A 114,620-nucleotide genomic window follows, 5' to 3' on the forward strand; every position below is an offset into this window, starting at 1 on the left:
TCGTTCGCGAAGGTCGGCATGCCCGCCTCGAGCACCTCGGTGATCCGGGACGCGAGGCCGAACCGGTCCTTCCCGTCGGCGTCGAGGAAGATCCCGCGGCCCACGCCCACGGTGATCGTGAGCGAGCTGGGCGGGTAGCCCCAGGCCTCGCCGGTGTCCCGCGGGGCGGCGTAGGGGTTCGGGTCCGGCTCGCCGCCGACTAGCTCTCCCGCGGTCATCTGCTCGGCGGCGACGCTCCAGTCCGCCATGAGGGTGCGGAGGTCCTCGAGGTCCGACGTGGTGACGTCGAAGGCGGCCGTGAACAGGTAGTCCTGGGCGGCGGTGGTGATCCCGGACTGGTGCTCCCCGCGCAGGGGGTGGGAACGGGAGAGCGGGTCCGCGGAGCCCTCCCCGGCGGCGCCGCCGCGGGAGTCCGCGGCGCGCATGCCCGCCGCGCCGAGCAGACCGCCCGCGAGCAGGGCGCCGCCGGCGGCGCCGAGCAGACCGCGGCGGCCCACGCCGCCCGCGCGGGCGCCGCTCGAGCGCGCGGAGCCGTCGGCCGACGCCGACGCCGGCGCGACGTCGTCGGGCGTCGTCCCGCTCGTGGGCCGCATGCCCTCGGGCGTTCCGTCGGCCGACGTCCCGACCCCGGGGACGTCCTCCTGATGCTGCCGATCCACCGTTCCCGCCCCGTCGCTCAGTGCAGGATCGTGCCGGCGACCTGCGAGAGGCTCTCCGAGAGCGCGTTGACCGCGTCGGAGATCGCCCGCTGGGCGTCGGTGTAGGAGTCGTCGCCGGGGGCCTCGCCCGCGTCCTCCTGGACGGAGGCGATGGTCGAGTAGTCCACGAAGGCGGGCTCACCGTCGGGCGTGGTGCCGTCGGTGTGCTTGTCGAGCTCGGCCTGGACCGCGTCGAAGCGCTCGGAGATGTCCTTGTCCAGCGCCTCGTCCTTCGCGACGACGAGGGCCTGCACGTTCCCGTAGGCGACCTGGGCGCCCTGCAGGTTCGCCTGGAAGTCGTCGAGGTCGGTGTGGGAGAAGGTGTCCTCCTCGCCCACGATCTTGCCGGTCGCGACCTCCTCCATGAGCCCCTGCGCGCCCTGGACCACGTCGTTCAGCGTGATCGTGAAGGCCGCGCCGCCGAGGCCGGTGCGCTTGCCGTAGACGATGTCGTAGAGGGTCTGGATGTTCTTGTTGAGGTCGTCGGCGGCGGCCTTGCGGGCGGCGTCGTCGGCGAAGGAGAAGGGTGAGCCGTCCTCGGTGAAGAGGTCCGCCTCGATGCGGTGCCAGCCGGTCCAGCCCTTCAGCACGGAGGGGTCGGTGACCTCGGTGCCGGCGTCCGCGGCGAGGTCCTGGACGCGGGCGTCCATCGCCATGTCGAGGTCCCCGGCCTCCTCGATGCCGAAGACCTCCGCGGTGGGCTCGATGCGCTCGTAGGGGCGGCGGCCCTGGGCGAAGAGCGAGCGGGCGAGCTCGCGGTCGCCGCTCACGTAGGCGTCGGTGAACTCCTTCGCGCTCGTCACCAGCAGGCCCACCTGGTCCTTGATGTACGCGGCGTAGTCGGTGACGGCCTTCTCCTCGAGGGCGGCGGTGTCCTCGTCGACCTCGACGGCCTCGCCCGCGGTGACGGTGAAGGCGGCGGTGCCCACGAGGGCGCCCACCATGTTCGGCTTGCTCGCCGTGAAGTAGGAGCCCTCCGCGAGGGAGGTGGTGAGCTCGACGCTGCTGCCGGGGCCGATGTTCTCCTTCTCGGAGATGATCCGCAGCTTGTCCTCCGCGAGCACCTCGAACTCGTTGGGCACGGTGCCGTTGTTCGTGATGGTGAAGGTGACCTGGCCGGAGGGGACGCTCGCGGTGGAGAGCTCGCACGCGTCGTCCGTGAGGGTCACGGTCACGGCGCCGGCCGCGCCGCCGCCGTCGGAGGCGGAGGAGGAGGCGACGCCGGGGTTGTCGGTGCACGCGGCGAGGGCGAGGCCCAGCAGCGGCAGGCTCCCCAGCAGGAGGCGGCGCGAGGGCAGGGTGCGGGACGAGGGGGTCATGGTGCTCCGGTGGTTCGGGCGACGGGGTCGCGCGGGGTGAGACGGGTTGGGGTGGCGGCCGCGGCGGCGCGGCTCAGGCGTCCGCCGGGCCGGCGGCGGGGGCGACGGCGGGCGAGACGGGGGCGTGCTTCCGCGGGGAGCGGGTGCGCACGACGAACAGGGTGCCGACGGGCACGAGGTAGAGGAACCAGCCGACGACCTGCAGCACCGTCGGGTTCACGTTGAGCTGGAACATGGCGCCGAGCAGCACGTACAGCCAGTAGATCGGGGAGCTCGGGGCGGGCAGCGCGGCGGAGAGGTCCCAGGCGCGGTCGTTCAGACCGGGCAGCACGCCGGCCTCCTGCAGGTCGCCGATGCCGTAGGCGGTGATGCCGGCGGCGACGAGGATCAGCAGGCCGCCGGTCCAGGTGAAGAAGGTCCCGAGGTTCAGACGCAGCGCGCCGCGGTAGATGAGCACGCCCAGCACGATCGCGACGGCGAAGCCGGTGAGGATCCCGGCGGTGGTGACCCAGGTGGAGCTCGCGACGGAGGACTTCACGGTCGCCCAGAGGATGAGCGCGGTCTCGACGCCCTCGCGGCCCACGGCGACGGCGGCGATGACGACGACGCCCCAGCCGCGGCCGTCCCGCAGCGCCTTCTCGAGCCCCGACTCGAGCTTCTGCTTGAGCTCGCGGGCGTTCTTCGACATCCAGAAGATCATCGAGGTGGTCAGCGCGACCGCGAGCAGGCTGAGCGTGCCGCCGAGGATCTCCTGCGCCTGGAAGGTGAGGGTCTTGGGTCCCCAGGTGAGGATGGCGCCCACGGCGAGCGGCACGATCGCGGCGAGGGCGACGCCGGCCCAGAGCCGCGGCAGCACGTCGCGGCGGTCCGAGCGGACCAGGTAGGCCACGAGGATGCCCACCACGAGCGAGGCCTCGAGGCCCTCGCGCAGGGCGATGAGCAGGTTGGGCAGGAACATGCGGTGGCACTCCGGAAGGGATCGGGCGGCCCCCAGCGGGTCGTCGATCAAAAAGTAAGGCGACCCTCACGTAATTGTCCAGCGGGGGTCCTCCACCGGACATGTGGCCCCGCTCACGGGCACGTGGACGGACGGGCCGCCGTCGCCGCCGGGTGCATGCTGGTCCGCATGCGCCTTCCGCCCTCGACCCCGGATCGCCCGGCCCCCACGACCGCCGTTCCCGCGCCGCCCCGCCTGCGTGCGGACCTCCCCCGCGCGGTCGGGCTCGTGGTGCTCGTGGCGCTCGCCGTGCTCGCGGGGGACCTGCTCACGAGCACCGGCGCTCTGGACGGGGTCGACCGGCGTGTGCAGCAGGCGCTCGCCGTGAGCGCGGGCGGCGCCGGGGCCCGGCTCGCGCTCCTCGTCGACCTCGTGCTGGGGCCGCGGACGGCGCCACTGCTGGTCGTGGTGCTCGGCGTGGCCGTGGGGATGGGTCGCCGCAGCGGTCAGGAGGGCCTGCGCACGGTGCTGCTCGCGGCGGTGCCGTGGGCGCTGAGCAAGCTCGTGAAGCTGCTCGTGGCCCGGCCCAGGCCGGGGATCACCGACCCCACCGACCTCGTCGACCCCTCGACCGTGCACCAGCTGCTGGTGCCGATGCCGACCTCGTCGAGCTTCCCGAGCGGGCACACCGCGATCGCGGCGGCGCTCGGCTGCGCGCTCGTGCTCTCCCTGCGGCCGGGGCGAGGCCGATGGGTCGCGATCGCGGGGGCGGTGCTGCTCGCCCTGGTGGCCGCGTGGTCCCGGGTCGCGCTCGGCGTGCACCACGGCACCGACGTGGTCGCCTCGCTCGTGCTGGTGCCGCTGCTCGCCGTGCTGTGCGCGGGCCTGCTCGAGGGGCGGCTGCCCCGGCGACCCGTCGGGACCTGAACGGGGTCAGGCGGCGGCGCGGCTCGACCCCTTGCCGGTCCGCGGTGCGAGGCGGAAGGCGACCACGGCGGAGGTGATCGCGGCGGTCGCCATGAGCGCGGCGAGCACGACGATCTGGAACCGGCCCGCCTCGAGCGGGGACACGCCGCCGAAGATCGCGCCGACGAAGGCGCCCGGCAGGGTCACGAGCCCGGTGGTGCGGGTCTGGTCGGTGGTGGGGATGATCGCCTCGCGCAGCCCGTGCCGCGCCATGTCGATGGTCGCGCGGCGAGGGGTGGCGCCGAGGGCGAGCCAGCCCTCGACCTCGTCCCAGCGGTCGGCGACCGCCTGCACGACGCGGCGCCCGGCCAGGGTCGAGGTGGTCATGGCGTTGCCGATGACGATCCCGCCGATCGCGAGGGCGTAGCGGGCGGTGGGCTCGATCGCCCCCGCCGTGAAGACCACGGCGAGGGGGACGAGCACCCCGCCGCCCATGGCGAGGGCGGTGAGGGGGAGGTGCGTGCGCAGGTCGCCGAGGCGCCGGGCGCTCGTGGCCGCGGCGACGGTGAACATGACCGCGAGAGCGAGCGCCACCCAGCGCACGTCGGTGATGACGCCGGAGAGCACCACGCCCAGCAGGGCCAGCTGCACGGTGCCGCGGAGGATCGCGAGCGCCGAGGCGAAGCGGTGCGGCACGCGCGCGGCGCCGAGCACCGCCGTGGTCAGCACGGTGAGCAGCAGGACGCCCAGCAGGGTGCGCACCACGGTCTCGGTGTCGGGCACGACGGCTCCTCCTGCCTCGGGTGGACGGACCTCCGCAGGGTAGTCCCCGTCCGGCGGGCGATGAGACGACGATCACGGTCCGCGGGCCGGAATAAAGCAAGCTCGAACTGGCGAAAAGGTGCGAGGCGAGGCTAACCTCAGCATGTCCGGTTCCGGTTCGTCCGCACCGCAGGACCCCGCCCTTCCCCTCTTCACGAAGCCCGAGGCTCCCCATGACCACCGCCCTCAGCCGCCGCACCCTCGGATCCGCCTCCGTCGCCGGAGCGCTCGGTCTGCTCCTCGCCGCCTGCAGCGGCGCCGACGCCGACACCGCCGCGGGCGCCTCCGACGCTGGCGGCGCCGCTGGCTCCGTCGGTACTGTCGAGATCGAGGACAACAACGGCACCCAGACGATCGTCACGCCTCCCGCCTCCGTCGTCGCGACCGACAACCGCACCTTCGAGACCCTCGAGGCCTGGGGTGTCCCCCTCACCGCCGCCGCCCGCGAGCTCATGCCCACGACCATCGGCTACAAGACCGACGAGTCGATCGTGGACCTCGGCAACCACCGCGAGCCCGACCTCGAGGCCGTGGTCGCCGCCCAGCCCACCCTCATCATCAACGGGCAGCGCTTCACCCAGTTCCACGACGACCTCGCCCGCCTCGCGCCCGACGCGACCGTGCTCGAGCTCGACCCCCGCGACGACCAGCCCTTCGCCGACGAGCTCAAGCGCCAGGTCACCGCGCTCGGCACGATCTTCGGCAAGGAGACCGAGGCCGCGGACCTCGGCACCGGCCTCGACGCCGCCATGGACCGCGTGAAGGCCGCCTACGACGGCTCCTCCACCGTCATGGCCGTGAACGTCTCCGGCGGCGAGATCGGCTACATCGCCCCCGGCGCCGGCCGCACCCTCGGCTGGGCCTTCGAGGCCCTCGGCCTGGTCCCCGCGCTCGAGGTCGAGGGCGCGAGCGACGACCACCAGGGCGACGACATCTCCGTCGAGGCGATCGCCTCCGCGAACCCCGCCTGGATCCTCGTCATGGACCGCGACGCCGCCGTGAGCGCCGACGACCCCTCCTACGAGCCCGCCGCACAGGTCCTCGAGGCCTCCGAGGCGCTCGCCGGCGTCACCGCCGTCACCGAGGGCAACATCCTCTACATGCCGGAGGACACCTACACCAATGAGGGCATCCAGACCTACACCGAGTTCTTCGAGAGCTTCGCCGACGCCCTCGAGAAGAAGGCCTGAGCCCCCGGGCAGGAACCTCCCGCATGACCTCCCGCGCCACCACCGCGCGACCCGCGACCGCGCCGGCACCCCGCCGGCGCGGTCGTGAGCGCCTCCTCGACGTCAAGCTGCTGATCGGCCTCGCCGTCGTCGGCGCCCTGCTCGTCGCCTCCCTGTTCACCGGCGTCTACGACCTCGGCGCGGAGGACGGCGCGCAGATGTTCGCCATCACCCGCGTGCCCCGCACGATCGCGCTCGTCCTCGCCGGCGCCGCCATGGCCATGTCCGGCCTGGTCATGCAGCTGCTCACGCAGAACCGCTTCGTCGAGCCCTCGACCACCGGCACCACCGAGTGGGCGGGCCTCGGCCTCATCGCCGTCATGATCCTCGCCCCGCAGTCCTCGCTGCTCACGCGGATGGGCGTCGCCGTCGTCTTCGCCTTCATCGGCACGATGGTCTTCTTCGCCGTGCTGCAGCGGGTCACCCTGCGCAGCTCCCTCATCGTCCCGATCATCGGGCTCATGCTCGGCGCGGTCGTCAGCTCCGTCTCGACCTTCGTGGCGCTCCAGTTCGACGCCCTGCAGATCCTCGGCGTCTGGTTCGCCGGCTCCTTCACCTCGGTGCTGCGCGGCCAGTACGAGGTGCTGTGGGTCGTCGCCCTCGTCGCGGTCGCGGTGTTCGTCCTCGCGGACCGCCTCACCGTCGCGGGGCTCGGCGAGGACGTCGCGTCGAGCGTTGGCGTGAGCTACCGGCGGATGGTCCTCGCGGGCACCGCCCTCGTCGCCCTCGCGACCGGCGTGGTCACCGTGGTGGTCGGCAACCTGCCGTTCCTCGGGCTCGTGGTCCCCAACATCGTCTCGATGCTGCGCGGTGACGACCTGCGCTCGAACCTGCCGTGGGTGTGCCTGCTCGGCATCGGCGTGGTCACCCTGTGCGACCTCGTGGGCCGGATCGTCATCATGCCCTTCGAGGTGCCGGTCTCCCTCATCCTCGGCGTCGTCGGCGCCGCGGTGTTCATCGCCCTCCTCCTGCGGCAGCGCCGACGTGGCTGAGCGCGTGACCGCCCCGATCACGGATCCCGTCATGGGCACCGTCGGCTCCGTCGGCCTCGACGACTCCGCCGGTCCCGCATCCGCCGCCCCTGCCGCGCGCAGCGGCTCCGGCGCCTTCGCGGACGCCCGCTCCCGCCGCCGCTACCTGATCGTGCTCATCGCCCTCCTGCTCGTCGCCGGCGGCTGCGCCTACGCCCTGCTCGCCGTCGGCAACCCGATGCCGCCGGGCAGCGAGGGCTTCCGGCTCATCGCGAAGATGCGCGCCACCTCCGTGACCACGATGCTGATCGCCGCGTTCTGTCAGGCCACCGCCACGATCGCCTTCCAGACCGTGACCGCGAACCGCATCATCACGCCGTCCCTGCTGGGCTTCGAGTCGCTCTACACGGCGATCCAGACCACCGCCGTGTACGTGCTCGGCGTGGCGGGCGTCGTCGCGATCCAGGGCACCGGGCAGTACCTGCTCCAGGTCGCCGCGATGGTGGGCCTCTCGATGCTGCTCTACGGCTGGCTGCTGCGCGGCCGCTACGCGGACATGCAGGTCATGCTGCTGATCGGCATCATCCTCGGCGGCGGGCTCGGCTCGATCTCCTCCTTCATGCAGCGCCTGCTCACCCCGAGCGAGTTCGACGTGCTCTCCGCGCGGCTCTTCGGCTCCGTCTCCAACGCGCGCGTCGAGTACCTGCCCTGGGCGATCGGCCTCGCCGGCATCGCGGGCGCCGGGATCTGGCTGAGCGCGCGGAGGCTCGACGTCCTCGCCCTCGGCCGGGACGTGTGCCTGAACGTGGGCGTCGACCACCGCCGGCAGACGCTCCTGGTCCTCGTGCTGGTCTCCGTGCTCATGGCGACCTCGACCGCGCTCGTGGGACCGATGACCTTCTTCGGCTTCCTCGTCGCGACCCTCACCTACCAGCTCGCGGGCACCCACGCGCACCGCCTGCTGCTGCCGCTCGGCGTGCTGCTCGGCTTCGTCGTGCTCGCCGGCGCCTATCTCGTCATGGATCACGTCTTCTACGCCGGCGGCGTGGTCTCCGTCATCATCGAGCTCGTCGGCGGCACGGTCTTCCTGGTCGTGCTGCTGCGGAAGGGCCGTCTGTGATCGCCATCGACACGGTGCGCAAGCGCTACCGCTCCGCCGACGGGACCGTCGAGATCGGTCCCGTGACCCTCGAGATCCCCGCCGGCGGCGTCACCGCCCTCGTGGGCCCGAACGGTGCGGGCAAGTCCACCCTGCTCACGATGGTGGGGCGGCTGCTCGGGATCGACGAGGGCGCGATCGAGGTCGCCGGGTACGACGTCTCCCGCACCGCCTCGAAGGACCTCGCGAAGGTCCTCTCCGTGCTGCGCCAGGAGAACCACTTCATCACCCGGCTCACGGTGCGCCAGCTCGTGGGCTTCGGCCGCTTCCCGCACTCGCAGGGACGCCTCACCGCGGCCGACGAGCAGAAGATCAGCGAGGCCATCGACTTCCTGGGCCTGCAGGAGCTCGAGTCCCGCTACCTCGACCAGCTCTCCGGCGGGCAGCGCCAGCGCGCCTACGTCGCCATGGTCCTCGCCCAGGACACGGAGTACGTGCTGCTGGACGAGCCGCTGAACAACCTCGACATGCGCCACAGCGTGCAGATGATGCGCCGCCTGCACGCGGCCGCGCACGAGCTGGGCCGCACGATCGTCGTCGTGCTCCACGACGTGAACTTCGCGGCCCGCTACGCGGATCGCATCATCGCGATGAAGGACGGCCGGGTCGTCGAGTCCGGGCCGGTCGCCGAGATCATGGACGGGGCGCTGCTCAGCCGCGTCTTCGACACGGACGTGCAGGTGATCGACGGGCCCGACGGCCCCCTCGCCGTGTACTACTGAGCGCGGGGGCCGACGGGCCCGTCGGCGCCGTCAGCGGGTCACTTGGTGGCAGGGTCCGTGCCGCCGCGGCCGGCCTCCCCGCGGTCCAGGCCGTCGATCGCGGCGATCTCCTCGGCGGTGAGCCGGAGCTCCGCCGCGGCGAGGTTCTCCACGATGCGCTCCGGGGTGACGGACTTCGGCAGCGCGACGATGCCGTGCGCGAGGTGCCAGGCGAGCACGACCTGCGCGGGGGTGGCGTCATGGGCGGCGGCCGCCTCCGTGATCACCGGGTTCTCGAGCAGGTCGGACTTGCCCTGGCCCAGCGGGCCCCACGACTCGGTGACGATGCCGTGGCGGGCGTGCACCTCGCGCAGCTCGGCCTGCGGGAAGTAGGGGTGCAGCTCGATCTGGTGCACGGCGGGGACCTCGCCGGTCGCCTCGATGATCTCCTCGAGCTGGGGGAGCGGGAAGTTCGAGACGCCGATCGAGCGGACCAGGCCGCGCTCGCGCAGCTCGATGAGCGTCCGCCACGCCTCGAGGTACTTGCCCTGCGAGGGGGCGGCCCAGTGGATGAGGTAGAGGTCGACCTGCTCGATGCCGAGGCGCTCGAGGGAGGCCTCGGCGGCGGCGATCGCGTCGTCGTGGGCGTGGGCGTCGTCCCAGAGCTTGGTGGTGACGAAGACGTCGTCGCGGTCCAGACCGGAGTCGCGCAGGGCCTGGCCCACGCCGTCCTCGTTGCCGTAGATCCTCGCGGTGTCGACGTGGCGGTAGCCGGCGCGCAGGGCCTGGCCGGTGACATCGGCGGTGACCTCGGCGTCCACCTTGAAGACGCCGTAGCCGAGCTGGGGGATGGAGCGGCCGTCGTTGAGCGGGACGGAGGGCACGGGGGGCATCGGAGCGCCTTTCCTCAGGAACAGGGGGATCGTCGCCGAGCGTACGCGCGGGGTGCCGGGCGGGATCAACCCTTCGGACGATGGCAGGATCTGACGCTGCGTCATAACGTGGGGGTCATGAGAACGAACCGCCCCGCCCCCGGGGCGACCGCGCAGGCCGCCCCCGATCCCACCGCCCGAGCGGTGCCCGCGCCCGCCGGACCCGCCGGACCCGCCGACCCCGCCCGCCCGGCGCGGTCCGCCGGCCCCGACCCCGCCGCGGACCCCCGCCGCTGGAAGGCGCTCGGCGTGCTCGCCGCAGGCCTCGCGCTCATCGTCATCGACGGCTCGATCGTCGCCGTCGCCCTCCCGGACATCGTCCGCGACCTGGGCCTGGACCTCACCGATGCGCAATGGGTGTCCACGAGCTACGCCGCGGTGCTCTCCGCGCTGCTGCTCGTCGTCGGCCGGCTCGGCGACCGGATCGGACGGCGCCGGCTCTTCCTCGCCGGCACCGCCGTGTTCGTCATCGGCTCCGTGCTCGCCGCGCTCGCGGGCGGCGCCGGATCGCTCATCGGTGCGCGCCTCGTGCAGGGCGTGGGCGGCGCGCTCATCCTCCCCTCGACCCTCTCCACCGTGAACGCGACCTTCCGCGGGAAGGAGCGCGCGGCCGCCTTCGGCGTCTGGGGCGCGGTCATGGCCGGCGCCGCGGCCCTCGGCCCGCTCCTCGGCGGCTGGCTCACGAGCTCCTTCTCCTGGCCGTGGATCTTCGCGGTCAACGTGCCGATCGGCGCCCTCGTCATCGCCGGCACCCTCGCCTGGGTCCCCGAGACCCGGCAGGAAGCGGCCGACGGCCGCGCGGGGACCACGGGTGCGGCAGGCGCGGTAGGCGCGGCCGGAGCGGCGGGTGCGGCAGGCGCCGCCGCACCGGCACGGCTCCGGGCGCAGCGGCTCGACCTGCCGGGCGCTCTGCTCAGCGCGGCCGGCCTCGCCGCCCTCGTCATCGGCATCATCGAGGGGACGACGATGGGCTGGTGGACCGCGCAGGCCCCGCTCGCGATCGGGCCGCTGAGCCTCACCGGCCCCGCCGGCCTCTCCCTCACCCCCGTGCTGATCCTCGCCGGCCTCGCGCTGCTCGGCGCCTTCGCGCTCGTCGAGGCCCGCCGCGCCGCCGCCGGCAACGGGGTGCTGCTCGACCTCACCCTCTTCCGCCTGCCCGGCTTCGCCTGGGGCAACGTGACCGCCGCAGCCGTCGCCGTGGGGGAGTTCGGCCTGCTGTTCGTGCTGCCCCTCTACCTCGTGGACGTCGAGGGCCTGAGCCTGCTCGCCTCCGGTCTGGTGCTCGCGGCCATGGCGCTCGGTGCTTTCGCCTCCGGCAGCGCCGCCCGGCACCTCGCCGCGAGGATCGGCGCCCCCGCGACCGTGATCGTGGGGCTCGCGGCGGAGCTGCTCGGCGTGAGCGTCCTCGCGGGGGTGCTCCGGCCGGGCGTCCCGATCGCCCTGCTGGTCGTCGTGCTCGTGGTCTACGGCCTGGGCCTGGGCCTCGCCTCCGCGCAGCTCACCTCGACCGTGCTCGCCCCGGTGCCCGTCGCGCAGTCCGGGCAGGGCTCGGCCACGCAGTCGACCGTGCGGCAGCTGGGCACGGCGCTCGGCACCGCGATCTCCGGCGCGCTGCTGGGCGCGGGCCTCGCCTCCGGGGCGAGCGGCCTGACCGGCGAGGCGGCCCGCTACGGCCAAGCGCTCACCGACACCGCCGGCTCCGTGCTCCCCGCCCTGGACGGCACCGCGAGCAGCGCCGCGATCGCCCAGCTCGACCTCGTCTTCACCGACGGGTCGCGCCTCGCCCTCGCGGGTGCGGCGCTCTTCCTGCTGCTGGGCCTGCTCGGCGCGGTCCAGGTCGCCCGCGCCGCCCGCCGCCCCGCCTGAGCCGTCGCCGCTTCCCGCCCACCGCCCCGTCCGCCGCCCCGTCCGCCGCTCCGCCCCCGGCTCCTCGCGGGTACGGGACCTCTTCGTACGGGTCCCGGCTCTGAGGGGCCGACCCGTACGAAGAGGTCCCGTGGCCCGCGGGGCGGGGCGGGGCCGACGGGGCAGGGCCGACGGGGCCGACGAGGCCGACGGGGGCGAAGCGGGTCGCGGGGGGGCGCGCGGCGGGCGCGCCCAGGGCGGTCCCGTGCGTCGGCCCTACGATGGGGGCATGACCTCGAGCAGGCCGGGACGCCCCGGGTGACGCCGGCACGCCGCGCGCGCCTGTCGCCGCTCGAGCGCCCGGTCCCCGCGGAGCAGCCGGGGTACGACCACGATCGCGGGCACTCCCCGGTCGGCGGCCGTTTCGAGCTGTACGCGCTGCTGGACACCCTCTTCATCGTCGCGGGCCTCGTGGTCTCCGTGTGGCTCGCCGTGCTCTACCTGCTCGAGGGCATCTCGCTCACGCCGGCGCGGCTGCTGTACCTCGTGGGCTTCTGGGTGCTGCTCACGTACATCACCCTCCCGCGCCTGCACCAGGTGCTCACCTGGATGTACCTGCCGGACTACTTCTTCGGCCGCACGCGCACCACCGAGGGGGTGCTCTCCGATCCCGTGAACGTCGCGCTCGACGGCCCGGAGGAGGACCTCCACGTCGCCATGCGGCGCGCGGGATGGGTGCTCGCGGAGGAGCGGACCGTCGGCTCCGCCTGGGACATGATCCGCTCGACGCTGCTGCGCCGCTCCTACCCGGCCGCGCCCGTCTCCGACCTCTACCTCATGGGCCGCCGCCATGACTTCACGTACCAGCAGGAGGTGGGCGGCACCACCACGAAGCGCCACCACGTGCGGTTCTGGAGGATGCCACCGGACTTCGTGCTGCCCGGCGGCTACCGCAGCGACTGGCTCGCCGCCGGCACCTACGACCGCGCCGTCGGCTTCTCCTTCTTCACCCTCCAGATCACGCACCGCATCGACGAGAACATCGACGTCGAGCGCGACTACCTCATCGACACCCTGCGCTTCGCGGACCGCGACATCGAGGTCGAGGTCATCGAGGGGTTCTCCACCGCGTACCACTCGCGCAACGGGCAGGGTGACCGCTTCCGCACCGACGGCGACCTCCCGATCATCGACGTGGGCGGCGCCGCCGCTCGATCGGACGGCGCGACCGCGATGATGCTGCCGCGGCACCGCCCCACCGGCACCACCGTCATGAAGGCCCGCGCCTACGCGGCGACGCAGAGCGCGCTCGCCGCCGCCCGCGCGAGGACCGGAGTGGGGCCCAAGGGCGCCGCCGCCGTGCGCCCCGGGGAGCTCGCCTCCCAGTGGCACGGCACGGTCGACGACATCCACGAGGCCGTCGCGGGCGCCGTGGACCACCACCTCCCGCCGCCGACGGTGCTGTTCACCGCAGGTCTCGTGCTCCTGCAGGCCGTCCTCCTCGCCGTGCAGGGCGTGTCGATGCTCGCCGGCGCCGATCTCTCCCAGCGGTTCCCGGACGCGGAGGTCATGTTCCCCGAGCGCTCGACGCTGCTGCCCGTCGGGATCCTCGCCGCGGTCCAGCTCGTGCTGATGGTGGGGATCCTGCGCCGCAGCCGCTGGTCGCGCATCGTGCTCATGGGACTGTTCGCGGCGACCGCGATCACCCGGCTCGCCGTCTCGACGACGACCGCCGGGGACGTCACCCACACGGCGCTCGCCGCGGCCGGCGCCTCGGTGCTGGGACTGCTCGCGATCTCCTCCGACGCCTCCCGCCTCTGGGTGCGCACCCAGCGCCTGCCCACGCGCGTGACCGGGGACACCGTGGGGTAAAGTTCCCCCACCCTCTCCCCGAGCGGACGGAGCTTCCCCCATGAGCGCATCCCCGCGCCCGGCGCCCCCCACCGAGGGCGCGAGCGACCAGCCGGAGCTGAAGAAGGCGATCACGCCCAAGCTCCTGCTGCTGTTCATCGTCGGTGACATCCTCGGCACCGGCGTCTACTCCCTGACCGGAAAGGTCGCCGGCGAGGTCGGCGGCGCCGGCTGGCTGCCCATCATCATCGCCTTCGCCGTCGCGATGGTCTCCGCCCTCTCCTACGTGGAGATGGTGACCAAGTACCCGCAGGCCGCCGGTGCCGCGCTGTACGTGCACAAGGCCTTCGGCATCCACTTCCTCACCTTCATGGTGACCTTCGCCGTCCTCTCCTCCGGCATCACGTCGGCCTCCAACAGCGCGATCTTCCTCGCGGAGAACGTGCTGAAGGCCTTCGGCCTCGAGGAGAGCCTCGGTGACGCGGCCGCGCCGCTCACCACCGGCATCGCCCTGGCGTTCCTCGTGATCGTCGCGCTCGTGAACCTGCGCGGCGTCGCCGAGTCCGTGAAGGCGAACGTGGTGCTCACCGCCATCGAGATGACGGGCCTCGCGCTCGTCATCGTCGTCGGCTTCTTCACCGTCGCCCGCGGCCAGGCCGACTTCTCCCGCGTCATCCTCTTCGAGACGCAGGACGAGAAGGGCATGTTCATGGCGGTCATCGGCGCCACCGCCCTCGCCTTCTTCTCCATGGTGGGCTTCGAGGACTCGGTCAACATGGCCGAGGAGACCGTGGACCCCGTGAAGAACTTCCCCCGGGCCCTCATCACGGGCCTGTCGATCACCGGCGTGATCTACGTGCTCATCTCGATCCTCGCGGTCGCGGTGGTGCCGATCGGCCGCCTCACCGAGTCGACGACCCCGCTGCTCGAGGTCGTGAAGGTGGGCGCCCCCGGCATCCCGATCGACACGATCTTCGCGTTCATCTCGATCTTCGCGGTCGCGAACACGGTGCTCATCAACATGATGATGGCCTCCCGCCTGCTCTACGGCATGTCCAAGCAGGGCGTGCTGCCGGGCTTCCTGCGCGGGGTCCTCGCGAGCCGCCGCACCCCGTGGGCCGGCATCGTCTTCTCGACCGTGCTCGCCTTCGCCCTCGTGCTCTCCGTGCGCTACGTGCTCGCGGAGGACACGATCGCCGCCCTCGGCGGGACCACTGCGCTGCTGCTGCTGGCCGTGTTCGGCCTCGTGAACGTCTCGGTGCTGGTGCTGCGCAAGGACAAGGTCGAGAACCGTCACTTCCGCACCCCGACGGTGCTTCCGTGGATCGGCGCGGCGACCTCCTTCGCCCTGGTCACGCCGCTCGCGCAGCCCGCGCAGAACTACGTCATCGCGGGCGGCCTGCTGGCCGTGGGTCTCGTGCTCTACATCGCCACCTGGATCTACAACAGTGCGATCAAGGCGCGGCGCACCCGCTTCCACCACCCCGACGACATCGGTCGCGACTGACACCCGTCCCGTTCCTCCTCCATCACCGGGAGCTGCCATGTCCTCCACCCCCACCTCGTCGACCCCGACGATCCTGCTCGCCTACGTCCCCAGCGCCACGAGCGAGGCGGCGCTCGACTTCGCCGTCGAGGAGGCGGAGCGTCGCGGCGCCCGCCTGCTCGTGCTGGCCTCCGAGGCCGGCGCGGATCCCCGCAAGGGCCGTGCGGTGACCGATCCCCGTCCGCTCCCGGAGCGGCTCGCGGAGACCGGTCTCGAGGTCGAGATCCAGACCGTCGCGCGTCGTGACGACCCGGCGGACGACATCCTCGATGCGATCGAGGCGACCCGCCCGGACCTCGTGGTGCTCGGCATACGCCGCCGCACCCCGATCGGGAAGATCCTGCTGGGCTCGACCTCGCAGCGCGTGGTCATGGAGTCCACCTCGCCGGTGGTGCTCGTGAAGCCCGAGGGCTTCGTCGCGCCCCGCCGCCCCTGAGCGGGCCGCGTCACCGCAGCCTCGAGGCCCCGTCGGCACGTGCCGGCGGGGCCTCGCCGTGCCCGCAAGGGGCAGTCGGGGGCGAGTGTTCACCTCGCTGTCGCCTTCCCGTGCTCTGCCCCTCACTTTGCTGACGGAGAGTCACGACGGCCCGCCGCCCCGTGCCGGCGGGAACCCTCCCCGACAGCGAAGGAACCCCCGTGGCCCTCATCGACCTCCCCCTGCTCATGAAGGATCACGTGCGGGGCAAGCGCTCCGCCGTGACCTGCGCCCTGAAGTGCGGCAACGCGTGCACCAAGGAGACCTGCAACTCCTCGCACAACGACTACTTCCGCGACGTGGTCTCCGGCGTCCTGAGCCGCCGCCTGCTCCTGGGCGGCACCGCCGCCGGGGCCCTCGCGATCGGCGTCGCCGGCACGACCGGGGGCCTCGGCGGCATGGCCCCCGCGGCCGCCGCGCCGAAGGGCAGCAAGCTCGACTTCGAGGCGATCGCGCCCGTGGACTACACGCAGGACAGCTTCGTCGTGCCCGAGGGCTTCTCCTGGCACCCGGTCATCTCCTGGGGCGCGAAGCTGTGGTCCGACGCCCCCGACTTCGACTGGAACGCGCAGTCGGGCGAGGCGCAGGCCCGCCAGTTCGGCTACAACAACGACTACACGGAGATCCAGGAGATCCCGAACTCCTCGGGCAAGCGCGCCCTCATGTTCGTGAACCACGAGTACACGAACGAGAACATCATGTTCCCGGACTCCACCGACGCGAAGACCCTCGCCGAGGTCACCCTCGCCGCGCACGGTCTCACCGTCGTCGAGCTGAAGCGCGACTCGCGCACCGCGCCCTACGCCCCGGTCGTGGACAGCGAGTACAACCGCCGCTTCCTCTCCGACACCGAGTACGACTTCACCGGTCCCGCCGTCGGCTCCGACCTGCTGAAGACCTCCCAGTTCCCCAAGGGCCGCCACACCGAGGGCACCTTCGGCAACTGCTCGGGCGGCCTCACCCCCTGGGGCACACTGCTCTCCGGCGAGGAGAACTTCAACGGCTACTTCCGCACCGCCGGCACCTCCGCCGAGGACAAGCGCTACGGCCTCGGCGAGAACGACCTCGCCCGCGGCTGGCAGGAGATCGACCCTCGCTTCGACGCGACCACCGAGGGTCTCGAGAACTCCGTGAACCACTTCGGCTGGATCGTCGAGGTCGACCCGTGGGACCCGAGCTCCACCCCGCGCAAGCACACGTCGCTGGGCCGCTTCAAGCACGAGGGCGCGAACGTCATCGTCGCGGAGAACGGCAAGGTCGTCGCCTACTCCGGTGACGACGAGCGCTTCGACTACCTCTACAAGTTCGTCTCGGAGGGCTACTACGAGGAGGGGAACAAGAAGCACAACATGACCCTCCTGGAGAGCGGCGACCTCTACGTCGCGAAGTTCTCCGGCAACTCCCCGGCCTCCGAGATCGACGGCACCGGCGACCTCCCCTCCGACGGCGCCTTCGACGGCTCCGGCGAGTGGCTGCCGCTCGTCGTCGCCGGCGAGTCCAAGGTCGAGGGCATGAGCGTCGAGGAGGTGCTCGTCCACACCCGCCTCGCCGCGGACAAGGTCGGCCCCACCAAGATGGACCGCTGCGAGGATGTCGAGCCCTCGCTCAGCTCGCGCCGCGTCTACGTGGCCTGCACGAACAACTCCAACCGCGGCACGGACGGCAAGGCCGGCCCGGACGAGGCGAACCCCCGCACCGAGAACCGCGACGGCCACGTCGTCGAGATCGACGAGAAGGGCGACCAGACCTCGACGACCTTCGCGTGGAACCTGCTGCTCGTCTGCGGCGACCCGGAGACCGACCAGGGCACCTACTTCGGCGGCTACCCGGCGGAGAAGGTCTCCCCGATCTCCTGCCCGGACAACCTCGCCTTCGACTCCGTCGGCAACCTGTGGATCTCCACCGACGGCGCCCCCGACGGCATCGGCTACAACGACGGACTGTTCCGCGTGACCCTCGAGGGTGACGAGCGCGGCCGCGTCGAGCAGTTCGCCTCCATGCCCGCCCAGGCGGAGACCTGCGGCCCGATCGTGCGCGACAAGGACCGCACCGCCTTCGTCTCCGTGCAGCACCCGGGCGAGGACGGCACCTTCGACGAGCCCACCTCGATGTTCCCCGAGTACGACGGCGGCACCGGCCCCAAGCCCACCGTGGTCCAGATCCTCCCGACCACCTCCACGAGCCCCTTCACGGACGTCAAGCCAGGCCAGGAGCACTACGAGGCGATCGTGTGGGCGTGGGACAACCAGATCGCCAAGGGCTTCCCGGACGGCACCTTCCGCCCGACGACCCCTGTGAACCGCGACGCGATGGCCGCCTTCCTGCACCGCCTCGCGGGCGCCCCGAAGGTCACGCCGCCGCGCTCGGAGCCCTTCACGGACGTGAAGAAGGGCCAGGAGCACTACGACGCGATCATCTGGGCCTTCCAGAACGGCATCGCCGAGGGCTGGGGCGACGGGACCTTCCGTCCCACGCAGTCGATCACCCGTGACGCGATGGCCGCCTTCGTCTACCGCTACGCGGGCTCGCCCGACGTCGCCGCGCCCTCGAAGGCGCCGTTCACCGACGTGAAGCCGAGCCGGAAGTTCGCCAAGGAGATCGCCTGGCTCAAGGACCAGGGCATCTCCACCGGCTGGTCCGACGGCACCTTCCGCCCGTCGAACCCGATGAACCGCGACGCGACCGCGGCGTTCCTCTACCGGATGCGCCAGGAGAAGCAGATCGCCTTCAAGGCGGGCTGACCCGGCCGCCGCCGAGCAGCGGGACCCCGTGACGCGAGCCTGCGTCACGGGGCCCCGTGCGTTCAGCGGGCGCCGCCGCCCGGGGGCGTCCCGTCGGCCGCGGGGCCGGGGCCTGCCGCCGGCTCGGGGGCGAAGACGTCGGGCACGCCGTCGGCGTCCGCGTCGACCGCCTCCCGCTCCGCGATCCGCCGGTAGCGGCGATTGCGGGGCAGCAGCACCGCCGCACCGACGACGGCCGCGAGCACGGAGGCGGTGAGCACACCGACCTTCGCCGCCGCGTGCAGGGGATCGGAGGGGTCGAAGCTCAGCTCCGTCACCAGCAGCGACACGGTGAAGCCGATCCCGGCGACGCCCGCCATGCCCACGAGGTCCACCCAGCGGATGTCCGGGTCCAGGTGCGCGCCGCGCAGGCGCGTCACGAGGAAGGTGGCGCCGACGATCCCGAGGATCTTCCCGGCGACGAGGCCCACGACGATGCCGATCGCGACGGGGCTCGACCATGCGTCGAGCAGGCCGCTCACCCCGCCCACGGCGACGCCCGCGCTGAAGAACGCGAAGACCGGCACGGCGATGCCCGTGGAGAGCGGGCGGAAGCGGTGCTCGAAGGTCTGCGCGAGGGAGTAGCGCGCCCCGTACCGGGAGCGGGAGCGCACCGGGATCATGAAGGCGAGCACCACGCCCGCGATGGTCGCGTGCACGCCCGAGTTCAGGAACAGCGCCCAGGTGATCGCCCCGAGCGGCAGCAGCACGAGCCAGGCCGCGCCGTAGTGCTTCTTGAACAGCCACTCCGCCCGGTGCGCGACGAGCGCGTACAGGGCGATCGGGATGAGGGCGAGAGCGAGGTAGCCCAGGCGCAGATCCGCCGTGTAGAAGACGGCGATGATGATGATCGCGATGAGGTCGTCGACGATCGCGAGGGTGAGCAGGAAGGTGCGCAGCGCGGTGGGCAGGTGCGAGCCGAGCAGGGCGAGCACCGCGAGCGCGAAGGCGATGTCCGTTGCGGCGGGGATCGCCCAGCCCTGCAGTGCGCCGGGAGGCCCGGCGGCGGTGATCGCGACGAAGAGCAGCGCCGGCACGGCGACGCCGCCCGCGGCGGCGACCATCGGCACGAGCGCCTTGCCGGGGGAGCGGAGGTCGCCGGTCAGGAACTCCATCTTCAGCTCGAGGCCCGCGAGGAAGAAGAAGATCGCGAGCAGGCCGTCGGCCGCCCAGTGGCCGAGGGTGAGGCGCAGGTGGAAGTCCCCGATGTCGACGCCGACGTGCTGGTCGCGCAGGGCTTCGTAGGCGCCGGAGGCGGGGGAGTTGGCGAGGATCAGGGCGAGCACGGTCGCCGCGAGCAGCACGAGGCCGCCCGTCGTCTCGCGGGTGAGGATCTGCTCGATGCGCAGGTACTCGCGGTAGGTGCCGCGCTCGAGGATGCGCTCCGAGCGGCGGGCGGGGGTGGTCGAGGGGGAGGGGTGGTCGTTCATCCGGGCTCCTGGTGCAGGGTCGGGGTGGACGGTCGGTCAGTCCTCGCGGTGGCCGGGCTCGAGGGCGCCGACGGGTCGGTCGCGCTCCGCGGCGCCGCGCGGGAGCTGCCGGCCGGGCAGGGAGGCGCGCACGTCCGGGTCCAGGAGCGCGACGCCGACCGTGCCGTCGAAGGTGACGAAGAGGTGGGTGATGCGAGCCAGCAGCAGCGCCGTGAGGAAGACGCCCGCGATGGTGGTCCACGTGGACTGGGCGATGAACAGCAGCACCATCGCGACGAGCACCGGCACGAGGTACATGAAGGTGCGCTGCACGTACCCGCCGAAGCTCGGCATCTGCACGCCGCGGGACTCCGCCACGGACTTCACCATGAAGTTCGGGCCGTTGCCGATGTAGGTGATCGCGCCGCACAGCACGGCGCCCAGCGAGATCGAGACGAGGTAGAGATGGGGGACGTCCGCGACGCGGGGCTCCCCGGGCAGCTGCGTCGCCATCTCGAAGAAGGTCGCGTAGGTGGGGGCGTTGTCGAGCACCGCGCTCAGGCCGCCCGTGAAGACGAAGAGCGTGATCTCGTTCAAGGGGAGCTTCGGTGCGGCGTTCCGGAGCACCTCGAGCGCCGGCACCATCGTGAGGAAGATGCCGATGAACAGGGCGGCGACCTCCTTGATGGGGCCGAGCTCGAACTGGTTGTCCTCGTAGCGCACGGCCCGGTTCCCGAAGCGGAGGGCGGCCAGGGCGGCGCCCACCATGACGATCTCCCGCCACGGCACGAGGCCCGCGCCGTGGGCGTGGCCCTCGGCGAGCTCGTGGCCGTCCACGGAGGGGATGACGGCGACGGCGACGATGATGACCGCGAACCAGATCAGGCTGCTCGCCCCGGCGAGGCGCAGCGGGGTCACGTGCGTGCGGTCCGCCGCGACGTCCTCGGGGCGCTCGTGGGCGATGATCCGACGGTCCAGCGCCCAATAGGTCAGCAGCAGCAGCGCGTTGACGAACAGCCACATCGGGGCGAGGTGCAGCGTCCACGTGAACGGCACGCCGCGCAGCATGCCCAGGAACAGCGGCGGGTCGCCCAGCGGCGTGAGCAGCCCGCCGCAGTTCGCGACGATGAGGATCGTGAAGACGACGGTGTGCGCCGTGTGCCGGCGCTCGGCGTTCGTGTTCAGCAGCGGCCGGATGAGCAGCATCGCCGCCCCCGTGGTGCCGATGAAGCTCGCGAGCACGCCGCCCACGGCCAGGAAGATCGTGTTGGTGCGCGGGGTGGCGGCGATGTCGCCGCGCAGGAAGATGCCGCCGGAGACCACGAAGAGCGCGAAGAGCAGGGCGATGAACTGCAGGTACTCCACGCCGGCGACGGTGACGAGGTCGCCGCGGCCCGCGAGCAGCACGCCGATCGTGACGGGGACGCCGAGCAGCAGCGACCACAGCAGCTGGTTGCGCGGATGCTCCCAGTGCTTGGCGAGGGCGGGGACGAGCGGGGCGATCGCGATCGCCGCGAGCATCAGCACGAAGGGGGCGATGGACCAGGCGGGGAACGTCATGGGGACTCCTGGCGTGCGGGGCGGGGGCCGGGCTGCTTCAGGGCAGAGTAATCCCGACGCCGACCAGACTTCCCGGCACACCAGGCGGGCCGGGCTCTCCCGGGCGCGCCGCGATCCAGCATGGCACAGCCCGGAGCGGCCCGCGGAGGGTGCCCGGATCGTGAGGCGCGGAGGCGGGCCGACGCGCCGGGCGCCGGGGCGCGGTCGCGCATGAGGTGACGTGCGTACAGCCTCGACATGCTGTGACACCTGGTCAGATTCGCGGACGGGGGCCTAGGGTCGGAGCCCCGTCGCGTGCGAGGAACCGCCCCGCGCCACGATGATCGGAGAAACGTGAGCACGTCATCCGCAGATCAGGGCAGGTCCGAGCACCAGCCGCCCACCACCACGGGACCCATCCCCTTCGAGGAGCTCCCCGACCGAAAGACGATCCGCAAGGCCGTCGCCGCCTCGGCGCTCGGCAATGCGACGGAGTGGTACGACTACGGCGCCTACGCCGTGGTCTCCACCTACATCGCCTCCCACTTCTTCCCCGAGGACTCGTCCGGGCTCTTCTGGACCTACGCGTTCCTCGCGATCTCCTTCCTGGCCCGCCCCTTCGGCGGGTTCGTCTGGGGGCCGCTGGGGGACCGCCTGGGGCGCAAGCACGTGCTCGCGCTGACGATCGTGCTGATGTCGCTCGCGACCTTCCTCATCGGCGTGCTGCCCACCTACGAGACGGTGGGTGTCCTCGCGCCGATCCTGCTCGCGCTGCTGCGCGTCGTGCAGGGCTTCTCCACGGGCGGTGAGTACGGCGGCGCCGCGACGTTCATGGCGGAGTACGCACCGGACAAGCGTCGTGGCCAGTACGGCAGCTTCCTCGAGTTCGGCACCCTGGGCGGCTTCGCGCTCGGGACCGTCGTCGTGCTCGCCCTGCAGCTGATCCTGCCCGAGGCGGCGATGGAGTCCTGGGGCTGGCGCGTCCCGTTCTTCTTCGCGCTGCCGCTGGGCGCGATCGGTCTGTACCTGCGGACCCAGCTCGACGAGACCCCGGTGTTCCAGGAGCTGGACGAGGCCGGGGAGAGCCAGGAGTCGGCGACCCGTGGTCTGCGGGATCTCATCGTCGAGTACTGGAAGCCGATCCTCACCATGGCCGGTCTCGTGATCCCGCTGAACATCGCGAACTACACGCTGCTGACCTACATGCCCGGCTACCTCGAGACGAAGATCGAGATGAGCGCGAACCAGTCGCTCATCGTGATCCTCGTGGGTGAGGTGGCGATGATGGCGCTGATCCCGTTCTGCGGCGGCCTCTCCGACCGGATCGGTCGGAAGAAGCTCTGGTGGACCTCGATGATCGGTCTCTTCGTCGCGGCGCTGCCCATGTACTTCCTCATGGGGCAGGGGTTCGGATGGGCGATCCTCGGCTTCGCGGTGCTGGGCCTGCTGTACATCCCGCAGCTGTCCACGATCTCCGCGACCTTCCCGGCGATGTTCCCCGCGCAGGTGCGCTTCGCGGGCTTCGCGGTCACCTACAACGTCTTCACCTCGCTGTTCGGGGGGACGGCGGCGCCGCTGAACGAGTGGGTGGTCGGGAAGTCGGGGTTCCTCGAGTTCCCCGCCGTCTACGTCATGCTCGGCTGCGTCGTCGGCATGGTCGCGCTGTTCTTCGTCAAGGAGACGGCCGGTGCCTCGCTGCACGGCACGGACATCCCCGAGTCGGAGCCGGAGGACTTCGGCACGGAGGCGATCGCCGCCGAGGACCAGGCGCTCGACGAGGCCGGTCGCTGATCCTCCGGACCGGCTGACTCCGGGCCCGCACGGAACGACTGAGCCCGCCCCCACATCGGGGGGCGGGCTCAGCTCATGCGTGCGTGAGGCGGGTCAGCTCTTCTTCGAGCGGCGGCCGGAGCGGCCCGAGCTCGCTTGCTCCTTCTCCTGCTCGCGGGGGCGCACGAGACGCTCGTGCCCGGACTCCTCCATCTCCGCGATCTCCTCGTGGTCCAGGAGGAACTCGGAGAACGAGCGGTAGCCGAGGGCCTTCTCGCTGAATGAAGGGTCCATGCGGCGCATGAACGTCTTCACCATCGACAGGTGCATCCACTCGGCGTCGTCCCGCTCGCCCTGCTGCAGGGCGCGCGCGAGAAGGCGGCTCGCGGCGGCGGACTCCGCGGCGGCGGTCTCGGCGGCCGTCGGCCCCGGGGAGTCCTCCGACTCGGCGGTGTCGACGTGGGTCGGAGCGGCGGCGCTCGCCGGGGCCGACTCCGCCGTGGCGGCCGACGCGGACCCGGTCCCGCTGCCGGTGGTCGCGGCGGTGCCGGCGGCGTCGGAGGAGGTCTCCGTGCTCGCCTGGCTCTTGCGACCGCGGCGCGGCTCTTCCCCGGCGGGCAGCTCCACGCCGGGCAGGGTCTCGTAGGAGTCGAACTGGTCGCAGGCGGCGGCGAGGGACTTCGCGGTCGAGCCGGCGACGCCGAGGCCCACCACGTAGCGGCCCAGGCGGCGGCAGCGCTGCGCGAGCGGCACGTAGTCGGAGTCGCCGCCCACGATCACGACGTGGGTGAGGGCGGGGATGCGGAACATGTCCTCGACGGCGTCCACGGCGAGGCGGATGTCGGCCCCGTTCTTCGCGTAGGCCGCGGCGGGGAACAGCTGCACGAGGTCCACGGCGCGCGCGACCAGCTGGGCGCGGTAGTCGGCGTTGATGGGGGCGGACCAGTCCGCGTAGGCGCGGGTCAGCATGAGGGAGCCGAACGAGGTGGCGTGGTCGATGATCGCGCCGACGTCCACGGTGGCGCGCGCCAGGCGGTCGGCGATCTCCGGCTCGGTGGGATCGGCGGCGATGCGCTGGCGGTCTCGGCTGAAGGCGTGACGTCCGTGGACGCGGTCGTACCAGGACATGACGATGTTGTCGAAGTCGAGGTACACGGCGACACGGGGGTCCTGGGGATCCGGCATGGGGCTAGTCTGCCCCCTGGAGAGGCTGCGGCGCCCGCGCGGCCTGACAGGATGTGTCCATGCGCGCACGTTCCACCTCCCGCCCCTTCGCCCAGGTCGACGTGTTCGGGGCGTCCCCGTTCCGCGGGAACCCGCTCGCCGTGGTGCTCGACGCCGACGGCCTCGACGAGGCCGCGATGCGCGCCTTCGCCTCCTGGACGAACCTCTCCGAGACCACCTTCGTGCTCCCGCCCACGCAGGAGGGCGCCGACTACCGCGTGCGGATCCTGACCCCCTCCACGGAGCTCGACTTCGCCGGCCACCCCACCCTCGGCACGGCCGCCGCATGGCTCGCCGCGGGCGGCGTCCCGGCGGGGGAGCGGATCGTGCAGGAGTGCGGGGCGGGCCTCGTGGAGGTGCGCCGCGACGAGGCCGCGGGCACCCTCGCCTTCGCCGCGCCGCCCCTGCGCCGCAGCGGCCCGCTCGACGCGGAGCACGTGGGGGCCGCCGCCGCGGCCCTCGGCATCGACCCGGGCGCCGTGCGCGATCACGCCTGGGTGGACAACGGCGCCGGCTGGTGCGTGCTCGAGCTGGGCTCCGCCGCGGAGGTGCTCGCCCTCGCCCCGGATCTCGCCGCGATCCCCGCGCGCAAGATCGCCGCGCTCGGCGTGGTCGGGCCGACGGAGGCCGACGGAGGCGTCGGATCCGACGAGTCCGACGGGTCCGACGGGACGGATACGACCGGCGCCGCCGACGGCTCGGCCGGCGCGAGCGGCCCCGCCTACGAGGTGCGCGGGTTCGTCGCGGCGGATCCGGAGTCCGGCACCGCCGGCTACGAGGACCCGGTCACGGGCAGCCTCAACGCCGGCATCGCCCAGTGGATGCTCGAGCGCGGCGCGCTGACCCCGCCGTGGACCGCCCGCCAGGGCTCGGCCCTGCGCCGCGACGGCCTCGTGCACCTCGACGTCGACGCCGACGGCACCCTCTGGGTGGGCGGCACCGCCCGCGTGGACCTGCGCGGCAGCATCGACATCTGATCCGCGACGCCCGCTGGGGCGCGGCGCCCGCTGGGCAGCGGCGCCCGCTGAGCGCCGCCGTCGGAGGACGCCGCCCGGCCCGGCGCCGTCGGCCCCGCCGGTTTCAGGACTCGACGGCCCGTGGAGGGCGAGCCGCGATCGCGCCGAGCCCCACCACCCACGCGCTCAGCGTGAGCATCTGGGCCCGCTGCGAGACGCCGTCGAGCAGCTGCCACTGCGGTCGCAGGGCGACCACGAGATCCGCGCCGAGCTCGACCGCGCAGCCCGCCGCGACGACCGTGACCACCGGGCCCAGCCAGCGGGGCCGTTCGCGCGGGCGGCGGCGCAGCAGCATCCACGCGGCCCCCGCGCTCGCGACCATGCCGCCCACCGAGAGGATGCTCGTCCCGTCGTGGGCCGCGCGCTGCAGCGCCTCCGGGTCGAGCGCGCTCGAGGCCGTGAGCAGTCCGTCCGTCCCGGCCAGCGGATCCGCGGGCAGGGTCACGGCCGCGGCGAGGATCCCGCCCAGGGCGAAGGCCGCCGCCCCGCCCACGACGAGCCCCCGCCACCGCGAGACCGGCAGCACCGCGCGCACCGCGGGCAGCTGGGAGAGCACGAGCAGCGCCGCGAGCACGTCCGTGGTGCGCAGCAGCAGGGCGCTGCGGTGCCCGGGGATCTCGAGCACGCTCACCTGCTGCGCCCACTCGTGCGGGCCGGGCACCAGCAGGTCGATGAGGAAGTTGGAGTAGAGCACCGCCGCGACCGCCCCGGTGGCGAGGTGCAGGGTGCGGCGCGAGGTCAGCACGGCGCGGGCGGCCGATCGGCAGCGGGCGAGGACGCCGGTGCCCGGCACCCGGGCGCCGCGCAGCGCATCGTCCTGCAGCACGCGCCCACCTCCTGATCCGACCGCGATCCTCCGACGCCACCGATTGTGCGCCGCCCTCCCTGGAGGTTCCCAGGGGGACGCCTATCGTTGAGCTGTGCTCCTGGGACTGTGCTCCGCCGGCGGCGCCGCCCTCTGCTACGGGATCGGCTCCGTCCTCCAGGCCGACGCCGCCCGCCGCACCACCGCCTCCACGGGCCTCGACCCGCGGCTGCTCACCCGGCTCCTGCGCTCCGGCCGCTACCTGATCGGCGTCGCCGCGGACGGCGCCGGCTTCCTGCTCTCCCTGCTCGCCGTGCGCAGCCTGCCGCTGTTCGTCGTGCAGTCCGTCGTCGCGAGCTTCCTCGCCGTGACCGCGGTGCTCGCGGCCGTGCTGCTGCGCATGCCGCTCGGCGGGCGGGACCGCGCGGGGATCGCCGTGGTCGTCGGCGGGCTCGTGCTCGTCGGAGCCTCCGCCGCCCCGGACCACGCCGTCGCCCTCCCTCCCGCCGGGGATCGGGCCGTGCTCGGGGGCGCCCTGCTGCTCGTCCCCGCGGCGATGGTCGTCGGCCGCGCGCCCTGGCATCGCGGCGCCGCCGGGCTCGGGGCCGTCGCCGGTCTCGCCTTCGGCGTCACCGCGATCGCGAGCCGCGTGCTGCCCGGCCCCGCCGGCCAGCCGCCCGGCCGCTACCTGCTCACCCTGCTCACGGACCCGAGCAGCTACGCGCTCGTCCTCGCCGGGGCGCTCGCCCTGCTCACCTACTCCACCGCCCTCCAGCGCGGCTCCGTCACACGAGCCACTGCCCCGCTCGTCGTGGGCGAGACGCTCGTGCCCGCCCTCGTGGGCGTGATCGCGCTGGGCGACCGGCCCCGCCCGGGCTGGGAGTGGGCGGCGATCCTCGGATGCCTCGCCGCGAGCGCCGGGGCCGTGTCCCTCGCCCGGCACGGCGAGATCGAGCCCGACCCCGCCCCCGTCGGCCCCGACCGGAAGGACCCCGCATGACCGGCGTCGACCCCACCGCCGGGCGGACCGGCGCCATCCGCCGCAGCCCCTGGCATGCGCTCGACGACCGCTGGCCGGACCGCTTCGCGAGCGTCATGCTGCTCGCCGCCGTCTTCAACCTGCTGGTCACGATCGTCCCGCCGTGGCACCGCTTCTTCGACCGGCCGGACGACCCGGTCTCCGCGCTCGCGATCCCCGTCGTCCCCAGCCTCATCTACACGGCCCTGCTCGTGGTGCTCGCGGTCGCCCTGCGCCGCCGCCTCCGCGCCGCCTGGTGGCTGATCCTGATCTGGTGGGTGGCGATCCCGCAGCTGGGCCGCCTGCTCGAGCTCACCGAGGCGACGGGGCCGATGCTCGGCCGCGGCCGCCACGTTCTCCCCGAGATCGGGCTCCTGCTCGGGCTGCTCGTCATCGTGCTGCTGCTGCGCTCGCGCCGGCAGTTCACCGCCCGCCGCGTCCCCGGCAGCCTCCGCGCCGCCGCCGCGCTGTTCCTCCTGGGCGGCGCCGCCCTGCTCGGCGGCGGGGCCTGGCTCGTCCAGCACGCCGGCCGCGCCGACTCCTTCGGCTCGGCCCTGGGCTTCGTGCTCTCCCGCATGCTCGCCGACGTCGGCCGCTTCGAGGCCGTGCAGGCGGTGCACGCCCCCTGGTGGGTGCACGGGCTCGTCAACCTCGTGGGCGCCGTCGTCGTCCTCGCCTCCGCGCTGCTGCTGTTCCGGCCCCCGCGCGCCGCGCAGGAGCTGCCCGCGGCCGACGAGGCGCGCGTGCGCACCCTGCTCGCCGCCCACGGTGAGCACGACTCGCTCGGCTACTTCGCGACCCGCCGCGACAAGGCGATCGTCTGGGACACGCAGGACCCGTCGCAGGCGAGGGCCGGGATCTCCCACCGCACCGTGGGCAGCGTGAGCCTCGCGAGCGGCAACCCCGTCGGGGACCCCGAGCGGTGGCCGCAGGCGATCGAGGCCTGGCGCGCCCACGCCCGTGACCAGGGCCTCTCCCTCGCCGTCATGGGTGCCGGCGAGGCGGGCGGGCGCGCCTATGCCGAGGCCGGGCTCGTCGTCTACGACATCGGCGACGAGGCCGTCCTGGACCTGCGGGACTTCAGCCTCTGCGGCCCCGCCATGCGCGGCGTGCGGCAGGCGGTGCACCGTCTCCGCGAGCGCGGCTACACCACGGCCGTGCGCCGCCACGCGGACCTCACCCCCGAGGAGGTCGCCGCGATCGAGGACGGCGCCGCCCGCTGGCGCGGCGACGGCGGCGAGGAGCGCGGCTTCTCCATGGCGCTCGGCCGCCTCGGCGACCCGCTCGACGGCGACTGCCTGCTCGTCGAGGCGCGCGACGCCGACGGCACCCTGCGCGGCGTGCTCTCCTTCGTGCCCTGGGGCCGCACCGGCGCCTCCCTCGACCTCATGCGCCGCGACCCCACCGCGCCCAACGGCCTCATGGAGCTGCTGGTCACCGCCATGGCGGAGCAGGCGCCCGGGCACGGCGTGGGCCGGCTGTCCCTGAACTTCGCCATGTTCCGCGAGGCCTTCGAGCGCGGCGCGGAGATCGGAGCGGGGCCCCTCGCCCGGCTCTGGCGGCGCGGCCTGCTCGTCGCGAGCCGCAGCTGGCAGCTCGAGTCCCTCTACCGCGCGAACGCGAAGTACCGTCCCGCGTGGGAGCCCCGCTACCTGTGCTTCGAGTTCGCCTCCGACCTCCCCCGGGTGGGCGTCGCCGCCGGCACCGCGGAGGGCTTCCTGCGCCCCCTCGCCCTGCCCGGCGCGGGCCGCCGTCGGACCCCCGAGGAGGCGCTCACGAGCGGCGGCGAGGAGCGCGCCGCCGCCGTCCGGGCCCTGCTGCCGCCCGAGGAGGACCCGCTCGAGGCGGCGCTCGCCGGGCGCCGCGTGCCCGAGCAGGTGCGGGTGCGCCTCGCGAAGCTCGAGGCCCTCCGCGCCGACGGCGTCGACCCCTACCCCGTGGGAGCCGAGCGCACCGCGACCCTCGCCGGGGCGCGCGCCGCCGCGGAGGGCCTCGGACCGGACGCACGCAGCGGCACCGAGGTCGCCGTCGCCGGGCGGATCCTGCGCCGCCGCGAGCACGGCCGCCTCGTCTTCGCGACCCTCCGCGACGGCAGCGGCGACCTGCAGGTCCTCCTGGGTGACGCGGCCACCCCCGAGGCATGGGCGCTGTGGCGGCGCCTCGACCTCGGCGACCAGATCGCCGTGCGCGGCGAGGTCATCACCACCCGCACCGGCGAGGTCACCGTCGAGGCGCGCACCCTCACCCTCACCTCGAAGGCGCTGCGCCCGCTGCCGGACAAGCACCACGGCCTCGCCGACCCCGAGGCGCGCGTGCGTGACCGGGCCGTGGACCTCGTGGTGCGGCCCGACGCCCGCACCACCGCCCACCGCCGCGCGACCGTCGTGCGCAGCGTGCGCGACACCCTCCACGCGCTCGGCTTCACCGAGGTCGAGACGCCCGTGCTGCAGACCGTCCACGGCGGCGCCTCCGCCCGTCCCTTCGAGACCCACATCAACGCCTACGACCTCGACCTCTACCTCCGCATCGCGACCGAGCTGCACCTCAAGCGGCTGCTCGTGGGCGGGATGGAGCAGGTCTTCGAGATCGGCCGGCAGTTCCGCAACGAGGGGGCCGACGCGACCCACAACCCCGAGTTCACCTCGCTCGAGGTGTACGAGGCGTACAGCGACCAGCACGGCATGCGCCGCCTCACCCAGCGGATCATCCAGGACGCCGCCGAGGCCGTGCACGGCCGCCAGATCGGCCTGCGCACCACGAGGGACGGCCGGCTCGAGGAGTTCGACCTCTCCGGCGACTGGCCCGTGATCCCCCTCGCGACCGCCGTCTCCCGCGCCCTCGGCGAGGAGGTGGACGCCTCGATGCCGGCTGCGACGCTCCACGCCCACGCCCGCGCGATCGGTCTCGAGCTCGACCCGCGCCTGGCCGCCGGCCCCGTGCTCGAGGAGCTCTACTCGGCGCTGTGCGAGCACACGACGACCACGCCCGTCTTCTACTGCGACTTCCCCCGCGAGAACGCCCCGCTCGCCCGCCCGCACCGGGACGACCCGCGGCTCGCCGAGAAGTGGGACCTCGTCATCCAGGGCACCGAGCAGGGCACCGCCTACTCCGAGCTCATCGACCCCGTGGACCAGCGGCGTCGCCTCGTCGCCCAGTCGCTGCTCGCCGCCGCCGGGGACCCCGAGGCGATGGCCGTGGACGAGGACTTCCTGCGTGCCCTCGAGCTCGGCATGCCGCCCACCGGCGGGATGGGCATGGGCATCGACCGGCTCGTCATGAACCTCACCGGCCTGCCGATCCGCGAGACCATCCTCTTCCCGCTCGTGCGCCCGCGGGGGCGGTGAGCGGGGACGCTCGCGAGCGACGCCGCCGGCCGTGTCCCGACGGGTGTGCGCCGCGTCATACGCTGGCCCTCATGACGACGACGCTCCCCTTCGGCACCTGGCCCTCCCCGATCACCGCCGAGCAGATGGCCTCCGGCGGCACCCGCCTGGGCGGCGCCCAGCTCGTCGGCGACGAGATCTGGTGGACCGAGGGGATCGCCACCGAGGGCGGCCGCATCGCGATCGTCCGCTCGACCGGCTCCGGAGCGGAGGGCGCGGCCCCCGAGGTCGTGCTGCCCGCCCCGTACAACGCCCGCTCCCGCGTGCACGAGTACGGCGGCTCCGCCTGGACCGCGGTGCCCGCCGGGTTCGGCGACCACGGCGACGCCGACGACCACGACTCCCACGAGCCGCCACTCGTGCTCTTCGTCGACTTCGCCTCCCAGCGCGTGCACTCCCTGGTCCCGGGGCACGAGCCGCACCCGCTGACCCCCGTCGGCCCCGAGGTCCCCTCCGCCCACGGACCCTCGCTGCGCTGGGCGTGCCCCACGCCCGTCACGCTCGAGGACGGCACCCGCGAGGTGTGGTGGATCTGCGAGGACCACACCGGCGGCGCCGACGGTCCCCGCACCGACGCCGACGGCGCCCCGCACGTCGAGCGGTACATCGCCGCCGTGCCGCTCGACGGATCCGCCGCGGAGGACCCCGCCGCGATCCGCCGCGTCACCCCCGCCTCCCGCTTCGTCGCCGCCCCCGCGCTCAGCCCCGACGGCACGCGCCTCGCCTGGATCAGCTGGGAGCACCCGCAGATGCCGTGGGACGGCACGCTCCTGCACGTCGCACCGCTGATCGACGGGCAGGCCGGCACCGGGGAGATCGTCGCGGGCGCGACGGACGTCTCCGTGCTGCAGCCTGCGTGGCTGGACGAGGACACCCTGCTCTACCTCGCCGACGACTCCGGCTGGTGGACCCCGCAGCGATGGAGCGCCGAGGACGGCGCCCGCCCCGTGCTGCCGGGCGGGTCCCCGCACGCCGAGCGCGAGTTCGCCGGGTCCCTCTGGATGCTCGGCACCATCTGGATGCACGTGCTCGACGCGGACCGGGTGCTCGTCCAGCACGGCCGCGACGCCGACGCCCTCGGCGTGCTCACCGTGAGCACGGGCGTCGTCACGGACCTCGACCAGCCGCTCACCCTGATCTCCTCGATCGCGGTGGGGGAGGGCGGCCTGCTCGTCATCGGCGGCGCCTCGCCCACCGCGTTCCCCGCGCTGCACACCGCGCGCCTCACCCTCGATCCCGCCCCCGCGCTGTCCCCGCTGCAGGTGCTGCGCTCCTCCCGGCAGGACGCCCCGGACCCCGCCGCCCTCCCCGCCGGGGAGAGCATCGAGGTGCCGCTCGCGGGCGGCGGCGTGGTCCACGCGATCGTCTACCGGCCCCGGCAGGACGGCTTCGCCGGGCAGGACGGCGAGCTGCCCCCGTTCATCGCCCGCGTCCACGGCGGCCCCACCTCGCACGTGCCGCCCGTGCTGAGCCTGCCCGTCGCCTACTACACCTCCCGCGGCCTCGGTGTCGTCGAGGTCAACTACGGCGGCTCCACCGGCCACGGCCGCGCCTACCGGGACCGCCTGAAGGGCCAGTGGGGAGTGGTCGACGTGCAGGACACCGTCGCCGTCATGGAGCACCTGGTCAGCGCCGGGATCGCCGACGGCGCGCGGCTCGCGATCGAGGGCGGCAGCGCGGGCGGCTGGACCACCCTCGCCTGCCTCACCCGCACCGACACCTTCGCCGCCGGCGTCTCGAGCTTCGGCGTCGCGGAGCTCGAGTCCTTCCGTAGCGACACCCACGACTTCGAGTCCCGGTACATCGACGGGCTCGTCGGCCCTTACCCGGAGCGCAGGGACCTCTACGTCGAGCGGGCGCCGCTCAGCCACGTCGACGAGCTCGAGTGCCCCGTGCTGCTCCTCCAGGGGGACGAGGACAGGATCGTGCCGCCCAGCCAGTCCGAGATGTTCCGCGACGCGCTCGCCGCGAAGGGCATCCCGCACGCGTACCTGCTGTTCGAGGGGGAGCAGCACGGCTTCCGGCAGTCGGCGACGATCATCCGCGCCACCGAGGCCGCGCTCTCCTTCTACGGGCAGGTGCTCGGCTTCACCCCGCTCGACGTGCCCGTGCTGGACCTCGACCGCGGCTGAGACCGGCAGCGGTCCCCCAGCACGAGCGCCGCGAAGGGCACCGGCACGGGCAGCCCCGTCGGAGGGGTGTACCGGCAGGGCACCGCAGGGGTGCCTCCCGGACGCAGGAGGGGACCTACCCTGGCGTGCATGGACAACCGAGCCGAGGTCCGCGAGTTCCTCATGACCCGCCGTGCGAAGGTCACGCCGGAGCAGGCGGGGCTGCCGAGCATCGGCGCCCGGCGCGTGCCCGGACTGCGCCGCAGCGAGGTCGCCGTGCTCGCGGGACTCAGCGTCGAGTACTACGCGAAGCTCGAGCGCGGGCAGATCACCGGCGCCTCCGCCTCCGTCCTCGACGCGCTCGCCCGCGCACTCCAGCTCGACGAGGTGGAGCGTCGCCACCTGCAGGACCTCGCCCGCGCGGCCGACGGCACCGCCACCGCGTCCCGCCGCCGCCGGCCCCGCCCCGGGGCGCGGGCCGGCTCCCGACCGGCGCTGCAGTGGATGCTCGACGGGATGACCGGCTCGGCCGTGTTCGTCCGCGACCCGTACCACCGCATGATCGCCGCGAACCAGCTGGGCCGTGCCTTCTACCTGCCGGTGGTGGGTGAGGCGGGGCTGCTCGCCCTGCCCGAGGGCGTGCACGCCCCGAACCTCGTGCGCTTCCAGTTCCTGGACCCCGCCTCCCGCGACTTCTACCCGGACTGGGAGGCGTTCGCGCGGATGGGCGTGGGCGCCCTGCGCGTCGAGGCGGGCAAGGACCCGCACGATCCGGTGCTGCAGGAGCTGATCGGGGAGCTCTCCACCTGCTCCGAGGACTTCCGACGGCTGTGGGCCGCGCACGACGTCCACGCCCACAGCGCCGGCACCAAGCGCTTCGTGCACCCCGTGGTGGGGGCGCTGACGGTGCGCTTCGAGCAGATGGAGCTCTCCGCGGATCCGGGGTGCAGGCTCATCGCCTACACGGCGGAGCCCGCGACCGAGGCCGCGGAGCGCATGAGCCTGCTCGCGAGCTGGGCGGCGACCCGCGCCGAGGAGCTCCGCGAGCACGGGGCCGCCCCCGCCCCTGAGGGCGCGGACCCGACCGTGCCCTCCTGAGCCGGGCGGTCGGCCGCGGGGCTTCGCCGCTCGGCCGCCCGCCGCTCGCCCACCTCTCGCTCTCCCGCCGCCCGGGTGCCCGCCGGCCGCCCGTCGATCCCCCCGCGCCACGCCCGCTGCCCGTCGACCGGATGTCCGTTTGCGCGCGGTGGTTCCGTTCGTGGAACTCAGGCACGCGAACGGACAGGGGTGGCCGGGCCGAGCCCGGCCCGGGCCTCAGGCGCCGATGTCGAGCTTGCCGACCGCCGTGATCGGGGCGACGCGGCCCTCCTCGAGCTGGTACTGGCAGCCCACGATGCCGAGCTCGCCGCGAGCGACGGCGTCGCTGATCACCCGCGAGGAGCGCATGAGCTGGTGGATCGTCTCGTCGAGGTGGCGGCGGCCCACGGCGTCCGCGTCGATCCGCGCCGGGTCCACGTAGGGGCTGAGCCGCTGGGTGGCGAGCCACTCCTGCTGGACCGCCGGCTGGATCAGCTCGAGCTCGCGGCGGATCGCCGGGGTGGTCTCCGAGGGGTGCGCGGTGGTGAGGTCGATCGCGGCCTTCACCGCGCCGCAGGAGCCGTGGGCGAGCACGACGATCACGGCGACGCCGAGGCTCGAGACGGCGAACTCCATCGTCGCGACGGTGTTCTCGTTGGCGATCTGGCCGATGTTCCGCACCACGAACAGCTCGCCCAGGCCGCAGTCGAAGAGGATCTCCGCGGCGACGCGCGAGTCGGAGCAGCCCAGGAACGCGGCGTCCGGCGCCTGGAACTCGGTGAGCTCGCTGCGGCGCGCGGCGTCCTGGTCGGGGTGGCGCACCTCGCCCCCCATGAAGCGCTCGTTGCCTGCGGCGAGGTCGTCCCACGCCTCCTGCACGCTGACGCGAGGTGTCGCCATGAGCTCTGGTCCTTCCGGTCGAGGTGGTGCTGTCTGCCCTAGGACAGTACGCCGCACGGGCGGCAGGCCGGCGCGGCGTCCGCCCCGGCCGCCGTGCGGGCGGCCGGGGGGTATGACGCAGGTCTCAGGCCTGGGCGGCGAGCGCCTCCCGGATCGGCTCGGCGAGCTCCTCCGGGGTGACCGTCGGCTCGAAGCGGGCGATGACGCGGCCCTCGCGGTCCAGCAGGAACTTCGTGAAGTTCCAGGGGATGTCGGCGGCCTCGATGTGCTCGCCGGCCGGGGTCTCGTGCGCGCCCGTCAGCCACTGGTACAGAGGATCGGCTCCCTCTCCGTTGACCTCGATCTTCGCGTGCATCGGGAAGGTGACGCCGTAGCCGGTGGAGCAGAACGTCGCGATCTCCGACTCCGTGCCGGGCTCCTGGTGGCCGAACTGGTCGCAGGGGAAGCCGAGCACCGCGAGGCCCTGCTCGGCGTAGGCCTCGTGCAGGGCCTGCAGCCCCTCGTACTGCGGGGTGAGGCCGCACTGGCTGGCGGTGTTCACCACGAGCACCACCTTGCCGAGGTGCGCGGAGAGGTCGGTGGGGGAGCCGTCGAGGGTGGTCGCGGAGAAGTCGCCGAGGGTCGTCATGGCCCCATCATGGACCTCCTCGCCGGGAGGCCCCGCAGGTGGGGCTCAGTGCTTGCCGCGCAGCTGCGGCGGGGCCGCGAGCATCTGCAGGTCCAGCTGGCGCAGCACGGTGTCCGCCGCCTCGGGGTCCACGCCCGGCTCGGAGCGGGCCTGGAGGACCTCGGCGCGGGCGGCGTCCAGGCCCACGGTCTGCGCGGCGACCATGAGCTCGCGGCCGCGGCGCAGCTTCTTGCGCTTGGCGAGCATCTGCTGGTGCAGCTCGGGGTCCACGGGCGTGCCGTCGGGGTTCATCGCGACCACGGCCTGCGTCGAGGTGTCGAGCTCCTTGCGCAGGCCTTGGAAACGCTGCTTGATCGCGGCGAGCTGCTCCGGGGTGATCTCCTCGGAGTTCTCGAAGCGATCACGGATCGCCTCGATCGCCGCGCCCTGGGCGCGGGCGGTGAGCTCGCGGATCTCGCCCATGGTCACGGTGCCGTCGTCCTGCAGCTTGAGCGCCTTCAGCAGCGGGCCGACGCCGAGGCCCGTCGGCACGAGCGTCACCAGCAGCACCGCGCTCGCGACGATGACGACGAGGTTGCGGTGGTCGCCCACCGCCTCGGTGTTGGGGATCGCGAGGGCCAGGGCGAGCGTCGCGAGGCCGCGCATGCCGCACCAGGTGAGGACGACGGAGTCCTTCCAGGAGAGGTCGTCCCCGCCGTCCTTGCGGGCCACGGGCCGGATCAGCAGCATGCCGATCGCGCGGACGACGATCACCACGGCGCAGACGGCCGCCGCGATCGGCACGTAGTCCAGGACCCCCATGCCCTCCTCGGCGACGGCGTCCCGCAGCTGCATGCCCATGAGGCCGAAGGCGATGCCGGTGACGAGCAGGTTCGCCACGTCCCAGAAGGTCGCGCGGGAGATGCGGGCCTCGGAGTCCTCCGCGCGGGCGCGGCGCTTGGTCTCCAGCGCCGTGACGACGACCGCGATGACGCCGGAGGCGTGCAGCTCCTCCGCGGCGATGTAGGCGGCGAAGGGGACGACGACGCTCATGGCGGTGCGGGCCGCGGTGGTCGTGACCATGCGGGAGGCGAAGCGGTAGCCGAAGCCGAGGGCGAAGCCGATGCCCACGGCGATGATGGCGCCCACGAGGAAGTCGACGACGAGGCCCACGCCCAGCGAGGCGCCGCTGTCCAGGGCGGAGAGTGCGGCGGTGAACAGCACGATCGCGACGGCGTCGTTGAACAGGCCCTCCGTCTGCAGCATCGACAGGAGGCGGCGGGGCATCTTCGCGGGCCCGGCGACGGCCTCCACGGCGACCGGGTCCGGCGGGGCGACCATCGCGCCGAGCATGACGGCGAGCGGCAGGGCGATCCCGGGGACGAGCAGGGACACGGTGCCGGCCACGAGCGCGGCGGTCACCGCGGTGAGGCCCACGGCGAGGGCGAGCAGGGTGCGCCAGCGGGAGATGAACACGGACCAGTCCGTCTTCTGCGCGGTCGCGAACAGCAGCGGCGGCAGCAGCAGCGGCAGGATCAGGTGGGCGTCGATCTGCAGGTGCGGCAGGCCCGGGATCGAGGCGATCGCGCTGCTCGCGAGGAGCATGAGGATCGGGTACGGCAGCCGCCACCGTTCACCGAGGGCCACGCACACCACCGTCACTGCGAGCAGTCCGACGACGAGGGCGAGGGTGGTCATGCGGCGGTCTCCTGGGCTCGGCGGCGTGCGGCGCGCATCCCCGGCCGAGGCTGCGTGGCGCCGGGGGAGAGGAGACGCGGGTGCGTGTCCAGAATATCGCGGCATGCCCGGGAGCTGTCCGGGAGCCGGGTCCACGACGGCCGACGGGCCGGCGTCCGTCTCGAGGACGGGCGCCGGCCCGTCGGGCTGACCGAGGTCGGGGGTCAGCAGTAGGCGGTCGTGGAGGACGTGCGGACGTACGTCTTCGTCGCCTTGTGGCTGCCGCCGCGGTACGTGCAGGACTCCAGGAGCTTGCCCGTGGAGGTAAAGGTGCGGGCGGTGTCCCCGGTGTTGTTCCAGATGTACGAGGACGTGTTCCAGTACAGGGTGGAGGAGGAGTTCTTCCCCTTGCCGGACCTGATCGTCACGGACTTCCCGGCGCCGAGCTTGAAGCCCTGGGGGAAGGTGAACTTCTGCGGGCCGTTGTCGCGCACGGTGTAGCCGGTGAGCGTGAGCGTGGTGCGTCCCGTGTTCTTCAGGACGATGTACTCCTTGGTGTACCCGGAGTTCGTGGACTTGTCGGTGCCCGGCGGGTCGTAGTACACGGAGACGATGTCGAGGGGCTTCACGGTCGCGGCGTCCGCCGCGGGGGCGATGGCCATCGGTGCGGCGAGGGTCGCGGCGGCGAGGAGCGCGAGGAGCAGGATCCGGGCGCGGCCGGAGAGGGCGGTGATCACAGAGGACTCCAGGAGGACGGCCGGCGGCTGCGCCGGGCGACGACGGGGTGGGTGTACGGCTGGAGCCGTAGCGACGGTGAGGTCCGTCGGGCAGCAGGAATCTACACGTCGGATCCGTCGTGGATGCGCGTTTCCGCCCGATGCGACGCGCCTCACCGTCCGGGAGGGCGGTGAGGCGCGTCCGTGCTGGTCAGCGGGCTGCGGTCAAAGCGAGTCCTGCCACGCCTGGTGCAGTGCGGCGAAGCGGCCGCCCGCCGCGACGAGCTCCTGCGGGGAGCCGTCCTCGACAACCTCGCCGCCGTGCACCACGAGCACCCGGTCCGCGATCATCACCGTCGTCAGGCGGTGCGCGATGATCAGCGAGGTGCGGTGCCCGAGCAGCTTCGTGAGCCCCTCCTGCACCATCCGCTCGCTCGGGATGTCCAGCGAGCTGGTCGCCTCGTCGAGGATCAGCACGCGCGGGTCCGCGAGGAACGCGCGGGCGAAGGAGATCAGCTGCCGCTGCCCGGCGGAGACGCGGCCGCCGCGCTTGTTCACGTCGGTGTCGTAGCCGTAGGGCAGCTGCTCGATGAAGGAGTCCGCGCCGATGGCCTTCGCCGCCGCCTCGATCTCCTCGCGGCTCGCCCCCGGCCTGCCGAGCGCGATGTTGTCCGCGACGGTGCCGGAGAACAGGTACGCCTCCTGGGTGACCATGACGATGTTGCGGGTGAGGTCCTTCATGGAGATGTCCCGCAGGTCCACGCCGTCGAGCTTCACGCTGCCCTCGGTCGGGTCGTAGAAGCGCGAGATGAGCTTCGCGACCGTGGACTTGCCGGCGCCCGTCTGCCCCACGAGCGCGACCGTCTGCCCTGCGGGGATGTGCAGGTCCATCGGCCGCAGCACGAGCGGGCCCTGCGGCGTGTAGCGGAAGGAGACGTCCTCGAAGTCGATCCTCCCGGAGGACTGCGGCAGGGGCGTCGGCGCGTCGGACTCCTTGACGTGCGGCTGCTCCGCGAGGAGGTTCGCGATCTTCTCGAGCGCCGCCACGGCGGACTGGAACGCGTTGTAGAAGTTCGCGATCTCGTCGACCGGCTGGAAGAAGCGCCGCGAGTAGAGCACGAGCGCGACGAGCACGCCCACCTGCAGGTCGCCGGAGAGCACCCGGAAGCCGCCCACGACGAGCACCGCCGCGATGGTGACGTTCGCGAGCACGCGCAGCGAGGGCTGGTAGATGCCGAACACCTGGATCGAGCGCAGCGACGCGTTGCGGTAGTCCATCGCGAGCGTGTCGAAGCGCTCCTGGTTGCGGTCCTCCTTGCGGAAGGCCTTCACCGCGCGGATCCCGGCCATCGCCTCGACGAAGTGCACGATCAGCCGTGCCGAGTGGGTGCGGATCGCGCGGTACTCGACGGAGGAGCGGCGCTGGAACCACAGGGTGAGGAGCAGGCAGGGGACGAGCATGAGCAGCATGACCACGCCGGTCACCCAGTCCATCGCGACGATCAGCACGATCGTGAACACCATCGAGAGGAACGAGCCCACCATGATGTTCACGCCGGAGTCGAGCAGCTCGCGCAGCGCCTCCATGTCGCTCGTCTGGCGGGAGACGATCCGGCCGGAGGTGTAGCGCTCGTGGAACTCGAGGTCCTGGCGCTGGGTGAAGCGGAAGACCTTCCGGCGCAGCGCGAGCAGCATCCGCTGGCCCACGACGACGGACTGCTTCACGTAGCCGTAGGTGAGCACGCCGCCCACGATCGCGCAGGCGATGTGGAGGGCGGCCGCCTGGATCGCGGGCACCGAGTTCCCGGCCGCGAGCGCGGGGATGCCGTGGTCGATGCCCCAGGCGATGATCGCCGGGCCGGCGACGACGGCCAGCTGCGCGACGACGACCATGACGGCCATGACCGCGAACTGCCCCTTCACGGGGGAGACCAGCTCGCCCAGCAGGGTGAGGGAGCGCTTGCGGGAGGCCTTCGCCTCCTCCGGGGTGAGGTCCTTCTGCTCGTCGTCTCCCGCGCGGTCGCGGGTCGCGGTGGCGGTCATCGTGCGCCCTCCGGCTCGGTCTCGGACGTGCTGGTGCCCTCTGATCCGGGTGGGCCGTCGGCCGCCTCCCGGGTGTCCCGCGCCTCCTGCGCCTCCTGGGCGCGCTGGATCTCGCGGAGGTCGAGCTCGCCGGTGAGCGCCTCGATGTCCTGGTCGCGGCGCGTCTCCTCCTCCTGGTTCGCGATCACCCAGCGGTAGCGGGCGCTCGAGGCCATGAGCTCGGTGTGCGTGCCGACGGCGACCACGGTGCCGCCGTCGAGCAGGGCGACCCTGTCCGCGAGGGCGACCGTCGAGGTGCGGTGGGCGACGATCAGGGTGGTCGTGCCCTCGAGCACCTCGCGGAGGCGGCCGGTGACCGTCTCCTCGGTGCGCGTGTCGAGCGCGGAGAGCGGGTCGTCCAGCAGCAGCACCGCCGGGCGGGCCGCGATCGCGCGGGCCAGGGCGAGGCGCTGGCGCTGACCGCCGGAGAGGCTCATGCCCTCCTCGCCGATCCGCGTGTCCACGCCGTCCGGCAGCTCGTACGCGTAGGTGGCGTCCGCCGTGCGCAGGGCGAGGTGCAGCAGCTCCTCGGCCGCCTCGTCGGAGAGCGCCGGATCCGCGCCGAGCAGGACGTTGTCCCGCACCGAGTCGGAGAACAGCGTCGCGTCCTCGAAGGCGACCGCGGTGAGGGTGCGCAGGTCCGGGAGGGCCAGGTCGCGCACGTCGACCCCGTCGATCCGCACGCGCCCCTCCGTCACCTCGTACAGGCGCGGCACGAGCTGCAGCAGTGTCGACTTGCCCGAGCCGGTGACGCCCACGAGCGCCATCGTCTCGCCCGGGCGGATCTCGAGGTCCACGCCGTCGAGCACGTCCTTCACGTGGCCGGGGGCGTCCTCGTAGCGGAAGTGCACGCCCTCGAAGCTGACGGCGCCGCGCGCGGCCGACGTGTCCACGGCGACCGGGCTCTCCGGGGAGGTGATCGTGTTCTCCTCGTCCATCACCTCGTAGTGGCGGTCCAGCGCGGTGGAGGCGTTGACCATCTGCCCGAACAGCATGCCGAGCATGCGCACCGGTCCCACGACGAGGGTCGCGGTCGCGAAGTAGCTCGCGAGCTGGCCCACGCTGATCGAGCCGCCCGCCACGAGGTGCAGGCCCACGAACAGGGCGATGCCGAGCGCGAGCTCCGGCAGCATGAACATGAACATGTCGAAGCGCGCCATGGAGGTCGCCTTGCGCACCTCGGTGCGGCGCAGCTCCTCCGCCTGCTCGGTGAACCCCTCGAGGGCCGACGGGCCGCGGCCGAAGGCCTTCAGCACACGGATGCCCTGCACCGACTGCTCGATGGTCGTGGCGAGGTCGCCGTTCTGGTCCTGCGAGAGGCGCGAGAGCACCGAGAACTCGCGGTGGAAGCGGTAGGCGATGACCGTCACCGGCACCGCCGCGAGGAAGAAGATCAGCGCGAGCAGCCACGAGGAGCGCACCAGCAGCACCATGCCGACGACGATCGTCACCGACGTCGTGACCAGCATGATCATGCCGAACGCGATCCAGCGGCGGATCGTGTTGATGTCGCTCATCATGCGCGAGAGCAGCTGGCCCGAGCCCCATCCGTCGTGGAAGGAGACGGGCATGTGCTGCGTCTTCGCGTAGAAGCGGACGCGGATGTCCTTCTCGACGAGCGTCGAGGGAGCGACGGCGAACACGCGCCGCAGCCAGATGAGGGCGGCCTCGACGAGGCCGAGGGCGAGGACCACGGCGCCGCCGGTCCACACGGTCGCGGAGGCCGCGCCGACGTGGAGACGGTTCACCACGACCTCGAGCACCTGGGGGATGCCCAGGGCGACGAGGGAGGCGGTGAGGGCGCTGAGGAGCCCCAGGTAGAGACGGAAACGGATCGGGCGGACCGTCTGCCAGAGACGGCTCATGGTGCCGAGCATGGGGCGTTGCATCCTTGCGGAGGAGCGGGGGTCCCGGACGGGAAGGGGAGGGGGTGGGGACCGGAGACTTAGCCTAGTCAACGATTCCCACGAGGGACAGGACATATCGCGGATGTCCCGGGGGATGAGATGTCGTGCCGCTCCCCGCGCTCATGCGACCGGGCCCGGGCTCAGTGCCCGGCCCGGTGCCACGGCTCCGGTCAGGAGGCGGTGCGCTCCCACTCGCCGTAGGCGGCGTCGGAGAGCACGGCGGAGGCGCCCGCGGCCGCGGCGGTCACGGTGAGCACGGCCGGCCAGGAGCCGATCTTCTTGGCGAGCGGGTGCGAGAGGCCGAAGCCGAGCACGTAGGCGGCGCCGAGCACGGCGGCGGTCGCGGGGCCGCGGCGGGCCAGCCAGGTGCGGCCCGCGTAGAGGCCGGCGGCGCCGAGCACCACACCGCCGAGCGGCCGGATCCCGGTCTCGCGTGCGGTGACATAACCGCCGATCAGGCCGACGGCGACGATCGGTGCGGTGCGGACGGATTCGGCGGACTTCAGCGCGGTGCTCATGCGCCCGAGCCTACGCCGGGCGGGGCCGCGGGCCTCCCAGGTCCCGGGGCGGGTCCTCAGGACTCCAGCTGCATCCGCTTGGCCTCCGCGGCGAGGTCCGCCTGCCCCGCGACGTCCTCGAGATCGGCGCCCGTGGAGGCGGTGACGGCGGCGCCCACGAGGCCCTCGACGAGCGGCGCCGCGCTCAGCCGCACGCGGCCGGCGAGCTCCGGGTCGAGCATCTCGACGGCGAGGTGGGCGGACATGACGGCGCTGCCGAGGTCCATGAGCACGAGCACGCCGTGGTCGTCCGCCGCGCTCTCGATGGCGGCGGCGATCGCGGCGGCGTCGGTGCCGAGCGCGAGGCCGTCCGGGGCGCTCGGGTCGGCGACGCCGGCCGCGATCGCGATCTCGGGGCCGTCGCCGCGCAGCATCTGCGAGGCGAGGTCCACGGCGGCGCGGGCGAGCGGCGCGGAGTGGGAGACGACGACGATGCCGGTCATCGACCCGCCTCCCCGCTGACGGCGTCCGCGAGCGCCTGCCACAGCAGCACGGTGCTCGCGGCGCCGGGATCAACGTGGCCCACGGAGCGCTCGCCGAGGTAGGAGGCGCGGCCCTTCGTCGCGGTCATCGGGGCGGTGTCGTCCCGGCCCTGCGCGGCTGCCGCGGCGCCGGCGGCGACGGCCGCGGCGAGGTCGTCGCCCGCGCCGCGGAAGGCCTCGAGGGCCGGGGTCCAGGCGTCGAGCATCGTCTTCTCCCCGGGGGCCGCCTTCCCGCGGTCCGCGACGCCCTGCACGCCCGCGGCGAGCGCCTCGCCGAGGGCCGCGGCGTCGAGGGACGCCGCGCCGCCGGTCGCGCCGGCCAGGCGGAGGAAGAGGGTCCCGTAGAGCGGGCCGGAGGCGCCGCCGACGGTGGAGACGAGCGTCATCCCCGTCTTCTTCAGCAGCGCGGCCGGGTCCGCGAAGTCGCCCGCGTCGAGCGCCTCGACGACGGCGCGGAAGCCGCGGGACATGTTCGAGCCGTGGTCCGCGTCGCCGATCGCGGCGTCGAGCTCGGTGAGCTCCGCGGCGTGATCGGTGAGGAGGGCGGCGGCGCGGCGCAGCCAGTCCTCGAGCTCGGTGGTGGTCAGCGCAGTCGTGGTCACGGGGCCTCCCTCAGAGTCCGCGTCGCAGGGCCGGGGTGGAGACGGGAGCGTCCCACAGGGCGGTGAGCTCCTCGTCCAGGCGCAGCAGGGTGATCGAGGCGCCCGCCATGTCGAGGCTCGTGATGTAGTTCCCGACGAGCTGCCGGCTGATCTCGACGCCGGCCTCGGCGAGGATCTCGTGGGCGTCCTTGGCGAGGATGTACAGCTCGAGCAGCGGGGTGCCGCCCATGCCGTTGACGAAGAGCAGCACGGGCCCCTCGCCGGGCAGCTCCGCGAGGATCGGATCGAGCAGGCGGCGGGCGACGTCCTTCGCGGGGACGAGCGTCGAGCGGTGGCGGCCGGGCTCGCCGTGGATGCCGATGCCCACCTCGATCTCGTCCTCGCCCAGCTCGAAGCTCGGCTTGCCGTTCGCGGGGACGGTCACGGAGGTGAGCGCGACGCCCATCGAGCGGGCGCGCTCGTTGACGCGGGTCGCGATGGCGGTGACCTCGTCGAGGTCGCGGCCCTCCTCGGCGGCGGCGCCCGCGATCTTCTCGACGAGGACGGTGCCGCCCACGCCGCGGCGGCCCGCGGTGAAGGTGGAGTCCTCGACGGCGACGTCGTCGTCGGTGATGACGCTGCGCACCTCGGTGCCGGACTCGGCGGCGGCGAGCTCCGCCGCCATCTCGAAGTTCATGACGTCGCCGGTGTAGTTCTTGACGATCTGGAGCACGCCCACGCCGCGGTCCACGGCGGCGATCGCGGCGGCCATCTGGTCCGGCACGGGGGAGGTGAACACCTCGCCCGCGCAGGCCGCATCCAGCATGCCGCGGCCCACGAACCCGCCGTGCAGGGGCTCGTGGCCGCTGCCGCCGCCGGAGATCAGGGCGACCCTGCCCTGCTCCTTGGGCTCGGCGCGCAGCAGCACGCGGTGCTCGAGGTCGAGCGTGAGGGCGTCGGGGTGGGCGAGGGCCATGCCCTGCAGGGCGTCGACGACGACGTCGTCGACGGCATCGATGAGCTTCTTCATGCCCGCCAAACTACCCGCGAATGTGGCCGCCGTCACCAGGTGGGAGGCCCGGGTGGCGGGGACGGCGGGAGGTCAGCGGAGGACGGCGGCGCCGTGCGCGGGGACCAGGCCAGGGCCGGCCGACGGGACCCCGTCGATCATGGCGGCGCCGTCGACCGCCTCGAGGATCTCGCCGGGGGCGGGCCGCGGCTCGTCACCGAGGTTCAGCGCGAGCCGCAGTGGCGCCGGGGTGTCCGTCCCGTCGGCGCCGTCCGCAGGAGTCAGGATGATCTCGACCGCGGTGTTCTCGAGCGACGCCTCGACGATGGCGACGTGGGCGGTCGCGAGCCAGGGCTCGCGGCGGCGCAGGCCGAGCAGGCGGCGGTGCGCCTCGAGGATCCGCGGGGCGGCGCCGGCCTTCAGGAGGTGGGGCTGGTGCGGCGAGGGGTCCCCGCCCCCGTCGGCCCCGTCAGCCCCGTCGGAGCCGCCGAGCAGGGACGCGGGGTCGTCGGGGAAGGCGGGGCGCACGGCGTCGTCCCCGCCGGGGCGGTCCTCCTTCACGCCCACCGCACCGAGCTCGTCCCCCGCATAGACGCAGGGAACGCCCGGGAGCAGGGCGAGCAGCGCGATCGCGGGGGCGAGGTCGCGGCCGTCGGGCAGCTGCGAGGCGATGCGGGTGGTGTCGTGGTTGCCGAGGAAGGTCAGCGGATGCGCGCCGCCCGCCTCGCGGAGGAACTGCTCGTGCCGGCCCAGGGCGTGCGCGAGCTCGAAGAGGTTCCCGTCCCGCAGGGAGGACCAGATCGCCTTCCACAGCTCGTACTGGGTGATCGAGTGCGCGCCCGAGGCGTCCGCGATCGCCGGGTAGTCGCCGTGGATCACCTCGCCGAGCAGCCACGCCTCGGGATGCGCGGCCCGCACCCGCGTGAGGATCGGCGCCCAGGCCTCGGGGCCCGCGGCGTACAGCGCGTCGAGACGCCAGCCGTCCACGCCGCGGTCGAGCCACAGGCCCATCACCTCGACCACGCGGTCCTGCACCACGGGGTGGGCGAGGTCGAGCTCGACGAGGTCCGCATTGCCCTCGAAGCCGTAGGGGTGCTCGCCGGACCAGCGGATCAGCGCGCCCTCCTCTGTCCCAGGACCCGCGGCGATCGCGCGCCGCGCCACCGGGTGCTGGGCGGAGACGTGGTTGAACACGCCGTCGAGCACCACGCGGATCCCGCGCTCCCGGCATGCGGCGAGCAGGTCCTCGAGGTCCTCCTCGTCCCCGAGCCGCGGATCGATCCGGCGGTGGTCGAGGGTGTCGTAGCCGTGGGAGACCGCGTCGAACACCGGGTTCAGCACGAGCACGTTCGCGCCGAGGGAGACGAGGTGGTCGAGCCAGCCGAGCAGCCGGGGGAGACGGTGGACGACGTTCTCGCCCTCCGCCCCGCCGTACCCCTCGCCCTCGAGGTCCTCCCGCTGCCGGGGCGCGCCGCAGAAACCCAACGGGTACACCTGCCAGCAGATCGCGGTGCGCACCCAGTCCGGGACGGGCGGCGCGGCGGGGGAGGTCGCGGGGGAGCTCATGGCGCGATCGTAGGCCCGGCCGCGCTCGAGGCAGAAGGTGGTAACGGCAGTTCCTCCCTCCCGCCGCGGGCCGGGTGCAGGCTGGCACGCATGTACGGAGCGATCATCCACGCCCCCGGCGACGTCCGCCGCGAGGAGCGCCCCGACCCCACCCTGCTCGAGCCCACCGATGCGATCGTGCGCACCGTCGCCGCCTGCGTGTGCGGCTCCGACCTCTGGCGCTACCGCGGCATCGCGGACGTCCCCGAGCCCACCCCCATCGGCCACGAGATCTGCGGCGTCGTCACCGCGATCGGCGCCGACGTGCGCACCGTCGCCGTGGGCGACTTCGTCGTCGGCGGCTTCAACCCGTCCGACGGGACCTGCGCCCTGTGCGCGAAGGGAGCGACCGCGAACTGCCTCCACGGTGCCCGCTACGACGGCGCCCAGGCGGAGCAGGTGCGGATCCCGCACGCCGACGGCACCCTCGTCGCGACCCCGTCGATGCCGGAGGACGACCTGGTCCCGAGCCTGCTCGCGCTCTCCGACGTCATGTGCACCGGCTGGCACGCCGCCGTCAGCGCGGGCGTCACCGAGGGCAGCACCGTCGCCGTCGTGGGCGACGGCGCCGTCGGCCTCTGCGCCGTCCTCGCGGCGGTCCAGCTCGGCGCGAGCACCGTGATCGCCATGAGCCGGCACGCCCCGCGGCAGGAGGTCGCCCGCCGCTTCGGCGCCACCCACGTGATCGCCGAGCGCGGCGAGGACGGCGCCGCGGCGGTCAAGGAGCTGACCGACGGGATCGGTGCGGACTGCGTGCTCGAGTGCGTGGGCACCGAGGACGCCCGGCACCAGGCCCTCGCGGTGGTGCGCGACGGCGGGGCGATCGGGCTCGTGGGCGTGCCCCACGGCGACCTGCCCGTGAACGAGCTGTTCTGGCGCAACGTGGGCCTGCGCGGAGGCCCCGCGAACTGCGCCGCCTACCTGCCCGAGCTCCTCGAGAAGGTCCTCACCCGGGAGATCGAGCCCGGGCTCGTCTTCGACCTCGAGCTGCCGCTCGCGGAGATCGGCGAGGCCTACGCGGCGATGGACGAACGGCGCGCGATCAAGGTGCTCGTGCGCCCCTGACGTGCACCCGCCCGGTGAGAGGGCCGGACAATGGGGCGATGATCGACTGGGACCTCGTCTGGCGGGACTACATCGGCATCGGGTGGAGCGGGCTGCTCGGCGTGGTGGTCTCCACCGTCGTGCTCTACCTGTTCTTCTCGCTCGTCGTGCACCTCGCCGGGCCGCGGCTCATGGCGACCGCCTCCGTGGGCAGCTTCGTCGCACTCGCCGTGCTGGGCGGCGTCTCCGCCCGCGCCACCCTCGGGGAGTCGCCCACCCTGCTCGGCGCCCTCGCGGTGCTCACCACGGTGCTGCTCCTCGAGCGATTGCTGGGGACGGTGGGCCGCACGACGCGCGCGCTGCCCGCCCGGGCGCGCCGCCGCCCCGTCGTCGTCATGGTCGCGGGGGAGCCGGTGACAGCGGCGCTGCGCCGCCACCACCTGCCGCGGCGCGACCTCGTGGACCGGCTCCGCACCCAGGGGCTGCTCGAGCTCGAGGAGGCGGCGCTCGTGATCCTCGAGCGGCGCGGGGCGCTCACGGTCGTCCGGCGCGGCAGCCGCATCGACCCGCGGCTCGTTGAGGACGTCGAGGGCATGGAGGCGGTGCCCGCGCAGCTGCTCGTGCGCTGAGCGGGGCGCGCGACGGTCGCCGCTGGCAGCGCGGCGCCCGGCGGGGCAGGATGCGGGGAGCACCCGTCAGCTGTGAAGGAGCCGCCATGATCCGCCTGCGTCTGGACCTGTTCGCCGAATCCCTCGGGATGGGCACCTCCGCGGTGGTGCTCATGCCGCAGGAGGCCGCCGGGATCGGCATGACGGGGGCGGAGGCCGCCGGGGCCGACGGGCAGGGCGGCGCATCGGCGGGGGTGCCCGTCCTCTACCTCCTGCACGGCCTGAGCGACGACTGCACCATCTGGGAGCGCCGCACCTCGATCGAGCGCTACGCGACCGAGCACGGGATCGCCGTGGTCATGCCCGAGGTGCGCCGCTCCTTCTACAGCGACGAGGCGACCGGGGAGAAGTACTGGACCTGGATCTCCGAGGAGCTGCCTGCGCTGCTGGCCCGCACCTTCCGCATCTCCACCGCCCGCGAGGACACCTTCGTGGCGGGCCTGTCGATGGGCGGGTTCGGCGCGATGAAGCTCGCCCTGCACCACCCGGACCGCTACGCCGCCGCGGCCGCCCTCTCCGGCGCGCTCGATGTCACCACCCTCGACCTCTCCTGGGCGGGCACGCTCGGCGCGCGCGTCTGGGGCGAGCAGGGGCCCGCCGGCACCGACGACGACCTCTTCGCGCTGCTCCGCGCCGCGGACCCCACCACCCTGCCCGCGCTGTGGCTCGACTGCGGCACCGAGGACGGCCTGCTGGACGCGAACGAGCGCTTCGTCGCGCTCGCCGAGGAGCGCGGCGCGGACCTCACCTCGCGCCTGCGCCCCGGCGACCACACCTGGGAGTTCTGGGACGAGGGCATCCAGGACGTGCTCGCCTGGCTGCCGATCCGCCGCTGACGGCGCAGGTCCCGGGGCGGCGGGGCGGCTCAGCGCGGCGGATCAGCGACCGGCCGCGGCATAGATCCGCTCCGCCTTCTCCCGGCTCACCGGCCGCGTCAGCGCGACGATCCCCATGACGACCCCGGTGATCGGCGCGCCGAACGCCACCCACACCGCGAGCGGCACCATGAGGAACATCATCGGGACCGAGTCGCCGGAGACGACGCCGGCCTCCTCGAGCGCCGGCCAGACGGCGAAGATGAGCACGAAGAACACGACGGTCGCGAGCAGCGAGATCGCACCGAAGATCGCTGCGCGCCGGCCGACGGCACGGGCCACGGGATTCTTCCCCCGCTGCACGAGCCCGAGGATCACCAGGGTGATCGACATGACGATGGTGGCGAGGCCCGGGAACCCGATGAATCCGAGCAGCCCGAAGGCCCACGCGATCCGTCCGTCGCGGGTCACGGTGGTCGGGAAGTGCTCCGGGGTCAGCAGATGGGCCGGGGGCGGCACCACCCGGTAGGACGGCGGCACGGGCACCGAGGAGGTGGGCACGGTGGGCGGCGCATCGGAGCCCGACGGCTCGACGGGCGGGGGTGGCAGCGTCATGCGGTCAGCGTAGAGGGGTGCTCGCCGATGGGTCGGCGGGGCCGGGGAGCGGATGGCGCGACCATCGGCCCCGCGGAAGGGGCACGATGGGACCTGCACCCGGGCCGGCGACGGCCACCCCGAACCTCCAGGAGCTCCCGTGGCCCACTTCGCCGTCCGCTACACCTACGTCGACGATGCCGCGCTGCTCGACGCGCACCGTCCGGACCACCGCGCGTTCCTGCGCGGCCTGCACGAGGCGGGGCACCTCGCGCTCTCCGGTCCCCTCGGCGGCGAGCCGGCCGGCGGGCTGCTCGTGCTCGAGGGCGAGAGCCCCGAGGCAGTGCTCGCCCTGCTCGACGAGGACCCGTTCCGTAAGGTCGGCGCTCTCGCCGAGCGCGAGGCGCGCGAGTGGACCGTCGTCATCGGGGAGCTCCCCGCGCGCTGAGCAGCCGGGCTCAGGCCGAGCCGGGGGCGCTCAGTCGCCCCGCGGATCCCCGTCGAGCCCGTCCTCGGCCTGGCGCGCCCGCTCCTGGCCGGCGGCGCGCATGTCCAGCGCCCGGCCCACGGTGGCGCGGGTCGCGACCTCGGAGCCGACGATCACGACCGGCAGGTTCCCCGGTCCGCCGAGCTCCTCGACGAGGCGCTCGGCGTCCTCGTCCTTCGCGGCGTTGACCCACACGAGGTCCTCGCGCGGGGTGCGCAGCGCCGTCTGCAGGCGCGCGGAGAGCGGATCGCCCGGCGCCCACACGATGATCGTCACCGCATCGGAGCGGCGGTGCATCGCCTCGGCGAGCGGCTCGTGCGGACCCTGCCGCAGAGGGCTCGTCCAATAGGCCATGAACAGGGCGAACAGTGCCAGGAGCACACCCGCGAGCAGCTGGTCCGCGGCCACGGCGAGCACCACAGCGAGCAGCAGCCCGCCGATCGCGAGCGCGGCCGGCCGCAGCCAGGCGCGACGTCCCAGGGCCTCCATCAGCGTGCTCCTGCGAAGGCGGGCATCAGATCATCACCGCGGTCGCGGAGCGCTGGTTCGCCTCCGTGACGATCGCGTCCCGCAGGGCGGAGACGGCGGGGATCGACAGGGCGCCCTTGCGGTTGATGAGGCCGATCGTGCGGGCCTCGAGCTCGGGCAGCGTGCGCACGGTGACGCCCTCGACGTGGGAGGCCTCGAGCACCGTCTCCGGCAGCAGGGCGACGCCGCCGCCGTGCTGGACGAGCCGCTGGACGACGAGGCCGTCGTCGGTGGAGTGGCGCACGGTGGGCGTGAAGCCCGCGCGGCGGGCGGAGCTCAGCAGGTTCGCGCGACAGCGCTCGCAGCCGGCGATCCAGGGATCCTTCGCGAGGTCCGCGAGGGTGAGGTCCGGGTCCTCCGCTCGGGGATCGGTGGAGGGGAGCACCGCGAGCACGCGGTCCTCGACGAGCGGGCTCCACTCGAGAGTGCCCTCGTCGTCGATGTTCGAGCAGGGGTAGCGGAACACGAGCGCGAGGTCGAGCTCGCCCTCGCGCAACTGGGTGATCGCGTCCGGCGGCTCGAGCTCCTCGAAGCGCACATCGAGATCGGGCGCGGTCTCCTGGAGACGTGCGAGCACGGGCGGCAGCAGCACCGCGGCGGCGGAGGGGAAGGTCCCGAAGCGCACGGAGCCGCGGCGCAGGGCGGTGATGTCCGCGAGCTCCTCCTCGGCGGCGTGCAGCTGGGCGGCGATCGCCTCGGCGTGCGCGGCGAGGCGGCGGCCGGCCTCCGTGGGGGTGATGCCCGAGGAGGAGCGCAGCAGCAGCGTCGTGCCGATCTCCTTCTCGAGGGCGGCGAGGTGCTGGGACACGGCGGGCTGCGTCCAGCCCAGCTCGCGCGCGCCGGCGCCGATCGAGCCGTTGCGCACCACGGTGCGGTAGATGAGCAGTCGACGGGGGTCCATGACTTCATCGTAGGCGTGCGAAGAAAGCGGTGCTTATGGGTTGTGAGCGACCGCTCGCGAGGAGGGCGCCCTCCCCGGATCCCCGGGTCGGGCGCCCTCGGCGCGCGTCGGCTGATCAGCCCTGGACGGGAGGCAGCCCCAGGTTCTCGCGCAGCGTGGTCCCCGCGTACTCCGTGGGGTAGATCCCGCGCTCCTGGAGGCGCGGCACCAGGTGGTTGACGATGTCGTCGAGGCCGGAGGGGATGAGCCACGGCGTGATGTTCAGGCCGTCGATCGCGCCGAGCGCCGCGAACTGGCCCAGGCGGTCCGCCACCCGGTCGTAGCTGCCCACGAACTCGCCGCGGCGGGCGCCGGACTTCTCGCGGGCGAACTCCAGGATCGACAGACCCTTCTCCGCCGCCTCGGCGCGCCAGGCGGCCGTGAGCTCCTTCGCCTTCGCGAACTGGAAGCCCGCGCCGCGGGTGACGTCGGACTGCTCGATCTCCGGCTCGACGTCCGGCAGCGGGCCGTCGGGGTCGAAGTCGGAGAGGTCGCGGCCCCAGTACTGCTCGAGCAGGGCGATCGCCTGCTGCGGGCCGATCTGGTGGTCGCGCACCCAGATGCGCTTCTCCTCGGCCTCGGCGTCGGTCGCGCCGAGGATGATCTCCGCACCCGGCAGGATCTTCACCGCCTGCGGGTCGCGGCCCGCGGCGGTCGTCGCGTCGACCACCCCGCGGCGGAAGTCCGCGGCGGCGGCGAGGGTGCCGTGCGGGGAGAAGATGACGTCGGCCGTGCGGCCGGCGAAGGCCTGACCGGCGGGGGAGGCCCCGGCCTGGAAGAGCACCGGCTCGCCCTGCGCGGAGCGCGGCAGGGTGCCGCGGGCGGCGACGTCGTAGTGCTGGCCGTGGTGGTCGATCTGCTCGCCGCGCCACAGCTGCTGGGCGACCTTCACGAACGCCTCGGCGTGCACGTAGCGGTCCTCGTGGTCGAGGTAGCCGCCGCGGCGGAAGTTCTCGCCGGTCCACGCGTTGTCCGTCGTGACGATGTTCCATCCGGCGCGGCCGCCGGAGAGCAGGTCGAGGGTCTGCAGGCGCCGTGCGAGGTCCACCGGGTCGTTGTAGGTGGTGTTCTGCGTGGCGACCAGGCCGATGCTCTCGGTGATCGCGGCGAGGCCGGCGAGAAGGGTCTGCGCGTCGGGCCGGCCGGCGACGTCGAGCTCGAGCGGCACGCCGCGGTGCTCGCGCAGGCGCAGCCCCTCGCCCAGGAAGAAGGCGGCGAAGCGACCGCGCTCGGCGGTGCGGATGAGCGTCTCGAAGGACTCCCAGGCGATCTGCGAGCCGGAGCGCTCGGAGCGCCACACGGTCGAGGAGTTCACGCCCTGGAAGAACGCGCCGAAGGACAGCTGCCCGGTGGGCGTGTGCTCGGGGTGCAGGGGGTGCTCGACGGGCCCGGTCGCGAGACCCTGGGCCTCCTCGGAGAGGGCGGGCAGGGTGGGGACGGCGGTCATCGGCTCTCCTCGGTGGTGGATGCGGCGGCGGCGAGACGGGCGCGGTCCGCGCGGCGGGCCGGGTCCTCGTCCCGCACCGCGGCGGGCAGGCCCAGCTGGGCGCGCAGGTCGGTGCCGGCGGCGGGGGCGGGGGCGACGAGGTCGTCCTCGCGGAGCGACGCGGCGAGCGCGCCGAGACGCGCGGCGAGGGCCTGCGGGTCCCCGCTCAGGTCGAGGCCGACGAGCCGCACGAGGCGCACGGCGGAGGCGCCGTCCCCGCGCACGGCCGCCTCGAGCTCGCCCGCGACGACGGCGCGCAGGTGGTCACCCGCGGCCTGCGGATCGGTGAGGTCGGGGCTCGTGAGGTCGAGCCCGGTGAGGTCCACGTCGAGGGCGCGGCCGTCGGCCAGCTGCTCGGCGACCTTCTCCCCGGCGGCGGCGCGGTCGGCGTCCGCGAGCAGCACGGGCAGCACGCCCTGCGGGGAGCGCGGGGTGATCGCGGGCCCGCGCACGGAGAAGGTCTCGCCCTCGAAGTCCGCGTACTGCAGGCGGGCGGCGTCGATGTAGAGGCCGCGCTCGGCGTCCCGCACCTCGGCGTCCTCCGCCCAGGAGTCCCACACGAGGCGGGAGGCGGTGAGGACGTCCGCCGCCTCCTGAGCGGCGGCCTCGGCGCCGAGCACCTCGCGGCCCACGGCGTGCGCGGCCTCGGGGGTGTCCTCGACGGCGAGCAGCCAGCCGGCGCGGCCGGCGGCCACGTGGTCCAGGCTCATGAGCTGGGTCGCCAGGTGGAAGGGCTCCACGTGGACGGCATCGGTGCGCGGCAGCAGCCCGAGCGCCGTGGTGGCGGGCGCGAGGTGCGCGGCGACGTGGACCGGGTGCAGGCCGCCGTCGCTGAGGGTCAGCGCACCGATCCCGGCGGCCTCGAGGGCGCGGGCGAGGGCGCCGAGCGCCGGCAGCGCGGCGGGATCGGTGACGAGGTCGACGGCGAGCACGGGCGCGGGTGCGGCCGCGCCTGCGCTGTTCTGGGGTGTGGTCACGGGTTCTCCTTCGTGTGGACGGTGGACTCGGTGAGGGCCTCCTCCGTGAGGTGCCAGCGGTCGAGCACCTTCGCGTAGGTCCCCTCCTCGATGAGGGCGTTGAGGGCCGCGGCGTAGGCCTCGGCGAGTGCGCTGCCCCGCTGGAAGGTCGCGGCGACGAGGGTCTTGTCCGGCCAGCCGGCGTCGATCTTCCCCTGCACCTCGACGTCGTCGCGGCGGTCCGCGACGAAGGAGACGGAGGCGAAGGGGGCGAGGTAGCCGTCGATCCGGCCGGAGCCGAGGGCGAGCAGGGTGTCCGCCTCGGTCGAGTAGTTCTTGAGCTCGGCCGGCTCCTTGCCGTCCTTCTCGAGCTGCGCGTTCCACTCCTTGAGGATGTTCTCCTGGTTGGTCGCGGCGCCCACGGCGATGATGCGGCCGCTGATCGACTCCGCGTCGGAGAGCTGGAACTCGGCGCCCTTCTTCGCGAGGAAGGCCATGAACGCCGCGCGATAGGAGGCGAAGTCGAACTTCTCGAGGCGCTCGGCGTTGATGCCGATGTTCGAATGGACGACGTCGAACTCGCCGGCCTCGAGCTTGAGCGGCCAGTTCTCCCAGGTGGTCTGGAGCAGCTCCATCTCGAGGCCGAGCTTGTCCGCGACGATCCGGGCGATGTCGATCTCGGAGCCGATGTAGGTCGTGTTGTCGTCGGCGAGGAAGGCGAGAGGGGCGCTGCCGGAGCCGTTGGTGCCCACGCGGACCTTGCCGGTGTCGGCGATCTCCTTGGGCACCAGTGCGGCGATCGCGTCGTCGGCGGTGGAGCGGATGAGCTCCTGGGTGCCGGAGGTGTCGATCGAGCCGCCGGTCGCGCCGCCGCCGTCGGAGGCGCCGCCCGCGTCGGAGCCGCTGCCGCCGCCGGTCGCGGTGGCGACCGGGTCCGAGCAGGCGGCGAGGGCGACGACGGGCAGCGCGAGGCCGCCCAGGGCGAGCGTGCGGCGGGATATCGAGGGGAGGGTGCGGGTCATCGGTGGTCCTCGGGGGCTGCGGAGGGGCTGGTGGGGGAATCGGAACCGACGGAGCCGACGGGGCCGTGCCCGGCGGGGCCGTGCTCGACGGCGGCGTCGGGCGCCTCGGGGCCGCCGCTGCGCACGCGCTGCAGGAAGCTGCGGGTGCGCTCGTGGGCGGGGGCGTCGATCACCTGGGACGGCGGGCCCTGCTCGACGATCCGGCCGTGGTCCATGAACACGACGGTGTCCGCCACGTCCCGGGCGAAGGAGATCTCGTGCGTGACGATGACGAGCGTGGTGCCCGCGCTCGCGAGGCCGCGGATCACCGCGAGCACCTCCTCGACCAGCTCGGGGTCCAGGGCGGAGGTGGGCTCGTCGAAGAGCAGCACGCTGGGGTCCAGGGCGAGCGCGCGGGCGATCGCGACGCGCTGCTGCTGGCCGCCGGAGAGCTGGCGCGGGTAGGCGCCGGCGCGGTCCTCGAGGCCCACGAGGGCGAGCAGCTCGCGTGCACGGGCCTCCGCCTGCGCCTTGGGCACGCCGAGCGCGCGGCGCGGCGCCTCGGTGATGTTGGCGAGGGCGGTGCGGTGGGCGAAGAGGTTGAAGGACTGGAACACCATGCCGATGCGGGTGCGCTGGCGCAGCACCTCCTTCTCGCTCAGCTCGTGGAGCAGGTCGCCCTGGCGGCGGTAGCCGATGACCTCGCCGTCGAGCGTGATGAGACCGGAGTCCACGGGCTCGAGGTGGTTGATGGTGCGCAGCAGGGTGGACTTCCCGGAGCCGGAGGGGCCCAGGATCGCGGTGACCTCGCCGGGGCGCACGGTGAGGTCGATGCCGCGCAGCACCTCGAGGTCGCCGAAGGACTTGCGGACCCCGCGGATCTCGACGAGCCCGCCGCGCGGGGCGGCGTGGGTGGTGCTCGAGGTGGCGGCCGGAGCGGTGGCAGGTGGGGTGGCGGTGCTCATGCGGAGGCTCCTTCGCGGGCGGAGGCGGTCGTGGAGCGCGCGCCGCGGCCGCGCAGGCCGGCGCGGAGCCGCTGCAGCGGGGTGGGCGGCAGGGTGCGCAGGGCACCCTTCGCGTAGTGCCGCTCGATGTAGTACTGGCCGATCGAGAGCAGCGAGGTGATCACGACGTACCAGAGCGTCGCGACGAGCAGCATGGGCAGCACCTGCTGGGTGCGGCCGTAGATGAGCTGGACGGTGAAGAACAGCTCGGCGTGCGCGAGGACATAGACGATCGAGGTGCCCTTGACCAGGCCGATCACCTCGTTGAACGCCGAGGGCAGGATCGCCCGCATGGCCTGCGGCAGCACGATCCGCAGGGAGCGGTCGCGGGCGGGCAGGCCCAGCGCGGAGGCCGCCTCGAGCTGACCCTGGTCCACGGAGAGGATGCCGCCGCGGATCAGCTCCGCCGCGTAGGCCGCCTGGTGCAGGCCCAGACCCAGCACCGCGGCGAGCATCGGCGTCATGAGGTCGCTCGTGCGGGCGTCGACGAAGGTGACGTCGGTGAGCGGGATGCCGAGGGTGACGCGCTCGTAGAGGTAGCCGAGGTTGTACCAGAGCAGCAGCTGCACGAGCATCGGCGTGGAGCGGAACACCCATGAGAACGTCCAGGCCACGCCGGAGACGAGCGAGCTCGGCGAGAGCCGCATGAGGGCGAGCACGAGGCCCAGGCCGAAGCCCACGGCGCCCGCGAGGGCGGTGAGGCGGAGGGTCTCGAGCAGGCCGCGGATGATCGACTCCGCGAAGAACCACTGCGCGACGACGCCCCACTCCCAGCGCGGGTTGGTCGCGAAGGACCAGGCGACGAGCGCCACGAGCAGCGTGACGACGACCGCGAGCACGACCCGTCCCGGGTGGCGGGCGGGGACGACGCGCAGCCGCGAGAGGTCCTCGTCGCTGAGCGTGGAGATCGAGCCGGGGCCGACGGGCGCCGCGGCGCCGGTCGCGTCGGTGGCCGGCGCGGCCGCATCGACGGCGGCGGACGGCGGCGCACAGGCGGCGTCCGCCCGGGCGCCGGGCGCCGCGGGGCGCTGCGTCTCGAGGGCAGAGGGGAGAGCCATGGGGCCGTCCTTCCGTGACGGGAGATGAACCGCACCGCGGTCATCGGTTGCGAGGATCGCGACCTTAAGTGACTCTAATGGGTGTCCAAGGAGTGCACTATGGCGCGGCCACAGTGCGACACAGAGGCAGATGACCTGCAGCGAGGAGAGACGTCGGATGGCGCAGCGGTCGGCAGAGCACAGCGGGGACACCCCGGTCCGGATCGCCCTCGTGGGCGGCGGACCGCGGGCCATCGGTGTGCTCGAACGCCTCGGCGCGCAGGCCAGGACGCCGCAGGGGGCGGCGCTCCTCGAGGGCCGCGCGCTCCGCATCGACGTCATCGACCCCCACATGCCGGGCTCCGGCCGCATCTGGCGCACCGACGAGTCGCCCCTGCTGCTCATGAACTCCCGGGCTGCGGACGTGACGATCTTCACGGACGAGACCGTGCAGATGACCGGTCCCGTCCAGGCCGGCCCCTCCCTCGCCGAGTGGGCCCAGGGGATCCGCGAGGGATGGATCGCCGCGCCCACCGTCGGCACCGAGCGTCTCGTCGAGATCGAGGCCATCACCCCCACGAGCTTCGCGAGCCGCCGCACCGCCGCGCTGTACCTCGAGTGGTTCCTCGGCGAGGTCCTCGCCGCCCTCCCCGGCACCATCGAGGTGCGCGTGCACCGCAGCACCGCCACCGCCCTGCGTGCGCGGGACACGGACGCCGGCGGGACCTGGCAGGTGCGGCTCGAGGACCGCCCCGCGCTCGACGCGGACCTCGTCCTCCTCGCCGCCGGGCACACCGACTCCCGGCCCGGCACCTCCACCCACGCGCTGAGCGCCTTCGCCCGCCGCCACGGCGGCGTCCACGTCGCCCCCGCTCAGGCGGGCGACGCCGACGTCGACGCGCTGGCTCCCGGCCAGGACGTGATCGTGCGCGGCATGGGCCTCGCCTTCATCGACCTGCTCGCCCTGGTCACCCAGGGCCGCGGCGGCCGCTTCGTCGCCGATCCCGTCCCCGGCGACCCCGACCGCCTGCGCTACGAGGCCTCGGGTCGCGAGCCGCACCTGTGGGCCGGCTCCCGCCGCGGGATCCCCTACCACTCGAAGGTGCACGAGGAGGCCGCCCCTGTGGGGCCGCTGGACCTCGTGCACCTCACCGACGCCGCCCTGCGCGAGCGGGAGGACGAGCACGGCCAGGTGGACCTCCACGGCGACGTACTGCCCCTGGTCGCCGCCGAGGTCGCCCGCGTCCTGCCCACCGTCCCCGGCGGGGCGGAGGGTCGCCCGCTCGCCCCCGGCGAGGCGCCCCTGGACTGGCTGCACGACCCGCTGCGGGAGCTCGGTGCTGATGCCGGCGCCGAGGGCACCCGCCGCGCCGTCCTCGACCACATCGCCGCGGACCTTCGTGACCGCACCGGCCACGGCCCCGGCGCCCCCGAGGAGCCGGAGCTCCCGCGGCTCGAGCGCACCGTCGAGGCCCGCGTGCTGTTCCAGCTGCTGCTGCGTCTGCACGGCGCGCTCGTGGACCTCCTGCCCGCGCACCGCGTGCGCGGCGGTGCTCGCGGCGACCACCCTCGCTGGTGGCACTCCCTGTTCAGCTTCGTCGCCTCCGGTCCGCCCCCGCACCGCCTCCACCAGCTGCTCGCCCTCGAACGGGCCGGCGTGGTCTCCTTCCTGGGCCCGGGACTGCGCGTCGAGGCCGACGAGGCCAGCGGACGCTTCCGCGCCCGCTCCGCGAGCGGCGTCGAGGTCGAGGCGCCCGCGCTCCTGGACGCCTTCCTGCCCGAGCAGACCCTCGTCGACTCCGCGAACCCGCTGCTGCGCGACCTCGTCACGGGCGGCGCCGGCCGCCCGGCCGTCGGCCGCGACGGCGAGATCGCCCCCGGCCGCCTCGAGGTGGACGAGGAGCACCGGGTGCTCGCCCCGGACGGCACCCCGCACGAGCGCCTGTGGGCCGTCGGCCCCTGGACCTCCGAGCTGCCCGTCGGCGCCTTCTCCCGGCCCCGCACGAACGCCCCCGCGTTCCGCCGCAACGACCGGGTCGCCGCCGCGATGCTGCGCGATGCCGCCGCCGTCGCCGACTCCCGGGACGGCGAGCGGAGCGGGGAGGCACCGGCCGCCGCCTGCTCCGCGCTGCCCCCCGCGCCGCCTCCCGCCCGCCGCGGCTGGGCCTGCTGGGCCCCGGCAAGCTCGGCACGGCGCTGGCCCGCACGGCCCTGCGCGCCGGCGTCGAGGTCGTCGTCGCCTCCCGGCAGGAGCCCGAGCAGCTGCGCCGCCGCCTGCCCGGCTCCCACCGCACCCGGGTCGAGCAGCTCGGCGCGGAGGCCGACGTCATCGTGCTCGCCGTGCCGCTGCACGTGGCCCTCGCGCTCGACCCGGCGAGCCTCGCCGGGAAGGTCGTCGTCGACGCGACCAACGCCTGGGGACCCGAGGACGAGGCCGCCCTCGCGGCCGTCCGCTCCCGCGTCGAGGGCGCCGAGGAATGGGGCACGAGCGAGCTGCTCGCCGCCTCCCTACCCGGCGCGCAGGTCGTGAAGACCCTCAACCACATCGGCTACCACGATCTCGAGGACCACGGCCGGGCCGCCGGGGCCGAGGACCGCCGGGCGATCGCCCTGGCCACGGACCACGAGCGGGCGGCCGAGCTCGCCGCGGCGCTGCTGCACCGCCTCGGCTACGACGCCGTGCGCGCCGGCTCCCTCGCGGACGGCCGCCGCTTCGAGCCCGCGGGCGGCCTGTTCTCCGGGTGGCGCACGCACGCCGAGCTCACCGCCCTGGGCGGTGCTTCCGCCCCCGCGGCCGACGGGGCCGCCGAGGGTGCGGCGCCCACGAGTCCCCGGGCGCGGGTGGCCTGAGCCGACGGCGCGTCAGCGGGGTCCGTCAGCCGGCGGCGCTGTGTCAGCCGGCGGCGCGGACCGCGGCGTCGGCGAGCACCACGTCGCCGAGGCCGGAGCCGAGGTTCTGGGCGATGACCAGGCCCTCCGGGCGCCCGTCGCGCAGCAGGTCACCGGTCGCGGCGGTCGGCGAGGGATAGTCCGCACCGAGCTTCACGGGGCGCAGGGCCTCGAACTGGACCGGGTCGTCCGCGACGAGCGTGCCCGTGCGGGCGATCCCCGCCCCGGCGACGGAGGCGTAGTCCAGGGGCAGCAGCAGGGCGTCGGCGGCGACCTCCTCCGGGGCGAGGGCATGGCCGTCGAGACCGATAGGGAGCGCGCTGACGATCACGCCCGCGCCGGCCAGCGCGGCCGCGCGGTCCGTCGTGGTGCGCAGCTCGAGATCCGGGGTGTGCGCGGCGCACCAGGCGCTCAGCGCGTCGAGCGCCTCCTGGCGGCGCCCCCAGACGGTCAGCGGGCCGCGGCCCAGCGCCTCGAGCACCCGCGCGTGGGAGCGGGCCTGCACGCCCGTGCCCAGCAGGGTCACCGGGCGGTCGTCGAGCGCGAGGGACGCGCCGCTCACGGCGGCCGTGCGCAGGGCCGTGAGCTCCGCCGCGGCGAGCGTCGCCCGGGTCGAGCCGTCCGGCGCGGAGAGCACCATGAGGCCGTCGATCATCTCCCGGCCGCGCTCCCGGTTCGAGGGCGTCACGGTCACCCACTTCATGCCGAGCAGGCCCCGCTCCGGCCACGCCGCCGGCATGGCGTTCGCGAAGCCGCCCTCCTCGTGCACCACCTGCGACTTCGGGGTGACGGAGGCGGAGCCGTCCGCGAGGGCCAGCAGCGTCTCGCGCATGAGCGCGACGGCCTCGGCGGGGGAGGGGAGGAGGCCACGGACCTGGTCGTCGTCGAGGAAGAGCATCCGACGACCGTAGCGTGCCGCCCCGGCGGTCCGACGGCCGGGCCGGCTCAGGCGGGGTCGGCGTGCGGCTCGGGCGCCGTGGCGGCGAGCTCGTAGCGGGCGCCGTCCGGCGTGCGGCGCAGCGCCCCGGCATCCACCGCGGCGCGGCGCACGAGCGCGGCATCGGCCGTGACCATGGCGAGCGCAGCGGTGAGCTCCGGCTCCGTCACGAAGCGCGGCGACCCCAGCCGCTCCCAGGCCAGGCGCACGATCCGCCCCGCGAGCTCCCGCCGCTCCTCCTCGGTGACGGGCAGCGAGGTGAGCCGCCGCGCGGAGAGGATCGCGCCGTCCCCGAGCAGCGTGCCGAGCGCGTCCACGCGGGCCCGCAGCAGGGCATGGTCCACGGCGCCGTCGGCCGTGAGCCAGGAGAGACGCGACAGCGGGCCGGCGACCGCCGGATCGGTGGGCCCCTCCCCCTGCAGGGCGGCGCCGATCCCCGCGCGCAGGGCCGGCGCGGAGAGCATCGACAGCAGCATCCGCGCCTCGCGGAGCGCGGCGTCGACCTCCTGTGCGGCGTCCTCGGTCTCGCGGCCGGTGCTCTGCTCGGTCATGGTCCCTCCCTGGTGGACGATCCACCCAGCCTGTCACGCAGGGCGCGCGGCCCGGGCACGAATTTTCTGCGCCCGGGAGAGCGGCTCGCTACGGTGAGCGCATGAACATGGGGGATCAGAGCGGGAACTTCCTGGGTGGGGACCAGAGCTGGCGCGACGGCGCCGCCTCGGGCGGTGCCCGGAGCGGCGACGCACAGGGCGGCAGCGATCCGCAGGGCTGGAGCAGGCCGCCGGACGGTGCTGCCTCGCGCGCCGACTCCGACTTCACCTCGGACTTCACCGCAGGCTCCGCACCGCAGCCCGCGTCGATGCGGGACGGCGCCCCGCCGCAGGGGAGCGCCCCGCACCAGGGGCCGATGCCCGGGCAGGACGAGGAGTGGGCCCCGCAGTTCGGCGCGACGGACGGACGGCAGTCGGAGCACGGATCCGGGTCGGGGCGGCGCCCCCTGAGCTGGCCGCAGGTGCTGCAGCGGGCCCTCGGCCTCATCGTCCCGCTCGTGTTCCTCGGGTTCTGGTGGCGGATGGGCGGCTCGCACTTCGGCTCGTTCGGCATGATCTTCGTGGTCATGTTCATGGCGATCGCGGTGGGCAAGATGTTCCGCAGGCGCTGACCCCCGCCCGTCGGCCCGTCGGCCCCGCTCCCGGCGACGACGCCGGCGAAGGGGGGACTGGCTGAACCTCCCAGGGAGCGTCCGGCGGTGCCAGCATCGGTGCTGACCAGCTGACCACCGATGAGGGAGACGACAGTGGAGTACGTGAACCTGGGCCGCAGCGGCCTCGAGGTGTCCCGCCTGTGCCTGGGGACGATGGGCTTCGGCGATCCCGAGGCGTGGATCCATCCGTGGGTGCTCGAGGAGGACGCCGCCCGCCCGGTCATCCAGCACGCCCTCGACACCGGCGTGACCTTCTTCGACACGGCCAACGTGTACTCGATCGGCCGCAGCGAGGAGATCCTCGGCAAGGCCCTGAACGACTTCGCCCGCCGCGAGGAGGTCGTGCTCGCCACGAAGGTGCACGGCCGGATGCGCCCGGGTCCCAACGGCGCCGGCCTCTCCCGCGCCGCGATCATGCACGAGGCGGAGGCGTCCCTGCGGCGCCTCGGCACCGACTACATCGACCTCTACATCATCCACCGCTGGGACTACGGGGTCCCGATCGAGGAGACCATGCAGGCCCTCGACGATCTCGTGCGCGCGGGGAGGGTGCGCTACATCGGCGCCTCCGCGATGTTCGCCCACCAGTTCCTCGAGGCGCAGCACGTGGCGGAGGTGAACGGCTGGACGCGCTTCATCTCGCTCCAGAACCACTACAACCTCCTCTACCGCGAGGAGGAGCGGGAGATGATGCCGCTTCTGCGGCGCCTGGGTGTGGGCTCCACCCCGTACAGCCCGCTCGCCGCCGGCCGCCTCACCCGCGACTGGACCGCGGAGACGGACCGCGCCCGCACCGACACCACCGCCCGCTCGAAGTACGACTCCACCGAGTCGACGGACCGCGCGATCGTGCAGCGCGTCGCCGAGATCGCGGAGGACCGCGGCGTGGAGCGCGTGCACGTGGCCCTCGCCTGGCTGCTCGCGCAGGACCCGGTCGCCGCGCCGATCGTGGGCGCCACGAAGAAGGAGCACATCGACAAGGCGCTCGGCGCCCTCGACCTCGAGCTCACCGCGGAGGAGATCGCCTCCCTCGAGGAGCCCTACGTCCCCCACGCGGTGGTCGGCGCGCTCCCCGAGCCCTCCTGAGCGGGCCCGCCGGCCGGCCCTGAGCCGTCGCTCAGGGCCGTCGGGCGCGGATCAGGTGCCGGGTCGAGTGCGCGACGAACGCGCCGTCCCGGCGGATGATCCGGTCCACCTCGAGCAGCGGCGCGCGGTGGGTGTCCACGGAGAACCCGGGCACCCACCACGGGCACTTGCGGAGGATCCAGACCACCGCCCCGATGTCGTGGAACGTCATGCGCAGGCGTGCCGTCCGCAGCTCCACCACCTCGAGGCCCGCCTCCCGAGCCCGGGCGGCCTCGTCCTCCGGGTGGCGGCCGCGGCGCTGCTCCGCCGTGGTGGGACCGTGCACGGCCTCGATCAGCTCGAACGCCGAGGTGGGCCCCACGTGCTGGGCGAGGTACTCGCCCCCCGCGGCGAGCACCCGCGCGATCTCCTCGAAGTCCGGGGTGACGGGATGGCGGGCGGTGACCAGATCCGCGGAGGCGTCCGGCAGCGGGATCGGCGCCCCGGGCGCGATCTCGTGGACGGTGACGCCGCGCGGCCCGAGCCGCTCGCGGGCGAGGGCCGCGTTCGGCGCCCAGGACTCGGTGACGTGCTGCTCCCGGGCGAGGCGGGGGCCCTCCCCGAGCACCTCCCCGCCGCCCGTGTCGAGGTCGACCGCCACGCCCGCGGCGCCGACGGCCTCCGCGAGCAGACGGGAGTAGCGCCACGGCGGCCGCTCCTCCGTGGCGCGGCCCTCGAGCCAGGTGAAGCCCCAGCCGGAGACGTCCGCGGCGGCGGCCTCGGCGATCAGCTCCTCGGCGGGACGAGCGCGGTCCTCCTGCCGCACCCGCGCGGCGAGCGCGTCCCGCTCCTCCTGCGGCCAGGGGCCGGAGCAGTCGAGGGGGATCTCGGTGAGGTGCTGACGCGCCTCTGGCGGGAGAGTGCGGACGAAGCGGTCCGGCTCCTGCGCGGCGGCCGCGTACAGGGCGGGGCCGTCCGCGTAGTAGGGGTCGATCATGACGAGGTCCCCACCCGCGGAGCGCATGACGTTCGACGGGTTGGTGTCCAGCGGCCCGCACCAGGGGAGCTGCTCGCGCGCTTCGGCGTGCACGCGGTCCACGACCTCCGCGAGCGCGGGATGCCGCTCGCGGAACCCGGCGAGGAAGGCCGCGGCCTCCGCCTCCGGGACGGGGTCCAGGCGCTCCATGACCTGCAGGTCCGCCCCGCCGGCGAGGCGGCGATGCAGGTGCAGGCGCGGCACCCTCCCGGTCGTCGCGGCCTCCGTGTAGAGCCGCGCGGTCCAGGGACCCATGGGGTCGAAGGGGCTGATCCGGGCGACGGTCCCGCCGTCGGGGGAGGCGAGGGCGAACGCCCAGTCCCCGGCGCCGCAGGGCGTCCAGCCGTCCTCGAGCAGGCGCCGCTCGACCTCCCGCCAGCGGGTCGCGGGACCCACGGGATCGAGCACGGTGAGGTCGGGGAGGGCAGGCATGGCCCGGATGCTACGAGCCGGCGGCCGTCGCGGCCATCGCTTATCCCGCCGTCCGCCGTCCCCGCGCGAGGCTCAGCCGCCCAGCTCGAGCACCCGGATCGCGAGCTGGACCCGGTTGGTGACCTGCAGCTTGTCGTAGAGCTTGCCGAGGTGCGTCTTCACGGTGGCGACCGAGAGGAACAGCTCCTCCCCGATCTCCGGGTTGCCGAGGCCCTGCGCGACGAGCCGTCCCACCTCCCACTCGCGGGCGGTGAGGCCCTCGGGGACGGGGGCCGCGGCGGGGGCCGACGAGGGCCCGGCGCTGTCGGTCACCTCGGGCTCGGCGGAGCCGCCGTCGGCCCCGGTCCCGGCGGCGAGGCGCACGAGCCGGGAGAGCACCTCCGGGGAGAAGCGGGCGCGGCCCCCGGCGGCGTCGAGCACCGCGTCGACGACCTCCTGCGGCGGGGAGTCCTTGAGCAGGAAGGACACCGCGCCGCCGCGCAGGGCCGTGAGCAGGAAGTCGTCGGTGTCGAAGGCGGTGAGCATGACGACCCGGGCCTCGTCGCCGCGCTCGCGCAGGGCCGCGAGCGCCTCGAGCCCCGTCATCCGCGGCATGCGCACGTCCAGCAGGATCACGTCCGGGCGCAGGCGCGCGGCCTCGTCGAGGGCCTGCTGGCCGTCGCCCGCCTCGCCGACGACCTCTATGCCGCTCGCGCCGTCGATGAGCAGGCGCAGGCCCGAGCGCATGAGCGCCTCGTCGTCCACGAGCAGCACGCGCGGGCCGCCGGCGGGAGCGTCGCCGGGGGCGGCGTCGGCGCGGAGGGGGAGGTCGGGATCGGTCACCACGGCACCCATGCTTCCATCTCGAAGGAGTCCTGCTCGCGGCGGGTCGTCGCGTCGCCGCCGCGCAGGCGGGCCCGCTCCTGGATGCCGATCAGCCCGTGGCCGGTCGACGGGGCGTCGTGGGGCTCCTCGGGCGGGCCGGGGAGCGGGTTGCGCACGTGCAGCACGAGCCGGTGGCCGGTGCGGGTGAGGGACGCGGCGACGGGCGCGCCGGGGGAGTGCTTCGCGGCGTTCGCGACGGCCTCGGAGAGGATGCGCGCCATCGCGACGACGGTGCCGCGGCTGCGGGCCGCGAGCTCCGCGGGCGTCACGCCGTCCCAGGTGAGCGTCACGTCCTGGCCGCTCTCGCGGGCGAGGTCGACGATCTCGTCGAGCGTGGGGGCGGTGGGCAGCGGCACGGCGCCCTCGGTGGAGCGCAGGGCGAGCAGCACCTCCTTGAGCTCCTGGTTCGCGACCTGCGCGGCGTCCCGCACGGTGCCCGCCGCGGAGCGCACCTGGGCGGGGGAGAGGTCCTCGCGGTAGGTGAGGGCGCCCGCGTGCATCGCGATCGTCGCGAGCTGGTGGGAGATGCTGTCGTGCATGTCGCGGGCGAGGGCGGCGCGCTCCTCGGCGCGCACCCGCTCGATCTCCGCGTCCCGCTCGCGGCGCAGCGCGCCCGCCTCGCGCTCCGCGGCCTCCCGTGCCTTCTGCGCGGCGACGGCCTGCCGGCCCAGCGACGCGACGAGGATCTGGCGGGTGGCGAGCGTGTGCCCCACGAGCAGGGGGATCGCCGCGAGCGCCATGACGACGATCGGCAGCAGCGCGTCGACCCGGGTGCCGGCGGTCGAGCGCATGGCGTGGTCGAGCGCGGCGAGGGCCACGCCGAGCGCGCACAGCAGGGCGAGGACCACGGCGTCCGGGGCGAGCTGGCGGCGCCGGCCGATCCGCACGAGCGCGAGGGTCGCCGCCGGCAGGCCGAGCGTGCCCGCGGAACCGACGACGGCGAGGGCGATGTGCAGCACCGTGTGCAGGCGGCCAGGTCTCAGGAACCGCAGCGGCCCGATGACCAGGGCGATCGGGAGCCCGACGACGAGCTCGCCGAGGGTGAAGGTGCGCAGCGCGAGCGGCGGCGCGTTCTGGTACTCGGTGAGCGTGAGGCCGGTCGAGATGAACCACAGCGCGATCCCGAGCACGAGGCAGACGATGGTCTGCGCGGCGGCGATCGCCCATTCGCGCGAGCTGCGCGAGGACGGCGCGTCGTCGGGATGCGGATAGGCCATGGGCACAGCGTAGGGAGCACGGGGCGGGCGCAGGATCAGCCGCACGGTCGAGGACCGCGCGGACGATGCCCGACCGGGGCCGGGGCCGAAACCGGGCCCGGGCTCAGGCGGAGGCGAGGGCCGCCATGACCTCGCGGCCGCGCGCCGTGTCCGGGAAGCGGTCCACGATCGTGCGGAGCTCGGCGGCCGGGACCGCCGCACCGAACGCCTCGGTGTACGGCTGCAGCGCGACGCCGGCGCGGAGCGGGCCGATCACGACGGGGTCGAAGCCCAGCTCGTCGACCAGCGCCGCGACCTCCGCGGCCTCCGCCTCCGGCCCGGCGACCGCGATCCCGCGGCGGTCGGCGGCGCCGCGCGGCAGGGCGAGGTCCGCGAGGTCGTGGTAGCCCATGTGGTTGAAGGCCTTCACGACCCGCGCGCCGGGCAGCCGCGCCTGGACGGCCTCGCTCGTCGAGGCGCCCGCGTGCTCGTGCTCCTCCTGGTGGCCGTCGGTCTCCCACCAGTGGTTCATCGCGTCCACGACGAGCATGCCCGCGAGGGCGTCGGCGGGGACGGCGGGCAGCTTCCCGAGCGGCAGGGCGAGGACCACGAGATCCGCACCGGAGATCGCGTCGCGCGCCGCGAGCGGCCGGGCGCCCGGGGCGAGGAAGCGGACGATCATCGCGATCCGCTCGGGATCGCCGCTGCCGGCGATCCGCACGTCGTGGCCCGCGGCGACCGCGTGACGGGCCAGGACGGTGCCGATCTTCCCGGCGCCGAGGATCGCGAGGCGCCGCTGCGGGGCGGGGGAGGCCGGGTCGTTGCTCACATCGCGCTGCAACGACGCAGGTCCTGGGCGGATTCCCGGTTGTGACGGGCATGACCGCGGCCCCGGTGGTGCACCCGCGCCCTGAGGCCTAGAGTGAGCGGGCCATGCGCCGACTCATCGATCCCGCCACCGGGCGGTCCGACGCCGCGCGTCGCTGCCGTGCCCTGCACGCCGCGAAGCCCGTGCCGTACCACCGGATGGCCACCCTCCGCCCCGAGTGGTCCACCCGCTCGCGGGCGCTGCTGACGATCCTCGCGACGCTCCTCGCGTACGTGATCCTCGCGTCGGCCCTGCTCGTGGCCGCCGTGCTGGTGCTCGCCCTCGCCCCCGGCATGAACGTCGCCCTCGGCGTGACGAGCGGAGACCCCACCAGCCCGCTCGACGTGGGCCTCGCCCTCCTCATGGGCGCGCTCTGGGTGCCCGCCGGGATGGTGGGCGTGCGGTTCGGCGGCTGGCGGCCCCTCGCGACGGCCTGGTCCGTCTCGACGCGGTTCCGCCGCCGGATGCTCCGCGGCGGCGCCCCCTGGATGCTGCTCGGCGCGCTCGTGGTCGTCGCCGTCGCGGGCGGCGCGGGCGCGATCGCCGCCGGCCTCGCCGGTCCGGGCGCCGTCTGGCCGGATCCGGCCGACGCCGCCCCGCGCGGTGCGGGCCGACGCATCGCCGTGGTCCTCGTGGTCCTCGTCCTCGCCCCGCTGCAGGCCGTGGGTGTCGAGCTCGCCCTGCGCGGCGTGGTGCTGCAGACCCTCGGCGCACGCTTCGCCCTGCCCTGGCCGGGCATCGCCGTGACGGCGCTGATCGCGCTGATCGGCCGTGATCTCCACGCGGCGGTGCTGATCCCCGCCGTGGTGCTCGCCCTGTGCGCCGCCGTGCTCACCTGGAAGAGCGGCGGCCTCGAGGTGCCGATGCTGCTCACCGCCGGGGTCGGCGTGTTCGGCCTGGTCGGTGCGGCGCTGCTCACCGGGACCTCCGCGGGCGCCGGCATCGCCCCGCTCGTCGCCGCGAGCGCCGCCCCCGGCACCTCCGGTGCGGCCCTCGACGCGGCCGCCGTCGCCGCCCCCGGGAACACCGCGCTCGCCGGCGGCCTGGCGGGGGCCCTCGCCCTGCTCGTCGTGACCGCGGTGGTCATGCAGGTCATCGGGACCCGGGAGAGCGTGCGCTTCCTCGAGCCCGTGGGCCGCGAGGCCTCCGAGGGCGTGCCGGACGCCCTGCACGTCTGACCCTCCCCGTCCACGTCCGACCCTCCCCGTCGCACCTCCGCGCCCTGCCGCTGCCCGACGACCGTCGCCCCGGCGACGACGCCGAGCAGCTGCGGGCTCCGCGGCGGGACGAGCTCGAGCAGGCGCTCGCGGACCGCGGGGACTCCCTGACGTGACCGACGCGGCACGGGCCGGCACCCCTGCGAGGGTGCCGGCCCGTGCCGCGTGCGCGTGGTGGCCTCAGCCGCGGATCGCGTCGATGACCTTGATGCGGGTCGCGATGAGCGCCGGCAGGGCACCCGCGAGCACGCCCACCGCGGTCGCCGCGAGCAGGCCCAGCAGCACCGCCGTCACCGGGAACGGCGGCAGGTCCACGAGGCCCTGCTCCCGGAAATAGTCGGTGACGAAGGGCGCCTTCACGAGCGCGACCGCGCAGGCCACGCCGATCGCCCCGGCGAGCACCGTCGCGACGACGGACTCCATGAGCACCCCCACGAAGATCCGTGCGCCGGTCGCGCCGTAGGAGCGTCGGATCCCGATCTCCCGCACCCGGTGCCGCACCGTGACCAGGGAGATGTTCACCAGGCCCAGCGCGCCGAGCAGCAGGATCACGAGCGCCACGACGACCACGCCGAGGGTGATCGCGCCGAAGCCCTGGTCCTCGAGCGAGAACGAGCTGGGGGAGACGTCGAAGGTGCCGACGCCCGCGCCGGCGAGGGTCTGCGAGAGCCGCGCCCGGATCTCGTCGGCCTGCTCCGGCGGCACCCACACGAGGTACTCCGAGGTCATCGTCGTCTCCGGGGTCTTCCCGGGGAGCTGCGCGACGCTGTCGGCCGGGGCGAAGGCCGCGAGGTCCCAGTCGAGGTTCGGATCCGCGGCGAGCACCCCGATCACGATCGCCTGCCCGGATTCCGCCGCCCCGCTGTCCCCGTAGAGGGTGACGGGCTCGGTGCCCAGCGCGGGCCGGCCGAGCGCCTCGTACAGCGGCTGGTTGACGACGATCGCCGGGGCGAGGCGGTGCTGGTCGGAGTCGGCGATCCAGCGGCCCTGCGCGACCTGCGTCCGGAAGATGTCCCCGTAGGCCGGGTCCACCCCCATCAGCTGGGTGAGCTTGACCCCCTCGGTGGTCTGCACCCGCGCGTCGGTGTACATGCGGCGGGTGCGCTGGTCGATGCCGAGGCGGTCGATCTCGTCCAGCACGGCCTCGTCCTGCTCCTGCGGGGTCACGGACTCGGCGCCGCCGAACGAGGAGATCATGAGGGTCGCGTCGCGGCCGCCGCTGCGCTCCATCGACTGCTCGAGCGCGCCGGAGAGCATGCCCCCGCCGCCCAGCACCGCCGTCAGCGCGAACACCGAGAAGGCGACGCCGATCAGCGAGACCATGATGCGGCCCTTGTGGACCCGCAGCTCGCCGTAGGCCTCGACGATCGAGGCGATCAGCCCGGTCATGCGACGGCCTCCTGCCCGGCCCGCAGGCCCGCGGTCGCGGCGAGCGCGGTGCGCGCCTCCGCGGTGCCGGCCGCGTCGAGCGTGCCGATGTCGTGGAGGGTCCCCTCGTCCAGCAGGTACGCCCGCTGTGAGAGAGCCGCGACCTGCAGGTCGTGGGTGATCGTGACGAGCGCGGCGTCGGAGTCGCGGGCGATCTCGTCGAGCAGCGCCATGACCGCCTCGCCGGTGGAGACGTCGAGCGCGCCGGTGGGCTCGTCGGCGAGGATCAGCCGCGGCCGGCGCACGAGCGCCCGCGCCACGGCGACGCGCTGCTGCTCACCGCCGGAGAGCCGCGCGGGCACCTGGTCGGCGCGGCCGCCGAGCCCCACCCGGTCGAGCATCTCCCGGGCGAGCTTCTCGCGGTGCCAGAACTGGCGGGCGTCCCCGTACAGCAGCGGCATCATGACGTTCTCGAGGGCGGTGCGGCCGTCGAGCAGGTTGAACTGCTGGAAGACGAAGCCGATCGAGGCGCCGCGCAGGCGGGCCCGTCGGGCGTCCCGCAGGCGGTGCACGTCCTGGCCGTCGAAGCGGAGCACGCCGTCGCTCTGCCGGTCGATGAGGCCCAGCAGGTTCAGCAGGGTCGACTTCCCCGAGCCGGAGCGGCCGACGATCGCGACGTGGTCCCCGGCGTCGACCTCGAGGTCCACGCCGCGCAGGATGTGCAGGTCCTCCCCGCTGGGCAGCCGCACCCAGCGGCGCAGGCCCTCGAGGTGGAGCAGGGGCTCCGCGGCGGTCACCAGACCTCCATCCCGTCCATGGCGGACTCGGCGCTGTCCACGCCGGGCACGTACTGCAGGACCTCCTGGCCCTCCTCGAGACCCTTGCGGACCTCGACGACGCCGTCGCCGCGCAGGCCCAGCTCGACCTCGAGCGGGGTGGGCTCGCCGGTCGCCTCGTCGAGCGTGTAGACGGTGCCGGCCTCGCCCTCGCCCTCGACCGCGGTGGTGGGGACGGTGAGCACGCCCTCCGCGGTGCCGAGCGCGACGCTCACCTCGCCGGTGAGGCCGGAGACGACGCGGGTGCCGTCCGGGACCGCGCAGCTGAGCTGGGCGGACGTCGTCTCGGGGGTGATCTCCTCACCCGTCATCGGGTTCACCTCGATGGAGGCGCCCTCGTTGCTGGGGGCCTGCTCGTCGTCGGCCGACGGGTCGTCCTCGGTGACGGCGGGCCGCGAGCAGGGGATCGGGTCGGTGAGGGAGGGCAGCGTCGCGGTCGCCTCGATGTCGACGTCGAGCAGGGACAGCTGCTGCTCGGGGGTGAGGTCCGAGGTGATCGAGTAGGTGCCGGGGGAGAGGGTCGCGACGGTGTCGCCCACGGAGACGGTCTCCCAATCGACGGCGGTGAGGTCGCGGACGATCCCGCGGCCGTCGGCCACGAGCGTCAGGTAGCGGTACTCCTGCGGGGCGGAGGTGGCGGCGGTGAACGGGGTGACCGCCTCGGCCTCCGTCCCATCCTCGGTGCCGTCCGTGGTGGCGGCCGCGTCCTCGGTGGCGGCGATCTCGACGGGATCCGCCTCGACGGGCACGCGGACCTGCAGGATCTTCGTGCCCTCCTGGACCTCGTCGCCGTCCTTCACCCACACCTTGTTGATCTCGCCGGCGGCGGTCGCCTTGAGCGGCGTGCCCTCGTCCGGCGCGACGGTCGCTGGCAGCACGAGCTCGGAGTTGATGTCCTCGCGGGAGGCGGTGACCGTGGCGTACTGGTCGAAGTCGGCGCTGGGGCTGATCGGGTCCTCCTCCGCCGCGCTCGACTCCCCGGGGAAGAAGGCCAGGCGGGCGAGGGAGACCGCGATGATGCCGAGGATCAGCATCCAGAACAGGGGGAAGACGTAGCGACGCAGTGCGGCCATCGGAGGACTTTCGATCGGCTCGGCGGCGGGGCGCCGAGGAGGCGGGGAAGGTGCGGCCCGGTGGGGCGAGACGCGGCGACCGGAGGTCGGGACGGTGTGCGGCGCCGCAGGTCGTCGGCGGCCGGTGGGCGCCGCGAGGTCAGTCTGGCCGACGCCGGCCCGCCGGTCATCCCCCGCGCGTGGGAGGTCAGGTCTCGATCCGGCACCGGTCCCGAGCAGGCCCGGCCCTCCGCCCGCCCCTCGCCTGGACCGTCCGTGACCGGGGCCGAACGGCGCGCGTAGCCTTCCGGGCATGAGCGCCGACGCCACCCGCACCCCTGATGCCGCGATCCCCGATCCCCTGCTCCTGCTCCCGCTGCGTCAGCGGCTCACCGAGCGCTCCCTCGCGGTGCGCGCCGTGCACGTGATCCGCCCGGGCCGGGAGGACGTCGTCCGCCGCTTCGTCGACGACACCGCCGAGAACGTCTACTCCGTCTCCAAGACCGTCACCGCGCTCGGCGTCGGCATCGCCCGCGCCGAGGGGCTGCTCGAGCTCGACGACCGCGCCGTCGACCACCTCCCCTCCCCGGAGGGCCGCTACGGCGAGGGCGTGGGGGACGTGACGATCCGCCACCTGCTCACCATGACCTCCGGCTCGCCCGTGACCGCCTTCGCCCAGGAGGAGCGCGACCACCGCGACCTCACCTCGCTCTACCTGGAGACGCCGCTCGTGCGGGAGGCCGGCAGCGCCTTCGAGTACTCCAACGGCGGGCCCTTCCTGCTCTCCCGGATCATCGAGCAGCGCACCGGGGAGACCCTGCGCGACTGGCTCATGCCCCGCCTCTTCCAGCCCCTCGACATCGTGAACCCGCAGTGGCACACCACCGTGGACGGCCACAGCTGGGGCGCGACCGGCCTGCATCTGAAGAGCGGCGAGATGGCGCGGATCGGCGAGGTGCTGCTGGGCCGCGGCACCGTGGACGGCGCCGAGCTCGTCCCGGCCGAGTGGGTGGACCTCATGCACGCGGAGGACACCTGGGTCCCCACCGCCTGGCCGGACCCGGACAACGCCCGCTACGGCCTGGGCGTCTGGGCCAGCCAGCCGGACTGCGCGTGGCGGGCCGACGGCGCCTACGGCCAGTTCCTGCTGGTCCTCCCCGAGCAGGAGGCCCTCGTCGCGATCACCTCCCACATCGAGAACGGCGGCGCGAACGGGGTGCTGGCCGCGGTGCGCGAGGAGCTCCTCCCGCTGCTCTGACCCGCGGCGCCGTCGGCCCCGGCCCCCGCCTGCCGCCGCCCGGCTCGCCCCGCCTGCTGCCGCCCCTGGCCGGCCGGCGGGTACGGGACGTCCTTGTACAGATGTGGCCGTATTCGGGGACATCGGTACGAAGAGGTCCCGTAGGCCCATGCCCCCGGGGGATGCACGGGAGGAGCACCACCCGCACGCCCCCGGGCTCGGCGCAGGTGCGGCCGGTAGCGTGGGCGCATGGATCCCTCCGTCATCGTGAACATCGTCCTCGTCCTGCTGTTCGTGCTGATCGGCGGCGTGTTCGCGGGCACGGAGATGGCGATCGTGAACCTCCGCGAGTCCCAGATCAGCCAGCTCGAGGAGACGGGACCCCGCGGGGAGGCCACCGCACGCCTGGTGCGGGACCCGAACCTCTTCCTCTCCGCGGTGCAGATCGGCGTGACGGTCGCGGGCTTCCTGAGCTCCGCCTACGGCGCCTCGACGATCGCGCCGGTGCTCACCCCGGTGCTCACGGGGCTCGGGATGAGCGACTCGGCGGCGAGCACGACGGCGCTGATCGTCATGACGCTGCTCATCGCGTTCCTCTCCCTCGTGCTCGGTGAGCTCGCCCCGAAGCGCCTCGCGATGCAGAACGCGCTGGGCCTGACGAAGATCGTGGGCCCGCCGCTGGGGGTGTTCGGGCGGCTCATGCGGCCGGTGATCTGGCTGCTGTCCGTCTCCACGAACCTCGTGGTGCGGCTGCTGGGCGGTGACCCGCAGGCGAACCGCGAGGCGGTCTCCGCGGAGGAGATCAAGGCGATGGTGCGCGACTCCGACGCCCTCGAGGAGGCCGAGTCCCGCGTGCTGGCGGACGTCTTCGACGCCTCCGAGCGCACGGTCGTCGAGGTGATGCGGCCCCGCCACCAGGTGGACTTCCTCGAGGGGGAGCAGACGGTCGCCCAGGCGCGGGAGCTCGTGCGGGAGTCGGGCCACTCCCGCTACCCGGTGACGGGAGAGGACGTGGACGATGTGCTCGGCTTCGTGCACGTGCGGGACCTGCTGCACGTCGAGGACCCGGAGGGCACGCGCCTGCGTTCCATCGCCCGCCCCATCGAGCACGTTCCCGGCACCGTGCAGGTGCTGCGCGCCCTGAACCGGATGCGAGCGCACGCGGACCAGATCGCGGTGGTGGTCGACGAGTACGGCGGCACCGACGGGATCGTCACGCTCGAGGACCTGCTCGAGGAGCTCGTGGGGGAGATCTACGACGAGTTCGACACCGACCCCCGCGGCAGCGACCCCGAGCACCCGGGCCTCACCGAGGGTGAGATCGACGGGGGCCTCATCCTCCAGGAGTTCGAGGCGCTGACCGGGATCGAGCTGCCGGACACGGGCGGCTACGAGACGGTCGGCGGCTTCGTCATGGCCTCCCTCGGCCGGATCGCCGTGGAGGGCGACACGGTGCCGATCGAGGGCGGCCGGCTCGAGGTGACGAAGGTCGACGAGCGGCGCGTGCAGACGGTGCGCTTCGTGCGCGAGGAGGAGCCGACGGCCGACGGCGCCGCGTCCGGCGCCGCTCCGGCCTCCGGCGGCGAGGCGGCCCCGACGCGGGAGTGACCCCGCTCTGACCTGCGGCGGGACATCGATCGAGCGTGCTCGGAGGTGTCTCGCCCGCTGATCCGCTTGGTCACGAGAAGGTCACGGCGGCGGCCTGATCTGGTGCGCCGGATCACTCGAGGCCTTTCATCGGTGCCATGAGCGCACCAATCATTGGCGCACCACGCAATGCTCGTCCGTGCGGCACGGGGGACGTCGCCGAGCCGGCCGCGGAGGCCACCGCCGTGGCGCCCGACGGGTGCTCGACCGGGTCGTCGTCGGCCCCCGCGACGGACGCCTCCGCAGGGTCCTGCGGCACGGGCCGGCGCAGCGTCTCGACCCGCGTGGACCTCGCCCTGCTGGGGGTGCGCACCGCGGTCCCCGTGAGCCGCCGCGGCGGCGCGGGCCCCAGCGACGACGGCCACTTCCTCGTGGCCGGCGAGGGCGCCGCGATCCCGATGAACCCCGAGAGCCCCTACGTGCTCTCCCCGCAGGGGCGGGTCACCGTGGACGGCGCGGACCTCGGCCTCGAGGTCACCCCCGTCTCCCGCCCGCGGTTCTACGACCTCGCCACCGCGGACGGCACCTCCTACGAGAAGATCGCCAAGCTCCACGGCCGCGACGTCCTCGCGACGACCGTGGTCCAGACCTGCGTGCGCTACGACGAGGCCGACCGCTGCCGCTTCTGCGCGATCCAGGCCTCCCTCGACGCCGGCCTCACCGTCGCGGTGAAGACCCCCGCGATGCTCGCGGAGGTCGCCGAGGCCGCAGTGCGCCTGGACGGCGTGACGAACATGGTCATGACCACCGGCACCTCCAACGGCTGGGACCGCGGGGCCAAGCACCTCGCCCGCTGCGTCCGCGCGGTGAAGGAGGCCGTGCCGCAGCTCGAGATCCAGGTCCAGTGCGAGCCGCCGGCGGATCTCCGCGCGATCACCGACCTCCGCGAGGCGGGGGCGAGCTCGATCGGCATCCACGTCGAGTCGATGGACGAGGAGGTGCGGCGGCGCTGGATGCCCGGCAAGTCCACCGTCACCCTCGACGAGTACCGCGCCGCCTGGCGCGAGGCCGTGCGGGTCTTCGGCTGGAACCAGGTCTCCACCTACCTGCTCGTGGGCCTCGGCGAGGACAGCGACGAGATGGTCGAGGGCGCGCGGGAGCTCATCTCAATGGGCGTCTACCCGTTCATCGTCCCCTTCCGGCCCCTCGCCGGGACCCTCGCGGCGGACGTCGACCGCATCCCCGCGCCCCATCGTGACCAGCTCCGGTACGTCACGGTGCGCGTCGCGGCGCTGCTCGCCGCCGCGGGCATGCGCGGCGCGGACCAGAAGGCCGGCTGCGCGACCTGCGGCGCCTGCAGCGTGCTGAAGACGGCGGGGGCCTGACATGCTCGACGTCCCGCTCCTCTCCGGCCCACCGCGTCCCGCGCGCCGCCGCCCGGCACCCCTGCGCATCGTGATCGCCGACCCCGCCCAGCGCGCGGAGTACCTGCGGATCCGCCGCGAGGTGTTCGTGCGCGAGCAGGGCATCTTCACGGCAGACGACCGCGACCGCATCGACGAGGACACCCGCACCGTGGTCCTCGTGGCGCTCGGCCCGGAGGGCGAGGTGCTCGGCGGGGTGCGCGTGGCGCCCGTCCCCGAGGGCCGTGACATCGGCTGGTGGAACGGGAGCCGCCTCGCCGTGCGGCGCGGGGCGCGGCGTGCGGGCGGGATCGGCTCCGCGCTCGTGCGGGAGGCGTGCTCGACGATCGCCGGGCTCGGCGTGCTCCGCTTCGACGCGACCGTGCAGCTCGGCGCCGCCGTGCTCTTCGACCACCTCGGCTGGCAGCGCGTGGGCACGACGACCGTGCAGGGCGTGCCCCACCTGCTCATGCAGTGGCCCATCGACCGGGTCCAGCGCCTGGTCACCGGGACCAAGAGTGCCCTGGGCGGGGTGCTCGAGCCCCTCGGCCGGGCGGTGCCCGCGGGCGCGGCCAGCGGTCCCGGCGCGGCCGTCCCGCCGAGGCCGCAGCTGGGCGGCCAGGGCTTCGTGGGCGACGACGCCGCCCCCGTCCCCGGCACGGACCTCGTCGCGGCCTGCGACGCGATCCTCCCGGCGATGGTGGACCGCGACCCCGAATGGGCCGGCTGGTGCGGCGTCCTCGTCAACGTGCACGACGTCGCCGCGATGGGGGCGGAGCCCGTCGGCCTGCTCGACGCGATCGGCGCCCGCACCGTGCGCGAGGCGCGCCGCGTCGCCGAGGGCATCGCGGAGGCCTCCCGCGCCTGGGCGGTGCCCGTGCTCGGCGGCCACACCCAGTTCGGCGTCGACCCCTCGCTCTCCGTCACCGCGATCGGCCGCGCGGCGCGGCCCGTCCCCGGGGGCGGCGGCCGCCCGGGCCACGACCTCCACCTCACCGCGGACCTCCACGGCGCCTGGCGCCCCGGGTACGAGGGGCGGCAGTGGGACTCGAGCTCGACCCGCACCCCGGAGGCGCTCCAGGACCTCGCCGGCACCGTGCGCCGGGCCCGTCCCGCAGCCGCGAAGGACGTCTCCATGGGCGGGATCATCGGCACCGCCGGGATGCTCGCCGAGGCCTCCGGGACCGGCGCCGTGCTCGACGTCGCCGCCGTCCCCGCCCCCGGCGCCGCCGCCCACGGCGACTGGCTCACCTGCTTCCCCGGCTTCGGGATGCTCACCGCGGATCCCCGCGGGGAGAACCGCATGTCGTCCCGCTTCGCGACGACCGCCCGCGTCGGCACCCTCGACGACGGTCCCGGCGTGCGCCTGCGCTGGCCCGACGGCGTCGAGACCACGGCCCTCGACGCGGCCGTGACCGGACTCGGCACGGCCTGAGAAGACCTCCCGGGCCCCGCGCCCGGGTCGTGGGACGCCATCGGACGGCGCCCCCGCAGCCCCACCCGCACCACCCACCTCACCAGGGAGAACCATCATGACCAGCGACATCGACGCCCAGATCGCCGAGAACATCCAGAAGTCCCTCGGCGAGATCCCGCACCCCTCGCTGCCCGCCGGCACCAACCTCTACGGCTCCACGAAGATCTTCCCGGACCTCCAGGCGGAGGACGGCGAGTCCTACTTCACCCTCGTCCACGGCATCCCCCACGAGTCCTCCGTGAGCTTCGTGGCGATCCTGCAGGCCACACGCGCGCTGCGGAAGGGCTTCGAGTCCGCGATCTACTTCTACGGCCCCGGCGCCCTCGCCTGTTCCGCGACCCGCGGCTTCCCGACGACCGGCGACTCCGGGTTCCCGGGCGAGCAGAACATGAACGGCTCCCTGGAGACCTTCATCAAGGAGGGCGGCACGGTGTTCTGCTGCCGCTTCGGGATGGGCCTGCACGGCATGCGCGAGGAGGACCTCATCGAGGGCGTGGTCCCCGCGCACCCCCTCGACGTGCAGGACGCGCTCATCCACTACGCCCGCAAGGGCGCCATCATCAACTCCACCTACAACCTCTGAACGGGCGCCGCCATGAGCATCACCGTCGCGTCCGTCAGCGCGAACTTCACCCGCGACCTCGAGCAGAACTACGCGCTGATCGCGCAGCTGCTCGAGCAGGCCCGCGCCGAGGGTGCCCGCCTCGTCGCCTTCCCCGAGGCCGCGCTCGGCGGCTACCTGCCCGCCCTCGGCAACCACGGGGACAGCGTGCGCACCACCCGCCGCTCGCTGCCGCCCGCGCTCCGCCTCGACGGCCCCGAGATCGCCCGGGTCCAGGAGCTCGCCGGGGACACGGTCCTCACCATCGGCTTCTGCGAGCTCGCGGAGGACGGCGAGACCCGCTACAACGCGGCCGTGTGCCTCGACGACTCGCAGATCTACTCGTCGTACCGCAAGGTCCACCAGCCGCTCGGCGAGAACATGTCCTACGCGGCGGGGGACGGCTACCAGGCCTTCGACACCCCTGTCGGCCGGCTCGGCATGCAGATCTGCTATGACAAGGCGTTCCCGGAGGCGGCGCGCATGCTCGCCCTCGACGGGGCGGAGATCGTCATCAGCATGTCGGCCTGGCCCGCGGCCCGCACCGCGACCGCGGAGAACCTCCAGGACGACCGCTGGACCTACCGCTTCAACCAGTTCGACATCGCCCGCGCCCTGGACAACCAGGTGTTCTGGATCGCGTCGAACCAGTCCGGGACCTTCGGCTCGCTGCGCTACGTGGGCAACGCGAAGGTCGTCGACCCGGGCGGGAACGTCCTGGCCACGACCCTCCTCGGGGACGGTCTCGCGATCGCCGAGGTCGACGTCGAGGGGAAGTTCCGGGAGATGCGCGGAGGCATGTTCCACCTGCGCGACCGCAGGCCGGACGTCTACGCGCCGGTCGTCGAGTCCGGCACGTCCCGGGCGGACGGATGGCGGGAGGTGGCCCATGCCTGAGCTGCGCTTCGCCGTGCGCTGGCCGGACGGCGCCGAGTCCGAGCACTATTCCCCGAGCCTCGTGATCGCCGACCACCTCCGGGAGGGGGCGGGCTACGACCTCGAGGACTTCGTGGACCGCGCCCGCACGGCCCTGGGCGCCGCGAGCGACCGGGTCGAGGCCCGCTACGGGCACCCCTGCTCCCTCGCGCGCCGCTCCTCCCGGCAGATCGCGGAACGTGCGGCCGCCTCCCCGCCGGGGCGCGTCGAGGTGCTGAGGTTCGTCCGCCCGGACGTGCCCGTCCCCGCCGGTGCGAGCGCCGGCCCGAGGCCCGAGGAGGCCCGCCGATGATCCCCACCACCCTCACCCCTGGTGAGCACTACGAGGCGGTCGTCGTCGGCGGCGGGCAGGCCGGGCTCTCGCTCAGCAAGCACCTGGTCGACGCCGGCGTGCACCACGTGGTGATCGAGCGGGAGAGCGTCGCGCACGAGTGGAAGGACGGCCGCTGGGACCAGTTCACGCTGGTCACCCCCAACTGGCACTGTCGCCTCCCCGGCTACGAGTACGAGGGCCCCGATCCCGACGGCTTCATGCGCCGCGACGAGGTCCACGCCTGGGTGCGCGGCTTCGCGGAGTCCTTCGACGCCCCCGTCGCGGAGGGCGTGGCCGTCCGGCGCGTGAGCGCCCGCCCCGAGGGCGGGTTCACCGTCGAGACCGACGCGGGCACGATCACCGCAAGCACCGTCACCGCCGCGACCGGCGGCTACCACGAACCGGTCGTGCCCCCGTGGGCGGCCGCCCTGCCGCCGGAGCTGTTCCAGCTGCACTCCCACCGCTACCGGAACGCGGCCCAGCTGCCGGAGGGACCGGTGCTCGTGGTGGGGACCGGGCAGTCCGGCACGCAGATCGCGGAGGACCTCCACCTCGAGGGCCGGGAGGTGCACCTGGCCGTCGGTCGCGCACCGCGCGTCGCGCGCTTCTACCGGGGCCGCGACTGCATGACCTGGCTCGCCGAGATGGGCGTCTACGACGTCCCCGTCTCCACCCGGGGCCTCGCCAAGCGCGAGTCGACCAACCATTACGTGACCGGCCGCGACGGCGGGCGTGACATCGACCTGCGCGCCTTCGCCCGGGACGGCATGCACCTCCACGGCCGCGCCGAGGGCGTGGAGGACGGGGTGATCCGCCTGGACGACTCGCTCGCGGCGAACCTCGACCATGCGGACTCCGTCGCCGAGTCCATCAAGGACGACATCGACGCGCACATCGCCACCCTGGGGATCGACGCGCCCGTCGAGCCCCGGTACCGGCCCGTGTGGACCCCGCCGGACGGGCCCACGCAGATCCCCCTCGAGGAGCTCTCCGCGATCGTCTGGGCGATCGGGTTCCGGGCGGACTGGTCCTGGCTCGACCTCCCCGGGGTGCTCGATCCGACCGGGCATCCCGCTCACTCCCGCGGCGCGACGTCGGTGCCGGGGTTCCAGTTCCTGGGCCTGCCGTGGCTGCAGACCTGGGGCTCGGGCCGCTTCCACGCGATCGCCCGGGACTCCGAGCACGTGGCCGCGACCGTCCGCGAGCACCTCGCGACGGTGGGGGAGCAGGCATGCGCGTAGCGCTGCTCACCTACTCGACGAAGCCCCGCGGGGGCGTGGTCCACACGCTCGCCCTCGCCGAGGCGCTCGCCGGCCGCGGGCACGAGGTCGAGGTGTGGACCCTCGCCCGCGGCGGCGACGCGGGCTTCTTCCGGGAGGTCGACCCCGCGGTGAGCGTGCGCGCCGTCCCCTTCCCCGAGGTGGAGGGGGAGAGCGTGGGGGAGCGCATCGACCGGTCGATCACGGTGCTTGGCGGGGCCTTCGACTCCGCGGCCGACGTCGTCCACGCGCAGGACTGCATCTCCGCGAACGCCGTGGGGGAGAGGGGGCGAGCGCACGTGCGCACGATCCACCACCTCGACGCGTTCACGACCGAGCGGCTGATCCGCTGCCACGACCGGGCGATCCGGGAGCCGGCAGCCCGGATCTGCGTCTCCGCCGCCGTCGCCGCGGAGGTGCGGGAGACGTACGGTCCGGTGCCGACGGTCATCCCCAACGGCGTCGCGGCGGAGCGCTTCGCCCGCGCCGCCGGGCCGGAGGGCGCCGCCGCCCGCGCCCGCTGGCAGGGCAGGCTCGGCCGCTACGTGCTCGCCCTCGGCGGGATCGAGCCCCGCAAGGGCACGATCGACCTGCTCGAGGCCTTCGCCCGGATCCGGGACCGGCATCCCGGGGTCCGGCTCGTGCTCGGCGGCGGGGAGACGCTCTTCGACTACCGCCCCTACCGGGCGCGCTTCGAGGAGCGGACCCGGGAGCTGGGGGTCGAGCCGGTGCTGCTGGGCACCCTGCCCGATGACGAGGTGCCCCCGCTCGTCGCGGGCGCGGAGGTGCTCGGCTTCGTCTCCACGAAGGAGGGGTTCGGCCTGGCCGCGCTCGAGGCGCTCGCCGCGGGCGTGCCCGTCCTCGCCCGGGACATCCCCGTGATCCGCGAGGTGTTCGGCGACGCCGTGCACCGCGCCCCGGGCACCGTGGAGGGCATCGCGAGCGGGCTCGACACGATGCTCGCGGGGGAGAGGCCCGATCCGCGGCGGGGCCGTGCGCTCGCCGACGCCTTCACCTGGGAGCGGGCCGCGGAGCTCCACGAGCGGTTCTACCGGCACGTCCTCGAGCACGGAGGCGATGCCGGTGCGCCGGTCGATCTCGCGGATCATCGCTGAGCGCGGCGCCCGGGACCCGTCGGAGCCGGTCGTCCTCGACGCCCGCGGCGTGCTCACCGCGGGCGAGCTCGCGGCGGGCGCCCGGTCGCTCGCCCGGCGCCTGCGCCGTGCGGGGGTGCGCGTCGACGACCACGTCGAGGTCTCCCTCGGCAACGACCGCGACATGGTCATCGCCTGCTGCGCCGTGTGGGAGGCGGGCGCGACGCCGCTGCCGCTCGCCCCGGGGCTCGTGCACGCGGAGCGGGAGCGGATCGAGGACATTGCCCGCCCCACCGCCTCGATCGGTGCGCTCCCGGCGCGGCCGGACGTCGTGCATCTGCAGGTCGCGGGGACGGCCGACGGGGCCGACGACACCGATCGCAGTCCGGACCTCGACCCCGATCTGGCCGCCTCCTGCTGGAAGGCGATGACGACCTCCGGATCGACGGGCCGGCCCAAGATCGTCCGGGCGAGCGCCCCGGCGCTGCTCGACCCGGAGCGGGCGGTCGCCCCGTACCTGCCCCGTGACCAGGTGCAGCTCGTCGCCGGGCCGCTCACCCACCCGGCGCCCTTCACCTATGCCTTTCGCGGTCTGCTCACCGGTCACCGGCTCGTGCTGCTGCCGCGCTTCACCCCGGAGGCCTGGCTCGACGCCGTCGAGGAGCACCGCGTCACCTGGGCGATGGTGGTGCCGACGATGCTCCACCGCCTCCTGCGACTGCCGCCCTCCCGGCGCTCGCCCGCGAGGCTCGCGAGCCTGCGCACCCTGCTGCATATCGGCGCGCCCTGCGCGGTGCCGCTCAAGCGGGAGGTCATCGACTGGCTGGGCCCCGAGCGGGTCCTCGAGGTGTACGCGGGCAGCGAGTCCAACGGGATCGTCATGATCGACGGCGCGGACTGGCTCGCGCATCCCGGGAGCGTGGGCAGGCCGCTGCCGGGCACCTCCGCGCGGATCGTCGACGCCGAGGGCCGCGCGCTGCCGCCCGGCCGCACGGGTCTCGTGCAGATGCGCCGCGAGGGCGCCCCCGCCTCGCACTACCTCGGCGCCCCCTCCCGTCGCGACGCCGAGGGCTGGGACACCCTGGGGGACCTGGGCCGCCTGGACGCCGCGGGCTACCTCCACCTCACGGACCGCGAGGACGACATGATCGACCGCGGCGGGGAGCTCATCGCCCCGGCCGCGATCGAGGCGGAGCTCGAACAGCACCCCGAGGTGCGCGGCGCCCTCGTGCTCGGACTGCCGGACGCGGAGTGGGGGCACCGGATCGCGGCCGTGCTCGACGTCCCCGGGGTCGGGCCCGACGGGGAGGACGGGGAGGGCGGGGACGCCGCGGAGGCCGTCGGCCGGCGGATCCTCGCCGGGGTGCGGCCCCGCCTCGGGCATCGCACCCCGCAGGAGGTGCTCGTCGTCGACCGCCTGCTGCGGGACGACGCCGGCAAGGCCCGCCGCCGGGCGTGGGTGACCGCCTTCGAGGAGGGCGGGCTCAGATCCCGCCGGCCGCCCGCGCCGCCGCCGAGACCTTCATGAGACTGCGCTGCAGGGCCTGCAGCTCCTCCATGTCCATGCCGAGCCGCTCGAGCATCTGACCGGGGACGGCCTCCGCCTCATGGCGCAGCGCGGCCCCGGCGGGGGTGAGCGCGATCGCGAGGACGCGCTCGTCCTTCTCGTCGCGCCGACGCTCCACGTATCCGATCGCCTCGAGCCGCTTCACGAGCGGGGAGACCGTGCCCGGGTCCAGCTGGAGCCGTGCGCTGAGGGCCTTCACGGAGAGCGGGGCGTCCTCCCAGAGGGCGAGCATCACGAGGTACTGCGGATGCGTCAGCCCCAGCGGCTCGAGGACCGGGCGGTAGGCGGCGACGATGCTCCGCGAGGTGAGGGTCACGGCGAAGCAGAACTGGGTCTCCAGCGCCAGAGGGTCCACGGGACCGGCTTCGCTCACGTCCACTCCTTCACAGCAGTCCGGACGAGCATACCGATCCCGGCGGGCCCCGCGTGCCGGGGTCCCGTCGGCCCTCCCGGACCGAACCTGTGCGGCGCCCGTGCGCCGAGGACTAGGCTCGATCCCATCGCGGCCTGCAGGACGCGGGCCGCTCCGCCGTCGATCCCAGGAGAAACCATGGCCCGCACCAGTCTTGCCCGCCTCCTCGTCACCCAGCTGCGCGACCTCGGCGTCGAGCGCATCTACGGGGTGGTCGGCGACTCGCTGAACCCCGTCGTCGACGCGATCCGCACCACCGAGGGCATCGAGTGGGTGCACGTGCGCAACGAGGAGGCCGCCGCCTTCGCCGCCGGCGCCGAGGCCCGCCTGACCGGGAAGCTCGCCGTGTGCGCCGGCTCGTGCGGCCCCGGCAACACGCACCTCGTCCAGGGGCTGTTCGACGCGCACCGCGACGGCGCCCCCGTGCTCGCCCTCGCCTCCCACATCCCCTCGGAGAAGATCGGCACCGGCTTCTTCCAGGAGACCCACCCGGAGATCCTGTTCCAGGAGTGCTCGTACTTCTGCGAGATGGTGAACTCCGGCCCGCACGGCGCGACGCTGCTGCACATCGCGATCCAGACCGCGATCGCGAAGCGCGGCGTCTCCGTGCTCGTGATCCCCGGAGACGTCGCGGACCAGGAGGTCGACGGCCCGCTCACGAAGGACCTCGCCGTGGAGCTCGGCGCCGTGCAGCCGGCCGCGGGGCCCGTCGGCCGGCTCGCCGAGATGATCGACGAGGCCCGCTCCGTGATGCTCTTCGCAGGGGCCGGCGTGGAGGGCGCCCGCGAGGAGGTGCTCGCGCTCGCCGAGGCGACGAAGGCACCGGTGGGACACGCGTTCGGCGGCAAGCAGTGGATCCAGTACGAGAACCCGTACGACGTCGGCATGAGCGGGCTGCTGGGCTACGGCGCCTGCTACGACGCGATGCACGAGGCGGATCTGGTGATCCTGCTCGGCACCGACTTCCCCTACAGCGAGTTCCTCCCGCAGAACGAGAAGGCGAGGATCGTCCAGATCGACGCGGACGCCTCCCGCCTGGGCCGCCGCGTGCCGCTCGACCTCGCGCTGCACGGCGACGTCGCGCTCACCCTGCAGGCCGTCCTGCCGCTGCTGCAGGGGAGGAAGGACGCGAAGTTCCTGCAGAAGATGCTCAAGGCGCACCACAAGGCGCTGCAGGGCGTCGTCGCCGCGTACACGAAGAACGTCGAGCGGATGACGCCGATCCATCCCGAGTTCGTCGCGGCGACCCTCGACGACCTCGCCGCGGAGGACGCCGTGTTCACCGTGGACACGGGCATGTGCAACGTGTGGGGCGCCCGCTACATCACCCCCAACGGGAAGCGCCGCCTGTTCGGCTCCTGGCACCACGGCACGATGGCGAACGCGCTGCCGCAGGCGATCGGCGCCTCGAAGGCGTTCCCCGGCCGGCAGGTCATCTCGATGAGCGGCGACGGCGGCCTCGGGATGCTCATGGGCGAGCTGCTCACCGTGAAGCTGCACCAGCTGGACACGAAGATCGTCGTCTTCAACAACTCGAGCCTCGGCATGGTCAAGCTCGAGATGCTCGTCGAGGGCCTGCCGGACTACGGCACCGACCATGAGGGCGTCGACTTCGCGGCGATCGCGGCGGGCGCCGGCATCTCCTCGGTGCGGATCACCGACCCGAAGAAGCTGCGCAAGGAGATGCAGAAGGCGCTCGCCACCCCGGGCCCCGTGCTCATCGACGTGGTCACGGACCCGGCGGCGCTGTCGATGCCGCCGAAGATCAGCCCGCAGCAGATCCGCGGGTTCGCGACGGCGTCGACGAAGATCGTGCTCGCGGGCGGCGTGGGCAAGATGCTCGACATGGCCTCCGCGAACCTGCGCAACATGCCGCGCTGAGGCGCGGACCCGGGAACGGGGAGGGAACTGAAATGGAGCTCATCCACCCGCGCGATCTCGCGCTCTGGCGGGAGCGCAGAGACCTGCGCGGGCAGACGGGGCGGCTTCTCCGTCGACTGCGCGGGGGCGCCGCCGACGAGCAGGTGCCCCTCGCGGAGTTGGCGTCGATCCCGGGGGATGATTCCGGGACGAGGTCGACGCTGGTCGTGCTCGAGGACCTGGACGACCGCGCGATGGGCGCCCTCCTCGCGCCGCTCCCGTATCTGCGCGGCACGGTGCACTGCGTCGTGGTCGGTGCGCAGAGCGTGCCGACGGAGCTCGCCTCGCTGCCCCGTTCCCCGGTCCAGGGCCTCGAGGGCCTGCTCGAGGCCACGGGTGCGGGTGCCGTGCTCACCGCAGGCGGAGCCGGCCCGTGGACGCGGGGCCTCCACGAGGAGGTGATCGGGCGCGGGGTGGCGACATTCGTCCTGCAGACGGGGCAGGTCACCCCCTTCTCGCCCCCTCTCCCGGAGGAGACCACCGTGGTGGCGTGGACCGATGCAGATGCCGCGCTGCTGCGCTCGGGACGGCACGACGTCGACACCATGGTCATCGGGTCGCAGCGGCTCTGGGAGCTGTCCCATGATCCCGTCACCGAGCTGCAGGACGGACCTCCCGTGCTGCTGGCTCGCCTCGCGGATGACCTCCTTCCCCGCCATCTCGCCACGAGGGCAGCCGCGAGCGCGATGCGCCACGGGCAGTTTCGGCTGCGGCCGGACATCGGCGATACCGATCCGATCTCGCGGGCCTCCTACGAGCTCTGGCGCCGACGGGGCGCGGAGCTCGTCGAGCCGGGGGCGGAGCTCCCGGCCGTGCCTCTCGTCGGCGTGCGTCAGGAGGAGCTGCTGGAGGCCGCGGTCCGAGGAGTCCCGGTGCGGGTGCACGCACCCGGCGCTCCGGCATGGCTGCAGGACCTGTGGGACCGGACCGGCATGCGACGATACGGAAGCTCCGGACCGTCGCGGCCGCCGGCCCCGCCCGCCGAGGAGCCGGCGACAGTGCTCGCGGAGACCCTCGACGGGGTGCGATGAACGGGACGTTCCGGAACCGGCGTGATGCACGGGCCGAGGAGAGGGGATCGGAGCACCGATGAGGCCGCTGCATGCGCATCCGCAGCATTACGCGTGGGGGTCCGCCGAGGAGCTGCCGCGCTTCCTCGGGAGGGATCCTGACGGCAGAGCGTGGGCGGAGCTCTGGTACGGGGCCCATCCCAGCGCCCCGTCGATCCTCGATGCCGCGGGGCCGCTGGACGCCGCGGTGACGGGGGACCCCCGGGGCATGCTCGGGGACGACGTGGTGAACGCCTTCGGCAGCCGCCTCCCGTACCTGCTCAAGCTCATCACTCCCGAGCGCCCGCTCTCCCTGCAGGTCCACCCCTCACGCTCGCATGCGGCGGAGTCGTTCGCCGCCGAGAACGCCGCCGGGCTCCCGCTCGACTCACCCCATCGCAACTACCGGGACGACAACCACAAGCCAGAGATGGTCCTCGCGCTGACGAAGTTCGAGGCGGTCTGCGGCTTCCGTGCGCCGCGCCGTGCCGCCCAGATCCTCGCGGGCCTGGACACCGATCTCTCCGATCGTCTCCACACCCTGCTGGTGGAGAACCTCAGTGCTCACGGGATGCGTGCCGCCTTCCGCACCCTGGTCTCGCCGTCCCTCCGGCCGGATGCCGCGGCCGTCGCCGAGGTCGTCGCAGCCTGCGAAGCCCGGGTCGCCGCCGGGGCCTCGCCCTCACCGCGGATCGACCGGACGGTGGTGCGCCTCCACGAGCATTTCCCCGGAGACCCGGGTGTCGTGGCCAACCTGCTGCTGAATCCCGTGACCCTGCAGCCGGGGGAGGCGATGTACGTCCCCGAGGGCGCGATCCACGCCTACCTCTCGGGATTCGGCGTCGAGGTGATGGCGGCGAGCGACAACGTGCTCCGGGCAGGCCTGACGGCGAAGCGGGTGGACGTCGAGGAGATGCTGCAGTGCGTGAGCGTGCAGGCCGCGCCGCCGCAACGGGTCGCTCCGGAGCGTCTGACCCCGAGCACGGTCGCCTATTTCGCGCCGATCGATGATTTCCAGCTCTCGGTCACGACGCTCGACGGGGGAGGGGACGTCGCCGACCCGGTCGCCCGGTACCTCGTGCCCGGCTCAGGACCGAGGATCCTGCTCTGCCTCGACGGCGAGCTGACCGTGAGCGCGGGCGGGAGCACGCTGCGTCTGCCCGCCGGCCGGGCGGTGTTCGTCGCCGCCGAGGACGGGGACCTGCACGTGGCAGGGCAAGGGCGAGTGATCCAGGCGTCGGTCCCGTAGCCGGCCCGATCAGGCGGGGGTCGTGCTCTGCAGCTCCCCTGCCTCCTGAGCGGCGGTCACCTGGTCGAGGATCTCCTCGACGAGTTCGATGACCTGCTCACCCCCGGTCACGGGACCCCCGGCGAGCTGTCCATCCGCGCCCAAGAGCACTGCGGCGGGGGCGCCCCGGCTGCCGAGCTGCTCGCGGGCGGTGAACTGCGGGTCATACAGGGCGTGCTCCGCGACCCGGGCCTGCGTGCGCGGGGTGAGCCTGTCCTGAGGGGTGCGGAACACGGCGAGGACCTGCATGAACGGATCGAGCTTCTCGATCCAGGTCGGCATACGGTCCAGTACGCGCTCGCAGGGACCACAGCCCTCGGTCGCGAAGACGAGCAGTGCCGCTCGCTGGGAGGTGAGTTGGCGCAGGGTGACGAGGTCTCCGTCGGGACGCTGGAGCACCGCCGCCGGGATGGCGACACGCTCGTAATCGAGGAGATCGTCCTCCCCGTCCAGCTCGGCGTCGGCCGCCGTCGGCTCCGCTTCCGATCCGGGCTCCGCCGCACGCTCGACCCCGCCCAGCACGAGCACCACGAGCGCCATCGCCACCACGAGCACCACCACGAGCGTGAGCAGCGACAGCGGCGCGCGCACGAGCGCATCGGCGATCTGGCCGCGCGCGGCGGCGGAGATCGTCACGAGCGCGAGGAAGGTGAGCAGCATGTTCCGCGCGAGCGTCGCCTTCGAGACCGTGGGGGAGGCGAGCGAGCCGAAGCACGAGCACTCCACCTTCTCCTCGAAGGTCAGCGCCCGCGCGATGATCACGAGGTACGCCGCCATCAGCAGCGTCGCGAGCACGGCGAGCACCACCTGCAGCGGCACGAGCGGCACCCACAGCAGCAGCGCGAGCACGATCTCCGCGCCCGGCAGCACGGCCGCGACGAGGTGGTGCGCGCGGCGCGCGGGAAGGCGCAGCGAGGTCATGGCGTCCTGCGTGCCGCGGCGCTCGCCGAGCTTCGCGATGCCGGACACCAGCAGGATGATCGACAGCAGGATCGGCGCTGCCACCAGGATGCTCATCGGGTTCCCTTCGTCGGCGACCCCGCCCATTATCGTCGTCCCGATGAGCCCGGGACTCCCGGGCCGCTCGCGCACCTGACCTCCGTGTGAGGACGGGGAGCCGGGCCGCCCGGAGCGAGCATCCTGGTGACGGCGGCGAGGGCCGACTCGGCGGCGCCACGGGCGGGTTGCCCGCCGTGACGGGCGTGACCTGTCATATTCAGGCCCATGAGCGGCGAGAGAGACGATGCAGGGTGGCTGGGGCGGTTCGCCTCGGCGAGCGGAGGCGTCGCGGCGAAGCAGTGCTTCTTCACCGGGTTCGTCCTGGCGATGAGCCTGCTGCTCGCCGTGTCCGCATCCTCGTTGGTCTTCTCGGGGCCGTATCTCGCGGCTGCGGCGGCGCTCGTGCTGATGACCGTCCTCACGGGCGTCGTGCGCTGGGCGAGCATCCCGCACGGGTGGATCGCGGTCGTGCCCCTGTTCGACATCGCGGCGGCGGGCCTCATGCGCGATGTGTTCCGCGCCGATGCCGCTGCGGTGGCGCTGTTCGCGTTCCTGCCGGCGCTGTGGCTCGCCTACGCCTTCGGCCAGCGCGGGAACCTGATGGCCACTGCCGCGGTCACCCTCGCGATCTCCCTGCCGACGGTGGTGCGCGCCTTCCCGGACATCGACTCCGTGGTGATCACCCGATCCCTGCTGGTGCCCATGGTGGTGGCGCAGATGGGATTCATGGTGGCCCTGGCACGCTCGCGGACCCTCGCGGAGCGCGCGCGCACGCGAGCGCTGCTGGGTGAGAAGGAAGAGCTGCTCTCAGCGGCGGTGACGCAGGAGCGTCTGATGGAGAACATCATCGACACGATCGACATGGGCATTCTCGTGCTGGACCGGAACGGTCGGGTGGCGATGATCAACCGTGCTCACCAGGAGCTGTCACGCTACGCCTCGCCGCCCGGGCAGGAGACCCCCCGTGAAGCGGATTTGCTGATGCGGTTCCCGAACACGGCGATCCCGGTGCCCGAGGATCAGCGCCCCATCGCACGGGCAGCGGACTGCGAGACGTTCAGCAACTACGTCGTCGGATTCGGACCCACCCGGGGGCGGGGGCGCAAGGTGTCGACCTCAGCTCGGCAGATCATCGACGTCGACGGCCAGCGGGACGGCGCGGTCATCGTGTTCGCCGACGTGACCCCGTACTTCGATGCCGCGCGGCGACAGCAGCGATTCGTCGCGGCCGTCTCCCACGAGCTGCGGACGCCGCTCACGTCGATCCTCGGCTACCTCGACCTCGTCATGGACGGCGGCCGGGTGCCCGCGGAGGATCTCGCCCATCTGGAGGTGGTCTCCCGCAATGCGGAGCAGCTGCTGACCATCGTCGAGGACCTCCTGGCGACGCAGTCCGTCCAGGACAGCGGCATCGAGATCTCCCGGACGTCCGTCGACCTCTCCCAGCTGACGCGGCGGGCGGTGGAGTCGATGCGCCATGAGGCTCAGGCCAAGCAGCTGAACGTCGCCGAGTCCATCGACGACACACCGGAGGTCTCCGTCGACCCGTCACGGATGACCCAGGCGATCACCAATCTGCTCTCCAACGCGGTGAAGTACACCCCGGAGCGGGGAGGGATCACGGTCAGCGTCCGCGAGCACCACGGCGCGGTCGAGATCCGTGTGTCCGACACGGGCATCGGCATGAGCCCTGAGGAGCAGACGAACCTCTTCACGCAGTACTACCGCACGCCCACTGCCCGACAGCACCACATACCGGGTCACGGCCTCGGCCTGTCGATCACGAAGCTGATCGTCCTCGCCCACGAGGGGCAGATCAGCGTGCGATCCACGGAAGGCGCCGGCTCGACCTTCACCATCCGCATCCCGCAGCTCCGTCGCAGCTCAGTCTCCTGACGGACGGGGGACGAGCGTGGTGTCGCGTCGTCCTCCCGCCTCCGCCCGTGGCCCCGCGGAGTCGATCGGAGTCGGGGACGTCATGACCCGCACCACCTACGCTGGTGGCATGACGACCTCCCGCATCACGGCCGACGTCGCCGCCCTCCGCGCCTCCGCCGACCAGGGCCTCGCCCGTCCCGTCGCCGCTCGCGTCACCGAGCTCGAGGCGCTGCGCCGCGGCATCCGCACCCGCCGCCGCGACCTGCAGCGGGCCCTCGCTGCGGACCTCGGCAAGTCGGCGACGGAATCGTCGGTCACGGAGATCGGCCCCGTGCTCGCGGAGATCCAGACCGCCGTGAAGAACCTGCGCTCCTGGACCCGCCCCGAGCGCTTCTCCCCGGGGACCCTGCTCGCCCCCTCCCGCGGCAGCATCGTGCGCGAGCCGCTCGGGACGGCGCTGATCATCGCGCCCTGGAACTACCCCGTGAACCTCACCCTGTCCCCGCTGGTCGCGGCGATCGCGGGCGGCAACACGGTGCTGCTGAAGCCCTCCGAGCTGGCCCCCGCCACCTCCCGCGTCATCCGCAGCCTCATCGAGGAGCACCTCGACCCGGCGTGGGTGCGCGTGGTCGAGGGCGCGGTCGAGGAGACCACCCACCTGCTCGCCGAGCGCTTCGACATCATCTTCTACACGGGCAACGCGAGCGTGGGCCGGATCGTCGCGCGCGCCGCCGCCGAGCACCTCACCCCGACCGTGCTCGAGCTCGGCGGGAAGTCCCCGGTGTTCGTCGACGAGGGCACCGACCTCGCGATCGCGGCCCGCCGGATCGTGTGGGGCAAGTTCACCAACGCCGGCCAGACCTGCGTCGCCCCCGACTACCTCATGGCGACCCCCGCGACCCTCGAGGCGCTGGTCCCCGAGCTGCGGGAGGCGGTGCGGGAGATGTACGGCCGCAACCCCATGCGCAGCGCGGACTACGGACGCATCGTCTCCGAGCGGCACTTCGACCGCCTGCGCTCCCTCGTCGACGACGACCTCGCTGTCGTGGGCGGCACCGCCGGCGCGGACCGCCGCCAGCGCTACCTCGCCCCCACGATCCTCGCGGGTGCGAGCTGGGATCACCCGGTGATGGCGGAGGAGATCTTCGGCCCGATCCTGCCGCTGCTGCCCGTCGAGGGCCCCGCCGAGGCGATCGCCCGCATCAACGCCGGCGAGAAGCCGCTGACAGCGTACGTGTTCAGCCCCTCCCACGAGGTCGAGGAGCGCTTCGCCGAGCAGACCTCCTCCGGCTCCCTCGCCCTGGGCCTCACCCTCGCGCACCTCGGCACCACGGCGATGCCCTTCGGCGGGGTGGGGGAGTCCGGCCACGGCGCGTACCACGGGAAGGCCGGCTTCGAGGCGTTCACGCACGCCAAGCCGATCGTCCGCAAGCCGCTGCGCCCGGACACCCTGCGCACGATCTACCCGCCCTACCGGGCACCCCGCCGCCGGATCCTGGGTCGCCTCTTCCGCTGATGCCCCGCCCGGCACCGCTCCTCACACGGGCGGCCCCGCCCCTGCCGATGCAGGGACGGGGCCGTCGTGCCGGGCCCGTTCCGGGGCCGGTGCTCAGCCGCCGTAGGGCGCCGGGCCCGAGGGCGCCGACGAGCCGGGGCCCTGGCCGTACGGGTCCTCACCGTGCTGCGGGCCCTGGGCGTACGGGTCCGACGGGCGCGCCTGGCCGTAGGGGTCGCCGCCCTGGCCGTACGGGTCCGCGGTCTCGCCGGGACGGGAGATCCGGGTGGCGCCGTACATCGAGTCGTCCTCCGGGGCCGCCGGGGCCGACGACTGGCCGTACCCGCCGGCCGGGGCCGCACCGTAGCCGCCGGTGGGAGCCTGGCCGTTCGACGGGCCGCCGAAGGGACCGCCCGTCGGACCACCGGCAGGACCGCCCGTCGGACCACCCTGCCCGGTCGGGGGCGCCGTCGGCCCCGCAGGACCGGACGGGCCCTCCGGCGCGATCGAGCCTACCCGGCGGGCGAGCAGCGGCGCCGCCTGCTGCATCTGCCGCATCGAGGGACGCGCGGAGTAGTCGCCGCCCACGAAGCGGCCCCACTGGTCCCCGCTGCCCGCGGGACGGACGGCATCCGCCTGGGCCAGCATGCCGAGCGCCTCCGACGGCGTCGGGTAGGGACCGGAGAAGGTCGAGCCCGCGGGCAGCGGACCCTCGAACAGGCGCTTCCCGGGCCGGATGAACATGCGGCCGGGCGCGGAGCGGTCACGCAGGGCGTGCGCGCGCCAGGTGTTCACCGGGTGCGTGGACTGCCACTGGGTCAGGTGCACCCAGAAGCCCTTCTCGCTCGCGGCGCGATCCGCGAGCTCGTGCACGTTGACCTCGGCGTTGAGGTACTTGCCGCCGGCGAGCACGCCCATCACGCCCCACGAGCCCTCGGGCGTGTGGAGGTAGCCGTAGTTGTCCGCGGTGTACTCCTGCGAGCGGGACAGCGCCATGCCCACGAAGGGGATCTGGTAGGCGAGCTGCGTGAACAGCAGGCGGAAGTAGGAGACGTGGCCGGCGGCCAGGTGGCCCACCTCGTGGCCGATGATGAAGCGCAGCGCCTCCGGGTCGCGCACCGTGCCGCCCACCTCGAACAGGTCCGAGTAGACGACGACCGTGCGGCGGAACCCGTGGCCGGAGGCGAAGGCGTTGATCGTGCCGTTGCCGGCGAGCACGTACGCATCCGGCACGCGCCGCAGGCCGAACTCCTCCGCGGCCTGCGCGACCATCCGGTACCCCTCGGGGAACTGGGTGGGGGACATGCGCACGCCGAACACGCGCATCTGGGCGTAGATCAGGGCGCGCTGGATCCACAGCAGCAGCGGCAGCGACAGCACGATCGCGGCGATCTGGACCACGAGCGGGTTGAAGCCGAGGGACTCCCAGTCGTCACCGCGGGCGGCGAGCCAGATCGTGATGATGCCGATGGAGATCAGCGCGAGGACGGTGAGCACCGAGATCACGGCCGCGATGACCACCATCGGGATCTCCCACGGGTGGCGCATGCCGCGCCGGCCCATGACCCCATGGGTCGTCGCGCCGTTGACGAGGTTCGGTGCGTCGGTGCGACCGCCCTGCGGGCCCGTCGGACCGCCCGGACCGAGGGGACCGCCGGGGCCCGCGGGCCCACCGGGACCGGACGGGCTGCCGGGGCCGCCGGGACCGTAGGGGCCGGAGGGCGCACCGGGGGAGCCGGCGGCGGGACCCTGCCCGTAGGGCGTGGGGACGGCGGGCCGATCCCACTGGGGGCCGGAGGACGGCGGGACGCTCATGACTGCTCCTTCGAACGTGGACGGCTCGACGGTACCGCCGCGAGGTGCATGCTCACAGAGCGCTGTGGACGGTCCCGACCTGCGGACGGACCTCGTCGACCTTCGACGCGATCGGGTCCGACGCACGGGGGACCCGGCGAGGGGCCTGCCGCGACCGACGCCGCCCGGCCTATGCTTCTGTGGTGATACCCGATCCCAGCGCACCGACCCCTCCGGTGCGCCGCAAGGCCCTGCTCGCCGTCCTCATCGCCCCGCTGTTCATGGCCCTCGTGGCGATGAGCGTCATCAACGTCGCGCTCACCGCGATCGGGACGAGCTTCGAGGCGGACAGCGGCGCACTGCAGTGGGTCATCTCCGGCTACGCCCTCGCCTTCGCGGTGCTGCTCGTGCCCGCGGGCCGCCTCGGCGACGCGACCGGCCGCCGCCGGATCTTCATCGCGGGCGTCGCGATCTTCACCGTGGGCTCCCTGCTCAGCGGGCTCGCGCCGAGCATCGAGGTGCTCAACGTGTCCCGCATCCTGCAGGGCATCGGCTCGGGACTGCTGAACCCGCAGACGGTCGCGCTGATCCAGAAGCACTTCCGCGGCCACGACCGCGCCCGCGCCTTCGCGCTGCTGGGCACCGCCGTCGCCGTCGCCACCGCGTTCGGCCCCGTGCTGGGCGGCGCGCTCATCCAGCTGCTGGGGAACGACACCGGCTGGCGCTGGATGTTCTTCATCAACCTGCCGATCGGCGTCGCCGGGATCATCGGCGCATTCCTCATCATCCCGGGCGACTCGGTGCGCTCGAAGCGGCTGCCGGACCTCGACCCCGTGGGCACCGCGCTGCTGACCCTCGCGATCCTCGGCGTCATGTTCCCGTTCCTCGAGCGCGGCGCGAGCGCCCTCGTGTGGCTGACCTTCCCCGTCGGGCTCGTGGTGCTGGGCCTGTGGTGGGCGTGGGAGCACCGCTACCGCTCCCAGGGCCGGCCGCCGATGGTGGACCCGGCGATCTTCTCGAGCCGCCCGTTCCGCAACGGCATCCTCATCGTCTCCATCTACTTCCTGGGCGCCACGAGCGTGTGGATCATCGTGCCGCTCTACCTGCAGATGCACCTGCACCACACGGCCTTCGAAGCGTCGCTGCTGGGCCTGCCCTCGTCGATCGCCGCCGCGATCAGCTCTCAGGTCGCCGGCCGACGCGTGCTCGCCATGGGCCGGCGGCTCGTGATCATCGGCTTCGCCGTCGCCTTCTGCGGCCTGCTCGGCACCGCGCTCGCCGTGGGCCCCGTCGAATGGGGCTGGCTGCCGTTCTGGTTCCTCGCCGTGCCGCTCACCCTCATGGGCGTCAGCCAGGGCATGACGATCTCGCCGAACCAGACACTCACCCTCAACGCCGTGGACCCCCGCTACGGCGGCGTCGCCGGCGGCATCCTGCAGCTGGGCCAGCGCGTGGGCGCCGCGATCGGCACCGCGATGATCCCCGGCATCCTCTTCTCCCTCACCGAGTCCGGGACCTCGTGGCTCGAGGCGTTCATCATGGTCGCCGTGATCATCATGGTGCTCACGCTCGCCGCGATGGGGGTCAGCATCATCGACCGCAACCGCGAGAAGTCCGCCCCCGGAGCGCTGTGAGGGCGCGGCGGCGGCCGGGGACGCAGGGGCCGACGGGGACCGGGGGGCATCGCCGGGCCATCCCTCTGGGCTGGGCCGACGCCGACGGGGCTGATGGGGTCGACGCCGCTGGCGGAGCCGGCTGCGCCGATGCGTCCGACGGCCCCGTGGCGGGGCATGCGCGGAGCGGAGCCGCGGCCGACCGCGGGGACTCGGCTCCCACGCCCGCGCGCCGACGCCGCGCCGTGCGGGTCTGGGGCGGCGTCGCCCTGGTCCTCGCCCTGGTCATCGCGATCCCGCTCGTGCTGATGAACCCGCGCACCCCCGAGCGGGCCGCCCGCGAGTACCTCGACGCGCTCGTCGCCGGGGACGCCGGCGTGCTGAAGGAGCATCTCGCGGCGACGCCGGACGCGAGCCCCGTCGGCCTCGTCGACGCCGTGCTGCAGGGCGCGCAGCGTCGGGTGACCGGGTACGACCTCGAGGGCGTGAGCATCTCGGGGGACACCGCGACCGTCACCAGCACCGTGACCTGGTCCGACGGCGCGAAGCCGGGCACCCTCGCCCTCGCCGCGCATGCCGAGGGCGCCGGCCCGCTCCGGGCGCGGTCCTGGGTGCTGGACCCCGTCGCGCTGCAGTCCGTCTCCGTGGGCGTCCCGCTGGGTGCGGACCACCTGGAGATCAGCGGCGTGGAGGTGCCGCTGCCCGAGGACGCGGAGCAGGCGCGCTCGGACGCCGCCGCGGCGGTGCCCGACGGTGCCGCGCCGGAGGCGGTGGCGCTGCTGAGCGGCACCGGGGTCGTCGCCACGCTCCAGCTGCCGGCCGGCAGCTACGACCTCGCCGCCGCCAGCCGCAACGGCCTCGTCCGAGGAGTGCCGGAGATGCTCAGGGCGGACCTGCCCGGTGCGCGGACGCCGTCCCGCTCACCGGTGATGCTCACGATGTAGCTCACCGCGGACGGCGCGGCCACGCAGGAGGCGACCGACCTGATCGCCCAGTGCGCACGGAGCACCACCGCGGCGCCGGAGGGATGCCCCTTCGCCGCGACGGGCTCGGACGCCTCCGAGCCGGGCACCTGGGAGATCCTCACCGCGCCTCCGGGACTCCTGACCACGTTCGACGGCGTGGACAGCTGGCTCGTGGGGGCGACGGATGCGGGGGAGGCGCGCTTCACCCCGGACGCGACCGGCTCGCCCGCGCAGACTGTGCGCTTCCTCCCGAGCGTGCGGATGGTGCTCACGCCGGGCGGCGAGCTCACAGCGTCGGTCGACGCCGAGGCGGCGATCTGCGTCGATGCCGGAACCGGTGAGCTGACGGTATCCATGGAGGACGCCGAGGACCCGACGGTGCTCGTCTGCGGCTGAGCACCCGGCCGGGAGCCCGCGCGGGCGGGCGCGGAGAATGACACCGCTGTGATTCGCGGAAATGGTGCCGCGCCGCGCATTATCGGTAAAAGTTTGGCAAAGCGTGGATTCGGAATAGGTCACCAGGCCTGGCCCCCGGGGTGGGCGACCTGCACGCTTGACGGGAGCTCGCCGCAGGCGTGCAGGTCATGAGCCCGCGCACCTGATCCCCCGGCACTGCTCGACCTTTACCCCGCTTCCCCGAGCCGCTTCCCCCGAGGAGTCCTCCATGGCCACCACCAACACCCACCGCGCCGACGGCGGCGCCGTCTACTTCCGCGGTGCCCGCGTGGCGCCCAAGGTCGCTGCTGCCACCGGCGGTGCCGTGATCGCCGCCGGCCTCTCCGTGGGCGGCGCCGGCATCGCGAGCGCCGACGACTCCGTGTGGGACAAGGTCGCCCAGTGCGAGTCCGGCGGCAACTGGTCCATCAACACCGGCAACGGCTACTACGGCGGCGTGCAGTTCTCGAAGTCGACCTGGAAGGCCTTCGGCGGCACCGCCTACGCGTCCACCGCGGACAAGGCCACCAAGGCGGAGCAGATCGCCGTCGCCAAGCGCACCCTCAAGACCCAGGGCCCCGGCGCCTGGCCCGTGTGCGGTAAGAAGGCCGGCCTCACCCGCTCCAACGGCGGCGCCGACGCCAACGCGCAGCCCTCGGGGTCGAGCTCGTCGAGCTCCGGCTCCGCGAGCTCCGGCTCCGCGAGCCGTGACAGCGTGCGCGAGAGCGTCTCCTCCGGCACGCTCGTCGTCGACGGCAAGTTCGGCCCGAAGACCACCCGTGAGCTCCAGAAGTGGGTCGGCGTGACGGCGGACGGCTCGCTCTCGACCTCGGACATCAAGGCCCTCCAGAAGAAGGTCGGCGCGAAGGCGGACGGCAAGATCGGCTCCGAGACCACCGGCAAGCTGCGCCAGAAGATGGGCCTGAAGAAGAACGGCGTGTGGGACTTCCGCTCGTCCTACGCGACCACCAAGGCGCTGCAGACCTACCTCAACAACCGCTGACCCGGAGCGGCCCCGCGCCGCAGGCCAGGACGCGCCGGTCCCCCTCGGGGGCCGGCGCGTCGTGCTGTCCGGGCCCGTCACCAGCGGGTTCATGGAGGAGCTCGCACGTCACACGACGACGCACCGCGCCACCTTCGGCACAGGCCGTCACATTCCTTCCCCCGGGCCCCGCGCGCCTCGTAGGTTCGCCGCCATGTCCGCCACCTCGACGCTGCCCGACCGTGCCCCGGCCGCTCCCGCACGCCGCCGCCCCGCCCTCAGCTACGAGCTGTTCCCGGCGCGCAGCGACGTGTCCTTCGAGCGCCTGCGCACCACGATCGCGGCCCTCGAGCAGACCGCCCCCGACTACGTCTCCGTGACCTCGAAGACCGGTCAGGGCAACCTCGACCGCGTGCTCGAGGTGACCGAGCACCTCCTCGACGCGACCACCCTGCGCCCCCTCGTCCACCTCACCTCGATCGGCTCCACCCGCGCCGAGCTCGCCGCGATCGTCGGTGCGCTCCTGGACCGCGGCGTGCGCGGCGTGCTCGCCCTGCGCGGCGACCAGCCCGAGGGGCATCGGCTGGACGACGACGAGGTCCCCTTCGCCCGCCCCCTCGTCGAGCTGATCCGCGCCGTCGAGCGGGAGCGCACGGCCGCCCTCGCCGGCGGCCGCCTCAGCGTGGGCGTCGCCGCCTACCCGCACCGCCACCCCGAGTCGCCCACCGCCCAGCACGATCTCGAGGTGCTCATGGCGAAGGAGCGCGCCGGCGCGGACTTCGCGATCACGCAGGTCTTCTTCGACCCCAGTGCCTACGAGACCTTCGTCGAGCGCGCCCGCACCGCCGGCATCGGCCTGCCGATCGTCCCCGGCTTCGTGCCCGCCACGAACCCGCGCCGGCTCGCCCGGCTCGCCGAGCTCTCCGGGGTGCAGGCGCCCCGCGAGCTGCTCCACTCCCTCGAGAACGCCCGGGACGACGCCGAGCGCCACCGCATCGGCGTGGCGCACACGGCGGGTCTCGCGGCGCGCGTGCTCGACGCCGGCGCCCCCGGCCTCCACCTGTTCACCTTCAACCGGCATGTCGAGGCCCTCGACGTGCTCGACGCCCTCGACCTGGACCGCTGGTCCGCACCCACCGCAGGAGATCTCCGATGACCCCCACCGTCCCCGCCCTCCCCGCAGCCCTGCCGATCGGCTACCCGCGCATCGGCCCCGACCGCGAGCTGAAGAAGGCCGAGGAGGCCTACTGGGCCGGCCGGCTCGATGCGGACGGCTTCGCCGAGGCCACCCGCACCCTGCGTCGCGCGACCCGCGCCCGCCTCGCCGAGCTGGGCCTCGCCGGCGCCTCCGCCGCACCCGAGTCGTTCTCCCTCTACGACCAGGTCCTCGACGCCGCCGTCGCGACCGGCATCGTCCCCACCCGCCTCGCCGGCGTGCTCGGCGCGGACGGCACCGTCGGCACCGACGGCTACTTCGAGCTCGCCCGCGGCACCGCCGAGCAGGGCCCCCTCGAGATGACCAAGTGGTTCGACACGAACTACCACCACCTCGTTCCCGAGATCGGCCCGGACACCGACCTCCACGTCGCGTCCACGCAGGTCGTCGACCTGTTCCGCGAGAGCCTCGAGGACGGCGAGGGCACCCGTCCGGCGCTCGTGGGCCCGCTGACCCTCCTGCTCCTGTCCAAGCCGGCCGACGACGCCCCCGAGGGCTTCGACCCCCTGGACCGCCTCGACGAGCTCGTCGCCGTCTACGCCCAGCTGCTCTCCGCCCTCCGCGAGGCCGGCGCCCCCTGGGTCCAGATCGAGGAGCCGGTGCTCGCCGCTGACCAGCGCCTCGACGCCGCCCAGCTCGCCGAGGCCCTGCAGCGCTCCGTCGGCCGTCTCGCCGCCTCCGAGGACCGCCCCGCGATCCTCCTGGCCACCCCCTACGGCGGCATCGGCGACCTGCTCGCCGCCGCCCTCGCCACGGGCGTCGAGGCCGTGCACCTCGACCTCACCCGCGGTGACCTGCCGAGCGTCGCCCAGCTCACCGGCGTGGGCACCACCCGGATCGTCGCGGGCCTCGTCGAGGGCCGCACCGTGTGGCGCACCGAGCTGCCCACCGCCGCCGCGCGCCTCGCCGAGCTGCGCTCCCGCATCACCGAGGCCGGCGGCGACGGCGAGAACGTCTCCGTCTCCTCCTCCGTGTCCCTCCAGCACGTGCCGCACACCCTCGACCGGGAGACCTCCCTCCCCGCCGAGCTCGTCGCGACCCTCGCCTTCGCCGACGAGAAGATCGCCGAGATCGTCGAGCTCGCCGCCGGCCAGGTCGCCCCGGGCTCCGTGGACGGCCCCCGCTCCGTGCCGCGCACCTTCGCAGGCGTCCGCGACGAGGCCGTGCGCGAGCGCGCCGCCGCCGTGACCGACGCGGACTCCACCCGCACCGACCACGAGGTGCGCGAGGAGGCACAGCGCCAGGCCCTCGGCCTCCCGGACCTGCCCACCACCACCATCGGCTCCTTCCCGCAGGTCACGGAGGTGCGCCGCGCCCGCGCCGCCCACCGCCGCGGCACGCTCGACGCCGCCGGCTACGAGCAGGCGATGAAGGACGAGATCGCCCGCGTCATCACGCTGCAGGAGGAGCTCGGCCTGGACGTCCTCGTCCACGGCGAGCCCGAGCGCAACGACATGGTGCAGTACTTCGCCGAGAACCTCGACGGCTTCGCGGTCACCGAGCACGGCTGGGTGCAGTCCTACGGCTCCCGCTGCACGCGCCCGTCGATCCTCTTCGGCGACGTGTCCCGGCCCGCGCCGATCACCGTCCCCTGGGCCACCTACGCCCAGTCGCTCACCCCGCACCCCGTCAAGGGCATGCTCACCGGCCCGGTGACGATCCTCGCCTGGTCCTTCGTGCGCGACGACCAGCCGCTCGGCGAGACCGCCGACCAGGTGGGCCTCGCCCTGCGCGACGAGGTCGCCGACCTCGAGGCCGCCGGGATCCGCATCATCCAGGTCGACGAGCCGGCGCTGCGCGAGCTGCTCCCGCTGCGCCGCGCGGACCACGCCGCCTACCTCGACTGGTCGGTGCGCTCGTTCCGCCTCGCCACCTCCGGCGTCGAGGACACCACGCAGATCCACACGCACCTGTGCTACTCCGAGTTCAACGTGGTCGTCGACGCGATCAACGCCCTGGACGCGGACGTCACCTCCATCGAGTCCGCCCGCTCCCGCGGCGAGATCCTCGAGGCCGTGGACCCGGACGCCTTCCCCCGCGGCATCGGCCCGGGCGTGTGGGACATCCACTCCCCGCGCGTGCCCACCACCGAGGAGATCGTGGACCAGCTGCGCCGCGCCCGCGCCGTGGTCGGTGCCCGCCGGCTCTGGGTGAACCCCGACTGCGGCCTCAAGACCCGCGCCTACGCGGAGACCGAGGCCAGCCTGCGCAACCTCGTCGCCGCCGCCCGCGCGGCCCGCGAGGACGCGGAGGTCCCCGCCGCCGTCTGACCGCCCGGGCCGGGGCCCGGCTCCGGTCCGCCCCGGCCGCCGTCGGCCCGGCCCACGGCCCCGGCCCTCGTCGGCCTACGGGACGTCATCGCGCAGGTCCCGCCGTTTCGGGGCCGATCTGCGCGGTGACGTCCCGTCCTCCTGCGGCACCCCGGCCCGGGTGCCCGGCGCGCGGATCCGTCAGTCCGCCGGCGGGGCATCGCCGGTGGTCGCCGTGTCGGAGCACGGTGCGCAGCATGACCTCGGTCTCCGCCCACTCGAGGAACACCTGCTTCCACGTGAGCCGAGTGACCACGTAGCCGCGCGAGCGCAGCGCGAGGTCCCGGGCCCGGTCGCACTCGTAGGCGTCCTCGGAGTCGTGGAACTCGCGGCTGTCGCACTCGATGATCCAGGACTCTCCCACCAGCAGGTCCACCCGCGCCACGCCGGGCACCACAACCTGGCTCCGCACCGGGATCCGCTGCGCCTCGCACCACCAGCGCACCCGAGTCTCCGTGCCCGAGCCCGCGTCGTGACGGATCCGAGCCAGGGTGCGGCGCGGGGTGTGCGGGAGGCCGGCGACGATCCGGCGCGCGTCATGGAGGGTGAGGCGGCGTCGCTCGATCGCGGACTCGAACAGGATCGCCGCCTCCACCGAGGGCAGGCACCTCGCGGCGTGATCGAGGACCAGGGGCAGGCTCGGCACCGGATCGGTTCCCGGCCAGGCGCGGGCGGCGGGCCCGTGGAACAGCAGCGGCATCTGCTTCTCCTGGAGCTTCGGCACGGGCTGGCCCTGGCGCCGGCGAAGGGGTATCGCCGTCGCGGCCGGCGGCGCCGCGTCGGGCAGGCGGGTGCCCCGTCCCATCCGCGGGCGGAACACGTGCACCGACTCGAGCCGAGGGGGCACCCAGAGACCGTGCAGCGAGGCGGCGTCGAGACAGGTGGGGCGCACGCCCATTGTCAGCAGGGCGACGAGATCCGCCGGGGCGCCGTCCTCGATGACCCAGGGTCCGATCCTTTGCGCGGTGCCCCCGTCGAGGGCGGCGGCGAGGTGCTTCGCGTGGTCCCCCGGCTGGACGGCGCGGTGATGGGTGACGCCGGTGATCTGCATGGGGTGAGGGGATCACCGGGCGCCCTGGCGCGTCCGGGTGGGTGATGAAGATGTGGACGGCGACCGGCTGGGGAGGGACGACGCGTGGCCACCGGCGCCTCGGCATCTCGTGCCCCTCGGCTGACTCCGCCGCCATCAGTCACGAGCGCACGGGACGTCATCGCGCAGGTGCCCCCGATTCGGGCCACATCTGCGCGAAGACGTCCCGTGCCCGACCACGGCGACGTCGGGGTGGGGGCCTAGGGTGGGCGCTGACGCACAGGGGGAGGACCGCATGGCACGACGGACGAACGGCGGCTCGGCAGGCAACCGCGACACGGCCGGCAATGGCGGCGCGGCAGGCAACGGTGGCGCCACCGCCACCGCCACCGCCACCGCCACCGGCACCGGCAACCGCGAGGCGGCAGGCAACGGCGGCGCCACCGGCAACGGCGGCGCCGCCGCAGGCGACACGGCTGCCAAGGCCGTGGCGCCCGTCGACGCCTCGCTCTGGGAGTGGCTGCCGCAGGCGGCGCACGAGGTCGAGGAGGGGCTGCGGGGGCTGCTCTCCGAGGCGTCGATCAACGCCCATGACGTGACGGCGCGCGCCAAGCGCTACGAGTCCTTCGTCGAGAAGTGCCGCCAGAAGGGCTACACGGAGCCGCTGCGGCAGGTGACGGACACGGTCGCAGTGCGGCTGATCATGTACTCGGCGACGGATCGCGAGCGGGCGTCGGAGCTTGTCAGGGAGCAGTTCGAGCTCGCGGAGGATCTCGACACGAGCGAGCGTGACACGGCCTCGCCCGCGCGCCGCGGCTACGACTCGACGCACCTCGTGGCGGTCGCGGAGCGGGAGGACGCCGAGCATCCGGTCGCGCCGCGCGGGTCGAGCCTCGACCGCTACTTCCGCACCTTCGGCGGCCTCGAGATCCAGATCCGCACGGTCGCCGCGCACGCCTGGGCGGAGTTCGAGCACGCCCGCCGCTACAAGGGCGAGGGCTACAAGGCCGTCGGCGACCTGGACCGGCTCACGATCGACCAGCTCTTCGGGGCGGCGGCGGATGCCCGGCACGCGCTCGACGAGATCTTCGTGGCGATCGACCGGGTGCTCGCGAACCCCGCCGGCTCCGCCGCGGCCGATCATGCCGATGCCGCGGAGGACGGCGCGGAGGAGGAGACGACGGCGCCGGAGGTCGAGCTGCTCGACGTCGAGGCGCTCACCGCGTACCTCGCGCGCCGCTTCCCGGAGGACTCCGAGGGCTCGGAGCGGGGCGTCGCCTTCGCCCTCGAGCTCGTGCAGGCCTGCGGGCTGCGCACGGTGCGGGGCCTGGACGCGGAGCTCTCCGCGATCGACGGCGCGGAGGTGCGCCGGCTCATGGACACGTCGACGACGGTCACGCGCGTGCGCCGCCTGGACGACGAGCTGCTCGCGGTGCTCGGCGAGGAGTACATCGAGCGCACGGCGAGCATCGGCAACGGCTCACGGCGCGGTGACCAGCTGCGATGGCGGTACGACCGTCTGCGCGGCAAGGTCACGGTGCGCCGTCGGACGGTCACCTACCAGCTCTTCGGCACCGACGTCCCCGCCGATCTCACGGGCCACGCGATCCCCGCGGTGCGGGCGGTGCGGGAGGTCGCCCGGATCGTCGCGACGGTCGAGGGCTCCGCGCAGGTGGTGCGCGACGGGGCGATCAGCCGCCTCGAGGACCTCCCGCTCGAGGCCCGCGCGCGCCCCGTGCGCCTGGCGGACGGCACCACGCTCTGGGTCGCGACGGCGCTGGGCCGACGGGCCGCGGAGCGCCTGCTCGAGGACCTCCTCGACGGCGCCGAGCGCACGGACGTGCGGGTGCTGCGCAACGGCGAGCCGCTGGCCACGGGCGGCTGAGCGGCGGCGGGACGCCCGACGGCGACGGGTCTCGCCCGACGGCGGCCCGGATCGCCGTGAGGCCGACGTCGGACACGGCCGGTCGGCGCCATCGGAGCGTGGCAGGCTCGTGCCATGAGTCTCCCCGCCGACAGCCACGTGCACAGCGAGTTCTCCTGGGACACCGGCGGTCCCGGCTCCGCCGCCGCCGGGACGATGGAGGCGAGCTGCGCCCGCGCGGTGCGGATCGGCCTGCCGGGGCTGTTCTTCACCGAGCACCTCGACCTCGAGGACGCCTGGTTCAGCGACGACGAGGACTTCGACGAGCACGAGAAGCACCTGCTCGGGGCCGACGGGATCGTCGCCGTCCCGCGCTTCGACGTGGACGGCTACCTCGAGAGCGTGGAGCGCTGCCGGGCGGCGTTCCCCGAGCTGCGGATCGGCACGGGCCTCGAGTTCGGCCAGCCGCACCTGCGCCTGGCAGCGGCGCGGCAGCAGCTGGACCTGGGCCTGTTCGACCGGATCATCGGCTCCCTGCACACGCTCGAGCACGAGGGCCGGCGGGCGGAACCGAACACCCTGTTCCGCCGCCTGCCCCCGGAGGAGGTGCTGCGCCGCTACCTCGCGGAGGTGCCCGCGCTGGTCGCCGGGGACGAGCCCTTCGAGGTCGTCACCCACCTCGACTACGCGCTGCGCTATTGGCCGGAGGAGGAGCACGGCCCGGTGGACCCGCGCCGCGTCGAGGGGGAGATCCGGGCGGCGATGCGGGCGATCGCGGGCAGCGGCCGCGCGCTCGAGATGAACACGCGCCGCCTGTGGCCGTGGATGCCGCAGTGGTGGAGCGAGGAGGGCGGGCGCGCCGTGAGCTTCGGCAGCGACGCGCACGTGCCCGCGGCGCTGGCCCACGGCTTCCCGGAGGCGGCCGCGATGGTGGAGTCCTTCGGCTTCCGGCCAGGCCGGGACCCCCGGGAGCTGTGGCGCCGCTGAGCCCGCGGGATCAGACGTCGAGCACGCGGCCCGTCTCGACGCCCTCGACGGCGCGCACGTAGGTCGCGGCGACGTCGGCCGCGGGGACGGGCAGGAAGCCGGGGAAGCTCGGGTGGTAGCCCTCCGCCTCGGCGAGCACGTTGGGGCTCACCGCGTTGATGCGCGCCCCGCCGGGGAGAGTCGCCGCGTGCGCGCGCACGAAGCCCTCGACCGCGCCGTTCGCGACGGAGGCCGCGGCGCCCGTGGGGACGGGGGAGTGGGAGAGGATCCCGCTGGTCAGCGTGAAGGAGCCGCGCTCGGCGAGCAGCGGGGCGCCGTGGACGACGAGCGCGATCTGCCCGAGCGCCTTGTCGAGCAGGCCGGCGCGGTAGTCCTCGACGGTGAGCTCCGTGGCGGGCTTGAAGGGGACCTTGCCGGTCGCGGCGACGACGGCGTGGAGGGGCCCGGCGGCGGTGACGCGGCGCAGGAGGTCCGCGACGGAGGCCTCGTCGGTCAGGTCGACCTGCTCGCCGGTGGAGCGGGAGGCGCGCACGACCTCGTGGCCGCGCTGCTCGAGGAGGTCGGCGACGGCGCCGCCGATCAGGCCGCTCGCGCCGACGACGAGAACTCGCTGGGTGGTCATGCGGGGGCTCCGTTCGCTGAGGTGATGGCCCGGGATCGGGCCGTGCCCCGAGCATGCACCGCCCGCCTGGGCACCGTGCCCGGGTTCAGCGGCCGAGCTCGGCGGCGAGGTCGTGGAGCAGCGCCGGCTGCCACCAGGCCCAGTCGTGGCCGCCGCTGTGCAGGTCGAGGGTGACCTCGGCGCCGCTTCCGTCGAGGGCGTCGGCGAGCGCGCGGGCGTCGGCGGCCATGGACCCCTCGAAGCGGCCGGCGTGCAGCCGCAGACGCAGCGGGGCGTAGCCGGCGGCCTCCCGCAGCGGGCCGACGAGTGCGCCGCGCGGGTAGCGCCACAGGGAGACGGACTGCGCGATCGCGATGCCGATCGTGCCGGGGGCGCGGGCGGCGGTGAACAGGGCGGTGAGGCCGCCGTAGCTGGCCCCGGTGATGATCGTGCGGGCGGGATCGTCGGTCAGGGCGAGGCGGCGGCCGCCTGGCGCGGTCAGGCCCGCGGCGCGGAGTCGCGGGACGAGGTCCTCGGGGATCCAGCGGGCCTGCCCGCCGGGTACCCCGAGCACGTCGCCGCGATGCTCACCGGCGTCGACGAAGACGGCGACCAGGGGCGGCAGGACGCCCGCCTCGACGCCGCGGCGCAGCCGCTCCGGGGTGCCCAGCTGCTCCACGTGCTCAGCGCCGTCGGTGACGACGAGCAGCGGCAGCGGCGCGGGCCCCGCCTCCTCCGGGACCCACCAGCGCACGCGGGGAGCGTCCGGACCGAGCGGCAGCTCGTGCACCTCGGCAGGGGTCTCGGCGTCGTCGCGGCCGGCGCGGAAGAGGCCGTCGAAGGGGAGGGAGAGCACGGAGCGCTCGGCGCCGCCGCGGGCCGCGCCGTGGCGGTGCGCGCACAGGGCGTCGGGGTGCACGGGCGCGCCGGGCGCCTTGAGCCCCGCCTCCCACCAGGGCGGATCGCCGGGCCCGTCGTGCTCGACGAAGCCGTAGCTCGTGCGCCAGTCCGCGGGCGCCTCGAGCACGATCTCCCACCAGCCGTCCCCGGCGGGCACGAGGTCGAGGGCGTCGGCCGGCTGCGGCCGCCACCAGCCGGAGGCGTGGAGGGCGACGGCGCGGGCCCGGGGCGCCCGGTGCCGCAGGCGCAGCAGCACGCCGTCCGCGCCGCGGGAGAGGACCTCGGGGGCGCTGCCGGTCGCGGGGGCGGGCGGCAGGGTGCGCGGGTCGCGGCGGCGCACCGGGAGCGGGTACTCCATCGCGGGCGGGTGCGGGAGCGGATCCCAGCGCGCGGGGTCGAGCAGGTCGGTGAGCTGATCGGCGGGCACGGGGACTCCTTCGCGGGGGCGGGACACGGGGACGTCGGCCGACGGGGACGCCGTGTCGGCCGCCGTCGCATGCCGCTAAGTAAGGGTCACCTTACTTGTGGGGGTCGGCCCGACACATCGCCGTCCGCCGGTCGAGAGGACCGGCGCGGTGGCGCCCTCAGGCCCCCGTGCGCATCCAGGCGTCTCCGCGCGTGCGCAGGCCCAGCGTGATCGCGCGCGCGATCATGTACAGCAGGTTCGTCGCGACCCACAGCAGCGCCGTGCCGAGCGGGCCGGTCGGGGCGACGACGCCCACCGCGATCGCGCCCGGCATGACCGCGGCCGCTGCGACGATCCCCGCCCGCGCGAGGTAGGGGGCGTCCCCGGCGCCCATGAGGATCCCGTCGAGCACGAACACGTACCCGGCGATCGGCTGGGCGACCACGAGCACCCACAGCGCCGCTCGCAGGTTCTCCTGCACGAGCGGATCCGGGCTGAACACCCCGGGCACGGCGTAGCTCGCCGCGAGCAGCACGAGCCCCACCGCGACCCCGCCGCCCACTCCCCAGCGGGTCAGGCGGCTCGTCACCGCGTGCACGGTTCTCGTGTCCGCCGCGCCGAGGTAGCGGCCGGTGAGCGCCTGCCCTGCGATGGCGAGGGCGTCCAGCGCGAGGGAGAGCAGCATGAACACGGTGGTCGCGAGCTGGTGCGCGGCGAGCTGCACATCGCCCAGCCGCGCCGCGACGACGACCGTCACGATCGTCACCACGCGCAGGCTGAGGGTGCGCAGGAGCATCGGAACCGACTCCCGGCCCGTGCTCATCACCCCGTGGAGGTCCGGCCGCAGGCTCACCCCCGCACCCCGCGCGTAGCGGCGCACCGCCGCGAGCAGCACGAGCGCCATGAGCCACTGCGCGATGACGGTGCCGATCGCGCTGCCCGCGATCCCGAGCTGCAGGCCGAGGATCAGCAGCGCGTTCAGCGGCACGTTGAGGATCGCGCCGCCCACGGCGACGACGAGCGGCAGCCGGGCGTCCTGCATGCCCCGCACCAGGCCCGTCGTCGCCTGCACGGCGAGCATCGCCGGCAGGCCGAAGGCGGAGATCCGCAGGTAGATCACGGCCTGCGCGGTGACCTCGGGGCTCGCACCGAACAGGGCGAGCAGCCACGGCCCGGCAACCGCGAGCAGGAGCGCGCACACCGTCCCGATGAGCAGCGCGAGCCAGGAGGCGTCCACCCCGCGGGAGATCGCCTCCCGGCGGCGGCCCGCCCCGATCGCCCGGGCCACGGCGGCCGTCGTCGAGTAGGCGAGGAAGATCGACAGCCCCACGACCGTCATCAGCACCGTCGAGGCGATGCCGAGGCCGGCGAGCGCCGTCGTCGAGACCCGGGCGACGAACGCGGAGTCCGCCATGACGAACAGCGGCTCGGCGACGAGCGCGCCGAGGCTCGGCACGGCCAGGCGCAGGATGTCGCGGTCCACCGCGCGGCGCGCGGCACGGGGATCGCCCGGCGAGGGGGTGGGGGACGGGGAAGCGGGGGAGGAGGGGGAGGGGGGTGGCGCCACCCGTCCATTGTGGCGGCTCCCCGGAACGTCACAGCGGATCGTGACCGAACCCCTACCGACGTCGGATATGGCGGCGCATCGGGCTGTGGAACAGTACCCGGCGGGGGCCTCCGGAGCCGTGACCCCCGGTCGCGGCCGTGCGGTCGCGTCGCCGCCGTCGGCCGCAGTCCCAGGGAGCGCCATGCATCGTCTCGCCCACCTCAGCCTGAACAACCGGGCCTTCATCGCGCTCGTGTGCATCGCGGTCTCGATCGTCGGTGTGTTCGCCATGTCGACGATGCGCCAGGAGCTCATCCCCTCGGTCTCGCTGCCGCAGATCCAGATCGTCACGACCTCCCAGGGCTCCACCTCGGAGCAGATCGAGGAGCGGATCTCCTCCCCGATCGAGCAGGCCGTGAGCGGCATCGAGAACGTCGAGTCGACCTCCTCGACCTCGCAGGCGAACACCTCGATGGTCACCCTCGAGCTCACCTACGGCACGGACGTCTCCCGCTCCGCGAACCAGGTCGACGCCGCGCTGACCCGCATCGAGGACCAGCTGCCCGACGGCACGGACCCGCAGGTCATCGCCGGCGGCTCGGGCGACATCCCCGCCGTGGTCCTCTCCGTCTCCTCGGACCTCGACCCCTCCGAGCTCGCCGACCGCCTCGACTCCCAGGTCGTCAAGGAGCTCGAGCGCGTGGACGGCGTCTCCTCCGTCGCCGTAATCGGCGCCCCCGAGGAGATCGTGCGCATCACCCCGGACGAGGACGAGCTCACCGCCAAGGGCCTCACCGACAACGACATCAAGACCGCCCTGGACGACAGCGGCCTCTCCGCCCCCGGCGGCACCGTCACCGACTCCGACCGCAGCCTCGACGTGGTGCTCGGGAAGTCCATGAGCTCCCTGAAGGACCTCGAGTCCATGGTGCTCATGCCGGCGGACTCTTCCGACACGACCTCGCAGACGCCCGGCCAGACCCCCGAGGTCACGACCCTCGGCGACGTCGCGAGGGTCGAGCGCACCACCCAGGACGCCACCTCGATCTCCCGCACCGACGGCCGCGAGTCGCTCGTCCTCATGGTCACCGCGACCGCCGACGGCAACGTCGTCGACGTCTCGAAGGGCGTCGAGGACACGATGGCGGACCTCCTCCCCGGCGTGGGCGGCAGCGCGAAGAGCGACGTCGTCTTCGACCAGGCGCCGTTCATCCAGGAGTCGATCGTCGCGCTCGCCGAGGAGGGCGCGCTGGGCCTGCTCATGGCCATCGGCGTGATCCTGCTGTTCCTGCGCCGCGTGCGGCCGACGGTCGTCACCGCGATCTCGATCCCGACGTCGCTGCTCATCGCGTTCATCGGCATGCTGGTCTCCGGCTACACGCTGAACATGCTGACCCTCGCGGCGCTCACGATCTCCATCGGCCGCGTCGTCGACGACTCGATCGTTGTCATCGAGAACATCACCCGCCACCTCTCCTACGGCAAGCCGCGACGCCGGGCGATCCTCGACGGCGTGCGGGAGGTCGCGGGCGCGGTGACCGCCTCGACGCTCGCCACGGTCGTCGTCTACCTGCCGATCGCGCTCGTCGCCGGCATGGCCGGGGAGCTGTTCCGGCCCTTCGCGCTGACCGTCGCGATCGCGATGCTCTCCTCGCTGCTGGTGTCGCTGACGATCGTCCCGGTGCTCGCCTACTGGTTCCTGCGGGCGCCCAAGGCGGCCGCCGCCATCACCGACCCCGACGATCCCGCCCAGCAGGCGAAGGTCCGCGAGGACGCCGAGGCGAAGGAGGAGAAGGGCTGGCTGCACCGCCTCTACGCCCCGATCCTCCACCTCACCCTCGACTCGCTGCCGCGGCGCCTGGGCACGGTCGCCGTCGCGATCCTCGTGCTGATCGGCTCCGGCTTCCTCGTCCCGCTGATGACGGTCAACTTCCTCGGCGACACGGGGCAGAACATCGCCTCGATCACCCAGACCCTCCCCGCCGGCACGAGCCTCGAGCAGTCCTCGGACAAGGCCACGGACGCCGAGAAGGCGCTCATGGACGTCGACGGCGTCGAGACCGTGCAGACCACCATCGGCGGTGGCGGCGCGCAGGCCGGCCTCGGCGGCGGCGCGGGTGGCGAGAACACGATCAGCTACTCGATCACCACGGCGACCGACGTCGAGGACCAGCAGGCCCTCACCGAGAAGCTCGTGGACACGCTGAAGGACCTGCCCGATCCGGGCGAGGTCGAGTCCTCCGACGTCGGCTCCGCGACCGGCTCCTCCACCGTGGACATCGAGATCACCGGCCCCACCGCCGAGGACCGCAAGAAGGCGAACGACGCGATCCTCGCCGAGCTCGACCCGCTGCCCTCGGGCGTCACCGACGTCTCGAGCGACCTCGAGGGCGACGAGCCCACCGCGGTCGTCACCGTGGACCGCACGGCCGCCGCGGAGAAGGGCCTCACCGAGAACGCCGTGATCGGCATGGTCGCCGCGCAGCTCTACCCGGGCTCGATCGGCACCATCGCCCTGGACGACTCCGACCTCGACATCTACGTCGAGCAGGGGGAGAAGGTCGACACCCTCACCCAGCTGCAGGACCTCGAGCTCGCCCCGGGCCTGCCGCTCACGGACGTCGCCGAGGTCTCCGAGCAGGACTCGCGCCCGTCGATCTCCACCAAGGACGGCGTGGAGACCGTGACGATCTCCCTGACCCCCGCCGGGGACGACGTCGGCACCGTCTCCGAGGCCGCGAACGCCGCGATCGACGCGGCGGACCTGCCCGAGGGCACGGAGGCCACCCTGGGCGGCACCTCCGCGGACATCAACGAGACCTTCGGGCAGCTGGGCCTCGCGATGGCCGCCGCGATCCTGCTCGTGTACGTGCTGCTGGTGTGGATCTTCAAGTCCCTCATCCAGCCGCTCGTGCTGCTCGTCTCGATCCCCTTCGCCGCGGTGGGCGCGTTCGGCCTGCTCGTCATCACGGGCGTGCCGCTGGGCCTGCCCTCGATGATCGGCCTGCTCATGCTCGTGGGCATCGTCGTCACCAACGCGATCGTGCTCATCGACCTCGTCAACCAGTACCGGCGTGACGGCATGGGGCTGGACGAGGCGCTGCACCTGGGCGCCTCGAAGCGACTGCGGCCGATCCTCATGACCGCCGCCGCGACGATCTTCGCGCTCATCCCGATGGGCCTGGGCCTCACCGGCAACGGCGGCTTCATCGCCCAGCCGCTCGCGGTGGTCGTGATCGGCGGCCTCGTCTCCTCGACCCTGCTGACCCTGGTCATCGTCCCCGTGCTCTACCGCATGGTGGAGGGCCCGGGGGAGCGTCGCCGCCTGCGCCGCGAGGCCCGGGAGACGGAGCAGCGGGCGCAGCGCGACGCGGCCGACGCCGAGCGCCGGGAGCGTCACCGCGGCGAGAGCGCGACGACCGGCGAGGGCGTCGACGCGGCGCCGACCGCCCCGGCCCCCGCCTCGAGCGGCACGGTCTCGTCGGGCACGGCTTCGTCGGCCTCGGCGGGGACCGTCGCGGCGGGATCTGCTCCCGCTTCGGCCACGGCCCACGGTCGTCGTGCGGCGACGCCCGCGACGGGCACCCCGGTCGTCGGGCGCCCGTCGGTCCCGACCTCAGGTGCCGAGCGCGGCCGACGCGCGAGCCTCAAGGAGCGCGGCGGCATCGTCGGCATCCTCCGGCGCCGCTTCCGCCGCTGAGCCGGCCGCAGCTACGGGAGCGAGCGAAAGAATGGGCACCTCAGGGAGCATGTCCTGCGCGACATGCTCCCTGAGGTGCCCATCGTCTGTGCCGTGCCAATAGTTCGCGCCGTGCCCATGGTTCGCGGCGGGCCATGCCGTGCCGGACCGTGCTGGCGCCTACCCCGCGCTGCACCGCACCCGGGAACCCCGCCGGGTCAGTCCTCGAGGGCGCGCCCCCGCTGCTCGGGCAGCGTGAAGGCCGCGAGCGCCGCGACGCCGAAGGTCGCCGCGAACACCGCGAAGGCGAGCACCGTGCTCCCCGCGACCACGAGCACCGGGACCAGGAAGGGCGCGACGAGCGAGGCGATCCGGCCGAACCCGGCGGCGGCGCCCGTCCCCGTGCCGCGCACCGCGGTGGGGTAGAGCTCCGGGCCGATCGCGTACAGCGCGCCCCAGGCGCCGAGGTTGAAGAAGCTCAGCAGGCAGCCCGCGACGATGATCGCCGTCTCGGAGCCGGCCGAGCCGTAGGCGACCGCCGCGATGGCGGAGCCCGCGAGGAAGATCGTCAGCGTCCAGCGCCGGCCCAGGCGCTCGATGAGCCAGGCGGAGACCGCATAGCCGGGGATCTGCGCGAGCGTGATGATCAGCGTGAACGTGAAGGACTTCGTGAGGTCGAAGCCGCGCTCCACCAGCAGCGTCGGGATCCAGATGAAGGCGCCGTAGTAGGAGAGGTTGATGCAGAACCACACCGTCCACAGCGCGGCGGTGCGCCCGCGCAGGCCGCGGCTCCAGATGCTCTCGTGCCGCGGGGCGGGGGCCTCCGCGCCGGCGCTCCAGGTGTCCTCCTCGGTGGGGTGGTCGGCGTCGGTGAACCCGGCGGACTCCTCGAACTGCCGCACCACCTGCTCCGCCTCCGCATGCCGGCCGCGGCCCTCGAGGAAGCGCACCGACTCGGGCATGCCCACGCGGATCACGAGCGAGTAGAGCGCCGGGACCATGCCGATCGCAAGCGCCCAGCGCCAGCCGGAGGGGCCGCTCGCCGCGACGAGCGTGCCGATGAGCGCGGCGAGGATCCAGCCGATCGCCCAGAACGCCTCGAGCCACACGATGACGCGGCCGCGGATCCGGCGGGGCGCGAACTCGGAGACGAGGGTCGAGGCGACGGGCAGCTCCGCGCCGAGGCCCAGGCCCACGATGAAACGCAGGGCGATGAGCACGGCGAGACCGCCCGCGAGGGCGGAGGCGCCGGTCGCGATGCCGTAGACCAGGAGGGTGAGCGCGAAGACGCTGCGCCGGCCGATCCTGTCCGCGAGCAGCCCGCCGACGGTCGCGCCGATCGCCATGCCCGCGAAGCCCGCGGAGGCGATGAGCGACCCGTCGGCCTTGTCGATGCCCCAGTGCACGGTGAGCGCGGCGATGACGAAGGACACGAGGCCGACGTCCATCGCGTCGAGCGCCCAGCCGATCCCCGACGCGCCGAGCAGGCGGCCGTGGCGGCGGGTGAAGGGAAGGCGGTCGAGGCGCTCGGCCCGGGTGAGGGGCGCGGCGCTCGAGGCGGCGGAGGTCGGGGACATCATCGGCTCCGGAGGAGGGGAGGGGTGAGGACGGGGAAGGACGAGCGCCATGATCCCGCATCGCCGGAACCCGCGCGCACCCCGGTCATGGGGCGGGGCGGCTCAGCCGACGGGCGGGGAGAGGAGATCGACCTCCGCCTCGCCGCGCAGCACGGCGAGGGCGCGCTCGGCGCGGGCGGCGCCCCACGGGGAGAGCAGATGCGCCTCGGACTCCTCGACGAGGCGCCAGTCGTCGAGCTCCGCCTCCTGGGGGACGATCCGCGCCTCGAGCTCCGCGGCGGGCATCACCCCGGCGTCGAACACGAAGTGCACGCCCATCGGGGCGCCCGCGGCGGCGCGCGAGGGCACCCAGTTCAGGGCGAGCAGGCGGCCGATCTCGACGTCGAGGCCCAGCTCCTCCTGCACCTCGCGGCGGGCGCAGCCGCGAGGGTCCTCGCCCGGGTCGACGCCGCCGCCGGGCAGCAGCCAGTGGTCGCGGTAGTTCGGCTTCTCGATGACGAAGCGGCCGCGCTCGTCGCGCAGGATCACCGCGGCGGAGGTGATGACCTTGGGCAGGGTCGCGAAGTAGGCGGGATCGGGCAGCAGTCGCGGCATGCGCCCATCGTGTCACCCGCGCGGGGAGTTCTCCCCATGGTCCGGGCGGGCGCGCTCGCCGTAGGGTGCGTGCAGGCCGCGGGACTCCCCGCGGACCATGACGGCGGGGGAGAGACATGGCGGGCTTCTACGGGGCGGACACGGACGCGCTGCGCGACGTGGCGGGGGTGTTCGAGGACCGCAGCAGGCGCCTGGCGGAGCTGCGGGACCAGCTCGACGCCGCCGTGCTGCGGGAGGACATCTGGCAGGGCGGGGACGCCGATGCCTTCCGCGACCGATGGACGGGCGTGAGCGCGCAGTTCGGCGAGACCTCCGAGGGCGTGGGGCGGCGCCGCGGCGAGCTCGAGGAGCAGGCCGAGCAGCAGGACGAGGCATCCGGCGAGGACGGCGGCGGTGGCTTCCTCGACACGATCGGCGACCTCTTCGACTCCGTGAAG

Annotated in this window: 95 protein-coding genes and 2 pseudogenes (2 of these 97 running past the window's edge); 51 read left to right on the top strand and 46 right to left on the bottom strand. The window is 73.9% G+C overall.

The features are described from left to right. The 3 genes from ABD080_RS05510 to efeU form a co-directional block, all read right to left on the bottom strand. Positions 1 to 593, bottom strand: partial view of a Dyp-type peroxidase gene (locus tag ABD080_RS05510; protein WP_343903927.1) — the start only. Its footprint begins 862 nt before the window's first position; only the first 593 of its 1,455 coding nucleotides appear in the window; it begins with the start codon at positions 591 to 593; its stop codon lies off the left edge, out of view. Positions 594 to 676: 83 nt separating this feature from the next. After that, the gene (efeO, locus tag ABD080_RS05515) at positions 677 to 2,017 is read right to left on the bottom strand and encodes an iron uptake system protein EfeO (protein ID WP_343903928.1); all 1,341 of its coding nucleotides are present in this window, start codon (positions 2,015 to 2,017) and stop codon (positions 677 to 679) included. 73 nt (positions 2,018 to 2,090) lie between these two features. Next, positions 2,091 to 2,975 (bottom strand): iron uptake transporter permease EfeU, encoded by an 885-nt coding sequence (efeU, locus tag ABD080_RS05520; protein ID WP_343903929.1) that lies wholly within the window; start codon positions 2,973 to 2,975, stop codon positions 2,091 to 2,093. Positions 2,976 to 3,143: 168 nt separating this feature from the next. Here efeU and ABD080_RS05525 point away from each other — a divergent pair, with 168 nt between their 5' ends. Beyond that, positions 3,144 to 3,881 carry a phosphatase PAP2 family protein gene (locus tag ABD080_RS05525; RefSeq protein ID WP_343903930.1) on the top strand — a complete coding sequence of 246 codons (738 nt, stop codon included), beginning with the start codon at positions 3,144 to 3,146 and terminating at the stop codon, positions 3,879 to 3,881. Positions 3,882 to 3,887: 6 nt separating this feature from the next. On the opposite strand, the gene ABD080_RS05530 is transcribed toward ABD080_RS05525, so the two are convergent. After that, positions 3,888 to 4,643 (bottom strand): ABC transporter permease, encoded by a 756-nt coding sequence (locus ABD080_RS05530; protein WP_343903931.1) that lies wholly within the window; start codon positions 4,641 to 4,643, stop codon positions 3,888 to 3,890. 212 nt (positions 4,644 to 4,855) lie between these two features. Here ABD080_RS05530 and ABD080_RS05535 point away from each other — a divergent pair, with 212 nt between their 5' ends. Genes ABD080_RS05535 through ABD080_RS05550 form a run of 4 tightly spaced genes read left to right on the top strand, consistent with a single transcriptional unit; the run spans position 4,856 to position 8,763 of the window. After that, positions 4,856 to 5,872: a siderophore ABC transporter substrate-binding protein gene (locus tag ABD080_RS05535; protein WP_343903932.1), complete on the top strand. Its 1,017-nt coding sequence runs from the start codon at positions 4,856 to 4,858 to the stop codon at positions 5,870 to 5,872. A gap of 23 nt (positions 5,873 to 5,895) precedes the next feature. Next, entirely contained in the window at positions 5,896 to 6,903 is a 1,008-nt protein-coding gene (locus ABD080_RS05540; protein WP_343903934.1) for an ABC transporter permease, read from the top strand. 31 nt (positions 6,904 to 6,934) lie between these two features. Continuing rightward, a complete protein-coding gene (locus ABD080_RS05545) occupies positions 6,935 to 8,002 on the top strand; it encodes an iron chelate uptake ABC transporter family permease subunit (RefSeq protein ID WP_377827293.1) in 1,068 nt (355 codons plus the stop codon). Next, the gene (locus ABD080_RS05550) at positions 7,999 to 8,763 is read left to right on the top strand and encodes an iron ABC transporter ATP-binding protein (RefSeq protein ID WP_137769516.1); all 765 of its coding nucleotides are present in this window, start codon (positions 7,999 to 8,001) and stop codon (positions 8,761 to 8,763) included. The genes ABD080_RS05545 and ABD080_RS05550 overlap by 4 nt, the downstream gene beginning before the upstream one ends. A 38-nt stretch (positions 8,764 to 8,801) precedes the next feature. On the opposite strand, the gene ABD080_RS05555 is transcribed toward ABD080_RS05550, so the two are convergent. Then, on the bottom strand, positions 8,802 to 9,635 hold the full coding sequence (locus ABD080_RS05555; RefSeq protein ID WP_343903936.1) for an aldo/keto reductase: 834 nt from the start codon (positions 9,633 to 9,635) through the stop codon (positions 8,802 to 8,804). Between the two features lie 117 nt (positions 9,636 to 9,752). On the opposite strand from ABD080_RS05555, the gene ABD080_RS05560 reads away from it, so the two are divergent. The 5 genes from ABD080_RS05560 (at position 9,753) to ABD080_RS05580 (ending at position 18,132) form a co-directional block, all read left to right on the top strand. Continuing rightward, complete coding sequence (locus ABD080_RS05560; protein ID WP_343903937.1) at positions 9,753 to 11,540, top strand: MFS transporter; 1,788 nt, start codon at positions 9,753 to 9,755, stop codon at positions 11,538 to 11,540. A gap of 297 nt (positions 11,541 to 11,837) precedes the next feature. Next, positions 11,838 to 13,391, top strand: a complete 1,554-nt coding sequence (locus ABD080_RS05565) for an LssY C-terminal domain-containing protein (RefSeq protein WP_343903938.1) — start codon at positions 11,838 to 11,840, stop codon at positions 13,389 to 13,391. 40 nt (positions 13,392 to 13,431) lie between these two features. Then, positions 13,432 to 14,877: an APC family permease gene (locus tag ABD080_RS05570; protein WP_137769522.1), complete on the top strand. Its 1,446-nt coding sequence runs from the start codon at positions 13,432 to 13,434 to the stop codon at positions 14,875 to 14,877. Between the two features lie 37 nt (positions 14,878 to 14,914). Beyond that, positions 14,915 to 15,352: a universal stress protein gene (locus tag ABD080_RS05575; protein ID WP_137769523.1), complete on the top strand. Its 438-nt coding sequence runs from the start codon at positions 14,915 to 14,917 to the stop codon at positions 15,350 to 15,352. Positions 15,353 to 15,552: 200 nt separating this feature from the next. Then, positions 15,553 to 18,132 carry an alkaline phosphatase PhoX gene (locus ABD080_RS05580; protein WP_377827276.1) on the top strand — a complete coding sequence of 860 codons (2,580 nt, stop codon included), beginning with the start codon at positions 15,553 to 15,555 and terminating at the stop codon, positions 18,130 to 18,132. 62 nt (positions 18,133 to 18,194) lie between these two features. On the opposite strand, the gene nhaA is transcribed toward ABD080_RS05580, so the two are convergent. Both nhaA and ABD080_RS05590 read right to left on the bottom strand, forming a co-directional pair. Then, the gene (nhaA, locus tag ABD080_RS05585; RefSeq protein WP_343903939.1) at positions 18,195 to 19,601 is read right to left on the bottom strand and encodes a Na+/H+ antiporter NhaA; all 1,407 of its coding nucleotides are present in this window, start codon (positions 19,599 to 19,601) and stop codon (positions 18,195 to 18,197) included. 36 nt (positions 19,602 to 19,637) lie between these two features. Next, entirely contained in the window at positions 19,638 to 21,140 is a 1,503-nt protein-coding gene (locus tag ABD080_RS05590; protein ID WP_137769526.1) for a sodium:proton antiporter, read from the bottom strand. A gap of 333 nt (positions 21,141 to 21,473) precedes the next feature. On the opposite strand from ABD080_RS05590, the gene ABD080_RS05595 reads away from it, so the two are divergent. Further along, entirely contained in the window at positions 21,474 to 22,910 is a 1,437-nt protein-coding gene (locus ABD080_RS05595; RefSeq protein WP_205750670.1) for an MFS transporter, read from the top strand. Between the two features lie 93 nt (positions 22,911 to 23,003). Here ABD080_RS05595 and ABD080_RS05600 read toward each other — a convergent pair whose 3' ends face one another. Next, positions 23,004 to 24,074: an NYN domain-containing protein gene (locus tag ABD080_RS05600; protein ID WP_343903940.1), complete on the bottom strand. Its 1,071-nt coding sequence runs from the start codon at positions 24,072 to 24,074 to the stop codon at positions 23,004 to 23,006. Between the two features lie 59 nt (positions 24,075 to 24,133). On the opposite strand from ABD080_RS05600, the gene ABD080_RS05605 reads away from it, so the two are divergent. Beyond that, positions 24,134 to 25,090 carry a PhzF family phenazine biosynthesis protein gene (locus tag ABD080_RS05605; protein ID WP_343903941.1) on the top strand — a complete coding sequence of 319 codons (957 nt, stop codon included), beginning with the start codon at positions 24,134 to 24,136 and terminating at the stop codon, positions 25,088 to 25,090. 103 nt (positions 25,091 to 25,193) lie between these two features. On the opposite strand, the gene ABD080_RS05610 is transcribed toward ABD080_RS05605, so the two are convergent. After that, positions 25,194 to 25,955 (bottom strand): DUF998 domain-containing protein, encoded by a 762-nt coding sequence (locus tag ABD080_RS05610; RefSeq protein WP_343903943.1) that lies wholly within the window; start codon positions 25,953 to 25,955, stop codon positions 25,194 to 25,196. Positions 25,956 to 26,049: 94 nt separating this feature from the next. On the opposite strand from ABD080_RS05610, the gene ABD080_RS05615 reads away from it, so the two are divergent. The 4 genes from ABD080_RS05615 (at position 26,050) to ABD080_RS05630 (ending at position 33,544) form a co-directional block, all read left to right on the top strand. Continuing rightward, positions 26,050 to 26,934, top strand: coding sequence for a hypothetical protein (locus ABD080_RS05615; protein ID WP_137769530.1), 885 nt, complete (start codon positions 26,050 to 26,052; stop codon positions 26,932 to 26,934). Continuing rightward, the gene (gene lysX / locus ABD080_RS05620; protein WP_343903944.1) at positions 26,931 to 30,296 is read left to right on the top strand and encodes a bifunctional lysylphosphatidylglycerol synthetase/lysine--tRNA ligase LysX; all 3,366 of its coding nucleotides are present in this window, start codon (positions 26,931 to 26,933) and stop codon (positions 30,294 to 30,296) included. The genes ABD080_RS05615 and lysX overlap by 4 nt, the downstream gene beginning before the upstream one ends. Positions 30,297 to 30,367: 71 nt before the next feature. Next, the gene (locus ABD080_RS05625) at positions 30,368 to 32,467 is read left to right on the top strand and encodes a prolyl oligopeptidase family serine peptidase (protein WP_343903945.1); all 2,100 of its coding nucleotides are present in this window, start codon (positions 30,368 to 30,370) and stop codon (positions 32,465 to 32,467) included. Between the two features lie 129 nt (positions 32,468 to 32,596). Beyond that, positions 32,597 to 33,544, top strand: coding sequence for a helix-turn-helix transcriptional regulator (locus ABD080_RS05630; protein ID WP_343903946.1), 948 nt, complete (start codon positions 32,597 to 32,599; stop codon positions 33,542 to 33,544). A 216-nt stretch (positions 33,545 to 33,760) separates the two neighbouring features. On the opposite strand, the gene ABD080_RS05635 is transcribed toward ABD080_RS05630, so the two are convergent. The 11 genes from ABD080_RS05635 to ABD080_RS05685 form a co-directional block, all read right to left on the bottom strand. Continuing rightward, positions 33,761 to 34,423 (bottom strand): carbonic anhydrase, encoded by a 663-nt coding sequence (locus ABD080_RS05635; RefSeq protein WP_137769534.1) that lies wholly within the window; start codon positions 34,421 to 34,423, stop codon positions 33,761 to 33,763. 124 nt (positions 34,424 to 34,547) lie between these two features. Continuing rightward, on the bottom strand, positions 34,548 to 35,051 hold the full coding sequence (locus ABD080_RS05640; RefSeq protein WP_343903947.1) for a glutathione peroxidase: 504 nt from the start codon (positions 35,049 to 35,051) through the stop codon (positions 34,548 to 34,550). 45 nt (positions 35,052 to 35,096) lie between these two features. Then, a complete protein-coding gene (locus ABD080_RS05645) occupies positions 35,097 to 36,728 on the bottom strand; it encodes a cation:proton antiporter (protein ID WP_343903948.1) in 1,632 nt (543 codons plus the stop codon). 203 nt (positions 36,729 to 36,931) lie between these two features. Then, the gene (locus tag ABD080_RS05650) at positions 36,932 to 37,444 is read right to left on the bottom strand and encodes a lamin tail domain-containing protein (protein WP_343903949.1); all 513 of its coding nucleotides are present in this window, start codon (positions 37,442 to 37,444) and stop codon (positions 36,932 to 36,934) included. A 204-nt stretch (positions 37,445 to 37,648) separates the two neighbouring features. After that, a complete protein-coding gene (locus ABD080_RS05655) occupies positions 37,649 to 39,466 on the bottom strand; it encodes an ABC transporter ATP-binding protein (RefSeq protein WP_137769537.1) in 1,818 nt (605 codons plus the stop codon). Next, a complete protein-coding gene (locus tag ABD080_RS05660; RefSeq protein ID WP_343903950.1) occupies positions 39,463 to 41,382 on the bottom strand; it encodes an ABC transporter ATP-binding protein in 1,920 nt (639 codons plus the stop codon). The genes ABD080_RS05655 and ABD080_RS05660 overlap by 4 nt, the downstream gene beginning before the upstream one ends. Positions 41,383 to 41,582: 200 nt before the next feature. Then, positions 41,583 to 41,930 carry a hypothetical protein gene (locus tag ABD080_RS05665; protein ID WP_343903951.1) on the bottom strand — a complete coding sequence of 116 codons (348 nt, stop codon included), beginning with the start codon at positions 41,928 to 41,930 and terminating at the stop codon, positions 41,583 to 41,585. 56 nt (positions 41,931 to 41,986) lie between these two features. Then, positions 41,987 to 42,412, bottom strand: a complete 426-nt coding sequence (dhaM, locus tag ABD080_RS05670; RefSeq protein WP_137769540.1) for a dihydroxyacetone kinase phosphoryl donor subunit DhaM — start codon at positions 42,410 to 42,412, stop codon at positions 41,987 to 41,989. Beyond that, positions 42,409 to 43,053 carry a dihydroxyacetone kinase subunit DhaL gene (dhaL, locus tag ABD080_RS05675; RefSeq protein ID WP_137769541.1) on the bottom strand — a complete coding sequence of 215 codons (645 nt, stop codon included), beginning with the start codon at positions 43,051 to 43,053 and terminating at the stop codon, positions 42,409 to 42,411. Before dhaL ends, dhaM begins: the two co-directional genes overlap by 4 nt. Before the next feature lie 10 nt (positions 43,054 to 43,063). Continuing rightward, a complete protein-coding gene (gene dhaK / locus ABD080_RS05680; RefSeq protein WP_343903952.1) occupies positions 43,064 to 44,062 on the bottom strand; it encodes a dihydroxyacetone kinase subunit DhaK in 999 nt (332 codons plus the stop codon). A 72-nt stretch (positions 44,063 to 44,134) separates the two neighbouring features. Continuing rightward, positions 44,135 to 45,607, bottom strand: coding sequence for an alpha-amylase family glycosyl hydrolase (locus ABD080_RS05685; protein WP_343903953.1), 1,473 nt, complete (start codon positions 45,605 to 45,607; stop codon positions 44,135 to 44,137). A 90-nt stretch (positions 45,608 to 45,697) separates the two neighbouring features. Between ABD080_RS05685 and ABD080_RS05690 the strand changes: the two genes are divergently transcribed. From ABD080_RS05690 to ABD080_RS05700, 3 genes are all read left to right on the top strand, one after another. Further along, positions 45,698 to 46,711: a zinc-dependent alcohol dehydrogenase family protein gene (locus ABD080_RS05690; RefSeq protein ID WP_137769544.1), complete on the top strand. Its 1,014-nt coding sequence runs from the start codon at positions 45,698 to 45,700 to the stop codon at positions 46,709 to 46,711. A gap of 38 nt (positions 46,712 to 46,749) precedes the next feature. After that, complete coding sequence (locus ABD080_RS05695) at positions 46,750 to 47,319, top strand: YetF domain-containing protein (RefSeq protein ID WP_137769545.1); 570 nt, start codon at positions 46,750 to 46,752, stop codon at positions 47,317 to 47,319. Between the two features lie 86 nt (positions 47,320 to 47,405). Next, positions 47,406 to 48,194, top strand: a complete 789-nt coding sequence (locus ABD080_RS05700) for an alpha/beta hydrolase (RefSeq protein ID WP_137769546.1) — start codon at positions 47,406 to 47,408, stop codon at positions 48,192 to 48,194. A 42-nt stretch (positions 48,195 to 48,236) separates the two neighbouring features. On the opposite strand, the gene ABD080_RS05705 is transcribed toward ABD080_RS05700, so the two are convergent. Then, positions 48,237 to 48,788, bottom strand: coding sequence for a hypothetical protein (locus ABD080_RS05705; RefSeq protein WP_137769547.1), 552 nt, complete (start codon positions 48,786 to 48,788; stop codon positions 48,237 to 48,239). Positions 48,789 to 48,927: 139 nt separating this feature from the next. On the opposite strand from ABD080_RS05705, the gene ABD080_RS05710 reads away from it, so the two are divergent. After that, positions 48,928 to 49,215 (top strand): YciI family protein, encoded by a 288-nt coding sequence (locus tag ABD080_RS05710; protein WP_137769548.1) that lies wholly within the window; start codon positions 48,928 to 48,930, stop codon positions 49,213 to 49,215. A gap of 30 nt (positions 49,216 to 49,245) precedes the next feature. On the opposite strand, the gene ABD080_RS05715 is transcribed toward ABD080_RS05710, so the two are convergent. The 7 genes from ABD080_RS05715 to ABD080_RS05745 form a co-directional block, all read right to left on the bottom strand. Further along, the gene (locus ABD080_RS05715) at positions 49,246 to 49,743 is read right to left on the bottom strand and encodes a hypothetical protein (RefSeq protein WP_343903954.1); all 498 of its coding nucleotides are present in this window, start codon (positions 49,741 to 49,743) and stop codon (positions 49,246 to 49,248) included. Between the two features lie 25 nt (positions 49,744 to 49,768). Then, positions 49,769 to 50,683: a LysR family transcriptional regulator gene (locus ABD080_RS05720; protein ID WP_343903955.1), complete on the bottom strand. Its 915-nt coding sequence runs from the start codon at positions 50,681 to 50,683 to the stop codon at positions 49,769 to 49,771. A gap of 115 nt (positions 50,684 to 50,798) precedes the next feature. Continuing rightward, positions 50,799 to 52,169, bottom strand: coding sequence for an LLM class flavin-dependent oxidoreductase (locus ABD080_RS05725; protein ID WP_343903956.1), 1,371 nt, complete (start codon positions 52,167 to 52,169; stop codon positions 50,799 to 50,801). After that, a complete protein-coding gene (locus ABD080_RS05730; RefSeq protein WP_343903957.1) occupies positions 52,166 to 53,185 on the bottom strand; it encodes an LLM class flavin-dependent oxidoreductase in 1,020 nt (339 codons plus the stop codon). The genes ABD080_RS05725 and ABD080_RS05730 overlap by 4 nt, the downstream gene beginning before the upstream one ends. After that, entirely contained in the window at positions 53,182 to 54,186 is a 1,005-nt protein-coding gene (locus ABD080_RS05735) for a transporter substrate-binding domain-containing protein (RefSeq protein WP_343903958.1), read from the bottom strand. Before ABD080_RS05735 ends, ABD080_RS05730 begins: the two co-directional genes overlap by 4 nt. Beyond that, a complete protein-coding gene (locus ABD080_RS05740) occupies positions 54,183 to 55,130 on the bottom strand; it encodes an amino acid ABC transporter ATP-binding protein (RefSeq protein WP_343903959.1) in 948 nt (315 codons plus the stop codon). Before ABD080_RS05740 ends, ABD080_RS05735 begins: the two co-directional genes overlap by 4 nt. Then, the gene (locus tag ABD080_RS05745; protein WP_343903960.1) at positions 55,127 to 56,227 is read right to left on the bottom strand and encodes an amino acid ABC transporter permease; all 1,101 of its coding nucleotides are present in this window, start codon (positions 56,225 to 56,227) and stop codon (positions 55,127 to 55,129) included. The genes ABD080_RS05740 and ABD080_RS05745 overlap by 4 nt, the downstream gene beginning before the upstream one ends. A gap of 157 nt (positions 56,228 to 56,384) precedes the next feature. Between ABD080_RS05745 and ABD080_RS05750 the strand changes: the two are divergent. The 3 genes and pseudogenes from ABD080_RS05750 to ABD080_RS05760 form a co-directional block, all read left to right on the top strand. After that, a pseudogene (locus ABD080_RS05750) lies at positions 56,385 to 56,939 on the top strand (FAD/NAD(P)-binding protein); the annotation flags it as partial. A gap of 1,211 nt (positions 56,940 to 58,150) precedes the next feature. Continuing rightward, a pseudogene (locus tag ABD080_RS05755) lies at positions 58,151 to 58,558 on the top strand (NAD(P)-binding domain-containing protein); the annotation flags it as partial. 174 nt (positions 58,559 to 58,732) lie between these two features. After that, on the top strand, positions 58,733 to 59,056 hold the full coding sequence (locus ABD080_RS05760) for a hypothetical protein (protein WP_343904679.1): 324 nt from the start codon (positions 58,733 to 58,735) through the stop codon (positions 59,054 to 59,056). 43 nt (positions 59,057 to 59,099) lie between these two features. On the opposite strand, the gene ABD080_RS05765 is transcribed toward ABD080_RS05760, so the two are convergent. Together ABD080_RS05765 and ABD080_RS05770 are read right to left on the bottom strand one after the other, a co-directional pair. Further along, positions 59,100 to 59,993, bottom strand: coding sequence for an ornithine cyclodeaminase (locus ABD080_RS05765; protein WP_343903961.1), 894 nt, complete (start codon positions 59,991 to 59,993; stop codon positions 59,100 to 59,102). Positions 59,994 to 60,040: 47 nt separating this feature from the next. Further along, complete coding sequence (locus ABD080_RS05770; protein WP_343903962.1) at positions 60,041 to 60,583, bottom strand: DUF2087 domain-containing protein; 543 nt, start codon at positions 60,581 to 60,583, stop codon at positions 60,041 to 60,043. Positions 60,584 to 60,684: 101 nt separating this feature from the next. Here ABD080_RS05770 and ABD080_RS05775 point away from each other — a divergent pair, with 101 nt between their 5' ends. Both ABD080_RS05775 and ABD080_RS05780 read left to right on the top strand, forming a co-directional pair. Then, on the top strand, positions 60,685 to 61,194 hold the full coding sequence (locus ABD080_RS05775) for a hypothetical protein (protein ID WP_343903963.1): 510 nt from the start codon (positions 60,685 to 60,687) through the stop codon (positions 61,192 to 61,194). Between the two features lie 135 nt (positions 61,195 to 61,329). Beyond that, entirely contained in the window at positions 61,330 to 62,322 is a 993-nt protein-coding gene (locus ABD080_RS05780) for an aldo/keto reductase (protein WP_343904650.1), read from the top strand. A gap of 31 nt (positions 62,323 to 62,353) precedes the next feature. On the opposite strand, the gene ABD080_RS05785 is transcribed toward ABD080_RS05780, so the two are convergent. The 4 genes from ABD080_RS05785 to ABD080_RS05800 all read right to left on the bottom strand — a co-directional run bounded on the left by ABD080_RS05785 (position 62,354) and on the right by ABD080_RS05800 (position 66,658). Next, complete coding sequence (locus ABD080_RS05785) at positions 62,354 to 63,769, bottom strand: hypothetical protein (RefSeq protein WP_343903964.1); 1,416 nt, start codon at positions 63,767 to 63,769, stop codon at positions 62,354 to 62,356. Between the two features lie 72 nt (positions 63,770 to 63,841). Further along, positions 63,842 to 64,603, bottom strand: coding sequence for a response regulator (locus ABD080_RS05790; protein ID WP_137769559.1), 762 nt, complete (start codon positions 64,601 to 64,603; stop codon positions 63,842 to 63,844). Next, positions 64,588 to 65,850, bottom strand: a complete 1,263-nt coding sequence (locus ABD080_RS05795) for a sensor histidine kinase (protein WP_137769560.1) — start codon at positions 65,848 to 65,850, stop codon at positions 64,588 to 64,590. Before ABD080_RS05795 ends, ABD080_RS05790 begins: the two co-directional genes overlap by 16 nt. Before the next feature lie 103 nt (positions 65,851 to 65,953). Then, entirely contained in the window at positions 65,954 to 66,658 is a 705-nt protein-coding gene (locus tag ABD080_RS05800; RefSeq protein WP_343903965.1) for an NADPH-dependent F420 reductase, read from the bottom strand. Positions 66,659 to 66,762: 104 nt separating this feature from the next. Between ABD080_RS05800 and ABD080_RS05805 the strand changes: the two genes are divergently transcribed. Next, positions 66,763 to 67,875: a CPBP family glutamic-type intramembrane protease gene (locus ABD080_RS05805; protein ID WP_240811222.1), complete on the top strand. Its 1,113-nt coding sequence runs from the start codon at positions 66,763 to 66,765 to the stop codon at positions 67,873 to 67,875. A 219-nt stretch (positions 67,876 to 68,094) separates the two neighbouring features. On the opposite strand, the gene ABD080_RS05810 is transcribed toward ABD080_RS05805, so the two are convergent. Genes ABD080_RS05810 through ABD080_RS05820 form a run of 3 tightly spaced genes read right to left on the bottom strand, consistent with a single transcriptional unit; the run spans position 68,095 to position 71,191 of the window. Then, positions 68,095 to 69,303, bottom strand: a complete 1,209-nt coding sequence (locus ABD080_RS05810; protein ID WP_343903966.1) for an ABC transporter permease — start codon at positions 69,301 to 69,303, stop codon at positions 68,095 to 68,097. Continuing rightward, complete coding sequence (locus tag ABD080_RS05815; protein WP_343903967.1) at positions 69,300 to 70,079, bottom strand: ABC transporter ATP-binding protein; 780 nt, start codon at positions 70,077 to 70,079, stop codon at positions 69,300 to 69,302. Before ABD080_RS05815 ends, ABD080_RS05810 begins: the two co-directional genes overlap by 4 nt. Then, complete coding sequence (locus ABD080_RS05820) at positions 70,076 to 71,191, bottom strand: efflux RND transporter periplasmic adaptor subunit (protein ID WP_343903968.1); 1,116 nt, start codon at positions 71,189 to 71,191, stop codon at positions 70,076 to 70,078. Before ABD080_RS05820 ends, ABD080_RS05815 begins: the two co-directional genes overlap by 4 nt. Before the next feature lie 292 nt (positions 71,192 to 71,483). Between ABD080_RS05820 and ABD080_RS05825 the strand changes: the two genes are divergently transcribed. The 10 genes from ABD080_RS05825 to ABD080_RS05870 all read left to right on the top strand — a co-directional run bounded on the left by ABD080_RS05825 (position 71,484) and on the right by ABD080_RS05870 (position 82,605). Further along, entirely contained in the window at positions 71,484 to 72,428 is a 945-nt protein-coding gene (locus tag ABD080_RS05825; RefSeq protein WP_343903969.1) for a serine hydrolase domain-containing protein, read from the top strand. A gap of 228 nt (positions 72,429 to 72,656) precedes the next feature. Beyond that, a complete protein-coding gene (locus ABD080_RS05830; protein ID WP_343903970.1) occupies positions 72,657 to 74,015 on the top strand; it encodes a hemolysin family protein in 1,359 nt (452 codons plus the stop codon). Between the two features lie 137 nt (positions 74,016 to 74,152). Then, positions 74,153 to 75,379, top strand: a complete 1,227-nt coding sequence (locus ABD080_RS05835) for an MSMEG_0568 family radical SAM protein (protein ID WP_343903971.1) — start codon at positions 74,153 to 74,155, stop codon at positions 75,377 to 75,379. Between the two features lie 70 nt (positions 75,380 to 75,449). Next, positions 75,450 to 76,832 (top strand): MSMEG_0567/sll0787 family protein, encoded by a 1,383-nt coding sequence (locus tag ABD080_RS05840; protein ID WP_343903972.1) that lies wholly within the window; start codon positions 75,450 to 75,452, stop codon positions 76,830 to 76,832. A 97-nt stretch (positions 76,833 to 76,929) separates the two neighbouring features. Continuing rightward, positions 76,930 to 77,457: an MSMEG_0572/Sll0783 family nitrogen starvation response protein gene (locus ABD080_RS05845; protein ID WP_103384775.1), complete on the top strand. Its 528-nt coding sequence runs from the start codon at positions 76,930 to 76,932 to the stop codon at positions 77,455 to 77,457. A gap of 12 nt (positions 77,458 to 77,469) precedes the next feature. After that, positions 77,470 to 78,372 carry a carbon-nitrogen hydrolase family protein gene (locus tag ABD080_RS05850; protein WP_137769569.1) on the top strand — a complete coding sequence of 301 codons (903 nt, stop codon included), beginning with the start codon at positions 77,470 to 77,472 and terminating at the stop codon, positions 78,370 to 78,372. Continuing rightward, complete coding sequence (locus tag ABD080_RS05855) at positions 78,365 to 78,703, top strand: MSMEG_0570 family nitrogen starvation response protein (RefSeq protein WP_343903973.1); 339 nt, start codon at positions 78,365 to 78,367, stop codon at positions 78,701 to 78,703. The genes ABD080_RS05850 and ABD080_RS05855 overlap by 8 nt, the downstream gene beginning before the upstream one ends. Beyond that, a complete protein-coding gene (locus tag ABD080_RS05860) occupies positions 78,700 to 79,965 on the top strand; it encodes an MSMEG_0569 family flavin-dependent oxidoreductase (protein WP_343903974.1) in 1,266 nt (421 codons plus the stop codon). The genes ABD080_RS05855 and ABD080_RS05860 overlap by 4 nt, the downstream gene beginning before the upstream one ends. Continuing rightward, positions 79,956 to 81,098: an MSMEG_0565 family glycosyltransferase gene (locus tag ABD080_RS05865; RefSeq protein ID WP_137769572.1), complete on the top strand. Its 1,143-nt coding sequence runs from the start codon at positions 79,956 to 79,958 to the stop codon at positions 81,096 to 81,098. The genes ABD080_RS05860 and ABD080_RS05865 overlap by 10 nt, the downstream gene beginning before the upstream one ends. Further along, positions 81,061 to 82,605: an AMP-binding protein gene (locus ABD080_RS05870; protein WP_343903975.1), complete on the top strand. Its 1,545-nt coding sequence runs from the start codon at positions 81,061 to 81,063 to the stop codon at positions 82,603 to 82,605. The genes ABD080_RS05865 and ABD080_RS05870 overlap by 38 nt, the downstream gene beginning before the upstream one ends. Here ABD080_RS05870 and ABD080_RS05875 read toward each other — a convergent pair. After that, entirely contained in the window at positions 82,562 to 83,017 is a 456-nt protein-coding gene (locus tag ABD080_RS05875) for a MarR family winged helix-turn-helix transcriptional regulator (RefSeq protein WP_103385017.1), read from the bottom strand. The genes ABD080_RS05870 and ABD080_RS05875 overlap by 44 nt on opposite strands. A gap of 177 nt (positions 83,018 to 83,194) precedes the next feature. On the opposite strand from ABD080_RS05875, the gene ABD080_RS05880 reads away from it, so the two are divergent. Genes ABD080_RS05880 through manA form a run of 3 tightly spaced genes read left to right on the top strand, consistent with a single transcriptional unit; the run spans position 83,195 to position 87,274 of the window. After that, positions 83,195 to 84,937, top strand: a complete 1,743-nt coding sequence (locus ABD080_RS05880; RefSeq protein ID WP_343903976.1) for a pyruvate dehydrogenase — start codon at positions 83,195 to 83,197, stop codon at positions 84,935 to 84,937. Between the two features lie 32 nt (positions 84,938 to 84,969). Then, complete coding sequence (locus tag ABD080_RS05885) at positions 84,970 to 86,007, top strand: hypothetical protein (protein WP_343903977.1); 1,038 nt, start codon at positions 84,970 to 84,972, stop codon at positions 86,005 to 86,007. Between the two features lie 58 nt (positions 86,008 to 86,065). Then, entirely contained in the window at positions 86,066 to 87,274 is a 1,209-nt protein-coding gene (gene manA / locus ABD080_RS05890) for a mannose-6-phosphate isomerase, class I (RefSeq protein WP_343903978.1), read from the top strand. A gap of 9 nt (positions 87,275 to 87,283) precedes the next feature. Here the strand turns inward: manA and ABD080_RS05895 are convergent, their stop codons facing one another. Further along, entirely contained in the window at positions 87,284 to 88,330 is a 1,047-nt protein-coding gene (locus ABD080_RS05895) for a TlpA family protein disulfide reductase (protein ID WP_137769577.1), read from the bottom strand. Between the two features lie 207 nt (positions 88,331 to 88,537). On the opposite strand from ABD080_RS05895, the gene ABD080_RS05900 reads away from it, so the two are divergent. Both ABD080_RS05900 and ABD080_RS05905 read left to right on the top strand, forming a co-directional pair. Then, positions 88,538 to 90,208: a sensor histidine kinase gene (locus tag ABD080_RS05900; RefSeq protein WP_343903979.1), complete on the top strand. Its 1,671-nt coding sequence runs from the start codon at positions 88,538 to 88,540 to the stop codon at positions 90,206 to 90,208. Between the two features lie 109 nt (positions 90,209 to 90,317). Further along, entirely contained in the window at positions 90,318 to 91,706 is a 1,389-nt protein-coding gene (locus ABD080_RS05905) for an aldehyde dehydrogenase family protein (RefSeq protein ID WP_343903980.1), read from the top strand. A gap of 93 nt (positions 91,707 to 91,799) precedes the next feature. Here the strand turns inward: ABD080_RS05905 and ABD080_RS05910 are convergent, their stop codons facing one another. Then, positions 91,800 to 93,500 (bottom strand): M48 family metallopeptidase, encoded by a 1,701-nt coding sequence (locus ABD080_RS05910; RefSeq protein WP_240811224.1) that lies wholly within the window; start codon positions 93,498 to 93,500, stop codon positions 91,800 to 91,802. Positions 93,501 to 93,682: 182 nt separating this feature from the next. Between ABD080_RS05910 and ABD080_RS05915 the strand changes: the two genes are divergently transcribed. The 6 genes from ABD080_RS05915 to metE all read left to right on the top strand — a co-directional run bounded on the left by ABD080_RS05915 (position 93,683) and on the right by metE (position 100,960). Beyond that, positions 93,683 to 95,113 carry an MFS transporter gene (locus ABD080_RS05915; RefSeq protein ID WP_137769580.1) on the top strand — a complete coding sequence of 477 codons (1,431 nt, stop codon included), beginning with the start codon at positions 93,683 to 93,685 and terminating at the stop codon, positions 95,111 to 95,113. 146 nt (positions 95,114 to 95,259) lie between these two features. Further along, positions 95,260 to 96,036, top strand: a complete 777-nt coding sequence (locus ABD080_RS05920) for a hypothetical protein (protein ID WP_343903981.1) — start codon at positions 95,260 to 95,262, stop codon at positions 96,034 to 96,036. A 177-nt stretch (positions 96,037 to 96,213) separates the two neighbouring features. Next, positions 96,214 to 96,453: a hypothetical protein gene (locus tag ABD080_RS05925; protein ID WP_343903982.1), complete on the top strand. Its 240-nt coding sequence runs from the start codon at positions 96,214 to 96,216 to the stop codon at positions 96,451 to 96,453. 268 nt (positions 96,454 to 96,721) lie between these two features. After that, positions 96,722 to 97,495: a transglycosylase family protein gene (locus ABD080_RS05930; RefSeq protein ID WP_137769582.1), complete on the top strand. Its 774-nt coding sequence runs from the start codon at positions 96,722 to 96,724 to the stop codon at positions 97,493 to 97,495. Positions 97,496 to 97,688: 193 nt separating this feature from the next. Then, positions 97,689 to 98,630 (top strand): methylenetetrahydrofolate reductase, encoded by a 942-nt coding sequence (locus ABD080_RS05935; protein ID WP_137769583.1) that lies wholly within the window; start codon positions 97,689 to 97,691, stop codon positions 98,628 to 98,630. Beyond that, entirely contained in the window at positions 98,627 to 100,960 is a 2,334-nt protein-coding gene (gene metE, locus ABD080_RS05940) for a 5-methyltetrahydropteroyltriglutamate--homocysteine S-methyltransferase (RefSeq protein ID WP_343903983.1), read from the top strand. The genes ABD080_RS05935 and metE overlap by 4 nt, the downstream gene beginning before the upstream one ends. Positions 100,961 to 101,045: 85 nt before the next feature. Here the strand turns inward: metE and ABD080_RS05945 are convergent, their stop codons facing one another. Then, positions 101,046 to 102,050, bottom strand: a complete 1,005-nt coding sequence (locus ABD080_RS05945) for a hypothetical protein (RefSeq protein ID WP_343903984.1) — start codon at positions 102,048 to 102,050, stop codon at positions 101,046 to 101,048. Positions 102,051 to 102,324: 274 nt separating this feature from the next. Between ABD080_RS05945 and ABD080_RS05950 the strand changes: the two genes are divergently transcribed. Together ABD080_RS05950 and ABD080_RS05955 are read left to right on the top strand one after the other, a co-directional pair. After that, a complete protein-coding gene (locus tag ABD080_RS05950) occupies positions 102,325 to 103,914 on the top strand; it encodes a GTP pyrophosphokinase (RefSeq protein ID WP_343903985.1) in 1,590 nt (529 codons plus the stop codon). A gap of 114 nt (positions 103,915 to 104,028) precedes the next feature. Beyond that, the gene (locus ABD080_RS05955) at positions 104,029 to 104,880 is read left to right on the top strand and encodes a PHP domain-containing protein (protein ID WP_343903986.1); all 852 of its coding nucleotides are present in this window, start codon (positions 104,029 to 104,031) and stop codon (positions 104,878 to 104,880) included. Positions 104,881 to 104,890: 10 nt separating this feature from the next. Here ABD080_RS05955 and ABD080_RS05960 read toward each other — a convergent pair whose 3' ends face one another. From ABD080_RS05960 to ABD080_RS05970, 3 genes are all read right to left on the bottom strand, one after another. Further along, positions 104,891 to 105,502 (bottom strand): short chain dehydrogenase, encoded by a 612-nt coding sequence (locus ABD080_RS05960; RefSeq protein ID WP_343903987.1) that lies wholly within the window; start codon positions 105,500 to 105,502, stop codon positions 104,891 to 104,893. An 85-nt stretch (positions 105,503 to 105,587) separates the two neighbouring features. Next, positions 105,588 to 106,808: an alpha/beta hydrolase gene (locus ABD080_RS05965; RefSeq protein ID WP_343903988.1), complete on the bottom strand. Its 1,221-nt coding sequence runs from the start codon at positions 106,806 to 106,808 to the stop codon at positions 105,588 to 105,590. Between the two features lie 157 nt (positions 106,809 to 106,965). Further along, positions 106,966 to 108,354, bottom strand: coding sequence for an MATE family efflux transporter (locus tag ABD080_RS05970; RefSeq protein WP_343903989.1), 1,389 nt, complete (start codon positions 108,352 to 108,354; stop codon positions 106,966 to 106,968). Positions 108,355 to 108,535: 181 nt separating this feature from the next. Between ABD080_RS05970 and ABD080_RS05975 the strand changes: the two genes are divergently transcribed. Continuing rightward, positions 108,536 to 112,033, top strand: a complete 3,498-nt coding sequence (locus tag ABD080_RS05975; protein ID WP_343903990.1) for an efflux RND transporter permease subunit — start codon at positions 108,536 to 108,538, stop codon at positions 112,031 to 112,033. Between the two features lie 197 nt (positions 112,034 to 112,230). Here the strand turns inward: ABD080_RS05975 and ABD080_RS05980 are convergent, their stop codons facing one another. Both ABD080_RS05980 and ABD080_RS05985 read right to left on the bottom strand, forming a co-directional pair. Beyond that, a complete protein-coding gene (locus tag ABD080_RS05980; protein ID WP_137769590.1) occupies positions 112,231 to 113,592 on the bottom strand; it encodes an MFS transporter in 1,362 nt (453 codons plus the stop codon). A gap of 99 nt (positions 113,593 to 113,691) precedes the next feature. Further along, complete coding sequence (locus ABD080_RS05985) at positions 113,692 to 114,183, bottom strand: NUDIX domain-containing protein (protein ID WP_137769591.1); 492 nt, start codon at positions 114,181 to 114,183, stop codon at positions 113,692 to 113,694. Positions 114,184 to 114,299: 116 nt separating this feature from the next. On the opposite strand from ABD080_RS05985, the gene ABD080_RS05990 reads away from it, so the two are divergent. Beyond that, positions 114,300 to 114,620, top strand: partial view of a WXG100 family type VII secretion target gene (locus ABD080_RS05990; protein WP_137769592.1) — the start only. 615 nt of this gene lie beyond the right edge of the window; the window shows 321 of its 936 coding nt (coding positions 1–321); it begins with the start codon at positions 114,300 to 114,302; its stop codon lies beyond the right edge, outside the window.

The sequence above is a fragment of the Brachybacterium rhamnosum genome, from assembly GCF_039526185.1.
GTDB lineage: Bacteria > Actinomycetota > Actinomycetes > Actinomycetales > Dermabacteraceae > Brachybacterium > Brachybacterium rhamnosum.

Coding starts and splice junctions, on each gene's coding strand:
- efeO (WP_343903928.1), bottom strand. CDS start 2,017: ATGACCCCCTCGTCCCGCACCCTGCCCTCGCGCCGCCTCCTGCTGGGG.
- ABD080_RS05555 (WP_343903936.1), bottom strand. CDS start 9,635: ATGCCCCCCGTGCCCTCCGTCCCGCTCAACGACGGCCGCTCCATCCCC.
- ABD080_RS05910 (WP_240811224.1), bottom strand. CDS start 93,500: ATGAGCGTCCCGCCGTCCTCCGGCCCCCAGTGGGATCGGCCCGCCGTC.
- ABD080_RS05870 (WP_343903975.1), top strand. CDS start 81,061: ATGCCGGTGCGCCGGTCGATCTCGCGGATCATCGCTGAGCGCGGCGCC.
- ABD080_RS05985 (WP_137769591.1), bottom strand. CDS start 114,183: ATGCCGCGACTGCTGCCCGATCCCGCCTACTTCGCGACCCTGCCCAAG.
- ABD080_RS05605 (WP_343903941.1), top strand. CDS start 24,134: ATGCGCGCACGTTCCACCTCCCGCCCCTTCGCCCAGGTCGACGTGTTC.
- ABD080_RS05640 (WP_343903947.1), bottom strand. CDS start 35,051: ATGACGACCCTCGGCGACTTCTCCGCGACCACCCTCGACGGCTCCCCC.
- ABD080_RS05630 (WP_343903946.1), top strand. CDS start 32,597: ATGGACAACCGAGCCGAGGTCCGCGAGTTCCTCATGACCCGCCGTGCG.
- ABD080_RS05830 (WP_343903970.1), top strand. CDS start 72,657: ATGGATCCCTCCGTCATCGTGAACATCGTCCTCGTCCTGCTGTTCGTG.
- ABD080_RS05705 (WP_137769547.1), bottom strand. CDS start 48,788: ATGACGCTGCCACCCCCGCCCGTCGAGCCGTCGGGCTCCGATGCGCCG.
- ABD080_RS05535 (WP_343903932.1), top strand. CDS start 4,856: ATGACCACCGCCCTCAGCCGCCGCACCCTCGGATCCGCCTCCGTCGCC.
- ABD080_RS05795 (WP_137769560.1), bottom strand. CDS start 65,850: ATGGCCTATCCGCATCCCGACGACGCGCCGTCCTCGCGCAGCTCGCGC.
- ABD080_RS05945 (WP_343903984.1), bottom strand. CDS start 102,050: ATGCAGATCACCGGCGTCACCCATCACCGCGCCGTCCAGCCGGGGGAC.
- lysX (WP_343903944.1), top strand. CDS start 26,931: ATGACCGGCGTCGACCCCACCGCCGGGCGGACCGGCGCCATCCGCCGC.
- ABD080_RS05825 (WP_343903969.1), top strand. CDS start 71,484: ATGAGCGCCGACGCCACCCGCACCCCTGATGCCGCGATCCCCGATCCC.
- ABD080_RS05855 (WP_343903973.1), top strand. CDS start 78,365: ATGCCTGAGCTGCGCTTCGCCGTGCGCTGGCCGGACGGCGCCGAGTCC.
- ABD080_RS05865 (WP_137769572.1), top strand. CDS start 79,956: ATGCGCGTAGCGCTGCTCACCTACTCGACGAAGCCCCGCGGGGGCGTG.
- ABD080_RS05545 (WP_377827293.1), top strand. CDS start 6,935: ATGGGCACCGTCGGCTCCGTCGGCCTCGACGACTCCGCCGGTCCCGCA.
- ABD080_RS05805 (WP_240811222.1), top strand. CDS start 66,763: ATGCGCCGACTCATCGATCCCGCCACCGGGCGGTCCGACGCCGCGCGT.
- ABD080_RS05765 (WP_343903961.1), bottom strand. CDS start 59,993: ATGCTCTTCCTCGACGACGACCAGGTCCGTGGCCTCCTCCCCTCCCCC.
- ABD080_RS05575 (WP_137769523.1), top strand. CDS start 14,915: ATGTCCTCCACCCCCACCTCGTCGACCCCGACGATCCTGCTCGCCTAC.
- ABD080_RS05600 (WP_343903940.1), bottom strand. CDS start 24,074: ATGCCGGATCCCCAGGACCCCCGTGTCGCCGTGTACCTCGACTTCGAC.
- metE (WP_343903983.1), top strand. CDS start 98,627: ATGACCCCCACCGTCCCCGCCCTCCCCGCAGCCCTGCCGATCGGCTAC.
- ABD080_RS05880 (WP_343903976.1), top strand. CDS start 83,195: ATGGCCCGCACCAGTCTTGCCCGCCTCCTCGTCACCCAGCTGCGCGAC.
- ABD080_RS05835 (WP_343903971.1), top strand. CDS start 74,153: ATGAGCGCACCAATCATTGGCGCACCACGCAATGCTCGTCCGTGCGGC.
- ABD080_RS05655 (WP_137769537.1), bottom strand. CDS start 39,466: ATGACCGCCACCGCGACCCGCGACCGCGCGGGAGACGACGAGCAGAAG.
- ABD080_RS05930 (WP_137769582.1), top strand. CDS start 96,722: ATGGCCACCACCAACACCCACCGCGCCGACGGCGGCGCCGTCTACTTC.
- ABD080_RS05960 (WP_343903987.1), bottom strand. CDS start 105,502: ATGACCACCCAGCGAGTTCTCGTCGTCGGCGCGAGCGGCCTGATCGGC.
- ABD080_RS05810 (WP_343903966.1), bottom strand. CDS start 69,303: ATGACCGGGCTGATCGCCTCGATCGTCGAGGCCTACGGCGAGCTGCGG.
- ABD080_RS05980 (WP_137769590.1), bottom strand. CDS start 113,592: ATGATGTCCCCGACCTCCGCCGCCTCGAGCGCCGCGCCCCTCACCCGG.
- ABD080_RS05935 (WP_137769583.1), top strand. CDS start 97,689: ATGTCCGCCACCTCGACGCTGCCCGACCGTGCCCCGGCCGCTCCCGCA.
- ABD080_RS05770 (WP_343903962.1), bottom strand. CDS start 60,583: ATGACCGAGCAGAGCACCGGCCGCGAGACCGAGGACGCCGCACAGGAG.
- ABD080_RS05955 (WP_343903986.1), top strand. CDS start 104,029: ATGAGTCTCCCCGCCGACAGCCACGTGCACAGCGAGTTCTCCTGGGAC.
- ABD080_RS05685 (WP_343903953.1), bottom strand. CDS start 45,607: ATGAGCTCCCCCGCGACCTCCCCCGCCGCGCCGCCCGTCCCGGACTGG.
- manA (WP_343903978.1), top strand. CDS start 86,066: ATGAGGCCGCTGCATGCGCATCCGCAGCATTACGCGTGGGGGTCCGCC.
- ABD080_RS05785 (WP_343903964.1), bottom strand. CDS start 63,769: ATGCCTGCCCTCCCCGACCTCACCGTGCTCGATCCCGTGGGTCCCGCG.
- ABD080_RS05715 (WP_343903954.1), bottom strand. CDS start 49,743: ATGGAGGCCCTGGGACGTCGCGCCTGGCTGCGGCCGGCCGCGCTCGCG.
- ABD080_RS05720 (WP_343903955.1), bottom strand. CDS start 50,683: ATGGACCCCCGTCGACTGCTCATCTACCGCACCGTGGTGCGCAACGGC.
- ABD080_RS05540 (WP_343903934.1), top strand. CDS start 5,896: ATGACCTCCCGCGCCACCACCGCGCGACCCGCGACCGCGCCGGCACCC.
- ABD080_RS05975 (WP_343903990.1), top strand. CDS start 108,536: ATGCATCGTCTCGCCCACCTCAGCCTGAACAACCGGGCCTTCATCGCG.
- ABD080_RS05790 (WP_137769559.1), bottom strand. CDS start 64,603: ATGGGTGCCGTGGTGACCGATCCCGACCTCCCCCTCCGCGCCGACGCC.
- nhaA (WP_343903939.1), bottom strand. CDS start 19,601: ATGAACGACCACCCCTCCCCCTCGACCACCCCCGCCCGCCGCTCGGAG.
- ABD080_RS05860 (WP_343903974.1), top strand. CDS start 78,700: ATGATCCCCACCACCCTCACCCCTGGTGAGCACTACGAGGCGGTCGTC.
- efeU (WP_343903929.1), bottom strand. CDS start 2,975: ATGTTCCTGCCCAACCTGCTCATCGCCCTGCGCGAGGGCCTCGAGGCC.
- dhaM (WP_137769540.1), bottom strand. CDS start 42,412: ATGACCGGCATCGTCGTCGTCTCCCACTCCGCGCCGCTCGCCCGCGCC.
- ABD080_RS05850 (WP_137769569.1), top strand. CDS start 77,470: ATGAGCATCACCGTCGCGTCCGTCAGCGCGAACTTCACCCGCGACCTC.
- ABD080_RS05735 (WP_343903958.1), bottom strand. CDS start 54,186: ATGACCCGCACCCTCCCCTCGATATCCCGCCGCACGCTCGCCCTGGGC.
- ABD080_RS05725 (WP_343903956.1), bottom strand. CDS start 52,169: ATGACCGCCGTCCCCACCCTGCCCGCCCTCTCCGAGGAGGCCCAGGGT.
- ABD080_RS05665 (WP_343903951.1), bottom strand. CDS start 41,930: ATGAGCACCGCGCTGAAGTCCGCCGAATCCGTCCGCACCGCACCGATC.
- ABD080_RS05590 (WP_137769526.1), bottom strand. CDS start 21,140: ATGACGTTCCCCGCCTGGTCCATCGCCCCCTTCGTGCTGATGCTCGCG.
- ABD080_RS05820 (WP_343903968.1), bottom strand. CDS start 71,191: ATGGCCGCACTGCGTCGCTACGTCTTCCCCCTGTTCTGGATGCTGATC.
- ABD080_RS05745 (WP_343903960.1), bottom strand. CDS start 56,227: ATGGCTCTCCCCTCTGCCCTCGAGACGCAGCGCCCCGCGGCGCCCGGC.
- ABD080_RS05660 (WP_343903950.1), bottom strand. CDS start 41,382: ATGCTCGGCACCATGAGCCGTCTCTGGCAGACGGTCCGCCCGATCCGT.
- ABD080_RS05695 (WP_137769545.1), top strand. CDS start 46,750: ATGATCGACTGGGACCTCGTCTGGCGGGACTACATCGGCATCGGGTGG.
- ABD080_RS05625 (WP_343903945.1), top strand. CDS start 30,368: ATGACGACGACGCTCCCCTTCGGCACCTGGCCCTCCCCGATCACCGCC.
- ABD080_RS05645 (WP_343903948.1), bottom strand. CDS start 36,728: ATGACCACCCTCGCCCTCGTCGTCGGACTGCTCGCAGTGACGGTGGTG.
- dhaK (WP_343903952.1), bottom strand. CDS start 44,062: ATGAAGAAGCTCATCGATGCCGTCGACGACGTCGTCGTCGACGCCCTG.
- ABD080_RS05525 (WP_343903930.1), top strand. CDS start 3,144: ATGCGCCTTCCGCCCTCGACCCCGGATCGCCCGGCCCCCACGACCGCC.
- ABD080_RS05950 (WP_343903985.1), top strand. CDS start 102,325: ATGGCACGACGGACGAACGGCGGCTCGGCAGGCAACCGCGACACGGCC.
- ABD080_RS05845 (WP_103384775.1), top strand. CDS start 76,930: ATGACCAGCGACATCGACGCCCAGATCGCCGAGAACATCCAGAAGTCC.
- ABD080_RS05560 (WP_343903937.1), top strand. CDS start 9,753: ATGAGAACGAACCGCCCCGCCCCCGGGGCGACCGCGCAGGCCGCCCCC.
- ABD080_RS05700 (WP_137769546.1), top strand. CDS start 47,406: ATGATCCGCCTGCGTCTGGACCTGTTCGCCGAATCCCTCGGGATGGGC.
- ABD080_RS05570 (WP_137769522.1), top strand. CDS start 13,432: ATGAGCGCATCCCCGCGCCCGGCGCCCCCCACCGAGGGCGCGAGCGAC.
- ABD080_RS05905 (WP_343903980.1), top strand. CDS start 90,318: ATGACGACCTCCCGCATCACGGCCGACGTCGCCGCCCTCCGCGCCTCC.
- ABD080_RS05635 (WP_137769534.1), bottom strand. CDS start 34,423: ATGGCGACACCTCGCGTCAGCGTGCAGGAGGCGTGGGACGACCTCGCC.
- ABD080_RS05690 (WP_137769544.1), top strand. CDS start 45,698: ATGTACGGAGCGATCATCCACGCCCCCGGCGACGTCCGCCGCGAGGAG.
- ABD080_RS05885 (WP_343903977.1), top strand. CDS start 84,970: ATGGAGCTCATCCACCCGCGCGATCTCGCGCTCTGGCGGGAGCGCAGA.
- ABD080_RS05900 (WP_343903979.1), top strand. CDS start 88,538: ATGAGCGGCGAGAGAGACGATGCAGGGTGGCTGGGGCGGTTCGCCTCG.
- ABD080_RS05775 (WP_343903963.1), top strand. CDS start 60,685: ATGAACATGGGGGATCAGAGCGGGAACTTCCTGGGTGGGGACCAGAGC.
- ABD080_RS05740 (WP_343903959.1), bottom strand. CDS start 55,130: ATGAGCACCGCCACCCCACCTGCCACCGCTCCGGCCGCCACCTCGAGC.
- ABD080_RS05895 (WP_137769577.1), bottom strand. CDS start 88,330: ATGAGCATCCTGGTGGCAGCGCCGATCCTGCTGTCGATCATCCTGCTG.